This is a genomic window from Streptomyces sp. NPDC051576 (genome assembly GCF_040681835.1).
Lineage (GTDB): Bacteria > Actinomycetota > Actinomycetes > Streptomycetales > Streptomycetaceae > Streptomyces.
In genome coordinates, this window is sequence record NZ_JBFAZO010000015.1 from 56,629 (window position 1) to 171,478 (window position 114,850).

The following is a 114,850-nucleotide window of genomic DNA, read 5'->3' on the forward strand; positions in this document are numbered from 1 at the left end:
GGGCATCCACGGCCTCGCCGCCTACCGGGCGAGCTGGCCGCCGTTCTTCGACTGGCAGGCCCAGGGCGCCTGCTTCGACATCGACACCCTCGACATCACGGCCGGGACGGATGTCGCCTACGCCCACGCCCTGCTCCGGTGCGGCACCCCCGAGGACTTCGCCGAACACCCCGCACTCCGCCTGCGGCTCACCTTCGGTCTGCGCAAGGAGCGGGGCCGATGGCTGGTCGCGCACGAGCACCACTCGTTCCCGCACGACTGACGTGCACCGCGGCCGTCAGACCGTCTTGCCGATCACTTCGTCGGCGACCCAGCGTGCGACACCGTCCGGGTAGGGCGCCGACAGCCCCAGCACGATGTGGTGGAAGCCCGCGTCGATCGCCGCGCGGATCGCGTCCCGGGTGGCTTCGGGTTTGTCGTACGACACGGGAAGGTGGATCGAGCGCGTGATGGAGGCGGGGTCCCTGCCGATGTCGGCGCAGTAGCGGTCCAGGAGTGCGCCGCGGCCGACGGCGTCCTCGATGTCGCCGCCTGGGATGTTCCACAGGTCGGCGTGCTCGGCGACCACGCGCAGGGTCGCGGCCGAGCGGCCGCCGATGAGGATCGGCGGGTGAGGACGCTGGACGGGTTTGGGGTTGCCGAAGGCTCCGGTGAGGTGATGGTGGGTGCCGTTGAAGTCGAAGGGCTTCTCCTCGGTCCACAACCGCCGGATCACCGTGCAGGCTTCGGCGAGGCTCGCCACGGCGTGCGCGGAGTCGTGGAAGGGGAGGCCGTGGGCCACGTACTCGCGCCGGGCCAGGGGATGGTCGGGGCGTGAGCCGACACCGATGCCGAAGTCGAGGCGGCCGCCGGAGACGATGTCGACGGTTGTGGCGATCTTGGCGAGGATCGCTGGCGGCCGGAAGCGGTTGCTGGTCACCATCACGCCGAGCCGCAGCCGACGGGTCTGCGCGGCGAGGGCCGCGAGCAGCGTCCAGCCCTCGTAGGCCGGTCCGTCCGGGTCGCCGCCGATCGGCATGAGGTGGTCGAACAGCCAGGCGTGCTCGATCTCCGGCACGGTGTCCGCCTCGCGCCAGACGCGCAGCAGGTCGGGGTAGTCGACCTGCATGGGGGCGGTCATGATTCCGAAGCGGGTGCGGGGTGTGTGGGGCATGGTGCCGTCCGTCCTTCGACAAGGAGTGGTGGGAGGCAGGGCTTGGTCGTCGGGCCCGCGCTCTGGCATCATGAGCAAACGGAACCTCGTTCCGGAACGATACGGAACGGTGTTCCGTTTATCAAGCCTTGAGGTGGAGGAAGTGCGCGGTGAGTGAGAACGGCGCGGACGCGGGGCGCGCGGCCCAGCCCAAGCGGGCCGATGCCCGGCGTAACAAGGAGACACTGCTCGACGCCGCCGCCAAGGTCTTCGTCGCATCGGGCGTGGACGCTCCGGTGCGCGACATCGCACGCGAGGCGGGCGTCGGACTCGGCACGATCTACCGCCACTTCCCGACCCGCGCGGACCTCGTCATCGCCGTCTACCGGCACCAGGTCGAGGCCTGCGCCGAGGCCGGTCCGGCCCTGCTGGCGAACAGTGCCAGTCCGTATGCCGCGCTACGGGAGTGGATCAGTCTGTTTGTCGACTTCCTGGTCACCAAGCACGGACTCGCGGCGGTTCTACGGTCCGACAGTGCCGGATTCGAGGCGCTGCACGGCTACTTCCTGGACCGCCTCCAGCCCGTGGTCGCCGAACTCTTCGACGCCGCGGTCGCCGCGGGCGAGGTCCGGTCCGACCTGTCGGCCTACGAGATCATGCGCGGCGTCGGCAATCTCTGCGCAGGTGCGGAGGGCGATGACCGCTACGACGCCCTCCGCCTGGTCGACGTCCTCGTCGCGGGCCTGCGGCTGCCGCGCTGACGCCGGTCCCGTTCATGTGGAGGCGGTCGGTACGTCGCTCCTTGCTCATGCGGCGCTGAGACGCTCGACTGTCAGTCGCGTTCGGCGTTCTTCTTGTTCTTGATCCGCTCGGCTTCCTTGCGGACCTCGGCCTGGGTGGCGCGCTCCTTCTCCAGCCACTCCGGGCTGTCCTTCCGCAGCGCCTCGATCTGCTCGGTGGTGAGGGGCTCGGTGACCCCGCCCCGGGCGAGACCGGCGATCGAGACGCCGAGCCGGGCCGCGACGACCGGGCGCGGGTGCGGGCCGTTGGCGCGCAGCTCGCGCAGCCACTCGGGCGGATTGGCCTGCAACTCGTTCAGCTCGGCGCGGGAGACATCGCCCTCCTGGAACTCGGCGGGGGTGGCCTCTAGGTACACACCCAGCTTCTTCGCCGCCGTGGCGGGCTTCATTGTCTGGGTGGTCTGCTGCGACTTCATACCGTCAAGAGTATCGACCGTGTACGAGACCTCCGACCACGGCGGGTAACCTTGCGGGGTGACAGGCTCGGAAGCATCCCCCGCGTTCCGGCTCGCGTACGTCCCCGGGGTGACGCCCGCCAAGTGGGTGCGGATCTGGAACGAGCGCCTGCCCGACGTCCCCCTGACCCTCGTACCGGTCCCGTCAGCCGAGGCATCCGATGTGTTGCGGCGCGGCGAGGCGGACGCCGGACTCGTCCGGCTCCCGGTCGACCGTACGGTCCTCAGCGCGATCCCCCTCTACACCGAGGCGACCGTGGTCGTGGCCCCCAAGGACCACGTCGTGACGGCGGCCGAGGAAGTGTCCCTGGACGAACTCGCCGACGAGGTGGTCCTGCACCCCCTCGACGACGTCCTCGGCTGGGAACAGCCGCCGGGGGAGCCGGCGTTCGAGCGTCCCGCGACCACCGAGGACGCCGTCGAACTCGTGGCGGCGGGCATCGGCATCCTCTACGTCCCCCAGTCCCTGGCCCGGCTGCACCACCGCAAGGACCTCACCTACCGGACCGTCCTGGACGCCCCCCAGTCGGACGTCGCCCTGTCCTGGCCCGAGGACGCGACCACCGACCTCGTCGAGGACTTCATCGGCATCGTCCGAGGCCGCACCGTCAACAGCACCCGGGGTCGCACCCCACCCCCGGCCCAGCCGAAGACGAAGGGCAAGCGCACCGAAACCCCGGCCCGCCGCAAGCCCGCCGCCGGAAAGACGACCGGCAAGACCGGCAAGAACCCGCGTGGTTCCGCCGGCGGCGCCAAGGGAACCAAGCGCGGCAAGCCCCGCGGCCGCTGACAGCGACGGCCTTCCGTTCAGGCCGACTTCGCAGCGCGAGGTCACACCTAGTCCGTCGGACTCGTCTCCCCGCCCAGCCCCGCGCGCATCGCGAGCAGCCCGGCCTGTACCCGGCTCTCGCAGTGGAGCTTCTCCATGACCCGCGAGACATGGGCCTTGACGGTCGGCAGGCGCAGACCCAGCCGCCGGCCGATCTGGGCGTTGCTCAGCCCGTCCGCTATCGCCGCCAGCACCTCCCGCTCGCGGGGTGTGAGCGGGGGCAGCCGGGGCGGCACGGCCGGGGGTGGCTCGGCGGCCGCCCGGGCCACCAGGTGGTTCAGCGCCTCGGGGGCGAGGGCATGGAGGCCGGCCGCGGTGTTCCGTACCGCGTCGAGGACCTGGCCCGGCTGGGCGTCCTTGAGCAGGAAGCCCTGGGCACCGGCTCTGAGCGCCGGCAGCAGATAGGTCTCGGCGTCGAACGTGGTCAGCATCAGGATCCGTGGCGGTACGGGCAACGCGGACAGTTCCCTGGCGGCGCCCACCCCGTCCAGGCCGGGCATCTGCACGTCCAGCAACACCACATCAGGGGTCAGCCGGGCGCAGGCCTCGACCGCGGCCCGTCCGTCGTCGGCCTCGGCGACCACCGTGATGTCGGGGGCGGTCTGCAGCAGCAGGCGCAACCCGGTGCGGACCAGGGCCTCGTCGTCGGCGAGCAGGACACGGATCACTGAGCCTCCCCGGCGGGTACGTCCCGCATCATCGCCTGCTCCGGATGTGGTGCGGGTGGCGCGATGGGCAGTCGGAGCCGGACACGGAACACGCCGTCCCGGTGCCCGGTGTCCAGGGTGCCGCCGAGGAGCGCGGCCCGTTCCCGCAGCCCGCGCAGGCCCATCCCCGCGCCCTCGCCGGCCGCCTCGCCAAGCAGGCCGGTCGCAGGGTTGGTCACCTCGCACTCCAGGTTCTCCCCGACCACCCGCAGCCCCAGCGTGGCGTGCGCGCCGCGCGCGTGTTTGCGGATGTTGGTCAGCGCCTCCTGGACGATCCGGTAGACCGTGTGCTCCACCGCCGACGGCAACGGCCGTGCTCCGGACCGGGCTTCCGTCACCGGCGTGGACCACGGCGCCAGCTCCACGGGAACGCCCGCCCTCTCCGAGTCGGCCAGCAGCTGCGGCAGATCGCGCAGCGCCGGGCCGGGCCGGAAGGAACCCTCGACGGTCTCCGGGTCGCGCAACACATCGAGGATCTGGCGCAGTTGAGCCAGCGCGCGCCTGCCGGTGACCCGCACCAGCTCGCCGGTCTCGCGGGCCCGCTCCGACTCCTGCGGGTCGAGGCTCAGCGCGCCCGCGTGCAGTGTGATCAGGCTGACCTCGTGCGCCACCACGTCGTGCATCTCCCGCGCCAGCGCGGCCCGTTCCTCCGCGCGGACCCGGCGGGCGATCAGCAGCGCCTCCCGCTCGGCCTGCTCGGCGCGCTCGGCCAACTCCTCCAGCCTGGTGTGCCGGTAGCGGATCACCGTGCCGCGCCAGGCGGGCGCGCCCACCAGCACGGCTGCCGTGACGGCACCTGTCACCGGAGAGCCCGTGGTGAACTGGCTGAGCACCGCGGTGGCGTAGACGCCGTAGCGCAGCGGGGTCGTGGGCCGTCGTCTGGCCAGCGAGTACATCGCGAACGGCAGAGCGGGCTGCACGCTCAGGAGGCTCACTCCGGCGATCACGGCCGCGACCAGGGTGGGCCGGTCGCGCCGCCAGGCCAGCAGGAGTCCGGTGGCGCAGGCCAGGACGGCGGAGAGCGCGAGCGGCAGGGGCAGCAGGGACCGCGACGCCGAGGCCGGAAGGAGTCCCCCGGAGGCGATCAGCCCCGCCAGCACCCAGGCGATCGGCTCGGCGGGCCACCGGATCCGGGCAGGGCGAGTCGCTGCCGGGACCGGCGCGGAGGATACGGACACGCGTGCCACGGTAAGGGGCCCTTCGGTCGGTCGTACCGGGAGGTGAGAGTCCGGGCGACTCAGGGCTTGGCGCTCCCACTGCTCTTGCCCTTGTCCTGGGCGGCCTCGTCCTCGGCGGACGGGAGAGCCCGGGCAACGGCGACCTTCCCGTCCCGGTAGCAGATCTGAAAGGTCTGCTTCTTCTCCAGGGCCACGTTCTTCTGCAGGTAGTAGTCGCAGGTGGTGCCGGCCGGCACCTTGGGCTTGTCCGCCGGTTGGAGACCGCCGGGCTTGCCGATACGGTCGCGCACGTCGTCCCGGGTCTGGCCGACGCGCACACCCTTGAACTGGGCCGCGGTGATCGTGTGCGAGCTGATGTCGCCCGCGACATGCCTGATGCCGGTCCACAGTCCCACTCCGGCGAGCACGACGACTCCCACGACTCCGAGCAGGATCTTTCCGACAACGCTCATGACAGAACTCCTTGGTCAGGGGGATTTCGACGTCCTTCGACGTCGCCCAAGCAGTCTGTTCCGGCGCTGCGAGCCGATCGTCGCCCTGGACGAGGACCCGACCCCCGACTTTCGTATCAGGTACTCCTCAACCTCCCGCTGGGTTTCCTCCGTAGGGTGTTCGCCTGTGACGGTGTTTGAGCAGTGGTCCCTGGTAGCCGCGTTCGGTTCGCTGGGCGTGGGTGTGGTCGGCTTCGTCGCCCTGGCATGGCAGCTCCTGCTGCTGGGGCGCAGTACGCGGCAGGATCACGAGAGGCGCCGCAAGCAGGCCACCATGGAGTTCCTCGCGGACAACATGAACCAGAGGAAGTCGCTGTTCGACGAGGGCATACCCCACGAGCGCGATCACGCGGCCATCGCCGAGCTGATCGCCCGCTCGACGTCGGGCGACGAGAGGGCGACGAAGCTGATCACGTCCTACCTCACGAGCTTCAACCTCCTCGGCGTGGGCGCGCGGTCGGACGCTTTCGACCGACAACTGATCGACGACGCGTGGGGTGGCCTCATCTCCGTCTGGACCAACTACCGTCCCTGGGCCGAGGCACAGCGGACGGAGCACAGCGAACCCCGCCTGTGGCAGAACCTGGAATGGCTGGCGGGGCACATGACACATCGCAGGCTTCCTCCTCAGCCCGCGTAGGTCAGCGGCCCTGGCGTTTGAGCAGGGTGTCGAGGCGGGGGTAGACGGTGCGGGCGTTGTGTTCCTGTACGGCGGCCAGGTCGTGTGCGGGGAGTCCTGCTGCCTCGGCGTAGCGGCGGGTGTCGTCGAAGTGGCGGCCGGTGCAGGGGTCGATGTCGCGGACCGCGCCGATCATTTCCGAGGCGAAGAGGATGTTGCGGGTGGGGATGACCTCGTAGAGGAGGTCGGAGCCGGGCTGGTGGTAGACGCAGGTGTCGAAGTAGACGTTGTCCAGGACGTGTTGCTCCAGCGGAGGCTTCCCGAGGGCCATCGCCAGGCCCCGGAAGCGGCCCCAGTGGTAGGGGACGGCTCCGCCGCCGTGCGGGATCACCAGGCGCAGGGTGGGGAAGTCGGTGAACAGGTCGCCCTGGACGAGTTGCATGAAGGCGGTGGTGTCGGCGTTGAGGTAGTGGGCGCCGGTGGTGTGGAAGGCGGGGTTGACGCTGGTGCTGACGTGGATCATGGCGGGGATGTCGTACTCGATCATTTTCTCGTAGAGGGGGTACCAGGAGCGGTCGGTGAGCGGTGGGGCGGTCCAGTGGCCGCCGGAGGGGTCGGGGTTGAGGTTGAGGGCGACGGCGCCGAAGTCCTCCACGCAGCGGGTGAGTTCGGGTATGCAGGTGGCGGGGTCGACGCCGGGTGACTGGGGGAGCATCGCGGCGGGGGCGAACCGCTTGGGGTAGAGCTGGCTGATGCGGTGGCAGAGTTCGTTGCAGATGGCCGCCCAGGTGGAGGAGGTGTGGAAGTCGCCGATGTGGTGGGCCATGAAGGAGGCGCGGGGGGAGAAGACGGTGAGGTCGATGCCGCGTTCGTCCATGAGCCGGAGTTGGTTGGGCTCGATGGTCTCTCTGAGCTCGTCGTCGCTGATGTTCAGGTCCGCGCGGGCGGGGATGGCCGACGGGTCGGTCAGGGCGGCGATCTGCCGGTCCCGCCAGGTCGCCAGTGCGGGTGGTGCGGTCGTGTAGTGACCGTGACAGTCGATGATCATCGTTGTTCCTGTTCGCGGGTGTGGGGCTGAACTATGCGGTGGCGCCTGCCTGTTGGATGCCGGAGCCCGCCGCCGCGTCGGTCCTTCCGTCACGGAAGAAGACCGCGTCCCGTGTCTCGCGCATGGTCACGAACACGACCAGCGAGATCGCCACGCACGCCGTGACGTACCAGTAGAAGCCCGACTCCATCCCGGCGTTCTTGAACCAGAGGGCCACGTATTCGGCGGTGCCGCCGAACAGGGCGTTGGCGAGCGCGTAGGGCAGCGCGACACCGAGGGCGCGGATGTGGGCGGGGAACATCTCGACCTTCACCACCGCGCTGATGGAGGTGTACCCGGTGATGATCACCAGGCCGGTCAGCATCAGCACGAACGCCCCGCCGAAGGACGACACATGCCCCAGCGCCGTCATCAGCGGCACGGTGCCGAACATCGCGCTGACGCCGAAGGCGATGAGCAGCGGGCGGCGGCCTATCCGGTCCGACAGTCCGCCGGCCAGGGGCTGGAGCAGCATGAAGACCACCAGGGCGCAGAAGCTGACGAGCGCCGCGGTGTCCTTGCTCAGACCGGCCGTGTTGGAGAGGTACTTGGTCATGTACGTCGAGTACGTGTAGTCGCACAGTGTGCCGCCCATGCTGAAGGCGATGATCAGCAGGACCTCACGCTTGTAGTCGAGCAGCCCGCGCAGGGTGCCGCGCTTCGCCGTGGTCGCGGGGTCCCCGTCCAGCTCCTCGTACGCCTCGGTCTCCAGCAGATTGCGCCGCAGCCAGTAGATGGCCGCCGCGCCCACGGCTCCGACCACGAACGGGATGCGCCAGCCCCAGGAGGACAACGTCGCGTCCGACATGGTGTGTTGGAGGCCGATCTGCATACCGAGCCCGACGAGCTGGCCGATCTTCATCGACACCATCTGGAAGCTGGAGAAGAACCCCCGCTTGCCCGGCGCCGACGCCTCGGTCAGATAGGTGGCGCTGGCCGCGTACTCGCCGCCCACCGACAGGCCCTGCAGCAGCCGGGCGATCAGCAGCACGGCGGCGCCGAAGTAGCCGACCTGGTCGTAGGTGGGGGCGACGGCGATCAGGATGGCGCTCAGCGACATCAGCGTCACGGTGGTGGTGAGGGCGGCCTTGCGTCCCTTGCGGTCGCCGAGGCGGCCGAGCAGCCAGCCGCCGACCGGCCGCATGAAGAAGCCGACGGCGAAGATCAGCGCCGTGTTGAGCAGTTGGGCCGTGGCGTTCCCCTCGGGGAAGAACGCGGAGGCGAAGTAGACGGAGAACGTGGAGTAGACGAACCAGTCGTACCACTCGATCATGTTGCCGACCGATCCGCCGACCAGCGCCTTCCAGGGGCTGCGGGCGGGGACGGGTACGTCCGTGGGGGCGTCCTTGGTGGCCACAGTGCCACTCCTTCCTGAGGGGACCCTGGGGTGGGTCAGCGGCAGAGTGGCCGATTCAGGGTGGCCGACGGATACCTGCGAACACGGAGCTAACCTCTCCTTAACAATTCTGTTGACAGAAGTGTCCACAGGCGCGGAGGGTCAGGAAGGTACAGAAAGGTGCGGGAAGGTGCAGATACTGCTGGCCGAGGACGACGACGGGGTGGCGGCCGCCCTCGTCGAGGTCCTGTACGACCACGGTCACGTCACCCGGCGGGTCCGGTACGGCCGCGATGTGCTGACCTACCACCGCAGCGCCGACCTGCTCCTGCTCGACCTGGGCCTGCCCGACACCGACGGCCTGGACGTGCTGCGCGCACTGCGGGCGGTGAGCGCGATGTCCGTGGTGGTGCTCACCGCGCGCGGCGACGAGCGCTCGGTCGTGCGCGGGCTGCGGCTGGGGGCCGACGACTACCTCGTGAAACCGGTGCGTCTGGCCGAGCTGCTCGCACGTATCGACGCCGTCACGCGACGGGCCGCCGGCCCACCAGGGGCCCGTACCGTGCGCACGGTCCGCGCCGGTGACGTGGAGGTCGACATCGAAGCGCGCCGGGTCCAGGTCGCCGGAGCGGAGGTCGAGCTGACCACCAAGGAGTTCGACGTCCTCGCCGTGCTGGCGGGCCGGGCGGGCACCGCGGTCAGCCGTGAGCAACTGCTCGACGAGGTGTGGGGCAGTGCCCACCACGCCATGTCCCGTTCCCGCTCGCTCGACGTCCACCTCACCCAACTGCGGGCCAAACTGGGCCACCCCGAACTCCTCACCACGATCCGCGGCTTCGGCTACCGGTTCGGAGACGCCACCGGCCTCGGAGACTGAGGGCCGGCACGTGCGAACCCGGGTCCAGGCAGCTCTCCTCGCCTTCGCCGTCCTCGCCGTGGCCGCGTTCGCCGTACCGCTGCTGCTGTTCACCGCCTCCGACCGCACCCAGCAGTTGGTCCTCGCCCGCAGCGCCGACCTCGACCGCTTCGCGTCCCTCACGGACCAGGCCGCGGCGACCGGCGACACCTCCTCCCTCATCGCCGAGGCGCGCCGCTACACCCAGCTCTACGGCGAACCGCTCGTCGTCGTGGACGCCGGGCGCGCCCCCGTCGTACAGACCGGCGGTATGCGGGCCACCGACCCGGCCGTCGCCCGGCTGGTCGACGCGGCCCTGCGCAACACGACCACACACCTCGGCGGCTCGCTGCACCCCTGGTCACACGGTTACGCGATGTTCGCCGAGCCGGCGGGTACGGGCACGCACGTGTCCGGGGCCGTCGTCCTGCGGGCCTCGGTGCGCACCGCGGCCCACGACATCACCTGGCGCTGGGCCGCCGTCCTCGCCGGTACGGCACTGGTCGCCCTCGCCTGCACGGCCCTCGCCAGACTCCTGACCCGTTGGGTGGTCAGTCCGCTACGACGTCTGGACCGCGCCGTCGGCCAGCTCACCGCCGGGGTACCGCCGGCGCAGACCGAGGCCGGCGGGCCGCCTGAACTGCGGCAGTTGGCCATCGGGTTCAACCGCATGGCGAGCACCGTCACGGAGGCCCTGGAACAACAGCGCAGACTCGTCACCGACACCTCGCACCAGATGCGCAACCCCATGGCGGCGCTCAGACTGCGGGTCGACGCCCTGCACACCCATCTGCCCGCTTCGGCCGACCGCACGTACACCGGGGTCACCACCGAACTCGACCGCCTGGAAACCCTGTTGGACGACATGCTGGCCCTCGCGACCGCGGAGCATCGGGCCGGCGAACTGACCGTGACCGACGGCTCGGACGCCCAGTGCGACGCGGCCGAGGTGGCACTGACCCGGCACCGGCTGTGGGAACCGGTCGCCCACCGTGCCGGAGCCCGTCTCACCACCGAGGCCGCCACCCCGGTCACGGCCGCCTGCACGGACCGTGAACTCGCCCAGATCGCGGACATCCTCGTGGACAACGCCATCAAATACGCGGGCCGGAACACCGAGATCACCGTTCGCTGCACCACGGAGGGCTCCCTCGCGGTGCTCACGGTCACGGACGACGGCCCCGGCCTGAGCACGGAGGAACTCACCCGCGCCACAAGGAGGTTCTGGCGTTCGCACCGGCAGAGCGGCACACCGGGCACGGGCCTGGGACTGGCCATCGCCGAACGGCTGCTGGCGGGCCGGGGAGGCCGACTGGAACTGGAGCAGGCGCGGCCTCGCGGACTGCGGGCCAGAGCGATCGTGCCGAGCGCGGTCCCCGACGAGAGCGCGCGATGAATCCCCGCACGGACCCGTTCGGCCGCCGTACCGCGCTGCGCGGCGCCCTCGGCTCGGCGGCCGTCGCTCTCCTCGGTGGCGCGCTCGCGGGTGACGGACCGCTGCGGGATTCCGGGCCGAGTGGTGTGCTGCGGCTGGAGACCGGTGAACCGGAGGGACTGCATGCCGCGTTCGGGCATCTCCTCGCGGCCGAACTCGAAGCGGCGTACCCGAATCTGCGCTGCCGCGTGCTGACCACCGCGGCCAGCGTCGAGAACATCGAGATGCTGCGCGACCGTCGCGCCGACCTCGCCCTCACCCTCACCGACACCGCGCGGGCCGCCGCCGAGGGCACCACCCCCTTCCCGCACCCGGTGCCGCTGCGCGCGATCGGCAGGGTCTACGAGACCTACCTCCAGTTCGCCGTCCGCTCCGACCTGCCCGTGCGGGCCGTCTCCGACCTGGCCGGACACACCGTCTGGCTCGGCGCGGTCGGATCGGGCGGAGCCGTGCTCGGTGAACGGATCCTGCGTGCCGCGGGCCTCTCGCCCGGCGGCGACGTCCATGTGCGCCATCTGCAGATGGACACGGTCGCCCACGCCATGCGGGCGGGCGCGGTCGACGCCGTACTCGTCGTCGGCGGGGTACCGATCCCGGTCCTGTCGGACCTCGACGACGACCCCGGTCTACGGTTCCTGCCGCTGGCCGGGCTCCTGCCCAGGCTCGGCGGACGGGACGGCCTGGCCGGCTCGGGCCTCGCCGAGGTGCCGCTGCCACACGGCGCGTACCGGGCGGCGGGCGGTGTCGCCACGATCGGTGTGTCCAACCTGCTGGTGTGCCGCCCCGACCTCCCCCGCCCCGTGGCCGACGCGCTCACCCGCCTGCTGGTCCTCCGTGCCGCCGCGCTCGTTCCCGATCATGCCGTCGGCATCCAGTTCCTCGACGTCCGCAGCCTGATCGGCACGGGCAGCATCCCTCTGCACCCCGGGGCGGCCACGGCCTACCGCTCACTGCACGGCTGAGCGGGGCGGCAGCCAGGTGCCGACGACGGCTGCCAGTTCGTCGCGACCGGTGAAGAGGTGTGCGTTCATACCGGCGTCCCGCGCGGCACGTACGTTCTCCTCGCGGTCGTCGACGAAGAGGAAGTCGGCCGGTGCGGCCCCCATGGCGACGACGCAGTGCTGAAAGGCCGCGGGGTCCGGCTTCGCCACCTTGATCTTCCCGGAGAAGGCGACGTGGTCGAGGTCGCGCAGCCAGGGCTGTGCGGCGAGGAAGACGTCCGCGTGGTCGGAGGGAATGTTGGACAGCAGGGCGACCTCGGCGGCGCCGCGGAGGGACTGGGCGTAGGCGACCATCCGGGAGTCGACGCGTGACCAGCTGTCGATGTCGGTGCGGCGCAGTTCCTCGACCGTGTCGGCGTCGGCGGGCCGGGACAGCCATCGCAGTACGGCGGTCCAGTACTCCGGCGCGGACTGCCGGCCGGCGTCGTACGGCGGTCGGCAGGACCAGTAGGCCGTGGTGAAGGCGTCGGTGGACGCGTGGCACCGGGCGGCCATCCTGCCCAGGGCACCGGGGCGTTGGGGGCGGGCGATGACCCCGAAGAGGTCGAACAGGACGATGCTTCGGTCGGCGGGCATGATCGTGAGTTCCTTGTCGTCAGTTGCCGCTTGTCGCCGGCTCGCGCGGGCGGTCGGACCCGGTGCGCAGGACCCGGGCGGCCACCGCGGTGACCGCACACAGCAGGATCAGCAGCACGAAGGCGTGGTTGAGGGCGACGAGGTGGGTCAGCCAGCCGATGACGGCGGGCCCGGCCAGCATGCCGACATAGCCGAGCCCGGCGACCCGGGAGACATTGGCACCCGCGGCGGAGGGGTCGGTGTGCCCGGCCGCGCTGAACAACTGCGGGACACAGCCGGACAGCCCCAGACCGAACAGCGCCCACCCGGCGAACGCGGCCCACATCCACGGGGCGAGGGCCACGAGCGTGATGCCGACGCCCGCGATCACCGCGCCGTACCGCAGGATCGCCATGGACCCGAACCGGGTGACGAGGCGGTCGGCGAGCAGCCGGCCGATGGTCATGGTCGCCGCGAAGGTGCCGTAGGCGAAGGCGGCGGTGCTCTCGGACGCGCCGAGGACGTCCTTCAGGTGCAACGCGCTCCAGTCGTTCGCGGCTCCCTCGCACAGCATGACCATCAGTGCCAGGGCGGCGAGAACCCAGATACGGCCGCCGGTGCCGCGGCGCTTGTCGTCGGCACCGGTATCGACAGTCGTGGTGGGCGCGGCCGGTAGCAGGGCCCTTGCGGCCACCAGGGCGGTCACGACACCCAGGGCTCCCACGATGGCCATGCCCGCGGCAGGGCTCAGGCCGGCACTCGCGGTGGCCGCGCCACCGAACGCGGCGAGGACACCGCCGACCGAGAACGTGGCGTGGAAGGCGGACATGACCGGACGCCCGTACTCCCTCTCCACATGCACGGCGTGGGCGTTCATGCCCACGTCCAGGCAGCCGTTGCAGAACCCGAAGACCAGCAGGGCGGCTCCCAGCGTCCACGGTTCTTGGGCGAGGCCCGGCAGCACCAGGGTCGCGCTGCACAGCGCCCCGGCGGCGGGGACGACCGTGCGCGCCCCGAGCCGGTCGCTCAGACGCCCGGCCGCCTGCATGCCGACGAAGGCACCGAGGCCCAGCAGCACGAGCAGCCCCCCGAGCGTGGCGTGGCTGATGCCCACACGCTCCTCGATGGCGGGGATGTGCACCACCCAGGTGCCCATCGTGGTGCCACAGAGGACGAAGTAGACAAAGGTCGCCACTCGGGCGACTGGTACGGAACGGCTCATGCGAACCACCGTAACGAACACGTATGATGATTGAATACTGTCTCTTCGCACACATTGAATGTTCGTTTCAAGTGGTGTTCAATCGCGGAATGAGCAACGCGGACCGCCACGGGCTGATCGCACAGACCGTCAGGGAATCGGGCAGGGTCACCGTCCAGGTACTGGCCGAACTGACCGGCGCCTCCGAGATGACCATCCGGCGTGACCTCGACACGCTGGCGGCGCAAGGGGTACTGGAGCGCGTCCGGGGCGGAGCCCGCACTCTGCTGCTGCGCGGCGAGGAGCCGCCCTTCGCCCTGCGCGCCCACGAGGCGGTCGACGCCAAGCGCCGTATCGCGGCCGAGGTGTCCTCGCTCATCGCCGACGGCGAGACCGTCCTTCTCGACAGTGGCACCACCTGTTTGGAGATCGCCCACGTGCTGAGCCGGCGGCCGGTCACCGTGATGGCGCTGTCCTTGCAGGCCATCCACGTACTCGGAGAGGGCCCGGGCCAGGCCAGGTTGATGGTGCCCGGCGGCCGGCCCCGGGCCGCCGAGGGCGCCCTCACCGGCCCCCTCACCCTCGCGTCCCTGGCGGCCCTGCGCTTCGACACGGCCGTCATGGGCTGCTGCGGTCTGAGCGCGGCACAGGGCCTGACCGCCTACGACCTGGACGACGCGGCCGTGAAGAAGGCCGGCGTCGACTCCTCGCGACGTGTCATCGTCGCCGCCGACGGCAGCAAACTCGGCCACACCGCCTACGCCTACGTCGGCCCCGCCACGCTCCTGCACACCCTCGTCACCGACACCGCCGCGCCTTCCGCCGAGATCACGGCACTCGAAGAGACCGGGACCGTCGTCAGGGCGGTCTGAGTCACGGTCCAGGGCTACGGGTAGCACCCCGGGCCGGTCGCACTCAGCCTCTATACACGGCATGTATACGTAGTGTGTATAGTGAGGTGTCGTGACAGAGACCTACCTCCTGCCGATCCGTACGGCCGCGCTGATCTTCCCCGCCTTGGCCTTCGTGATGTTCGTGCCGACGGCGATCGTCCTGTACCGGCGGCACGGCGTGATGACGCGTTGGCGGGTGCTGTCCCTCTACGGCGGCGTGTACTACGCGCTCACCGCCTTCTGCATGACGATCGTGCCCCTGCCGAGGCGGTCGGTGAACGTCTGCAAGGCCTATCCGACCTTCGCCGAACCCCAGTTCACGCCTGGCGTCGCCTTCTCCGACCTGTGGAAGGAGGCACACCACCGCGTCACCCTCGACGCGCTCGTCCTGCACAACCCGGCTTTCTGGCAGACCGTGTTCAACCTGCTCCTGCTGGTGCCGCTGGGCGTGTTCGTGCGGACCCACTTCCGGCGCGGTCCCGTCGCGGCCACGGTGGCCGGGTTCACGGGCTCCCTGTTCTTCGAACTGACCCAGTACACCGGGCTGTGGGGCCTCTACCCGTGCCCGTACCGCCTCTTCGCCGTCGACGACCTCATCGTCAACACGGCGGGTGCCGCCCTCGGCTGGGCGATCGCCGGGCCGCTGGTCCGTGCGCTGCCCGAACTGGACGCCCTGGACGGCCGCCCGCTGGCCCGACTCGCCGCCGGCCGGATCCCCTTCGGCCGCCGTCTCGTCGCGCTGCTGCTGGACGCGGTCGGCGCCGTAGCGCTGACCCTGATCGCCGTGATCGCCCTGCACATGATGACCGGCGAGGGGTGGAACCTCCTCGTGCCGGTGACCGTCCTCGGCCTGTGGTTCGTCGTCGTCCCGTGGCGGACGGGTACGACGCCGGGCAAGCGCGTCCTGCTCCTACGGCTGGCCACGCCGGACGGGGGACGACCGGGCCTCGCCGGACTGGCGCTGCGCGCCCTGGTCCTGAGCCCGGTCCTGGCACTCACGTGCCTCGTCGCGGGCGGGGTCCTCGCCGGGGGGACGGTCGCCCTCGCCATGCCCTCCGCGTCGACCGACGTCGCGGACGGCACGGTGAACTACAAGAACCTGGCGTACGGCCTCGCCGCCGGCCCGGAACTCGGCCTCGTCCTGCTGCTGGTTCCCGCCCTCTGCCTCCTCCTGATCGGCGCATACGTGCGGGCCGTCAGGCGTCACCCGCAGGGCCTGGGCCCCCACGAGATCCTCTCCGGCGTACACAACCAGGCCCTCCCGCACACGCGAACCCGGACTCGACCGGCAGACCCCACCCCGACCACGACCGCCCGCCGCCCCGACCACGAACGCGCGTCTCTCTGAGTCCCGGGGCCCCTGTTCCCTCGGGACCATGTTCGCGCGGTGGGGGACTCAGGCATGCAGGGAGGGCCGGTAGACGAGCTCTTGAATGTGGCCGTCGAGCGTCCGTTGTTCGATCAGCTCCAGGTCGAAGTCGGCCGCACCCTGGAAGATCGGGGCCAGCCCGGTCCGACCGGTGATCACGGGGAAGATCGTCACCTGGACGCGGTCGACCAGACCGGCCGCCATCAGCGCCCGGTTCATCGACAGACTGCCGTGCGAGCGCAACGGCACGTCGGACTCCTCCTTAAGTCGCGCGACGACGTCGACGGCGTCGCCGCTCACGATGTTCGCGTCCAGCCCGTCGAGAGGGCCTTCGAGTGTCGTCGAGACGACCGTTGCCGGCAGTTTCCTCATCCGGGTGACCCAGGGGTCACGCACGTCGGAGTCCTCGGTGCTCGCGGCCAGCATCTGTGCGAACGCCCGATACGTATGGGCTCCGAAGACCATCCTCTGCTCCTCGCTGTACAGGTCGAGGCGGTGGTCGAGCAGCTCGGGACCCTGCTTGCCCCAGTACCCGGTCCAGTCACCGCCGGCCGCGCCGAAGCCGTCGAGGCTGGAGAAGACGTCGAAGGTGTAGGTGGCGGTCATGATGCTCTCCCCGGAGTGCGAGTGATCCGATCACGTGTCGGAGATACAGACCGACAGCCACGGCGAGACTCATCGCTCTCACCGCACCTTCCCGACGCTCAGCCGTGGGGAAGGGAGCGTCACCGCGAATTCCGTACGCCCCGGCTCGCTCTCGACGTGGATACGGCCGCCGTGCGCCTGGACGACAGCCGCCGCGATGGCCAGACCCAGCCCCGAACCGCCCTCCGTGCCGGGCGCGCGGGAGTGGGAGGTGTCGGCCCGGGTGAAGCGATCGAAGACCGAGGGGAGGAGGTCGGGCGGGATGCCGGGGCCGTTGTCCCGGACGCGGACGACGCATTCCCCCTCGGTCGTCTCCACGCTGACGGTGATCTTCGTGCCCGCGGGCGTGTGCAGGCGGGCGTTGGCCAGGAGGTTGGCCACCACCTGGTGGAGCCGGGACCGGTCGCCGATGACGGACGCGGCGCCGTTCGTGAGGCGCAGCGCGAGCCGCCAGTCGTGGCCGGCGCCGGCCGCCCGCGCGTCCCACACCGCCTCGGCGACCAGGGTCGCGAGGTCGACCTCGGCCGACCCCAGGGGCCGCCCCTCGTCGAGACGGGCGAGGAGGAGAAGGTCCTCGACCAGTCCTGTCATGCGCGCCGACTGGGCGGTGACCCGCTGCCAGGCGAGGTCCGGCGGGATCTGCTGGTCCCCGTGGTTCATGAGTTCGGCGTATCCGGCGATCGAGGCGAGCGGCGTGCGCAGTTCATGGCTGGCGTCGGCGAGGAAACTCCGCATGCGTTCCTCGGTGCGTTGCCGTTCCCAGAGCGAGGACTCGACGTGGTCGATGAGGCGGTTGAGCACCACGCCGATCTGGCCGGCCTCGGTACCGGGATCGGTGTCCGACGCCGGCACGCGGGTGAGTTCGACGACCTCGCCGCGATCCAGCGGTACCTGGGCCAGCTCGGCGGCGGTGGCGGCGACCCGGCCGAGGGGGCGGAGCTGGCGGCGGACGACCGCCGTGGTGGCGGTGGCCGCGGCCATCAGGCCGACGGAGGCGATGACGGACTCGATGACGACCAGCCGGTTGAGCATGCGCTCGATGCCGGCCATCGGAAGCCCGGCCAGAACCGGTACCCCGTCCCCGGCGACGGCGGTCACGCGGTACGTGCCCAGGCCGGGGACGGTACGGGTATGCGGTGATCCGTCCGGGACGATTCCGTCGAGGGCCGCACGCTGGGCCGCGGTGAGTGCCCGCCGGTGCCCGTCCGCGGTCACCGTCTCGGCGGCGACGATCCGACCGCCGGCGAACCGGGCCGCGAGCGTACCGGTGGGCTGTCCCTGTTCGTTGAGGAAACCCAGGTCCGTCGCGTCGCCCGGCCCGTGCCGCAGCCCGCCCTGGCTTCGCTCGGCGGCGTCCGCGACGCGCTGGTCCAAGTCTCCGTACAGATAGATCCGCTGGACGACCACCGAGGTGAGCGCCATGGCTTCGCAGACGACGGCCAGGGCCACGGAGACGAAGAGCACCAGCCGGAACCGTAACGAGCGGCTTCCCAGACCGGCGCGGGACCGGCCGGCCGTACGGCGCGGGTCGCCTCTCATGCGCTGTCGTCCCGGTCGTCCGGTGCTCTGTGCCGTCTCATGCGTCGGCCTTCGCGGCGCTGATCGAGTAGCCGACGCCGCGCACGGTGCTGATCATCGGCGCCCGCCCCTTGTCGATCTTCGAGCGCAGGCCGTGGATGTACACCTCGACCAGGTTTCCCTCGCCGTCGAAGGAGGCGTGCCAGACGTGTTCGAGGATCCGCGTCTTGCTGAGCACCTGGTGCGGGTGGTCCATGAGGAACCGGAGCAGGTCGAATTCCTTGGCGGTGAGCGGGATCGGTGTACCGTCCCGCCGCACCTCGCGGGTCTTCTCGCCCAGGACGAGGTCGCCGAGCACCAGGACGGACTCGTGCCCGGACATCCCGGTGTGTCCGGCACGGCGGAGCAGTCCGCGCAGGCGGAGCATGACCTCCTCCAGTGAGAACGGCTTGGTCACATAGTCGTCCGCGCCCGCGGTCAGCCCGTCGATGCGGTGTTCCAACTCGTCGCGCGCGGTGAGCATCAGCACGGGCAGGCGGTGGTGTTCGCTCCGGAGACGGCGCAGGACCTGCACGCCGTCCATGCCCGGCAGCATCCGATCGAGGACGACGATGTGCGGCGTGCGGTCGTGAGCGATACGCAGCGCGCTGCGCCCGTCCTGCGCCGGGAAGGGACGCCAGCCGGCCGCGGTCACGGCAGCGGACAGCACCTCGGTCAGTTCGGGCTCGTCGTCGACGATCAGCACGCGAACCGTGCCGTCGTGGGTCCCTGGAGTGTCAAACATGGTTCGGCATTGTGGCGGCCCGGTATGGGAGGACGGCATGCGTGGCCTGTGGGGATTTACACGGCCGTCACACCAAACGTCGAACCTGAAATATCGAGGCGGCAACCGGTACTCCGCCGACCTGGAGTTCTTCCTTCCGTAGATCCCTGACTGCCCATCAAACATCCTTGTTCACGGGCGCGTTGACAGAAAATCACGAGGAAATCAAAGTCTTCTCAGGCTCCTATCACAGTGCCCGGCGATCGAATGCAGCTTGTCCAGGAAATCCCTGGGAGCTTCCTGAAAGCCTCTTTTCGGGTGGCTGTGAAGAAGGGGTATTGAATTGCAAGATCAAAATGCTCACCGCAGGTCGTCGCGGCGAAAGAGGAAGATAATCGCGTCCTTTGCCGCAGGATCGGCGCTTCTCTTCGGGGCGCTGTACACGGCGAACGCGGCCCCAGGGGAAAGCGGCGCGTCCGCCGGCGGCACGACCACCGCGTCCGCGCCGGCGAACGGGTCGAACCCCTCGAACCAGCCGAACCAGACGGACACGTCCACGACCTCGTCCACCTCCACGACCTCCACCGCCGCCTCCAGCGCGAGCGTGTCGGACGTGGTGACCGCCGCCGACGCGTTCATCGCCACGCTGGACGACGACCAGCAGTCCGAGGTCCTCCTGGACTTCACCGAGGCCAACGCCACCGCCTGGTCGAACCTCCCGTGCGGCTCGACCTGCCGCGTCGGCATCGAGTTCAGCTCGCTCACCGACGACCAGCTGACCGCCGCCAAGGCGGTGATCGAGGCGGCGACCGGCACCGGCGCCGACACCGGCTACGACCAGATCACCCAGATCCTGGCCGCCGACGACTACCTGGGCGAGACCGCGTCCGGCTACGGCAGCGGCAACTACTACCTGGCCTTCCTCGGCACCCCGAGCACGGACGGCACCTGGCAACTGCACTTCGGCGGCCACCACCTCGCACTGAACCTCACCTACAAGGACGGCGCGGTCGAGGGATCCACACCGTTCTTCGTCGGAGTCGAACCCACCTCCTTCACCGAGGACGGCACCTCCTACGCGCCCCTGGACGGCATGCACGACGCGATGCTGTCCATGCTGGAGAGCCTGAGCGACGACGAGCTGACGGACGCGAAACTGTCCGAGTCCTTCAGCGATGTGCTGCTCGGCCCGGACGACGACGGCGACTTCCCCGAGACCAAGGAAGGCCTCCAGGTCAGCGAACTCACCGACGACCAGCAGGCGTTGGTGCTCGCCGCCATCAAGCCGTGGGTCGACGTGGCCGACGACGACACCGCCGCCTCCGTACTGAGCGGCTACGAGTCGGATCTCGACGACACCTACATCTCCTACTCCGGCACCACCGCCCTGGACACCCAGGGCGACTACGTCCGCATCGACGGACCGGGCGTCTGGATCGAGTTCGTCGTTCAGGACGGCGTCGTCTACACCAGCCAGGTGCACTACCACACCGTCTACCGCGACCACGACACCGACTACGGAGGGGAGTTCACGTTCTCATGAGCCGCCTGCCGATCTCACTGTCACGTGCACTGCGCATGGTGACCGGGATCGCGGCGGCGGTGACGGCGGCGCTGCTTCTGGCAGCGCCGCCCGCTGCCGCGCATCCCATGCCGCACTCGGTGCTCCTGCTCGACGTGCACGAGACGAGGGTGACCGCCGAACTCGAACTGCCCGTAAGCGACTTCTCCCGCGCGAGCGGTATCGACCTCGACGACCGGACCACCGCGAAGCAGTTGGCGACGCGCAAGACCGTGATCCGCCACTACCTCGCCGCCCACCTGCGCCCCACCACCCTCCACGGCAAGGCATGGACCGTCGCCTTCGGCGCCATCACGCTGAGCCGGGCGGAGCAGACCTCCACCGGCCCCTACCGCGAACTGATCGTCCAGGCCACGCTCACCGCGCCCGCCGGAGGCGACACCCGCCACTTCGACCTCGGCTACGACGCCGTCGTCCACCAAGTCGTCACGCACACCGTCCTGGTGTCGATCCGTCAGGACTGGGCCACCGGCCAGGTCGAGGGCGGGGACGGGGAGTCGGCCACCCAGGTCGGCCTCATCCGCATCGACTCCCGCACCATGAAGGTCACGCCGCTCACCATCAACCTGGAGACGGGGAGCGTCTGGAGCGGGACGTACGCCATGTTCCGGCTCGGCGCCGACCACATCCTCGAAGGCACCGATCACCTGCTCTTCCTGCTGATCCTCCTGCTGCCGGCGCCCCTCCTGGCGGTCCGGCACCGCTGGCGCGGAACGGTGGGCACCAGAACCGCCATCGGCCGGATCGGCCGTACGACTCTTGCCTTCACCGTCGGCCATTCCCTCGCCCTCGCCCTGAGCGCGTTCGGGAAACTCGACATCCCGGCCCAACCGGTGGAGGCGTTCATCGCCTTCAGCATCCTGGTCGGAGCGGTCCACGCGATCCGTCAGCTCTTCCCGGGCCGTGAGGCCGTGGTGGCCGGCTTCTTCGGCCTGGGGCACGGCCTGGCGTTCTCCTTCGTCCTGGCCGACATGCACCTCTCCACGACCCAACTGGCCCTCAGTCTGACCGGCTTCAACCTGGGTATCGAGGCGATGCAACTCCTCCTGGTCCTCCTCGCCCTGCCGACCCTGCTCCTCCTCACCCGGTTGCCCAGAAGCTCCGTCGTCCGCCTCGCCTGCGCGACCGTGACGGCCATCGCCGCCCTGGGCTGGCTCCTCGACCGCCTCGGCCTGTCCAACCCGGTGGCCCGCGCGGCGGACAGCGCCGGAACGCACACGTCCGAACTGTTCGTCGTCCTGATCGGTGCGGCGGTGCTCTCGCTGCTGTGGACGGTCGTCGCGCATCTCCGAGACCGGGAACCGGCCAAAGAACCCGACGCTCCCGAGATCCGGGAACGGGCCTCGCCCGTCAGCACGCGATGAGAAGAGAGCGAGTCATGACCACCGAACCGAGCTCGCGCAGCCTTCACACGATATTTTGTCCCTGTTGTCCCTGGTGTTCGCCTCGCGGTCCTGCAAGCTGGAGGGCGCCAGGTGCTCCACACGCCGTACGGGGGAGAGGTGGCCATGTCCGGCAGCGCGCACGCCACACCCGCCGGCAGGCGACGGCTCGGACCGCCGACCGCGTCCGGCCGTTCGCAACGCCCGCTCGCCGCGGTGGCGGGGGCCTTCACCGTGGCCCAACTGCTTCTCGTACGACCCGGGTTCGGCCTCGGCTGGGACGAGACCGTGTACGTCAGCCAGCTCAGCTCGCGGGCCCCCGCGGCCTTCTTCAGCGCACCCAGGGCCCGCGGCATCTCCCTCCTCGTCGCACCCGTCACCTCCTGGTCCTCGTCCACCACCCTGCTGCGCGTCTTCCTCGCCGTGCTCTCCGGCCTCGCCCTGTTCCTGGCGCTCCGCGCCTGGCACGGCCTGTTCCCCGTCCGCGTCCTGGCCCTGGCGGGCGCCCTGTTCGCCTCCCTCTGGGTGACGCTCTTCTACGGCCCGCAGGCCATGCCCAACTACTGGGTCGCCGTGGGCGCACTCGCCGGGGTGGGCTGCTTCCTGCGCGCCTGGACCGGCCGGACCGCCCGTTTAGGCCTCGCGGCGAGCGCGTCCCTGATGGCGTGGATGCGGCCGACCGACGCGGTGTGGGTGACCCTGCCCCTGCTCGCCCTCTGCCTCTTCGCGCGCCGTCGGCGGCTGCTCGCCACTCTCCTCGCCGGGCTCGCGTCCGGCGCCGCGGAGTGGGTGATCGAGGCGTACGTCAGCTACGGCGGCCTGGCGCGGCGGCTGCGCGACGCGTCGGCCATCGAGGGCGGACTGGGCTGGCACCTGGCGCTCGTCGACCAGTTGCGCAGCCTGGGCGGACGCGCCCTGTGCCGCCCGTGCACGGGGGCGATGCCCAACCCGGCGGTCGACGTGTGGTGGCTGGTGCTGCCCGTGCTCGCCGTCGTCGGACTGGTCGTCGCGGTCCGCGCACGGCGCACGGCCGTCACCCTCGTCCCGCTCGCCTGCGTGGCGACGGCCGCCTTCCCGTACCTGTTCATGATCGGATACGCGGCACCGCGCTTCCTGCTGCCCGCCTACGCGCTGGTGGCGATCCCGGTCGCCGACGGACTGGTCCACCTGGTCACCGCACCGGCCGGAGCATGGCGAAGGGTCGCGGTGACCCTGCTCGCGGTGGGACTCGCCGGACACCTGGCGGTACAACTCGCCGTCCTGGAACGCACGGTGAGCCGTACCGATGTCCAGCACCGCGACTGGTCCCGCACCGCCGCCGAACTCCACCGCCTCGGCGTCCGCAAACCCTGCCTGCTCACCGGGCAGGACGCCATCCCCATCGCCTTCTACACGGGCTGCGCCTCCGCCGCGACCCTGGGCCACAACGCCGACATCACCCCAACACTCATCGACCGCACCGCCCACCACATGCCCGTCGCCAACGTCACACCGACCGACAGCAGCCCACCCGCCTACGCCCGCGACTGGCCCACCCACCGCTACGGAGCACTGGACCTGCGCGTCGCGCCGAAGACGGCGATGAGCACTCGGTCTCCCGCCACTGCGACGTCCGCGCGCGGGCCGGCCGACGCGTACCCCGAGGCCGGTCCCATCACCGCGCAGGGCACCGGCGTATGACGCCACCGCCCACCCTCCCGGCGACGACCACCCGCCGACACGCGTACTGGCAGGCCGTGTTGACGCTCGGTGTGCTGGTCGCGGTGGTCTGTCTGGCGCGGCGGCACTGGACTGTGCTCGCGAGCGGGGCCGGGCGGCTTGCCGTCGCCGATCAGGGGTGGTTGCTGGTGGCGGGGACGGCCGCGCTCGGGACGTGGGTGTCCTCGGCGGTCGCTCAGCAGGGGGCGGTGCCTCAACGGCTGCCCGGTGGACGGCTGGTGGCCGTGCAGCTCGCCGCGTCGGCCGCCAACCATGTGCTGCCCGCCGGGCTCGGCGCGGGCGCGGTCAACCTGCGTTTCCTGATGCGCTGCGGGCTGCCGGTCGGCCGCTCGGCCAGTGCCCTCGCCGTGAAGGCGACCGCCGGCGTGGTCGTCCGGGCCGTGCTCATAGGGGTGCTCGCCGTGGCCTGTCCGGGAGTTCTCCGAGCCCCGCGCGTCTCCGTGGGCGTGGTGGGGGTCGTACTCGCGGCCCTCGTGCTCGTGACCGTGTTGCTCAACTGCCCGCTGTGGCCCCGGTGCCGACGGGCGCTCGCTACGGTGCTGACCGACATCCGGGCCGTGCACGCGAGGCCGCAGCGGGCGGCGGCCCTGTGGGGCGGCTCGCTGGCCTTCGCCGCGCTGCACTCCCTGGTGCTGATCTGTGTCACCGAGGCCGTCGAACTGCCGCTGTCCCCGGCCCGGGTGGCGCTGCTGTACCTCGCCGCCAGCAGCGCCGCCGCCCTGCTGCCCACCCCGGGCGGTATCGGGTCCCTCGATGCCGCTTTGGTCTTCGCCCTCACCGCCTCCGGAACCACGGCCGCGGCCGCCGCTTCCGTCGTCCTCGGCTACCGGCTGCTCACCGTGTGGCTGCCGCTGATCCCCGGCCTGCTGGTGCTGGGTGTACTGGTCCGGCGCAAGGACCTCTGACGTCAACCGGTGTTTCCCGCCGCCCCGGTTCAGGTAGGACAACCTCATCGACCAACGGACGAGGGGGAGCCGCATGGCAGGGAACGAGACCGACGGCCGGTTGGGGGAGGAGTTCTTCACTCCCGGGAACTCGTCGTTCACCGAGTTCCTGGCGGCGCACCGGCCGGCACTGCTGCCCACCCGCCGCCCCTTCCCGGACGGCGTCCGCGCCGGCGACCACCAATTCCCGCACGGCACCACGGTGTTGGCCCTCTCCTACCGCGACGGCGTACTGATCGCAGGCGACCGCAGGGCGACCATGGGCAACGTCATTGCGCAACGCGACCTGGAGAAGGTGCACCCCGCGGACGACTACACCGCGGTCGCCTTCGCCGGCACGGTCGGGCTGGCCGTCGACATGGTGAAGCTGTACCAGGTCGAGCTGACGCACTTCGAGAAGATCGAGGGCATCCCGATGACCCTCAACGCCAAGGCCACCCGGCTCGCCGCCCTGATCCGGCAGAACCTCGGCCAGGCCATGCAGGGACTCTCCGTCGTACCGCTGCTCGTCGGCTACGACCCCGCCGCCCCGGAGGGCGCCAAGGGCCGCATCTTCACCTTCGACGTCGTCGGCGGCACCTACGAGAAGTCGGACTTCCACGCCGAGGGTTCCGGATCGCCGTACGCCAAAGGCGCCCTGAAGAAGCTGTTCCACCGGGGCATGTCCCGGCGGGACGCGGCGCTGGCCGCGCTGCAGGCCTTGTACGACGCGGCCGACGACGACTCGGCCACCGGCGGACCGGACATCAACCGCCGTATCTTCCCCATCGTGTCGGTCATCACCGAGGACGGTTTCGAGCGGCTGCCCGAGCCGGAGACCGAGGCACTGACCCGCGAGATGGTCGCGCAACGCCAACGCCAGCCGGACGGGCCGACCGTGGCGCCCTGAGCGGCGGGCTGCGCCGCATGGGAAAGGGTCCGGCTCAGAGGGGAACACCGCGTTGACCAGTGTCGTAGGAGCAGTCGAGCAGTCCCGTATCTGGTCGCACCCGGGGCTCGGGCTGCACGCCGTCGTCGATGCCGCCGGAGCGGTCCGGCTGGGCGCGCCCGGCCAGGACTGGGCCTGTCTGGTGCCGCTCGTCGAGGTGACCGCCACGGGGCACGGGCGCACATGGTCGGGGGAGCGCTTCATCGCGACGGCCATCGGCGACCGACTGGCCTACCGCGACCACGAGACCGCCCCGGACGGACGCGGCGAGCGTACGACGATCCGGCTGGCGGACCCGGTGACGGGGCTGGCCGCCGAGGTCCTCCTGGAGACGGAGACCGGCGCGAGCTTCCTGCGGGCGCGGGTACGACTGGTCAACGAGGGCGCGGATCCACTGCGGTTGGAGAGCGTGACGACCCTGACCCTCGGGGGCATCGCGGACGCCGAGGGCGGCCTCGACGGACTGACCCTGCACTGGGCGGACAACGACTGGCTCGCCGAATGCCGCTGGCGGCAGGCCGAACTCCGCGACCAGCTCGTCGCGTTGAGCCGGTCCGGGCCCGGCCCCGACGGGCGCGGCTGCTTCTCGCTGCATTCACAGGGGAGTTGGTCCACCGCCCGGCACCTCCCGATGGCCGCACTCACCGACCGCGACGGCGGGGCCTGGCTCTGGCAGATCGAGTCCAGCGCAGGCTGGCGCTTCGAGACCGGCGAGCGCCAAGGCACGGTCTACGTCGCCCTGTTCGGACCCGACGACGCCCACCACCAGTGGCAGCACACCCTCGCCCCCGGCCAGGACTTCCACACCGTCCCCGCGGTGCTCGTCCGCGCGGAGACCGGCGGACTGGACGCGGCCTTCGCGACCCTCACGAACCACCGCCGCACCATCCGCCGCGAACACTCCGACCACCGCGCCCTCCCGGTGATCTACAACGACTACATGAACACCCTGATGGGCGACCCCACCACCGAACGGCTCCTGCCCCTCGTCGACGCGGCGGCGGCAGCGGGCGCGGAGGTCTTCGTCATCGACGCGGGCTGGTACGACGACGACTCCCAGGGCTGGTGGGACTCCGTCGGCGCGTGGGAGGCCGCCGCCAGCCGTTTCCCGGGCGGCCTGCAGGAAGTTCTGGACGCCATCACCAAGCACGGCATGACCCCGGGCCTCTGGCTGGAACCCGAAGTCGTGGGCGTCCGCAGCGAGCTGGCCCACACGCTGCCGCCCGAGGCGTTCTTCCGGCGCGGCGGACTGCGCGTCACGGAACACGGACGGCACCAACTGGACCTGCGCCACCCGGCCGCCCGCGCCCACCTCGACGAGGTCGTGGACCGGCTGGTCGGCGAGTGGGGCATCGGCTATCTGAAGCTCGACTACAACATCAACATCGGCCCCGGCACCGAGAACGGCGCCGAGAGCGCGGGCGCCGGACTGCTCGGGCACCACCGCGCCCACCTCGACTGGTTGCACGGTCTCCTCGACCGTCATCCCCGACTGGTCCTGGAGAACTGCGGATCGGGCGGACTGCGCATGGACTACGCCCAACTGGCCGTGGCCCAGCTCCAGTCCACCAGCGACCAGCAGGACCCGCTGCTCTACCCACCCATCGCCGCCGCGGCCGCCACCGCCGTGACGCCGGAGCAGGCCGCCGTATGGGCGTACCCGCAACCGGACCAGAGCCTCGACGAGATCGCCTTCACCCTCACCGGCGCGCTCCTCGGCCGGGTCCACCTCTCCGGCTTCCTCAACCGCATGACCGAGGAGCAGTTCGACCTCGTCCGCTCGGCGGTCTCCGTCTACAAGGACGTCCGGCCGGAGATCGCCACCGCGCACCCCTTCTGGCCACTGGGCCTTCCGGGCTGGGAGGACGGGTGGATCGCGCAGGGGCTGCGAGGTGCGCGCTCCACGTATGTGACGGTCTGGCGGCGGGAGTCGGGCGACGACGGCCCCGCCGACACCTACCGCTCACTGGCCGTGCCCCATCTGCGTGGCGCTCAGGTCCACCCCACGGTGCTGTATCCGGCGACCGGCGACGCCGGCGCGGAATGGGACGCGGCCGAGGGCCGGTTGACGATCTCGCTGCCTCGGGCCGACACCGCCGTACTCGTCCGGTTGAGCGCTACACCACAGGCCCCCGGGGCACATGCTCCTCTCGCGGAGGTGCGGCCCCGTCCGTGACCCGTCGCAGCGGCAGCCACCAGGCCGCCGCGCACAGGCACACGCCGAGCCAGCCGACCGCGAACAGCCAGCCACCGAGCACATCGGTGAACCAGTGCACGCCCAGATACACGCGGGTCAGCCCGACCAGCGCACCCCAGCAACCGACGGCCAGGCAGAGCGGCGTGCTCCCGTGCGGGGCGCGCACGCGTATCGCGACGATCACCAGTCCGGCGGTGAGCGCCGCCGTGGTGGTGTGGCCTGAGGGGAAGGCCCAGCCCGAGGCGTGGGTGGCCCAGTCGACCTGCTCCGGGCGGGGACGCGAGATCAGGGTCATCACGCCGTAGCGCAGGCCCTGGCCGGATGCCAGGCAGGCCGTGGCCAGGGTCGCGGCGAGCACCCGTCCGCGTGCGGTGCTGCCGGTGAAGACGCCGGCGAGAATGACGAGCGCGTACGGGACGATGCCGGTGCCGGTCGCGGTGAGACCCCGGGCCAGCGCCACCGCCACGTCCGGGCGGTGCGCGAGGGACCAGGACAGCGCGTCCTCGTCCGTGAACAGGGGAGCGCCCTCGTGCCCGATCACGACCATGCTCAGCACACCGAACGCGACCCAGGCGCCCAGGCCCACGCTGCCCGCGAGCTCGGTGACGTCCTTGCGGTTCATGACACCAGCAGGGGTCGCAGCCGGGTGGCCGTGAGCCGCCGTACCAGAGGCTCGGGCCACCGCTTCAGCAGCGCCATCGCACCCAGTGCGAGGAGCGCGCCGACCGCCATGCCGGCCACGACGTCGTGCGGATAGTGGACGCCGACCCAGACCCGGGACACCGCCATCGCGAGCGCGGCCAGGGCCGCCGCGGCGCCGAGGCGGCGGGAGACGAAGAACAGGGCGATCGCGGCAGCCGCGGCGATCGTCGCGTGGTTGCTGGGGAAGGACCAGTCACCCGGCGCCGGACACGCCTCCAGTGTGGTCACCCGCAGGCTCCGGCAGGGGCGGATCTCCCGCACCGCCGACTTGAGCAGGGAGTCGATGCCGTAGGCGGCCACCACGACCACCGGCACGGCCAGCGCCGTCACCGCCGCCTCGGCACCGACCCGGCGCGCCCGCCACCAGCCCACGAGCATCAGCACGGCGAACACCACGAGCCCGTACGTCGACCAGGCCGAGACCACGCCGTCCAGCCAACCGGGCGCGTGCCGGGCGGAGTCGACCACGTCCGTGTAGGCCTCGCCGTCGATCGACGAACCCTGGAAGGCGACAAGGATCATCCGCGCGCCTCCCCGGCTCGGGCGGCCCTGCGGGAGCGGTACACCTCGGCGGCGAGGGGGAGCAGCGACACGATCACGATGAGGGCGACCATCGGCAGCAGGTACTTGTCGACGTTCGGGATCGAGGAACCCAGCGCGTACCCGGCGAGCGTCAGTCCCAGGCTCCACACCAGGCCGCCGGCCACCTGCCACACGGTGAACGTGCGGAGCGGCACTCCGAGGGCGCCCGCCATCGGGTTCAGGACCGTCCGCACCACCGGCACGAAGCGGGCCAGCACGACCGCCTTCGCATAGCCGTACCGCTCCAGCGACTCCTCGGCGCGGCGGGCGCCTTCGCGCAGCCGGGCCGAGCGGCTGCGGGCGAGCAGGGCACCGCCCGCCTTCCGGCCGAGCAGATAGCCGCACTGGGCTCCGGCGAGCGCGCCCACCGCCGCCGCGATCAGCAGGGGCGGCAGCGACAGCTTCACGGCTCTGTCGGCGCCGCCGGTGCACAGCAGACCCGCCGTGAACAGCAGCGAGTCGCCGGGCAGGAAGAACCCGATCAGCAGTCCCGTCTCGGCGAACATCACCACGCCGACGCCCAGCACACCGAAGGCGGCGAGCAGCGACTTGGCGTCCAGCACATTGACGGCGAGCTGGGACGCCAGGTCCAAGGGTGTGGTCATCGTCGCGAGCCCCTTCGCCGGTATGACTACAAATCTGTAGACGGTTTACCCAACTGTAGACGATTGCGGCGTACGGCGAGTTCCGCACTTTTGCCCGGCCATTACCGATTCATGACCGGCTGACTACACGCATGTAGTCATGATGGTCCGCGAAGTAAGGCATGCCTTCACTAACCAGGAGGGGTCGCACCCGATGTGGGACGACGCGTTTCCGAGCTTTCTGATCGGGCTGAGGGAGGGGCTGGAAGCGGGACTCATCGTCTCCATCCTCGTCGCCACCCTCGTCCGCGCCGACGCCAGGTCCCGCCTGCCGCAGGTGTGGACGGGCGTGCTGGCCGCGATCGCCCTCGCCATGAGCTTCGGCGCGGTACTCACCTTCACCGCGGCGAACCTCTCCGCCACGGCACAGGAAACGTTCGGCGGCGTCCTCAGCGTGATCGCCGTCGCGTTCGTCACCGCGATGGTGTTCTGGATGCGCCGCTCGGCCCGCACCTTCTCCGGCGAGATCAGGGAGAAGGTCACCGGCGCGCTCACCATGGGCGCCGGAATGCTGATGCTCACCTCCTTCCTCGCGGTGGGCCGCGAAGGCCTGGAGACGGCCCTGTTCCTGTGGACCACCGCCCGCGCGGCCGGTGAGTCCTCCGGCCCCCTGACGGGCGCCGCGATCGGGCTGGTCCTCGCGGCGGGCCTGTGCTGGGGCCTGTACCGCCGGGTCCTCAGGATCAACCTGACGAAGTTCTTCACCGCCACCGGCGTCGTCCTCGTCGTCATCGCCGCCGGAGTCCTCGGCTACGGCCTGCGCGACCTCCAGGAAGGCGGCGTCCTGCCCGGTCCGACCACCTACGCCTTCGACCTCAGCGGCAGCGTCGACGCCGGCTCCTGGTACAGCACCCTCCTCCAGGGCGTGTTCAACCTGATGCCCACGATGACGTGGCTCCAGGTGGTGGGCTACGTCGGCTATCTCGCCGTGGTCATGCCCCTGTTCGTACGGGGAGTGCGCGGCGAGCGAGTCAAGACGCCCGCGCCCGCCGAGGTGCGCGAAGTCGCCCCGGCCCCGCGCCGCCGCCCCGTCTGGGTGCTCCCCGTCGCGGTGGTCGCCGTGCCCGCGGTCATCGCCGGTCTCGTCGTCGCCTTCGCCCGCCCCAAGCCCGCGGACTCCGAGACGGTGGCCGTCTCCGAGACGGAGTGCGGCAAGGGCTTCACCGCGCCCGACACCGGGCGGCAGACCTTCCAGATGCACAACACCGGCGACAAGACCGCCGAGGTCTACCTCATCGACCCGGCCACCAACGCGGTCTACGGCGAGGTCGAGGGCCTGGCCCCCGGCACCACCCGCGATCTGGTCGCCACCGTCGCGGGCGGCTCCTACGCCTGGCGCTGCGTGCCCACCGGCGCGAAGGCCGTCACCTCCGCCACGGTCCGCGTCAGCGGCGGGGGAGGAGCGGCGCAGGCGGTCGTCCCCGTCTCCGAGAACGACCTCGCCGCACCGCTCAAGGCCTACAAGGTCTACGTCGACCAGGGCCTGGCCACCCTGGAGACCCAGACCCGGCAGCTCGACGCCGACATCACCGGCGACCATCTCGCCAAGGCGCGCACCGACTGGCTGACCGCACACCGCACGTACTCCTCCCTCGGTGCGGCCTACGGCACCTTCGAGGACTTCGACCAGAAGATCAACGGCCGGGCCGACGGGCTGTCCGGGGGAGTCGGGAACAAGGACTTCGCGGGCTTCCACCGCATCGAGTACGGCCTGTGGCACGGACAGTCGGCGAGCGAACTCAAGGCGCCCGCCCAGCGGTTGACCGCAGCGGTCGTAGGACTGCGGAAGGCGTTCCCCACCCAGGACTTCGACCCCGGCGACCTGCCGCTGCGGGCCCACGAAATCCTGGAGAACGCCCTCCAGTTCGAGCTGACCGGCGACACCGACGAGGGCAGCGGCACCAACCTCGCCACCGTCGACAGCAACCTCGCGGGCACCCGTGAACTGCTCTCCGTACTCAAGCCGTTGCTCACCAAGGAGTCCCCGAAACTGCTCCCCGCCGTCGACGCCGACATCGCCCGGTTGCAGAAGTTGCTCGACTCGGCGCACCGGAACGGCAGTTGGACCCCCGTCGATCGGCTCGACCAGACCACCCGGGCCCGACTCGACGGCGCCACCGGGCAGTTGCTGGAGGACCTGGCACCGGTGCCGGACCTGCTGGAGATCAGGAAGTCCGCCTGATGCGTACCGAGAACAGCCGTAGTGAAAGTGAAGGGAACTGCCCGATGCCGTCTGCCGAAACCCCGGGCTGTCCGGCCGGAGCCGGCCGCCGCTCCTTCGTCCGGACGGCGCTCGGCGCCGGGGCCGCCGGGGCGGTGCTGGCCGGTGGGGCGTTCGCGCTCGCCGAGACCGGCGGCACGGCCCAGGCGCAGGCCGCGGACACCGCGAACGCCGCCCGGGTGCCCTTCCACGGCACCCACCAGGCGGGCATCCTCACCCCCGCGCCGGCCGCCGCGACCTTCGTCTCCCTCGACGTCATCGCCGACAACCGCGCCGAACTCGCCGACCTGTTGCGCACGATCACCGAACGGGCCCGCTTCCTCACCTCCGGCGGCACCCCCACCGACCTCGGCGTCGGCGCGCCGCCCGCCGACAACGGCATCCTCGGACCGGACGTCCCCGCCGACGCCCTCACGGTCACCGTCGGCGTGGGCGCGTCCCTCTTCGACGACCGCTACGGCCTCGCCAAGGCCAAGCCGCGCCGGCTGACGCCCATGAGGAGGTTCCCGAACGACAACCTGCGCGCCGCCGAGTGCCACGGAGACCTCTCGCTCCAGGTGTGCGGCGCCCGTCAGGACACGGTGCTGCACGCGCTGCGCGACATCGCCCGGCACACTCGCGGCGGCATGCAGATCAAGTGGCGTATCGACGGCTTCCAGAACACCCCGCGCCCCACCGGCGCCCAGCGCAATCTGCTCGGCTTCAAGGACGGCATAGCCAACCCGGACGTGAAGTCCACCCGGGAGACCGACCGGCTGATCTGGGTCGGCGACGGACAGGGCGAGCCGGCCTGGGCGAGCGGTGGCAGCTACCAGGTGATCCGGATCATCCGCATGCTCGTCGAGTTCTGGGACCGGGTCTCGCTGAGCGAGCAGGAGTTGATGTTCGGCCGGCGCAAGGACACCGGCGCCCCGCTGGACGGCGCCAAGGAGACGGACATCCCGCACTACGCCAAGGACCCCAAGGGCGCGGCGATCCCGCTCGACGCCCATATCCGCCTCGCCAACCCGCGCACCGCCGCCACCGACACCTCGCGCATCCTGCGCCGCGGCTTCAACTACGACCGGGGCATCGACGACGTCGGCAACCTCGACATGGGCCTGGTCTTCTGCTGCTACCAGCAGGACGTGAAGCGGCAGTTCGAGGCGACCCAGACCCGGCTGATCGACGAGCCTCTTGTCGACTACATCTCCCCGACGGGTGGCGGCTACTTCTATGCGCTGCCCGGGGCGAAGGACGCCAAGGACTGGCTCGGGCGGGGTCTCCTGGCCACCTGACCAGGTATTTTCCTCCTCCTTGAGCAAGACCTGCCGTGGTCTTTGCCGACCGTTACTGCGAATAGGTTGCAGGTACGGGAGGATGGCACGAGGTTGCACTCCGCGACCGCGTACCCGGCAGAAAGACGCTCCTCGATGACGGCCGCCCCCCAGTCCACCTCGCCCCTCCCCGCCACGGTCGCGGCTGCGCGGCCCTCGCTCTGGTACCGCGTCCGCACGTCCATGACGCGGCAGGAGTGGACCAGGGTCGGCGGGATGGCCGCGTTCGTGCTGGGGCTGCATGTGATCGGCTGGTTCACGCTGGTGTGGATCGTGGCGCCGGGGCACTACAGCGTCGGCGAGAAGTCCTTCGGTATCGGCATGGGCGTGACCGCGTACACGCTCGGCATGCGGCACGCCTTCGACGCGGACCACATCGCGGCGATCGACAACACCACACGGAAGCTGATGAGCGAGGGGCAGCGACCGCTGTCCGTCGGCTTCTGGTTCTCCCTCGGCCACTCCAGCATCGTCTTCGGCCTGACACTCCTGCTCTCCCTCGGCGTCAAGGCGCTGGCCGGCCCGGTCCGCGACGACAACTCCCAACTCCACGACGTCACAGGCCTGATCGGTACGACCGTCTCGGGTACCTTCCTCTACGTAATCGCCGGCATCAACCTCGTCATCCTGGCCGGCATCTGGAAGGTGTTCCGCCAGATGCGCTCGGGCCACTTCGACGAGGCGGCCCTGGAGGAACAGCTCAACAACCGGGGCTTCATGAACCGCATCCTCGGCCGCTTCATGAAGTCGATCACCAAGTCCTGGCAGATGTACCCGCTGGGCCTGCTCTTCGGCCTCGGCTTCGACACGGCGACCGAGATCGCGTTGCTGGTGCTGGCCGGTTCGGGCGCCGCGTCCGGGCTGCCCTGGTACGCGATCCTGTGCCTGCCGGTCCTGTTCGCCGCCGGTATGTCACTGCTCGACACGATCGACGGCACGTTCATGAACTTCGCCTACGGCTGGGCCTTCTCCAAGCCCGTCCGCAAGGTCTACTACAACCTCACCATCACCGGCCTGTCCGTCGCCGTAGCCCTCATCATCGGCACGGTCGAACTCCTGGGCCTGTTCGCCGAGAAGCTCGACCTCCACGGCTTCTTCTGGGACTGGATCGCGGGCCTCGACCTCAACGTCATCGGCTTCATCATCGTCGGCCTGTTCTTCGCGACCTGGATCGTGGCCCTGCTGGTGTGGAAGTTCGCCCGCATCGAGGCCAAGTGGACGGCAGGCCTGGCCCAGCCCGCGGAACAGCCCGCCGAATAGCCGCCAGGTCGTCGACCTCACGACCGCACCCCCACCTCCTTCCGCCACTTCACGATCTGCTTCTCCGCGTCCCCGGTGTACGACCACGGAGTCGTTGTCGCCCGGCGTCCCATCATGCCCAGTACGGCTGCCGAGACGTCCTTCGTCCCCGCGTAACAGGACGCGTGGGCAAGGTAGTTGAGGTCGCGGAGTTCGCCGGGTGGGACGGGGGTGTCCTGGCGGGGGGCGAGCCAGCGTTCCCAGGTGCGGCGGACGTCGCTGACCGCGCCGTCGTGGGTCCAGTGCTGGCCGAGACCCACCGCGGCCTGTTGGCCCTTCGCGGCGTCGAGGACGTAGCGGTACTCCTCGACTCGGGCGTACTGCACCAGCACCGGCAGGGGGCAGCCGGGCGGAGCCACGCCCGCGGCGTCGCGGGCGAAGTCGTACATGAGGCCGTGGCTGCCGTGCCAGCGGGAGGAGTAGTAGTGCAGGACCTGGAGGTGTCCCTCGACGCTGTACGGGTCGCGCCGGTGCAACTCGTCCCACCAGCGGGCGAGTTCCTGGCGCCGTACTCCCGACGGATAGAGGCGGGCGACGGAGATCAGGGAGATCCACGGCGTGGGGTCGTCGGGGTAGAACTCCGAGGCCTGGAGGCAGGCCATGACGGCGCCGTCGATACGGTTCCGGTCGATCGGCACGCCCCGGCCCGCCGCGATGGCGAGGTTGAAGGCCCGGGCCGTCTCGGTCGCCGCCCGCAGCGTGAGCGCGTCGCCGCTGTGCGGCTCGGCGGCCAGCCACGACTCCACTGTCGAACTGCTCGCGCAGGCCTGCGCGAGCGCCCGTATCCGGTGGCCCCGATTGAGCCAGTGCGCGCCGGTGATCCGCAGCAGCTCCCGCAGCCCCTGCCAGCGGCCGATGACGATGTCGTGCCGGGCGGAACTGAGGGGCGCGTCCCCGCAGTCGGGGTCGAAGTCGGGGGTGAAGCGGTCTCGCGCCATCGGGGTGCCCCTCAGAAGTCGGTCGGGAGACCCTGATGGACCCGGGACTGTTCGGGCACGAAGTCGTCGGGGACGTAGTCCGTCTCGACGGTGTGGGTGGCGTCGAGCCGCGCGGGACGGTAGTAGTCGCTGCCCTGCCGCCAGTACCAGAACATCGGGACCAGACCCACGGCCAGTCCGCCGATGCCGATACCGATCGCCGCGTTGCTCAGACTGCCGAGCGACTCGACGAAGATCCAGAACATGAACAGGGCCCCGAACAGCGGCCACAGCCCGCCGAAGAGGAAGTTCGCCGCGGACTTGAAGAGCATCTTGCGGTACGCGACGACGACCGCGAGGCCCGCCAGACCGTAGTACACGGCGATCTGCAGACCGATCGCCGAGATCGCGTCGGAGAGGATCTCGCCCACCGAACCGAGCGCGTTGGAGGCGATGAACATCACCAGTGCCACCCCGCCGACCACGGTGATCGCCACCCAGGGCGTGTTCCAGGTGCGGTGCACCTTGCCCAGCGCGGCCGGCATCGTACGGTCGCGGCCCATCGCGAACAGCGAACGCGTGACCTGGATGAGGGTGGTCTCCAGTGTGGCGATCGTGGACAGCATCACCGACACGATGAGCAGCTTGCCGCCCCAGCCGGGCCACAACTCGTCGCCGAGCACGGCCAGTACGTTCGCGTCGTTGCTCTCGATCTGCCGCGAGGACAGGATGACGTTCACCGCGATGGTGAACACCTCGAAGAGCAGGAAGACGATGCCGACGCCGATCAGGCCCGCGAGTCCGGTCGTACGACGGCTGTTGCGGGTCTCCTCGCTGAGGTTGCTGGTGACGTCCCAACCCCAGTAGTAGAACGCGGCGATGAGCGCGCCCGACGCGAAGCCGGACACCCCGTCGAAGTGGCTGAAGCCCAGCCAGGACCAGTCGAAGGCGCGGGCGTTGTCGGAGTGGACGACGGCGAACACCGCGAACAGCGCCAGGATGCCCAACTCCACGCCGGACATGACGAGTTGGGCGCGGACCGTGAGGCGGGCGCCACCGAGGACCACGAGCAGCATGATCACGAACCAGGCGGCGCCGACGACCGTCGACAACGCCGTGTTGTCCGCGAGGCTCTGATCGAACAGGGACAGTGTCATCGACCCGGCGGGCAGTGACCCGGCGACCATGAAGATGGTCGCGGAGACCACCAGGGCCCAGCCGCTGATGAAGCCCAGAAAGGGATGCAGGGTGCGCCCGACCCAGGAGTAACTGGCGCCCGCGTTCACGTCGATACGGCCGAGATAGCTGAAGGCCAGCGCGATGCCCAGCATGGGTATCGCGCAGTAGAGGAGGGCGGCCGGACTGGCCAGCCCCACCGCGCCGACCAGGACCGCGGTGGTCGCGGCCAGCGAGTACGCCGGGGCGCTGCCCGCCACGGCCATCACCACGGTGTCGAACGTGCCGAGGGCGTTGGCCTGTAGCCCTCTGCCCCTGATGTTGCTCATGGATGCGCTGCTTTCCGTCTTGCACGACGTGGGGGATTGATCGAATCGGCCCCGGACCTGAGAGGGGTGGCCTCGGGTCAGCGGCCGGTCGAGTCAACAAAAAGGGGATGGTGGATACCCGTTGAACCGCTGCGTCGGCGGACGGTCACACCGTGTGTGGGTGTGATGATAGCGGTACCTCTTGACCTTTCAAGATTGACCAGTGAGTAATCTCCTGTGAACGGTCAGTCGCCGAGTCGGTCGATCTGCCGCAGCTTGTTGGTCGCGTCCAGGGCCGCGACCTTGTAAGACTCCGCGAGCGTCGGGTAGTTGAAGACCGCGTCCACGAGATAGTCGACCGTTCCACCGCAGCCCATGACCGACTGGCCGATGTGAATGAGTTCCGTCGCGCCGGTGCCGAAGCAGTGCACTCCGAGCAGGGTGCGGTCCGTGGGGGAGACCAGCAGCTTGAGCATGCCGTGCGAGTCGCCGATGATCTGGCCGCGCGCGAGTTCGCGGTAGCGGGAGATGCCGACCTCGAACGGCACGCACTCCTCGGTGAGTTGGTCCTCGGTCTTCCCGATGAAACTGATCTCCGGGATGGTGTAGATGCCGATCGGCTGCCGGTCGTCGATCCGGTGCACCGGCTCGCCGCAGGCGTGGTACGCGGCCGTGCGGCCCTGTTCCATCGAGGTCGCCGCGAGGGCCGGGAAGCCGATCACGTCACCGACCGCGTAGATGTGCGGCACCGCGGTACGGAAGTTCTCGTCGACATCGATCCGGCCGCGCCGGTCGGCGGACAACCCGGCCTTGTCCAGGTCGAGTTCGTCGGTCAGCCCCTGCCGGCCGGCGGAGTACATCACCGCGTCGGCCGGTATCTTCTTGCCGCTCTCCAGGACGGTCAGCGTGCCGTTGGTGTGCCGCTCGACGGCGGCCACGGTCTCCCCGAAGCGGAAGGTCACGGCGAGGTCCCGCAGGTGGTACTTGAGCGACTCGATGACCTCCAGGTCGCAGAAGTCGAGCATGCCGGCCCGCTTCTCCACGACGGTGATCTTGCTGCCGAGCGCGGCGAACATGGAGGCGTACTCCATGCCTATGACACCCGCGCCGACGATGACCATGGACCGCGGGACCTTCGGCAGGTCCAGCACGTTGTCCGAGTCCATGATGGTCTGACCGTCGAACTCGACGGTGTCCGGCCGGGCCGGACGTGTACCGGTGGCGATGATGATGTTCTCCGCCGTCAACAGCCGTTCGTGGCCGGTGATTTCGGTCAGGGCCACGGTGTGCGGGTCGACGAAGCGGCCCGTGCCGGCGAACAGGGAGACCTGGTTGCGCGACAACTGGCTGCGGATGACGTCGACTTCACGGCTGACCACATGCTGGGTCCGCGCGGTGAGGTCGCCGACGGTGATGTCGTCCTTCAGGCGATAACTCTGCCCGTACAGATCCCGCTGGGTGAGGCCGGTGAGATAGAGCACCGCCTCGCGCAGCGTCTTGGAGGGGATGGTCCCGGTGTGGATGGAGACCCCGCCGACCATGTCGGGGCGGTCGACGACGGCGACCCGGCGGCCGAGCTTGGCCGCGGCGATGGCGGCCTTCTGGCCACCCGGTCCTGAACCGATCACAAGCATGTCGAAGTCGGGCACCACCGGAGTCTGTCAGCCGGAGCACCTCCTCCGAAAGGGCGAACCGGTAACCGGATGCCCACAAGACGACTGGGCTGGGGGCAAAGGGAGGAAGTCGCCTACCCGGACGAGGCTGTGCCGCACGAGCCGCGGCAGACACCATGCGCGCGACGCTTACAGGCGGGACGTACACCGAACGTGTGGTCGCTGCCGCCCAAGGGCTTCGGTGGACCCGTCGCGTCGCTACACTCCGGTCTGTTACATCGGCATCACGGAGCGCCAGCGAGGATGTGCGGCGCCTTCCTGATGTATCGGGGGTGGCCTCATGGGCTGGCAGGTTGCGTTCGCGCCCGGCTGCGGGATCAACACGGACGATGAGGACGAGATCAGGGATGCTCTCCTGGACGTCGCCGTAGGGGACGGCGAGGACGAGTCCGTCTGCATGCAGGACGGCGTGTGGCCGAAGAACGTCCGCAGCGTCACTGTGCTGCGCAGACTCGCCGGCGGACGCAGCGGCTCGGAAGTTCTTGAGATCGAAGTGATGCGGGCGGCCGCAACATCCTTACAGGTGGCGAAGTTGATGCCGCATCGGGACGCGGTCGACGAGTGGGCCGCTTACCGGGAACTGGCCGCGTCGCTCGACTCCACACTGTTCGTGCCCATCGTGGCGGTGAGCGCCTCGGTGAGGAATCCGAAGATCGCCACCACCTTCGAACGCCATGTCGTCATCTACTCCCATGTCCGCGACCGCGACCCTGACGCCCAGGGAGTCGTGCGGTCGCTGGAGGATGTGTGGACGAGCGCCCTTCAGGACTCGCATCGCTTCGAAGAGGCCATCTCCGTCGTCACGGGGCTCATGGAGACGCTCGCGCGCAAGCTCTACCGCGACAAGGTCTCAAAGGACGGCGATCTGGCGGGTGAGAACGGGCGGTTGGGATGCGACCTGTCGCTGAGTGTGGATGAGATCGGCGAGCAGATCAACGGGCTTGTGCCGTTGGTCGACGGCAACCCCGACGAGGAGGACATGCGCAGTGATGTGCTCAAATCCGGGCGTGTACTGCGTGCTTCGACCTCTCCTCCGGGCGCGGCCCGCTCTCTGGCGGTAGGCGGCCGTACCCGCTTGCGGCTGGACGAGGTCGAAGTGGAGGGCACAACCGTCTCGGGACGGTTCAAGTCCACCAGGGTGCGGGTGGCACTCACGGGTACAGCGGTCGTGGGCGGCAGACCGTCCCGCGAGATCAGATCCGGTTCGGCGCTCGACGTGTTCGGGCGGGTGACGTCGGTGCGCTCGCAGGAGTGGTCGGAACTGCTGGGAACCGCGTTCGCCGACGGCCCCGGCTTCCGCGAGGTGCATGATCGTCTCGAGTACCAGGGCGTTGCCGCGGACCACCCGATGAAATCCCTGTACGACACGCTGGAGAGCGCGTCGGCCGCCCGCACCCATTCCGCCGTCCACGGAGACCTCAATCCACGCAACATCCTGTTCTGCGGATCGAATCCGTACCTGATCGACTTCGCGTCGTTCCGGAAGGACGCCTATACCCTCTCCGACACTGCCTGGATGGAAGTCTGCGTCTTGCGTGACTGCGTGGCCGGTCGGCTGCGATGGCAGGACCTTGTGCTGCTCCAGCGGTATCTGGGCCTGCTCACCCTGGTACTTCCGCTGTGGGGCTCGGCCGCTGCCGACCGCGCCGAGCAGGACCTCGCGGGCCGGCACCGGGACTCAGCCCCTGAACTCAGCCGATGTCTGAGCCTGTTGTGGGCGGTGCGGCGTGGTATCTGGCAGTGTGTACCACCCGAGAACCAGGCGGCCTTCCCGGTGCACTACTTCCAGCACCTCATGCTGGCGGCGTGCAGGACATTCAAGTGGAAGGCCGACGCAGAGGACTTCCCCCGTGTGATCGCTGCGGCTGCCGCCGCCGGCGTCGCGTGCGAGAACCTGTCACCGCGCTGCGGCGACCTGTTCGTACGGTGGGGCGAGGAGGAGACGGCGGCAGCCTGCGAGGTGCTGCTGGCTCACGGCAGCGGCGCGGACTGGCCCAGCGGCGATCTGCTGTGCGCGGCGGTCCTGGCCGCCGAGAAGGCGGGTAATCAGGAGCAGATCACCGCGTGGCGTCAGGCGGCCGCCGGCTGCTTGGCGGCCGGACCGCTCAGCGAAGCCGTCGATGCGTTGGATCGGTGCTGCCAGGACGCGGAATGCCGGGATCCCGACTGCGAGGGCAGAGCGGGCGGCGGGTTCGTCTACATTCCCCTCGAAGGTCACGCGCTGGGCCCGGGTGAGCCGTTCGTGCAGCAAGGGCAGGGCGCTCTGTCCCTCGCGTCGCGTGACAGTCTCGAATTGCTCGCCGCACAGGAAGCCGTCGTCCTGCTGGGCGAGTCGGGTTCCGGTACGACAGTGGTGGCGCGACAGTTGCGTAAGCGCCTGCTGGCTTCGGGCGAGGCGGACTTCGACCGGCTGGTCGGCGGTGCCACGGCCTGCGCTCGGCTGCCTCTGATAGTGAGTGCTCCGCAGCTGAGCCAGAGGCTGTCCAGGCGGTCGTCGGCCGCGGCTGTCCTGCGGGAGGTCTCGGGGCTGCCGGAGCCGCTGTCCGAAGAGCGGTTGAGCCGACTGATGGCCCTCGGCCTCGTACATCTGACGGTGGACGCACTGCACAAGGTCGATCCGCGGTGGCGTGGGGAAGTGCTGGACTGGCTCAGGGACTTACGGATCGAGGCGCCGCGCGTACGTATTGTGCTGTGCCAGCGTGCCCACAACTACGATCCGGGGACGTTGGGTTGGCCTGCTGTGGCGCTGCACAAGGTGCGGGAGCGGCCCGCGCGTCGTTTTCTCGCGGAGGTGCTGCGGGTACTCGCGCCTCAGGACTGGCAGAAGAAGCTCGAACAGCTTCAGGAACGACTCTTTGTCGACCCGGACACGGCGGCTCTGCGCGACCTCGCGGGAAAACCGCAATTCCTGTGGATGTTGGTCAAACACTTCGCCGAGACGGGAGACATACCGGCGAACCCGGGTGTGCTGGCTCGCAAGTACCTGCTGCGGCAGCTTGAGTCGAGCAATCATGCCAGCGAGGTGGAACGGAAACTGCGGCTCCTTCGTGAACTCGTCGCCTGCCTCGGAGATTCGGGGGCGCTGAGTCGACAGGAAGCCCTGCGTGTGATCACGGACCACGGGACCGGCGATGCGGAGGGGACGCTGGCCTCTCTGCTGACGACCAGTGTGATCCATGAGGAGTCGTCGCGCATTACGTTCTGCAATCCGCTGGTACAGGCCTACTGCGCCGCATCCGTGTTGCAGCAGTATCCGGCGGACGAAGTGGACGAGGTCACGTCGCGGATTCTGAAGCATTCCTGGCGCGATGCCGCTCAAATGCTGGTCGCGGAACCAGGCACCGCGCACGAGGTCGTGGCCGCTGTCGTGAAGAAGGGAGTGGCCGCCAATTCCCTGTACGGGGCCATGCTGTTGCAGGCCGCGCCCGAGGACGCGGTGGCCGGAACTCGCGAGGAGTTCCTCCGGCACCAGAGTTCCGTACTTCAGTCCGCGAACAGTGGTCTGCCGGCCTGGCGGCGCTCCGCGTACGCGCTGGCGAGGTACGGCTCTCAGTCCGCGCTGGACGCTCTGGAGAGTGCGTCACTCCAGCACGACGGTGTGCCGGAGGCCGTAGAGGCGGCGCTGGACGGCCTGGTGATGATGCATCAGTGGTTCGTGCCCGGCGCCACCGCGCGCCTGCAAGCGGTGCTGACCCGGCTCCTCGACCCACCTGCCGGGGTGTGTGTCGACGAGCGGGTCGTGGCGCGCTCGTTGCGCTGCGTCCAGGTCGCGAGTCTGAACGGCCTTGCCGCACATGTTCTGTCGAAGCTGGTCCCCGGTACGGGATGGGCGGTGGTGTCACAGGCCTGGGAGACGCTCCGGCACCTGGGCGTCGAGCCGACTCGGCCACTGCGCCGTACCTACGCGGAAGCGTGTTCGGGGAGGCTGAAGCAGGTTGACGCACTGCTGCGGTCGACCGCGCGCACCGACACTGCTTCGGCGCTCAACGACGAGCGGATGGCGCTGCTCGAACTGCTGGCGGCCGAGGGGAGTATCGAGACACTCCTGGGCTATCGCTTCCGGATCGGACTCGCGGAGCACCCCCGGTGGCGCGACCTGCTGCGTACGGCGGCCGGGGCCCAGCAGTCGCAGTCCCCGACGAACGTGTTGGCCGACGCCGTGCTGGACGATCACGAGCCTGGTTCGCGGCCGGGCCCGGAGCGCTGGCGAGCCTTGCTCACCCGGGACAACGAGCAGCTGTCAGTCATCGCCGGCCATCACATCCTGGCCGAGGGGCTGCGCTTGAACATCGCCGACCTGCGGGAGATTCTCCAGCGCCCCACTCCCGCCCGCCTTTCCCTCGCTTCCGCGGCCGTCTCGTGCCTTCCACCGGGTGAACACTCAGCTCTGGACGAGTTGCTTGAGCCGTTCCTCGACTCCCTCACGTCGGACTTCGCGGACGCCGTGGCGAGTTTCGTCACCGCTGCCATCGCCCTCGACCAGGGCACGGGGCTGCGGTTGGCCCTGCGGGTGCAGGACGCGATGGCCAAACAGGGGCTCGAACAGGAGGCACTCCACTGGCCGTGGGCGATGACCTGGCGGCGGGCGCTCCCTCCACGAGCGGAGATGCGCTTCTTCATGCGGGAACAGGAGTTTGACGATCATGCGCGCATCGCGCTCCTCGGGAGCGCCGACGTTCTGCTCGACGCACCGTGGGTGCAGCCCGTCGCTCTTACGCCCCAGGAGCAGCGCGATCTAATGAAGCTGCGACCGACGAGCCCGGACGGAGTCTCCGCCCACCAGTTCGTTCTGATGGCGGCCAGCGCAGGACTGCATCAGGCCCTGCCGTTCGCTTGTCAGGTTGCGGAGAGCGAGCACAACATCAACGTGGTCATCACCCACTCGCACGGGCAGCATGGACTGGTCGAGGTCACTTTGGCCGCGCACGCGGTCACCGCCGTCGGATACCTCGGGCGGCTGGCCCTGATGGAGGACTCCCTCGCGCTGGACGCGGAGGAGGCGGAAGCGCTGCTGCGCGGTATGGCCCGGGACACGCCCTCCATGCACCCCAGCATGGAGCGGGCCAGGCTGATCGGCCTGGGGTATTGGGGGCATTGGGACGAGTTGCTCGCCTCGCTGGAGGGCGCGGATCCCATTCTTCTGTCAGCGGCACGCAACCTGATCGGCCAGTGGCTCCCCGGTCCACGCGAGAGCCGGAGCGACCAGTATTTCGCCCGGATCGCCCACTCCATTTCCCGCAAGCTGCGCAGTGGCAGCTACACCGCCGCCGCGCAGGCCGTACTGACGGACATCCGTGACGGCATCGAGGACAGGCTGGGACGTTATGTGCTCTGATCGCGAAGATTCACAGCCCCATCTCCCGCTTTGCCGCCCGCACGACCTGCCGTCGACCGTGTGCCGCCTCCGCCAGCGCCTGCTGCCGTTCGAGGCCGGGCGCGGCGTCCTGCACGGCGCGTTGACAGCGCAGCAGTTCCTCACCCGCCTGGAGGACCTGTGCCGAGGCCAGCAGGCGCAGTCGCGTGAGCTGACTGCGCATCTCTGTGTATTGCTCCCGAGTTGCCGCGGTGTGGTCCACCTGCTCTTCCGCCAACGCCTTGACCGTGTCGGAGTGGGCCCAACTGGCTTCCAGGAACGCGACGAACGCGTCAGTCAGCGCGTCACGAGTCCATTTCCTACGCTCACGCCGTCCGCCGACCACCGTGGTCACGACCAGAGTGGCCATACTGGTCACCGCCGCCGCCCAGGCTGCCCACAGGCTCATGTCCCCCACGAGTCCATTGTTACGTTTCGTGGTGAGGCAAGCTGGCGTTATCAGACGTATCCCTCTATCAGAGGGCGAAGTTCAGCGAGAAATCTGTCTGGCCTAACCCGGCGTGGAGATGGACAGTCATTTCAGGGACGCAACACGGGGGAGCGCCGTCATGGGAGTAACTAGCTCAAGCGGACCGTTGGCCGCGCTTGCCGCCAGTTCGGTGCTTCAGGGCATGGTCGACGTCCTCAGGCGTTCGCCGTACTTCGCCACCGCCTCAAGCCGCCAGGACCTGGTGCGCTACCTGGTGCGGACGCTGGAGGAGCCGTTCGCCGGCAAAGGCCTGGTTCCGGCCCGCTCGTCGGACCACTTCGCTTTCATCGTCAGTGAGTGCACCCGGCACAGTGAGGGCACTGACGCGCTGGCCGAGGCTGTGGCGTCACTCGACGGTGACCGAGGCACAGCTCTGGCCATGCGGCTGTTGGCCGACCGGTGGACCGCTCGCGACCAGCTGGCGGAGGAGGATCTCCGGCTGCTCGACGGGCTTCTCGACCAGGTCACCATCGAGCATGAGGTCCGGGCCATCGCGCAAGCGAGCCTGCAACCTGTCTCGGCGCCGCTGCCCGACCACTGCACCGACGCGCGCAGCATCCTGCTGTATCTGCTCAGGCGCAACGCGCTGCCCGACGGGCTTCCCCCGTTCCTGGCTTTTCTGGAGTTCCTCGCCGCGTCCGTCCAGGAACCGGTCGCCGCGTCCTTGCGGGAGTGGACCGAACGCCGTGCCCGTAACAATGACCTGGCGCAGGCGCTGCTGGCCTGCCGGGCGCGGGCCGACGCCACTCAGGTGATCGCTCCCAGAGAACGGCGCATGATGCTGGTTCTGCTGCCGGACGGTCTGGAGGACGACCACTTCGCCCTCCGCGTGTGGCACCAGGAGGACGTTTCGCACCGGACGCCGGCCTTGCGTGACAACGACACCCGAGTCCGGGGTACCGATCTGGAGCGTGCCATTCGCGGCCGACTGCGCGAGGTGTCGGGGAGTCACGACAAGGGTGGCGCGCTCACCATCGAGTTCTGGCTTCCGCTGGCCCTGATCAATCTGCCCGTCGAAGAGTGGTGTCTGTCCGGGACCATGCCAAGCGATGTCCGGGTCGTCGTCCGAAGCCTCGACCGTGAGCAGAGCACCGACTCCTACCGTTCCTCCTGGCGCGAGCGCTGGAAACGCATGGTGGACCTGTCGGCGGACAGCGACGACGGAGACCGCCTCGGCCGATCGGCGGATGTGCGCCAGGACCGGCCCTGTGTGCTGACCGCGCCACCCGACTGCGACGAGGGCCGCATCCAGTTGGTGGAGGCGATCAACTCAGGCGTGCCCGTGGTGCTGTGGCACCGGCACGACTGCACCTCCACCGCGTTCCGGAAAACGGTGGACGGCCTTCTGAGCCACGGTCCGGTCGCTGAACTACCGCAGCGCATCGGCAGAATGCGTCTGGCTTACGGCATCGGCGAAGCGCCGACAGATGCCGTGAGCGGTCTGACTTTGATGTGGGACGACCCCAACCGCCTGCTTCCCACGCTCAATCAGCTCGTGGCGCCGGACGAAGTAGCCTCCTCGTGACCATGCCTGATGCCAGGACGTGGTTGATCACTGCCGCGCCGGCTCCGACCATGCCGCCCACCTGGCGGCCGGGCCACCGCAGCCTCTCACTGCACGAGCCTGTCTTTGTCGAAGTACCCGAAGGCTGGCCGGCTCCCTTGCCGACGCCTGCCGCGGAAACTTCTGCCGCAGCTCTGCACACCCTCATTCGGCTCCAGCCCGAGGCCGCCGGTCTCACGGAGCAGACTGCCGATGCCTACACCGTTCCCGACAGTCCGCCGAGCCCGCAGAGTCCTGCTGCCACCATCGCCGCTCAATGGGAATTGGTACTGGTCGTCGACACCGGGGTCTCGATGGCCGCCTGGTACCCGACGGTGAACGCTTTCGCGGCGACCGTGCGCGACCTGCCGCTGTTCAGCGACACCCATGTCGTCAAGTTGCGCACCCACCGACCCACCACTCCTCAGGACCTCTTCGACCGGGATCTGCTGGACGCCATCGGTCTCGGGCGCAGCGCCCCCGGCACACGCAAGATGGTGCTCATTCTGACCGACGGTGTCGGCGCCGCCTGGAAGCGGCGACTGCTCTGGCCGGACCTGCGCACCTGGGCGAGCAGCCACACCGTGGCCATACTCAACGTTTTGCCCCACTACAACTGGCACCTGTCCGGGATCCGTACCCGCCCCCTGCAACTGCGTACCGATCACCCCGGATGCGCGAACCAGGCCTTGCTCGCGGAACCGTCCCACACGCCGTCCCTCTCCGACGAACTCAGGCCCGAGCAGAACGCCAGCCTCTACATCCCGGTGCTTGAGATACGCAAACGCTGGCTGGACCAGTGGGCGCGTCTGCTGATGTCCCAACGCCTTCCTGTCCACCAACAGGTGCTGGAGATCCCGGCGGACGATGCCGACGAGGCCTATGCCCCCGCCTCCTCCAGTGCCGGAGACCTCGACACCGATCCGGACCGGCGCATCGCCGACTTCCAGACAGCCGCCTCGGAGAACTCGTTCGCCCTGGCCGTCCTCCTGGCCGCCGCACCCCTCAATAGGCATGTCATGCAGCTGATCGCCGTCGAACTGCTGCCCGAGGCGGACTCGGGCGACCTTGCCGCCATCCTCACCAGCGGCCTGGTCACCACCATCGACGGTATCCAGGAACACGACGATCCCTTCGATGCGGTCACATTCGACTTCCTGCCGGGCGTCCGGCAGAGGCTTCTCTCGCTCGGTGAGACCCGCAAGACCCGCAAAGTCGCGGCGCTCCTCGACTCCTACCTCGGCCCGCACGTTCCGGCCGTGCGCGGTATCGCCAAGCGCATGCGGACGCCCGACCCCGCCAGTACCCCCCATCCCACTCCGGGCAACCACCGCTACTCACGGGTGGAACTGGCCTTGCTCACCGCGCTGTCCGGGGATTCGTCGGAACACCGGGACACGGCCCAGGCGCTTCAGATCCAACTCGACGCCATGCACGCCACCGAGCCAGTAGCCATGTGATCCGCCGGACACAACCTAGGGGAGCAGTTTGTCCAGCGCGGCCGGACCCTCCGCCTCGATCTTCCGCCGGGCCCACTCCAGGCTCTTCGGCGTGACGTCCCGGCCGGTCGCCAGGACCACGTCCTCCGGGGCCACCTCGGTACCGGTACGGGCGTGCAGCAGGGCGTCCGGCGTGGCGCGCTCGGTGCCGTCTGCGCCGTCGGCGGGTTGTGCTGTCGACATGGTGCCTCCTCCGGGCGGCCGGAAAGTGCCGTGGGTCCCACTCCCACGATTCCCCGCCCGACTCCAGTGTGCATCCGGAAGAGTGGCCGAACGAGAACGTGAACCTAAGCTGGAACCGGCCCGCGCGGGCCCGAACCAGGGAGGCTGCCGCGATGGTCGAGACACCGCCCCACCAGGACACCCCCACCGGCCCCGAATATCTGCCCATCGCCGAGCACGGACTGATCGGCGATCTGCGGAGCGTGGCGCTGGTGGGCACCAACGGCACGATCGACTGGTACTGCTGCCCGTCCTTCGACGCCCCGAGCGTCTTCGCCGCGATCCTGGACGCGGAGCGCGGTGGCTCCTTCGAGCTGGCCGCCGCCGTCCCGGCGCGCACCAAACAGTTCTACTTCCCCGACACCAACGTCCTGATCACCCGGTTCTTCACCGAGGACGGCGTCGGCGAGGTCCAGGACTTCATGCCGGTGACCAGCGAGTCGGACGAGTCCGCCCGGCACCGGCTGATCCGCCGTGTGCTGTGCGTGCGCGGCACGGTCCCGTTCCGGACCCGTGTCGCCCCGAGGTTCGACTACGGCGCCAGCCCGCACACCGCGCGGATGATCGGTGACGTGGCTCTCTTCGAGTCCGCCGAGAAATCCCTCGCGCTGACCGCCACCGTGCCCCTGGAGTGCGACGGCGTCGATGTGTGGGCCGACTTCAAGCTCGACGAGGGCGAGTCCGAGGTGTTCGCCCTCGACCAGGTCGACGGCGAGGTGAGCCCCCGTCCCTGCGCACGCCAGGAGGCCGAGGACGAGTTCGCCGGCACGGTCGCCTACTGGCGGCGCTGGCTGTCCCAGTCCCGCTACCGGGGCCGCTGGCGCGAGATGGTCCACCGCTCGGCCCTCACCCTGAAGCTGCTGACCTACGCGCCCACCGGCGCGATCGTCGCCGCCCCCACCACCAGCCTCCCCGAACAGCTCGGCGGCGAGCGCAACTGGGACTACCGCTACGTCTGGATCCGCGACGCCGCCTTCTGCGTCTACGCGCTGCTGCGCCTCGGCTTCACCGGCGAGGCGAAGGCGTTCATGCAGTTCGTGACCCGCTACATCAGCCCCGGCGACGGCAACCCGTCGGGCCCGCTCCAGATCATGTACGGCATCGACGGCCGCACCGAACTCACCGAACGCGAACTCGACCACCTCGAAGGCCACCAGAAATCCGCCCCGGTCCGGGTCGGCAACGCGGCCGCCGACCAGCTTCAACTCGACATCTACGGCGCCCTGATCGACTCCATCTACCTCTACGACAAGTGGGCCGAGCCCATCTCCAGCGACCAGTGGGACGACGTGTGCGCGCTGGTCGACTGGGTCTGCGAGCACTGGGACCAGCCCGACGAGGGGGTCTGGGAGACGCGTGGCGGCCGGAAGAACTTCCTCTACTCGCGGCTGATGTGCTGGGTGGCGATCGAACGCGCGATCCGCCTCGCCGGCCGACGCGGGCTGCCCGCCAACCTGCCGCGCTGGGGCCGCTCCCGCGACACCATCTACCGCCGCATCATGGACCGCGGCTGGTCCGAGACCCGCCAGGCCTTCGTCCAGCACGAGGGCAGTGAAGTCCTCGACGCCGCCGTGCTGATGATGCCGCTGGCGAAGTTCATCGCACCCACCGACCCCAAGTGGCTGTCCACACTGGACGCGTTGACCGAGGAACTGGTCTCCGACTCGCTCGTCTACCGCTACAACCCGCAGGCCAGCCCCGACGGACTGCGCGGCGACGAGGGCACGTTCTCGATCTGCTCCTTCTGGTACGTCGAGGCCATGGTCCGCGCGGGCCGCGTCGACGAGGCCCGCCTCGCCTTCGAGAAGATGCTCACCTACGCCAACCATCTCGGCCTGTACGCCGAGGAGATCGGCCGCACCGGCGAGCAACAGGGCAACTTCCCGCAGGCGTTCACCCATCTCTCCCTGATCAGCGCCGCGTTCAACCTGGACCGGGCGCTGGGCTGACCGCGTCCGGGTCGCGCAACAAACGTCACTGTGGCGTCACAGCACTCCGCGACGCCACAACTCCCGCCGCACGTCTCGTGTCGAACCCCCTGACCGCAACAAATTTGACTCACGGGGGAACACACCATGACGAACGTGTCACGCAAGAAGGTCTCCGCCGCCGTCGCGTCCGCGACCTTCCTGCTCCTGGCCGGTGCCGGCATCGTCGCCGCACCGGCCAGCTACGCGGGCGTCCCCGGCGGCACCAGCGCCGTCGACCGCAACAGCGACTTCAACGGGGACGGCTACGACGACGTCCTGATCGGCGCCCCCTCGGGCACCGTCGACGGCAAGGAGGGCGCCGGATACGTCACCGTGCAGTACGGTGCCCCGAACGGCATCGCCACCAACAACACCGTCCCCAAGGGCCGTACGGCCGTCATCAGCCAGTCCACGCCCGGCGTCCCCGGCACCTCGGAGACCTACGACTCCTTCGGCCAGGCCATCGCCACCGGCGACGTGGACGGCGACGGCTACGACGACGCGATCATCGGCGCGCCCGGCGAGGACGAGGGCAGCGTCGAGGACGCGGGCCGCGTCACCGTGCTGTACGGCTCCAAGGCGGGCCTCGGAGCCGAGACGAACGACTCCTTCACCTCCGCCACCCCCACGGCGGGCGCCCGCTTCGGGCAGTCCGTGGCAGCGGCCCGCTTCACCGGCGCGACCGACACCGACGAGATGGCCGTACTCGACAACGACGGCGCGCAGGTCTTCACCTACCACACCGGCATCCTGCACTCGATGGGCGCCCTGAACACCACCACCCACCCCGGCGGCCACCGCCTCCAGCCCGCCTACCTCACCACCGGCGACTACGACCGCAACGGCTACGCCGACCTGGTCATCTCCGGCTACAGCCCCGACGACGACTACCAGCAGGGCTGGTCGGCCCTCTACGCGGGCGGCGAGACCTCTCTGACGTACCGTCAGGACCTGAACGGCGGCCTCGGCATCGCCTCCGGCGACATCAACGGCGACGGCTACGACGACCTGGTCCTCGGCCAGCTCAGCAGCGTCGACGACAAGGCGGAGGGCGACGACGGCGGCAAGATCGGTGTCTACTACGGCAGTTCGGAAGGCACCGCCGGACCCGCGGACTGGTGGTCGCAGAACTCCCCGGGCGTGCCCGGCACTTCGGAGCACGGCGACGCCTGGGGCAACGACCTCTCCGTCGGTGACGTCGACGGCGACGGCTACGCGGACGTGGCCGTCGGCGCGCCCGGCGAGGACATCGGCACCGTCCAGGACGCGGGCGCCGTCTGGCTGTTGCGCGGCTCGCGCGACGGTGTGACCGCGACCGGCGCCCAGTCCTTCGACCAGAACACCGCGGGCGTCCCCGGCACCGCCGAACAGGACGACGCCTGGGGCACCCAGGTCCGCCTGGCGGACACCGACGCCGACGGCCGTAGCGAACTGGTCGCCTCCGCGCCCGGCGAGAACTCCGGTGACGGATATGTGTGGTTGCTCCCGGCCGGCCCGGGCGGCCTGCTCGCCGAGGGCTCTTCGCTGTACGGCGCGGCGGACCTTGGCGGCGCGGCGAAGGGAGCGGCGTTCGGGGCGGCGATCGACGAGTAAGGAAGAGCGGGGAGGTGACGGTCCGGGCCCGTTCCCGCCGTCACAGCCCCTGCTCGGCCCAGATCACCTTGCCCGCCGGTGTGTACCTGGTGCCCCAGCGTTCGGAGAGTTGGGCCACCAGGAACAGGCCCCGGCCGCCCTCGTCCGTCATCGCCGCGTAGCGCAGATGGGGTGAGGTGGTGCTGCCGTCGTAGACCTCGCAGATCAGGGTGCGGTCGTGCAACAGGCGTACGCGGACGGGGTCGTTGCCGTAGCGGATGGCGTTGGTGACCAGTTCGCTGAGGATGAGTTCGGTGGTGAACGTCAGCTCGTCCAGGCCCCAGTGGGTCAGTTGGCGGGTGACCGAGGCGCGCATCTCGGCAACGGCGGCGGGGTCGGACGGTACCCGCCACTCGGCGATCCGGTCGGCGCCGAGTGCGCGGGTGCGGGCGACGATCAGGGCGATGTCGTCGCTCGGCCGCACCGACAACTCCGAGTCGAGGACGGCCCGGCAGGTGTCCTCGGGAGAGTCGCCGGCCCGGGTGAGGGCCGTGCGCAGAATCTCCAGGCCCACGTCGATGTCCCGTTCCCGGTCCTCGACCAGCCCATCCGTGTACAGGACCAGCCGGCTGCCCTCCGTCAGCTCCAACTCGGCCGTCTCGAAAGGGAGTCCGCCGAGGCCGAGCGGGGGTCCGGCGGGGACGTCGGGGAACTCGACGGTGCCGTCCGGGCGGATCAGCGCCGGGGGCGGATGGCCGGCGCGGGCGACGGTGCAGCGCAGGGTCACCGGGTCGTAGATGGCGTACAGGCAGGTCGCGCCGGTGACCGGTGCGCCGCTGTCCTCGGTCGTCTCGTCCTGGTCGATCCGGCCGACCAACTCGTCGAGCAGACCGAGGAGTTCGTCCGGCGGCAGGTCCAGCGCGGAGAAGTTGTGGACCGCGGTGCGCAGCCGTCCCATGGTGGCCGCCGCGTGCAGACCGTGTCCCACCACGTCCCCCACGACCAGCGCGACCCGGGCGCCGGACAACGGCAGGACGTCGAACCAGTCGCCGCCGACCCCGGCCTTCGCCGGCAGATAGCGGTAGGCGACGTCGAGCGCGGTCTGCTCGGGCAGCCGGCGGGGCAGCAGACTGCGCTGGAGGGTCACCGCCATGCCGTGCTCACGGGTGTAGCGGCGGGCGTTGTCGATGGACACCGCGGCGCGGGCGACGAGTTCCTCGGCGAGCGCCAGCTCGTCCGAGTCGAAGGGCTCGGGCTTGTCGGAGCGCCAGAAGTTGACCACGCCGAGGATCAGCGCGCCGGCCCGCAGCGGCACGGTGATCAGCGAGTGGATGCCGTACTCGACGACCTGCGCGGTCCGCTCCGGGTCCTGCGTGAGCCAGCCCGGGGCCTCCTCCAGCCGGGGTTCGACGACCGCCTCACCGGTGTCGAGACTGCGGGCCTGCGGGGCGGACGCCACGAACTGGATCTGCTTGCCCACCGGGTAGAGCGGGGCGTCGTCCCGGACCCCGCTGTACGCGGTGCGGCGCAGCTCGGTCCCGGGCTGCGGCTCCTCGCCGCTGAGCACGGCGTCGTAGAGGTCGACGGTGACGAAGTCCGCGAAGCGGGGGACGGCCAGCTCGGCGAGTTCCTCGGCGGTGCGGGTGACGTCCAGGCTGGTGCCGATGCCCACTCCGGCGTCGTAGAGCATGTTGAGGCGCTCGCGGGCGACCTCGGCGCGGCCGGAGAGGGCGCGCAGTTCCGTGGAGTCGCGCAGCGTGGTGACGCTGCCGGGCGGGCCGCCCTCCAGGTCGGTGGGGCGCTGGTTGACGGCGAGGAGCCGGCCGCCGACCCGGTGCACCTCGTCCGTCGCGACCCGCGCGGAGGCCAGCAGGGCGGTCATCTCGCTGTCGAGCCCGAGGTCGAGGATCAGCCGTCCCTCGGCGTTCTCGGGCAGGTCGAGCAGTTGCCGCGCCTCGTCGTTGGCGAGCAGCAGCCGGCCCTCGCCGCTGACGATGATCACGCCCTCCCGGACGGCGTGCAGCACCGCGTCATGGTGCTCGTACATCCGGGTCATCTCGTGCGGGCCCAGGCCATGGGTCTGGTGCTGGAGGCGTCTGCTGACCAGCGCGGTGCCGCCGGTGGCCAGGGCGAGGGCCACGCCGGCCGCGATCAGCAGGATCGGGAGCTGCTGGTCGGCGGTGCCGCCGACGTTCGCCTTCGTCACCCCGGCCGAGACCAGGCCCACGACCTTGCCGCCCGCACCGCGGACCGGCACCACGGCCTGCACCAGCGGCCCGATGGTGCCGGTGATCTCCTCGGTGACGACGTGCCCGGCCAGCGCGGGGGCGATGTCCCCGACGAACTTCTTGCCGATGCGGTCCGGCTTGGGGTGGGTGTAGCGGATCCCGTCGGTGTTCATCACGACGATGAAGTCGACCTTGGACGTCTTGCGCGCGGCCTCGGCGCTCGGCTGGAGGATCGCCGTGGGGTCGGGGCTGCGCAGCGCGGCGACCGTGCCCGGCGCGTTGGCGAAGGTCTCGGCGACGGCCACCGACCGGTTGCGGGCCTCCTGCGTGCTGTCGTGCCGCACCTGAAGGACCTGTGCCACCACGGCCGATACGACCAGCAGCAGCACGATCACCACCTGCAGCACGAACACCTGCCCGGCGACGCTACGGCCGCCGAGACCGGCCCGCCGGTGCCGGTGCTCGCGCGCCCGGCGGGCACGGTCGTACGGGCGCTGTGCACGCAGAGTGTCGGGGCGGTGGGTCGACCGGGCCCGGGGCCGACCCGTCAGGCGGACCATGTGCCATGTCTACACTGCCTGACCTCAGGAGGCGAGGGGCGTCACACCGGGTGACGGGCCGGGGCCGACCCGTGGATCAGGGGTGCCGGCCGGGCTTGGCCCGCCGGGCCGCGAGCAGCAGCGCGATGTCGTCGGGGCGGTCGGCCGCGTGCCGGGCCGCCGTGGTGAGGCGGTCGGCGACCCCGGCGAGGGAACGACCGCCCGGCCGTGCGGCGGGCCCGGCCGCCTTCGCGAGGGCCACCCGCAGGGCGGCGATGCCGTCGTCTATGTCGACGCCGGGCCGCTCCACGAGGCCGTCCGTGTAGAGCGCCAGGATGGAGTCGGGCTCCAGGTGGAGTTCCGCCACCGGGTACTGGGCGTGCGGATCCACCCCGAGTACGACGCCTCCGGGGATGTCCCAGACCCGGGTACGGCCGTCCGGGGTACGGATCAGCGGTGGTGGATGGCCCGCCCGGGCGACCCGGACCAGCCCGCTCGCCGGGTCCAGCCGCAGGTAGCAGCAGCTCGCGAACTGCCCGGGGTCGAGGTCGATGAGGAGGTGGTTGGTGCCGCTCATCACCTCGTCGGGCGGCCGGTCGCCGAGCGCGAACGCCCTTACCGCACTGCGGAGTTGACCCATGGTGGCGGCCGCCTGGACGCCGTGTCCCTGGACGTCGCCGATGACCAGGGCCAGACCGTCGCCTGCCTCGACGACGTCGTACCAGTCGCCGCCCACCTCCATGCCCTGGGTGCCGGGCAGATAGCGGCCTGCGGTCTCCACCTGCGGGTGGGCCGACAGCCGGCGGGGGAGGAGGGCCTGCTGGAGGCCGCGGGCGAGGGCCGCCTCCGAGTCGTAGCGCTGGGCCTTCTCCATCGCGTGGGCGATCAGCCCGGCGAGGGCGGTGAGCACCGTGCGCTCCTCGGTGCTGAAGCTGCGGGACCGGTCGAAGCCCAGGATGGCGGAGCCGACCGGACGGCCCGACGCGATCAGCGGCAGGAACGCGCGGGCCCCCACCTCCGCGTCCAGCGGTATCCCCGGATAGGCCTCCGCGAGCTGCTGCATGGAGTCGAAGAACAGCGGACGTCCCGTGGTGAGGGTCTCGACCCCCGGCAGCCGGGCATCGAGGCCGACCCCGTCGAACGGGGCGAGGAACCCCTGCGGGAACCCGGTCTCCCAGGCCAGGGACAGATGGCGCTCCTGCAACAGGTAGATCGCGAGCCTTCGGCCGCCGAACGCGGGCAGCAGCTCCTTCATGACCACCGCGGACACCTGGCGGGCCGTGACCGCCTCCGTCAGCGCGATGGCGAGCACGATCGGCCGGTACACCGGGGCCAGCGAGGTGACGCCGTTCGCCGGCGTGTCGGGCTCGTCGGCGTCCACGGGCACCAGCGGGAGCGGCGGTCCCGCCACCCGGGCCGACGGCACGATGGTGCACGTCAGACCGTCCTGGCCCGGATGGACGGCCATCGCGAGCCATTCGCTCTCGTACGACCCCTGCGGCTGCTCCCGTGCGTCCGGGCGCCGGACGTGGAAGTGCGCGGATTCGAGGGACAGCAGGGCGCCGCGGAGCTGGTCCTCGCAGCCGATCTGGTTCAGCCAGGGCACGCCCTCCCACAGCGGGCGGCCCAGCAGCTCCTCGCGCGGCCGGCCCAGCAACTGGGCGGCGCGTGGATTGGCGTAGGTGACCAGCCCCAGCCGGTCCAGGCAGAACACACCGTCCGGGAGGAGATCGGCCGCGCTGTCCGGCATCCGGGCGGCGCCCGGGTCGAGGACGACACCGCTGACCGGATGTCCGCCCCGGCGCGGGACGGGGCCGGGGGCGGACGTCCACAGGTCCAGCAGCCTGGTCGAGCCGTCCGCCGCCCGCACCCGCAGGGGGAGCGGCGGCGGCTTCCCGGCGGCCGTCGCCCGCAGTGCTGCCATGACCTGGTAGGTGTCGCCCGGGGCCAGGGCATCCGCCATCGACTGCGCGGTGCCGGCGAACGCCGCGGGGTCCACTCCCAGCAGGGCGGGCAGGGTGCCGTCCCCGCTCACCACCGCCGTCACCGGATCCCACACGAACCGCGCCATACGGCCTTCGGGGCGGTGCGTGGCCGCCGACCGGACGCACACCGGCTCGCCGTCCCAGGCGACCCACGGGCCGTCCTCGTCCTTGTGCTCGTCCTCCAGGTCGCGCAGCGCAGTACCCAGCTCCTCGGCCAGTCGGGTCATACGGTCCACCCCGGACAGCACCTCGGTGGCGTCGGCGGCGGAGGGACGCAGCACGGTCAGCACGCCGTAAGCCGTCGACCCGCTGATGACGGGCACGTACAGGGACCCGAACTGGAAGGGGAGGCTGGCCGCGAACTGGGGATAGCGGCGCATGGTCTCGGTGGCGTTCGGCAGGACCACCTGGACGCCGAGCCGGTGGGCGTCCGCGACGGGGAACTTGCTGTCGACGTGCAGTCGGCCCCAGGGGCGGAACAGCGGCCCGGGCAGCCCCGCCAGCACGGCCAGGCGCAGCAGTCCGGGCGTGCTCGACCGCAGGTAGACGCCCCCCGAGTGGCCGCCTGCCGCGTCGATCGCCTCCGTCGAGGCGTCGATGAGCAGCTCGGCGAGCCGTCCGGGCGTCCCCTTCTCGCGCTCGGCACTCCCAGTCATTGGGGCTCTACCTCGTCCCTGTGGCGCCGGGTGGGTGACACAGCAAGAATGCGCCAGGACGCGGCCGGGGTCACCTGGGCGGACGGGATGGGCTGGAGAGGCAGGCGTATCGCCGGTCCGCCGGTGTGTGATGAAGTGATCAAGAGTGACTCAAGTGTCGATGTCGGATGCTGGACACGATGCCATGCCGAAGGCTCCCCGGCGCGACTGCCAGGGGCTTCCGGTGATTCAGGCGACGACAGCGAACAGGGGTGTGGCCATGGGGCTGGGCCCTTTCGGATCAACGAGCTAAGTGGCTAATCGGGACACGGGAGTTGGTGCCGCCGCGCTTCGGCGGTCGGTCCTCGTCCCGTGGCGTTCAGGATGGCGCAAACTACGTCTCTCGCGGGGCGAATTCGATCTGTTGCCCTCATCGGTGGTGACCGGCCGGTGTGGGTCCTCGGTCGGAGGCGGGACGGACCTTCAGGGGTATCGACCCGGAGCGCCTGGCCCGAGGCGCGATTGTTAGCCTCGGTCATGACCAGTTTCTCCCTGCCCCGTCATGGATCGCGATGAGCACGGTCGCCGCGTCCTTCCCGCTCGGCGCCGGGACCACGCTCGCCGAGCTCGCCCAGGACCCGCATCCACGGCTGGCGCGCCTCCGCGAGCGTGAACCCGTGTCCTGGCTGCCCGAGTTGGACGGCTGGCTGGTGACCCGGCGCGACCTCGCGCTGAGCGTGATGCGGGACGCGGCCACCTTCACCGTGGACGACCCGCGCTTCTCCACCGCCCAGGTCGTCGGCCCGAGCATGCTCTCCCTCGACGGAAACCGGCACGCCCGCCACCGCGACCCCTTCACCGCGCCCTTCCGCCCGCGCGAAGTACGGGACGGCTTCGCCTCGTTCATCGAGCGGGAGACCGACCGGCTGGTCACCGCGCTGCGCCCGGCGGGCGCCGGCGAACTGCGCCGCGCCTTCGCGGGCCCGCTCGCGGTCGCCGTCGTGACCGAGGCGCTCGGCCTGACCGGCGCCACCCCGGACACGGTCCTCACCTGGTACGACGCGATCGTGCGGTCGGTGTCCGACATCACCGCCGGGCACGAGGCGGGAGCCGCCGGCACCAAGGCGTACGCGGAACTGCGGGCGGCTGTCGAAGCCACCGTCGCCGACCGGGGCGGAACCTCACTCCTCGTCTCCGCCGCCGGACACCTGACGGTGCCCGAAGTCGCGTCCAACGCAGCGGTGTTGATGTTCGGCGGCATAGAAACCACCGAAGCGATGATCACCAACGCGCTGCTGCACCTGCTCCGGCATCCCGACCAACTCGCCCTGGTCCGGGCCGACATGGGCCTCCTGGACGGCGCCATCGAGGAATCGCTGCGCCTGGAACCCGGCGCCGCCGTCGTGGACCGCTACGCCACCCGGGACACGGTCCTCGGCCCGGCCACCATCCGCGAGGGCGACCTGGTCACCGTCTCCCTCACCGGCGCCAACCGCGACCCGGCCGTCTTCCCCGACCCCGACCGATTCGACGTCCGCCGCGAGAACGCCCGCCTCCAACTGGCCTTCGCCCACGGCCCGCACTACTGCCTCGCCGCCCACCTCGCCCGCCTGGAGACCCGTATCGCCCTCCAGCACCTCCTCGAACGGCTTCCCGCCCTGCGCCTGGACCCGGACCACCCGACCGCCCCGCACGGACTGGTGTTCCGCAAGCCGCCCACGCTCCATGTGCTCTGGGACGCCGGCACGGCCTGACATGACGAACTGGCGGTGACGACCCAGTCGTACGATGACGCCCCGTCAGGAGCCCTTCATTCGCGGCCCACTTGGCGCTCCATGACCTCAACCAGCCGTCCCAGCGCGCTCAGCACCTGGGCCCGGTCCTCGCCCAGGCCCGCCAACAGTGCCACCTCGGTGGCGAGTTGGCGGGGGAAGAGGTCGTCCACGGCCTTGGATCCGGCCGGTGTGATGGTCACCAGCGCGGCGCGCCGGTCGGCCGGGTTCGGGGTGCGGGCGATGAAGCCGCGCTTCTCCAGCTTGGCCAGGGCCTTGCTGACGCCCGCGCGGGAGAGGCCGAGCCATTCGGCGAGGCGGCGGGCGATCACCGGGTCGGTGGCGTGGCGCAGCGGGATCAGCATGTCGACCTCGGGGGCGGTGAGCGCTGCGCCCGCGTAGAGAGGCTCCACCGCGCGGTTCAGGAGACCGGTGGCGTGCTTGAGCAGGCCGATCAGCTCCATGGGGGAGGTGTCGAGACCGGGGTTGTGCTCGGCCCACTGGGCGTGGACCTCGGCGGCGGTGGGTGACATGGGGCTAGTGCTCTCGCTTCCTGGACCGGCTCGTTCCGGATGTTGCGGACGTTACGGGCCTTCACCGATCCGTCATTGTTAACCAGTGAACCATCGGTTACCGTTGCGGTCATGGTATCCCCGTCCCCCTCCCGTTCCACCGCCGCGCGCGCCTCCGCCCCGGCCGACACCACCGACCCGTCGCGAGGCTCCGCCGTCGCGTTGGTCGCCGTCCTCGCCGCGCTCACGGCGGTCGCCCCGCTCGCGACCGACATGTACGTCCCCGGCTTCCCCGCCCTGGGGCACACGCTCGGGGCCGGCAGCTCGGCCGTACAACTGACGATGACCGCGTTCCTCGCCGGGCTCGTCGTCGGGCAACTGCTGATCGGCCCGCTCAGCGACGGCCTCGGACGCCGTCGGCTGCTGCTCCTCGGCACGGCCGGGTTCGTGTTCTTCTCCCTCGCCTGCGCCCTCGCCCCCGGCATCGGGGTGCTCACCGGCGCCCGGTTCCTCCAGGGCGTGACCGGCGCGGCCGGCATGGTGCTGGCCCGCGCCGTGCTGACCGACCGCTTCCACGGGCCGGAACTGCCGCGCTACTTCGCGGTGCTCTCGCAGATCATGGGCGTCGCACCGGTCGCGGCGCCGGTGCTCGGCGGGGCGATCCTGGCCGTGTCGACCTGGCGCGCGGTCTTCGTCGTACTGGCAGTGATCGGCGGTCTGTTGCTGCTGGCCGTGCTCTGCAAGGTGCCGGAGTCCCTGCCGCCCGAGCGGCGGCACGCCGGCGGGATCGCGAGCACCTTCCGCGCCATGGGGGCGCTGCTGGGCCGTCGTAGCTTCATGGGGTACGTCCTTGTCCTCGCCTTCATCTCGGCGGCGCTGTTCACCTACATCAGCGGCTCCAGCTTCGTGTTCGAGAACCTGCACGGTGTGTCGGCGACGACGTACTCCCTCATCTTCGCGACCAACGCCTTCGCCATGCTGCTAGCCGGCGCGACCTTCTCCCGACTGGCCGGACGCACACGGCTGAACAACCTCCTCATGGCCGGAGTCGGCGTGGCGGCGATCGGCGCGCTGGCCCAGGTACTGCTGGTGCTGACCGTGGGGGAGACCCTCGCGGGCACCTGGATCACGCTGTTCATCACAGCCGGCGGCATCGGCATGGTCTTCCCGTCGACCCTGAGCATCGGCCAGGCCCTCGGCCGCAGGGCCCCCGGCGCGGCCTCCGCCCTCCTCGGCGGCCTGCAGTTCCTGTTCGGCGCGCTCGCGGCACCGCTGGTGGGGTTGTTCGGGGAGGACAGCTCCCTGCCGATGGCGGTGATCATGCTGGTCGCGGTGGGGGCCGCGGGGGTTGTGCTGGTGGGGCTGGCACGGCCTTGGGAAGGGGGAGGGGAGCCGGGTTCGGGGGTGTCGTAGGTGGCTGGAGGTTTTCCGGTCTTGTTGAGCACGGGGATGAACTGCGGGCTGTCGGCGGCCTGCCCCGCAGTTGGAACGATCACCAAGGGGCGGTACTGCGGTCGGTGGCGAGGTGGACATCCCTGCGGCGTCTTGGTGGGCGCGCGCGGTGGGCGAACTGGTTCAGCCGAGACCACGATGCGCGGCCCACAACTCCCCGGCGCGGCTGGCGGCTTCGTCGACCAGGGCCGCCAGTTCGGGCTTGTCCGGGACGGGGAACGAGACGTACGCGCCCCGACCGCCACCGACTGGGCGGCCATAGGCCTTCACGGCGAGGTGACCGTCCGGGAGAAGCCGGATGTTGAGAGTGGTGAGCGTGAACGCTTCACCGCGTCGAGTGTCGGTCCAGCGGAGTGCTTGAGGGATCGTGACATTGATCGCCAGTGCGCTCACTTCCAGGTCGCCGCTCATGAACGGATGATCTCACGCGAGTCGCCGCTGGCGGCCGCCACCGACTTGTTCGGCTGCGCCAGCGGGCGAGACCCCTGGTGAACCGTGCCCGCCGTCGGCGAACGATCTGGACGGCTGCGGTCAACTCTCCACGAAAGCAGCACAGTTGATCCCGTATATCGACTTGCACAGATGGCCACCTGACGTAGTTAATGATCACCTGTCAGTGATCTCAGGGGGACTCGTGGAGAGAACCGAAGTGTCCGGTTTCCCGGACATCCCGCCGCCGCCCGCCACCCCGCCGCAGGCGTTACACGCGATCGACCTGCGGGTCGGCAAGCGGCTGTTGTGGGTCGGCGGGGCCTCGTACCCGCTGGCGAACATCGCCCGGGTGCACACGTACATGCTCATGCCGAAGCGCTGGGAGGCCACGAGGCTCTTCCTGAAGCGTCTCGGGATCATCCTGTCGGTGGCGTTCGCACTGACCATCCTCGGCGGCATCACCGGGATCGCCAGCCAGGACACGGCGGGCACGCTCATCGTGTGGGTGTGGCTGGGCTCGACGGCCGCGCTGATCTTCTGCGGGGTGGAGTGGCTGCAGGTGCTGACGGCGGCGCCGCTGTACGTCCTGGCCGTGGAGACGTCCGGCCCGCCCATGGCCGTGGTGACGAGCGCGGACCCGCGACAGCTCGATCAACTGGTGGGCTCCATCGTGCACGCGATCGAGCACCCGGAGACGGAGTTCCACGTCAGGGTGGACCGTCTCATGGTCAACCCGGCGAACTACTACTTCGGTGACAACGTCAACATGTACGGCGGTACGGGCAACGTGGGAGTGGGACACGCATGAGTGGCATGGGCGGCAACAACTTCTACTTCGGTGACAACGTCAACATGCACGGCGGTACGGGGAACACCGGCATCGCCAAGCACCAGACACCGGCCGGGCCGCTCCCCGTCGACCCCGCCCTCCAAGCCGCAGTCGAGGAACTTCGCCGACTGGTCGGGACCCTGCGTGAGCAGGTCCCGGCCGCGAGCGCGCAGGCCATCGACGACTCCTTGCCGGCCCTCACCACGGACCAGGCCACCGCCCCGCAGGAGCAGCACCGCGCGCTGATGGCCGTCGCGGGGATCGCGGCGACGGTCGGCGCGGTGGGCCAGCCGGTGCTGGAGGCGGTGAACCGGATCCTGGGGCTGCTCGGCGGCCAGTAGGTGGCCGAACAGCCCTCGCCCGCACAGTCTGCGGCGCCCTGGACGCACTGGCTGTCCAGGGATTTCACGGGGAGTTGGATTGCCCGAAGAGCAAGGTCGCCGCCGCCCACCCCAAGTACTGTGACTACGCATGATCGAATCCGAGATTGAGATCAGCGAGGATCTGGTCCGCGACCTGCTTCGGGAACAGCATCCGGACCTGGCGAAGCTGTCCATCCGCGAGGTCGAGGGCGGCTGGGGCAATCAAATGTGGCGCCTCGGGGACGACTTGGCCGTCCGGATGCAGCGGATGGACACGAGCCCCGATCCGCAGCTCAAGGAGCGCCGGTGGCTGCCGACACTGGCCTCGCGGCTGCCGCTGCCGATTCCTGTTCCCGTGCGGGACGGTGCGCCGTCCGATCGCTTTCCCAAGATCTGGACGGTCATGACATGGGTCGAGGGCACTCCGCTCGACCACGGCTCGATCACCCGCGGCGACCACGCGGCCCAGACACTGGCGGGCTTCCTCAGGGCGCTGCACGTGGAGGCGCCCTCCGACGCACCGCCCACTTCGGACTTCGGCGCTCACCCCAAGGACTGCGCGGACGGCTTCGAGCACCTCTTCCAGGTCGCCCCCACCGACCTCGCCGACGAGATCCGTGAAGTCTGGGCCGAGGCGGTGGCGGCCCCGGGGTGGGACGGTCCACCGGTGTGGGTGCACGGCGACCTGCATCCCGCCAACGTCGTCGTCGCGGACGGGACATTGGCGGGTGTCGTCGACTTCGGCGCGGTCTTCGCCGGCGACCCGGCGTGGGACCTTGCGGCCGCCTGGGTGCTGCTCCCCGCGGGCGGCGCCTCACGGTTTTTCGACAGCTACGCACAGGGGGACGAGGCGGCGGTACGGCGGGCACGCGGGCTGGCCGCGATGAAGAGCCTGTTCCTGATGTCGATGGGACTGAACGGTGACCGTGGGTTGCCCGGCGGCAAGCCGCACTGGGGGCCCGCAGGCCGCTCCGCACTCGACCGTGTTCTGAAGGGGCTTTGACGCCGGCATAGATCGACCGGGCCTCCCTGGCGGCAGCGCACTCGCCGACTGGGATCGGTGCAGTCCCGGCCACTGGAGCCGTGCAGACCGAGCACCGCTCGGCCTATGCCCACCTCGGCCCGCGGCGGACCCGTTCCTCGACCAGCCGCCCGGCCGCGATGGCGGGTGTGAGCCGGTGGGTCCTGGCCAGGCGGAAGACCTCGCGGAGCGTGGCCGCGATGCCGTCGATACGGGCGGTCAGCCGGTCCTCGGACTCCTGGCGCAGTTCGACCCCGGTGGCGTGGATGACGCCTCCGGCGCTGACGACCAGGTCCGGCGCCCACAAGATGCCACGTTCCGCGAGGAGTTGGGCGGTGGCCGGTTCGTCCAGTTGGTTGTTCGCCGGGCCGGCGACGGCGGCACACCGCAGACGCGGCACCGTGCGGGCGGTCAGCAGGCCGCCGAGCGCGGCCGGAACGAGGACGTCGACCTGCATGGTGAGGGCGTCGTCCGGGTCCACCCAGGTCGCGCCCAGTTCCTCGGCCAGGGTGCGCGCGGTCGGGTCGACATCGGTCACGACGAGCTGGGCACCGGCCCGGTTCAGCAGGCGTGCCACCTGGCCGCCGACCGCACCGAGACCGATCACTCCGAAGGTCCGGCCCGTGAACCGCGGTGACCCGAAGGCCTCCTCGACCACCGCGGCCAGCGCCGCGAGGGTGCCGCGCGCAGTGTGCAGAGAGGAGTCGCCGCTGCCGCCGTCTTCGACGGGCCGACAGCAGACATGGGGGGTGCGTTCGCCGATCACGGACATGTCGGCCGGGCCGCTGCCCACGTCCGGACCGGCGATGTAACGGCCGCCCAGAGATTCGATCGTGTCGCCGAGGTCGTGGAGCAGCGCAGTGCGCTCCGCGCCGGCCGGTCGGGCCGCGGTCGGCAGGGCGACAACTGCCTTTGCACCGCCGTGTTCCAGACCTGCCAGCGCGTTCTTCCCGGTCATCGCCTCCGAAAGCCGCAGCGCGTCCGCGATCGCCGCGCCCAGGTCGGCGTAGTGAGCGATACGGCAGCCACCGGCGGCCGGGCCCAGGGCGGTCGAGTGGATGGCGACACAGATCGCGAGGCCGCTGCGGCGACCGCGCACCACTTGCACCAACTCATGTGAAAGATTCGGTGGGTTGAGGGACGGAGCTTGCTCAAGTACGGCTGTCATCGTGTGAAGCTAACCGCTCCGGCACAGCTCGCGGCCCGTAGCCGAACGAAAGTCGGCACGAGGGCGATACTCGCCGCATGGACGAACTTGATTCGGCGATACTCCGGCTTCTGCAGCACGATGCGCGCCAGACCAACCGTGCCATCGCCCGCACCCTCGGCATCGCGCCCTCGACCTGTCTCGAACGCATCCGGGCGCTGCGCGCACGCGGAGTGATCACCGGCTACCACGCGGCGGTCGACCCGGCCGCCCTGAACCGCCGTGTCCAGGCGCTCATCCACTTCCAGATCCGCCCCCTGAGCCGGTCGGTCATCGAGACGTTCAAGACGTACGCCGCCGGCCTGCCAGAGGTCAGCACGGTGTACGTCGTCACGGGCGGCGACGACATGATCGTGCACGTCTCCGCGCCCAGCGTGGACCACCTCCACGGCTTCCTGATGGACAAGTTCACCGCGCGCCGCGAAGTCGTCGGCTTCCGCACCTCGGTGATCTACCAGCACACCCACAACCAGGTGCTCGCACCCCTCAGGCCATGACGCCGCCCGGGGATGCCGTGGTGCCCGGGAGTGGAGTAGGAGCCGGATGCCCTCGCAGGACTGCCTCGATGTTGTCGGCGGCCAGTCTCACCATCGCCGCTCGGGTTGCCGTCGTCGCCGAGCCCACGTGCGGCAGTACGACCAGGTGTGGTTCGGTGAGCAGGGGGTCGGACGGGTCGGTGCGCGGCTCGCCGGTCATCACGTCCAGGCCCGCCGAGTGCAGATCTCCGCGGCGCAGTGCGGCGAGCAGTGCCTCCTCGTCGACGACTCCGCCTCGGCCGGTGTTGACGAGGGTCGCGGTCGGTTTCATCAGGGCGAGTTGCTCCGCACCGATCATGCCCCTGGTCTCCTCCGTCAGCGGCGTGTGTACGGACACCACGTCGCTGGTGCGCAGCAGTTCGCCGAACGGCACCCACCGGGACAGCTCGTCGTCCTCATGGCGCCGCGGGTGGTGATGCTGTACGCGCATGCCGAACCCGGCTGCCCTGCGGGCGACGGCGCGGGCGATCTGGCCGTAGCCGACCAGTCCGAGGGTGGCGCCGTGGACGTCGAGGCCGAGGAAGGCGTCCATGCGGAAGGCGCCCCATTCGCCGCGGCGCAGCGCGTCCATGCCGGCGGGCAGCCGGCGCCGGGCCATCAGGATCAGTGCCATCGCCACGTCGGCGGTGGTGTCCGCCAACACGTCGGGAGTGTGGGTGACGACGACACCGCGCTCGGCGGCGGCCGCCACGTCGACGCCGTCGTAACCCATCGACGCCAGAGCCACGACACGCAGCGTCGGCCCCGCCGCGTCGAGCAGATCCGTGTCGACCCGGTCGCTGCCGAGGACGAGCAGGCCCTCGCATCCGCCGACGAGCGCGGCCAGTTCGGCGGGGGACGGCGGTTGCGGGTGCGGCCAGGCGGTGACGTCGAAGTGGGCGGCGAGGCGTCCGACGCCGTCTCCGGGGAGGCCCGTGCGGCTGACCGCTACGCGGGGGCGGGGGGTTGGTGCGCCGGACATACGGGCTCCGTTCGGTGGGGGAGGCTGGTCCGAGGGGACGAGCCGGGAAAGTGGCCATGGACGCCGGGGAGTTGACGGGTGTGGAGGGGCCGGTGGTCCCGCCGCAGACTCAGACCGTCCCCTGATCGCCGAAGTCGAGCAGTACCTTGCACGAGCGGGACGGGTCGGCCGCGAGCTCGAATGCCTGTTGAGTTTGGGGTACTGGCAGTACGGACGTGACCACCGGCCCGACCGGGAGGCGGCCGTCGGCCAGCGCCCGCAGGACCTCGGCGAGTTCGTCGTCGAAACGGAAGGAGCCGACGAGTCGCAGTTCCCGGGTGATCAGGGCGTTGGCGGCCACCGGGGTGTCCCCGGGCGGCAGCAGGCCGAGGCCCACCACGAGGCCGCCCCGGTCGACGCCGTGGACGCAGGTGCGCAGTCCCGCCGGGTTGCCGGAGGACTCGATGGCGATGTCCGCGGCGAGTTCGTCCAGGCCGTCGGTGCCGGAGCCGACCCGTACGGTCGACGTGGCGCCCACCTGCTTGGCGACGGTCAGCGGTGCCTCGTGCACGTCGGTCACGGTGATCTCGGCGGCGCCGGCGGCGCGCAGTGCCGCGACGACCAGGCAGCCGATGGGGCCCGCGCCGGTGACCAGCACCCGCTTGCCGCGGACATCGCCGGCCTGCCGTACGGCGTGCCAGGCGACCGCGGCGGGTTCGGCCACCGCGGCCAGCCGTAGATCGAGGCCTTCGGGGAGCGCCAGTACGCGTTCGGCCGGTACGACGAGGACGTCCGCGAAGCCGCCCTGTACGTGGGGGTTCCGGGCCGCGCTGCCGAGGTAACCGGTGTCGAGGCACGTGTTGCGCCGGCCGGCCAGGCACTGTCGGCACTTGCCGCAGGACGCCAGCGGGTGCACGGCCACCGGCGTGCCCGGCGGTGGCGCCTGCGTGCCGGGGCCCGCCTCGCGCACCGTGCCCACGATCTCGTGCCCGAGCACCAGTGGTTCGCGCAGCCGGAACTCCCCGACCGCTCCATGGCGCCAGTAGTGCAGGTCGGAGCCGCAGATGCCGCCGTATCTGATGTCGACCGCGATCTCACCGGGGCCCGGCACGGGAACCGGCCGTTCCTCCAGGCGCAGGTCGCCCGCGCCGTGCGCGACCACGGCCCGCATCGTCCCTGAGTTCATGTCCTCGTCCCGCTCTCTGCCGAACAGCTGCTTCGGCTGCTTCTGTTGGTGACGTGGGGTCAGACGACCGCGGTGAGTCCGCCGTCCACGGCGATCACCTGGCCGTTGACGAAGTCCGACGCCGGTGCCGCGAGCCACACCAGCGTGCCGACGAGGTCCTCGACCGAGGCCCAGCGGCCGGCCGGGGTGCGGCCCCGGATCCATGAGTCGAAGGCCGGGTCCTCCACCAGCGGGCGGGTCAGCTCGGTGACCACGTAGCCGGGGGCGAGGGCGTTGACGGTCAGCCCCGATCCGGCCCACTCCGCGCACATGCTGCGGGTCAGCATGGCGAGCCCGCCCTTGGACGCCGCGTAGGCGGCGATGCCGGGCCGGGCCAGCCAGGTCTGGACCGAGCAGATGTTGACGATCTTCCCGTGGCCGCGAGCGACCATCCCGGCGGCGACCGTGCGGCCGACCAGGAAGGCGCTGGTGAGGTTGGTGTGCAGGACCTGTTCGAAGGTCTGCGCGGAGACCTCCAGCATCGGTTCGCGGTGCTGCACACCGGTGTTGTTGACGAGGATGTCCAACGGCCCGATGCCGTCCTCGATCTCCTGGACCGCTCGTCGTACGGCCGTCTCGTCGGTGACGTCGAAGGCGGCCGTGTGCACCTTCGCGCCGGTGCGGTCGGCCAGTTCGTCCCGGGCCCGCTCCAGCGCTTCGGTGTCGCGGCCGTTGAGGACGAGTTCGGCGCCGGCCTCGGCCAGGCCGGCGGCGAGGGCCGCGCCGATTCCTTTGCTGGAGCCGGTGACCAGGGCCCGGCGGCCGCTGAGGTCGAACAGGGCGGAAGCCTTCACGGCCGTACCTCCAGAGGGGCGTAGTAGTGCATCAGTGCCGCGTTGTCGGCGTCCGCGTGTCCGGCCGCGACGAGCCAGCGGTGGAGTTCCGCGACGGCGGTGGTGACCGGCAGCGGCACATCGGCCGAGCGCGCGTAGTCGCGGGCGGCCTCCAGGTCCTTGACCATGTTGCTGACCCGTCCGGTGGGGGAGAGGTCCGCCTCGGCGAACTTGACGAAGAACTCCTGGAGCAGCGCCGAATCGGCTCTGCCTCCGCCGAGCGCGGTGAGCACCTTCCGGGGCGGCAGGCCCGCCGCCCGCACCAGTGCGGCCGCCTCGGCGAGGGCGGCGAAACCGCAGCCGACCAGCACCTGGTTGACGGACTTCACCAACTGCCCGGCGCCCGGCGGGCCGAGGTGCGTCAGCCGGGAGGCCAGGGCGCCGAGTACGGGAAGAGCGCGTTCGACGTTCTCCTCCTCGCCGCCGAGCATCAGGGTCAGCTCACCGCGCTCGGCACCCGGAACACCGCCCGACAGCGGGGCATCGACCCAGCCCGCGCCCAGCTTCGCGGCGCGCTCGGCGAACTCTCGGGTGCGTCCCGGGTCGATGCTCGACATGTCGATCACCAGGACGCCTTCGGGTGTGGAAGCCAGCAACCCGCCCGCTCCGAAGGCGACTTGCTCCACGATGTCGGCGGTGTTGAGGGAGAGGACCACCACTCCCGAGGCGGCGAGCAGGGCCGGTGACCGTGCCGATTCGGCCCCGTCCCGGGCGAGTTCGGCGACGGCCTCGGGTCGGATGTCGTAGACGCGCACCGCCCGTCCGCGTGCGAGCAGCCGGCGGGCGATGGCGGAGCCCATGACTCCGAGCCCGGCGACCCCCACCTCCATGTGTCCTGACACCTGACCTCCTGAACCAAATGCTGTTCACTGAACAATATACTGGACATTAAGATGAGGGAAGGGGTGGAAAATCCTTCAGATTCTGCAATGCTGCATGTTCTTCGTCCATCATGTTGGTTTCCATCCGGCATGTTGTTCCGAGTCGAAATGGGGAACCTGATGACCGACGTCGGCGAGGTGGTGCTCGGCATCGACCTGGGCACCACGGCGACCAAAGTGGTCGCGGTGGACGGCGCCCACCGGTTGGTGTCGACCGTCGAGCGCCCGGCTCCGATGCGCACCGCGCGCGACGGTGAAGCCGTGCACGATCCCGAGGCGGTACTGGCCGGGGTGATCGAGGCGGTGCGCGAGAGTGCCGGCGCCTGCGCGCAGCGGGGGCTCGCCGTCGCCGGCCTGTCCTTCAGCGCGGCTCTGCACACCCTGCTCGCCCTCGACGCCTCCGGAACTCCACTGACTCCCGCGCTGAGTTGGGCCGACACCCGCGCGGCCGACGTCGCCCGGCGGCTGCGCGCGGACGACCGGGGCGCCGAGCTGCACCGGGCCACCGGTACCCCTGTCCACCCCATGGCTCCGCTGGCCAAACTCGCCTGGTACACCACGCACGAACCCGCGCTGATGAGGCGGGCGGCCCTCTGGTGCGGGCTGAAGGACTTCGTCCTGTCCCGGCTGACCGGCCGCCTGGTGACCGACCTCTCCTGCGCGTCGGCCACCGGGCTGATGGACATGCGCACCACCCGATGGCACCCGCCGGCCCTGGAGGCCGCCGGAATCGGCGCCGAGCGGCTGCCCGAACTCGTCCCGCCCACCGAGGTGTTCGCGCTGCTCCCCGCACCGGCCGCCGCCCTCGGCCTGCCCGCCGGTCTGCCCGTGGTCGCGGGCGCGGGCGACGGGCCGCTCGCCAACCTGGCCGTCGGTGCCACCGCGCCCGCGACCGCCGCCCTGTCCCTCGGCACCAGCGGAGCCCTCCGTGTCGTACGCGACCGGCCGGGTGTGGACGAACGGTGCCGGGTGTTCTGCTACTACCTCGCCGACGGGCTGTGGGTGCTCGGCGGCGCCATCAGCAACGCGGGGGTGGTCGCCCAGTGGGCCGCGGAGTCCTTCGGTGGCATCGACGTCGCCGATCTGCTCAAGGAGGCGGCCGAGGTCGAGCCCGGGGCGGAGGGGCTGCTCGCGCTGCCCCATCTGCTCGGCGAACGTGCCCCGTGGTGGGACCCGGACGCCCGCGGCGCCCTGATCGGGCTGCGGCGCGGACACGGCAGGGCACATATGACACGGGCCATGATCGAGGGCGTCGGCCAGCAACTCGCCCTGGTGCGCGACTCGTTGAGCGAGGCCGGCGCACCGGTCACCACCGTGCGGGCGACCGGCGGAGCCCTGCGCTCCCCGCTGTGGGCCGAGATCGTGGCCGCCGCACTCGACATGCCGTTGGAGATCACCGACGACGCGGCGGGCTCCGGCTTCGGCGCCGCCCTGCTCGGCCGGCGCGCGCTCGGTGGCCTGCCGTCCCTGGCCGCCACCCCGCTCGCACCGGTGCCGGCCCGCCCGCACCGCACGGTGGACCCCGATCCCCTGGCTGCACGGCGGATGGCGGACGCCCGGCCTCTCGCCGAGCGGCTGTACCGGCTGCTGCGCGAGGCGTACTGACATCCCCCGACGGCGGTTCACCGGACGGGCCTCTCGACCGGCGGGGCGCGGTGCGCCCCGGTCCCGGTGACGACCGCTCCCGCGTCGGGCCGCAGGCGCTCGGCCTCCGCCACGGCCGCGAGCGGGAGCAGCGCCAGAAGCGCGAAAGCCAGCCGGTACGACTCGGTCGGCCCGTCCAGGCCCAGGTGCGCGGTGAGCATGTCCGCCGTGCGCAGGGCCAGGGTGCCGAAGGCGACCCCCAGGCCTGCGGCCAACTGCTGCACGGTACTTGAGAGCGTGTTGGCGGCGCCGGTCCGGTCCGGTGCGATGTCGGCGAAGCCGAGCGAGGCATAGGCGCTGAGGGAGACGGACCGGCACACGCCGCTCGCGAACAGCACGGACAGCACCACCGACAGAGGCGTGCGGGGGCCGAGCGACCCGCAGAGCAGGAACGTCCCCGCGGTGACGGCCCCGTTCACCAGGAGCACCGTGCGGAAACCGAAGCGGCGCAGGAGCGGGGTGGTGAGGGGCTTCACGGCTACATTGCCGGCGAAGACCGCGACCAGGACGAGCCCGGCCCGGGCCGGGCTCCAGCCGAAGGCGTCCTGGAACATCAGCGGCAGCAGGAACGGGACGGCGCTGATCGCGGCGCGGAACAGCGCCCCGCCTACGTTGGACACCCGGAACGTGCGCACCCGCAGCAGCGTCGGATCGAGCAACGGGTGCTGTGCGCGCAGGAAGTGAAGGACCGTCAGAGAGCAGACGACCATGCCCGCGCCTGCCCATGCCGTGGCCGTGCCCTCTGCTCCTGGCGGCCCGCCGAACAACTCCAGCCCGTACACCGTCGCCGCCAGCCCCACCCCGCCGAGCACGAAGCCCGCCCGGTCGAGGCGGGGGCGTTCGGCCGCCCTGAAGTCGGGCACCAGCCGCAAAGCCGGCCGGAGTGCCGCCACTCCGAGCGGGACATTGACCAGGAAGATCCAGCGCCATGAGGCGTATTGGGTGAACAGACCCCCGAGCGCGGGTGCGGCGACGGGGGCGAGCAGTCCGGGCCAGGTCAGGTAGGCGACAGCCCGCAGCAGGTCGGCCTTGCGGGTGCCGCGCAGCACCACCAGTCTGCCGACGGGCACCATCATCGCCCCGCCGATGCCCTGCACCACCCGCATCGCCACCAGCTCCGGAAGACCTGGGGCGGCGGCGCACAGCGCCGAGGCCGCGGTGAACACCGTGACGGCCGCGGCGAAGACGCGCCGGGCGCCGTAGCGGTCGGCGGCCCAGCCGCTCGCCGGGATGAACACCGCGAGAGCGACCAGGTACGCCGTGATGGCGAGCCCGATGTCCACCGGCCGCGCTCCGAGGGATGCGGCCATGTCGGGGGCGGCCGGCGAGATGATCGTGCCGTCCAGGTTCTCCATGAAGAAGGCCCCGGCCACCAGCAGCGCCAAACCCCTGCCGTCGTCTCTCCGGCCGCCCCGCGTGTTCATCCCTGCGTCTCCGCGTCGTGCTCCGAGTCCGACGTGCCCGAGCCCGTATCCATGCCCATGCTCGTGTCGCCGATGTTCTGAATCTGCGCGGGCTGGACCACGAACCGGCGCATCATGCCCATGTCCTCGTGTTCGAGCATGTGGCAGTGGTAGACGAACTGTCCCGAGGAGTCGCCGAAGTAGCCGTCCACCGTGACCAGTTCACCGGCCCCGACCCGGACGGTGTCCTTCCAGCCCTGCTCCCCGGGCGGCACCGCACCGGCTCCGGTCCACTTCAGCGGGGTGGCGCTGCCGCAGCCGATGCCGCCACCGGGCATCGGGAACGACGTGAACCCGCCGACGTCGTACGTCTCCCGGCTCACCACCCGGAAGCTGGTCGCGTGGATGTGCATGGGATGCGGCCAGCCGCTGGGTGCGGCATGCAGGAAGCGCCACCTCTCCCAGCTCCGCGTACGCACGAAGAAGCGCACCGGATCGTGGAAGTCGGCCGCCCTGCGCCGATACGTGGTGACGCTCCCGTCCGCCTCCTTGATCTGCACGATGCCGTCGACGGGAAGCTCACCGGAGGGGGCGTCGGTCTTCTCCATCTCCCAGCACAGGGCCTGCCCGGGACCCATGGGCGTCAGCACGACCAGCCTCTCCGTGTCGGGCCGGGCAGGCCTCGTGTCCCCGCCGGAGCCGCCGCGCAGCCGCTGGGGCAGGACGAACGGGTCACGGACCGGCCCTCGCGCCACCCGGAACTCCATCACCTGCGGCCAGGGCCCCGGATCCGGGTTGGCGTTGGTGTTCACCAGCCGCAGGCGGCGGCCCCGGGACACCGAGAAGTCGACCAGCAGGTCCGCGCGCTCGGCGGACGCCAGCGTCAGACCGTCGTGCACCGGCACGGGCTCGTCCAGCAGCCCGTGGTCGGTGCCGATCTGGTAGACGGTGCCGGCCGGCACGGCGCGGCCGTCCTCGTCGGTCAGCCGGAGTTCGTACTGACGGGTGTTGGCACCGTTGAGCACACGGAAGCGGTACCACCGGGGCTGCACCTCAAGATGGGGCCATATGACTCCGTTGACCAGGGTGAACGGTCCGGTGAACGCCCGCATCTGCAGCAGCGGTTCACGGTGGATGACGACCGTCTTGTGCAGGAGGCGTCCGGTCAGCAGGCCGGCGTCGTCGGTCTCCAGATTGCGGTCGGAGATGAGCAGGGGCACCTCATGGGCACCGCTCGGGAGGCCGAGGCCGTTCTCCTCCTCGTCGCGTATCAGATACATCCCCGACAGTCCGGCCATCACGTTCCACCGGGTGATGTTCATGGCGTGGTCGTGGTAGAACAGCGCCGCCGCGGGCTGGTCGTTGGGGTACTCCGACAGCTGCGACGCGCCCGGCTGCAGCCCGTTCTCCGGCCAGCCGTCGTTGCCGCTTCCCGTGAGGGCGCCGTGCAGGTGCACGACGGTCCACGGCCGCAGTTCCGCGACGTCCTCGCGCGCCGGGTACCCGCTCCGGCCCGGCTGGTCCCAGATCGCCGGTGTCTGCGTGACGTTGGGGACCTCGACCGCGGTGAGCGGGAAGGCGCCGGAGAGGCTGTTGGTCCAGGTGACGCGGAGCCGCTCGCCGCGGCGGACCTCGATCGTGGGACCCGGTACGTGCCCGTCGTAGGTCCAGACGGGAGTGGGCGGAAGCTGTGAGTGCAGGCGCACCGTCGTGGCCCGCATCCGGACGGTGGCGTACGAAACCCCGTCGGCGCGGGTCTTCTTGAGGGTCGGGGGAATGCGCAGGGGGTCGAGGTAGGGGGTGAGGGCCTTGTACCCGGGCGCGTCAGCGGCCGTCTCGACCACGCCCGGTCCGTCGTGGGCGTGGGCGTCGGCCGGACGCTCCGCTGCCACCGGGGACATCTGAGCGCCGGCTGCCGCGGGGTCCACCTGAGCGCCGGCTTCAGCGGTTCCTTCCGCTGGGGCGTGCTCGCCGGCCGCGATCAGCATGCCTGCGGCGGCGGTCGAGGCAAGGAGTACTCGGCGGGTGAGGGGTTTTACGGGTCGTTCCGGTCTGCTGTGTCCGTCTTCCATGTGTGCCGTCCTTCGCTCGTCACGGCGGCGGACCGTTCGAGTCGGGCCGCCGCCACAGCTCGGTCGCGTGGGCCGGGGTCTCTTCCGCGGCTCACGCCGCGGTCCGCCGCGGCACGTCCTGGCCGCGGCGGATGTCGGAGGGACGGCCGGGTTCCGTGTCCCCGGCCTGGCAGCACGTGTCAGCCGTTGTCGGCCGAGGGCCCCCGTGCCGCGTGCACCGCGTGCCCGCCGAACTGCTGCCGCATCGCGGCGAGTGCCTTCAGCTGGGCGGCGTCCGGCTTGCGGGAGGCGAAGCGGGCGAACAGCGCGGCGGTCATGGCGGGGGCGGACACCGCGAGGCGTACCGCTTCCTCCACCGTCCAGCGGCCTTCGCCGGAGTCGTCGACCCGGCCGGAGAGACCCTCCAGTCCGGAGTCCTGCTCCAGCGCGCGGACCAGGAGGTCCAGCAGCCAGGACTGCACGACCGTGCCGTGCCGCCAGGAGGCGAGCACCTTGGGCACGTCGGGCACGAACTCGCTTGCCTCCAGCAGCTCGTAGCCCTCGGCGAGGGCCTGCATCATCCCGTACTCGATGCCGTTGTGGACCATCTTCGCGTAGTGGCCGGCACCCACCGGTCCCGCGTGGCAGAGGCCGTCCTGTTCGGGGGCGAGCGACTTCAGCAGCGGCCACACCCGGCTGACATGCTCGTCCGTGCCGCCGCACATCACGGCATAGCCGTTCTCCCGGCCCCAGACGCCGCCGCTGACACCGCAGTCGACGTAGCCGATGCCGTGCTCGGCGAGCAGCCGGGCGTGCTCGGTGTCGTCGCTGAAGCGGGAGTTGCCGCCCTCGACGACCACGTCGCCCGGGGACAGCAGCCCCGTCAACTGCCGCAGCGCCTGGCGGGTGGGGTCTCCGGCGGGCAGCATCAGCCACACCACGCGGGGCGCGGCGAGCTTGCCGGCCAGTTCCTCCAGCGAGCTGACGTCACGGTCGGGAGAGGTGCGGCTGTAGCCGACCACCTCGTGGCCGTGCTCCCGCCAGCGGGCCGCCATGTTGCCGCCCATGCGGCCGAGTCCGACGATTCCTACCTGCATCTGGTTCAGTCCTTCGTGGTGGTGTGGTGCGGGGCGCGGGAGGGGGCGCCCTCGCGCAGGAGCCGGAGCACGACGCTGTTGTCGAGATCGCCGAGCCCGTGGGTGTCGACCGCCGCGTACAGCCCGGCGACGGTGGCGGACAGCGGCAGGGTGATGTCCGTGTCCGCGGCGCTTTCCAGGACGAAGCCGAGGTCCTTGAGGAGGTAGCGCGCGGGTCCGGAGGGCGTGAAGTCGCTGTCGGCGAGGTGATGGTGTTTCTGCGTCAGCACCTCGGAGGCGGCCAGGCCACCGGCCAGCACCTCCAGCAGCTCGGCCGGTACGAGACCGCCGCGCTCGCCGAGCAGGACGGCTTCCGCGAGGGCCACCAGGGTTCCGGCGACGACGAGTTGGTTGCACGCCTTGGCGAGCGATCCGGCTCCGGTGTCGCCCATGCGCCGTACCGTCGAGCCCATCACGGTCAGGCAGGGGCGGACGCGTGCGACGGCGTCCTCGGTCCCGCCCGCCATGATCGACAGAGCGGCGTTCCGGGCGCCGGTCACCCCGCCGCTGACGGGGGCGTCCACGACGGTGATGCCGCGGGGGCGCAGTTCCTCGGCGAGGGCGCGCACGGCGACGGGGGAGACGGTGCCCATCACGACCAGCGTGTCCAGGACGCCGGCCGTATCCGCCAGCAGGCCGTCCGGGCCCTCCAGCACCTCTCGGACCTGGGGCAGGTCGGGAAGCATCGTGAGGACGGTCCGGGCGTGCGCGGCCACTTCGGCGGGACGGCCGGCCGCGCGGCAGCCGGCGGCGACGGCGGCGTCGAGTGCGGGCCGGCCACGGTTCCAGGCCAGTACGTCGAAGCCGGCCTTGGCGAGGTTGGCCGCCATCGGCAGGCCCATCGCACCGAGGCCGAGGAAACCGACCGTCGTGGGCGCGGGCGCGGTCGGGTTCACGGGTGGACCCCGGCCGGCGTCTGCTGCCCGTCCGCCGACGCGGAGACGGCGGCCCGTGCGCCGAGTCGTTCCGAGAGGTACGCGTGGCCGAGCACATCGCGGTTGACGACGAAGCGCGGCAGCCGGCCCGACGCCACGTCCAGGACGGCCCGTACCGCGCTGCCTCCGTTGCCGGCGGACATCTCGTCGGTCCAGGCCAGGCTGTGCGGGCTGAGGACGACGTTGTCCATGGTCAGGAGGGGGTTGTCGGCGGCGGGTGGCTCGGTCTCGAACACGTCGAGTCCTGCGCCGCGGAGGCGCCCGTCGCGCAGCGCCCCGATCAGGGCCTGCTCGTCGACGATCGGGCCGCGGGCGACGTTGAGGAGCACGGCCGAGGGCTTCATGAGGGACAGCCGCCGCGCGTCGACGAGATGGAAGGTCTCCTCCGTCAGCACGCACATCACGATCACGGCGTCCGCCTCGGCCATCACGGTGTCGGCGTCGGCGAGGCGCACCCCGAGTTCCCGGGCGGTCTCCGGCGGGCAGTAGGGGTCGTAGGCGATGATCTCGGTGTCGAACGGCCGCAGCAGGCCGACGAGATCGCGTGCGGTGTTGCCGAGTCCGAGCAGGCCGATGCGGCGGCCGGTGAGGCCGAGGCCCATCCACGCCTCCCGCTCGGCCCAGCGTCCCTGTCGTACGAGGCGGTCCTTGGCGGCGACGTTGTGGAGGACGGCCAGCAGCATGGTGAGGGCGGCGGTGGCGACGGGACGCCGGGCGCCGTCCGGGGTGATGGTCACCAGGGCGCCGTGGCGTGTGCAGGCGTCGAGGTCGACGGCGTCGTAGCCGACTCCGAAGCGGGCGAGGAGAATCGGGGGACGGGTGACGCCCTCGAACGTGCGGGCCGTGACGGCGGGGGCCGCGAACAGGACGGCGTCCAGGCCGTCGATGTCCGGGGCGAGGAGTTCGTCGGTGTCACGCGCCAGGTAGTGCCAGTCGACTCCGGCGGCGTCCAGTTCGCCGAGCCGGATGTCGCCCCAGACGTTGCGCCCGTCCGGGTCGAGGAAGTCGCGGCTGACCCCGACGGTGAACCGGTCGGTGCCCGCCATCACAGCACCGCCACCGGGTTGACCGGGGAGCCCGTGCCGCCGGGGACGTTCAGCGGCGCCACTACGAGCAGGAACTCGTAGCGACCCGCCGCCGCGCAGGCCGTGGACAGCGCCTCCAGGTCGAGGTTGTCCAGCAGCGGTACGCCCATCGCGGTGATCGTGAGGGCGTGCACGGGGGAGTGCAGGCCCTCGACCGGGGAGGGCCGTACGTCGCTGTCGCCGTCGCCGCCGAGCAGGGCGATCCCGCGCTCGGCCAGCAGGGGCATGGCGTCCACGTGGAAGCCCGCGCTGGCGTTGTCGGGGTTCCAGGGGCCGAGTTCGGCGCGGCGCCGGAAGTGGCCGGAGCGCAGCAGCACCGCGTCGCCCTCGCCGATGCTCACGCCGAGCGCCTTCTCGGCGGAGAGCACGTCCTCGGCGTGCACGGCGGTACCGGGTTCGAGCCAGTCGGTGCCGAGGACGGCGGGCAGGTCGAGCAGGACGCCCCTGGTGACGAGCGGGCCGAGGGCGGAGACGGCGCCGAAGTGGGCGCCGGCCGCGTCGACGACCTCACGCGCGCCGCGGCCGTCGTAGAGCTGCCCGCGGTAGGCGATGTGGGAGAGCGCGTCCAGGTGGCTGACGCCCTTGCCGTGGTAGTCGACGGCGATGAAGTCCTTGTGACAGGACGGCTCGGGGGCCTCCACGTCACCGAGGTCCGACATGTAGTGAAGGGCGGGCTTGCCGTTGTCGGGCCCGGCTACGGTGTTCCAGGGCAGCGCCATGGGGACGGTGGTGCCGCTGTGGACCAAAGCGGTGGCCCGCTGGACGTGTGCGGGGGTGACCCGGTTCCACGCGCCGCGGTCGGCGGGGGCCCAGCGGCCCCAGGTCCGGAGGGAGTCGAAGAGGGAGTCGAACTCCTCGCGCGACAGACGGGGGCCGTTGTCGGCGACGGGAGGCGGGGATTCGGGCGGGTTGCTGGTCATGTGCTGCTCAGCGCTCCAAGGCTGGAAGGGTGTCGTCGGTCGGCCCGGAAGGCGCGCTACGGTCGGAAGCCTTGGTGAGTCCCGATGGCAAAACGCGCGGCGACGGCATTGTCGTTCGGTGACAGACGAGAGACAATAACAACATGCTGAACGACGAACAGAATGATGGGTGGAAAAGACGGTGAGCGCAAGCGACCCGGGAAGCCTTGTCCCGGCGGTGACGCGAGCAGTGGCGATCCTGGACGTGCTCGGCGAGGCGGAGGGGCGCCCGCTGTCGGTCAGTGAGATCGCGCGTGCCCTGGAGTTGCCGAAGTCCTCGACGGGGAACCTGTGTGCCTCGCTGGAGGCGGCGGGCATGATCACGCGCAACGGCGCGGGTTTCGGCCTGGGGCGCAAGCTGGTCGAGCTCGGCGGCCGTTACCTGTCCACGGTGGACCAACTCCGCGACTTCTACGAACTGTGCCGGCGCAGCTCGCACATCTCGCGCGAGACCGCCAGGGTGGCCGTCCTGGACGGCTTGGAGGTGCTCTATCTGGCCCGGTACGACGGCACCCAGCCACTGCGGCTCACCGCCAACATCGGTGACCGCTTCCCCGCCAACTGCACCGCCACGGGGAAGGCCATCCTGTCGACGCTGGATCCGGCCGTCGCCGAGGACCGGCTGCGCGGCCGTACGCTCCCCGGCCTCAGCGAGCGGTCCCTGACCTCGGTGCCGGCCCTGCTGGAGGACCTGGCGGCCACACGGGAGCGGGGGTACGCGATCGACGACGAGGAGGCCACCGCGGGAGTGCTCTGCCTCTCCGTGCCGGTCACGGGCTTCCGTACCGACTCGGCGCCCTTCGCGATCAGTGTCACCGTGCTCAAGGCGCGGCTCGACGACGAGTTCCGCGAGGCGCTGCTGAAGGACCTGCGGGCCATCGCGGCCGGGCTGGAGAACCCGATGCTCCCGCGGGGGGTGTCCGTCAGCGCCGGATGACACAGGTGGGGTGCCCGGCCTGGTGAGGCCCTGTCGGGTCCGGATCGACGGCGGCGGCCGTACGGAGTCTTCCGTACGGCCGCCGTAACTTTGGGGCAATAAAAGTCCGCCGAAGTATTGACCAGCATGTTGGGATGAGTTCAGGATTCTGTCCGAGCCGATGGATTGGTCCTCGGCCTGCAGATCCCCCGGAGAAGTCCGTGAAAGACGCTCCCGACGACACAGCTCCCAGCTCCCCGGTGCCCGGCGGTCATCCGGCCTCCGACGCGCTGGTGACGATCCGCGGACTGCGCAAGCGGTTCGGCGGCACCCTCGCCCTCGCCGACGTCGACCTCGACATCCACAGCGGCAGCGTCCTCGCCCTATTGGGGCACAACGGTGCCGGAAAATCCACACTTATCAAGATTCTCGCGGGTGTCTACCGCGCCGACGAAGGCCAGGTCACCGTCGCCGGTCACCCCCTGGGCACCGACTCCGCCTCCGCCGAGATGTCCTTCATCCACCAGGACCTCGGACTGGTGGAGTGGATGTCGGTGGCCGAGAACGTCGCCCTGGGCACCGGCTACCCCCGCCGCGGCGGGCTCGTCTCCTGGCGCCAGGTGCGCCGGCGCTGCACCGAGGCGCTGGACATCGTCGCCGGACACCTCGACCCCGACGCGGCCGTCGCCGACCTCACGCGCGCCGAGCGCTCCCTCGTCGCCATCGCCCGCGCACTGTCCACCCGCGCCCGCCTCGTCGTCCTCGACGAACCGACCGCCAGCCTGCCCGCCGCCGACTGCGAGCGGCTCTTCGACGTGCTGCACACCCTGCGCGACCGAGGCCACGCCATCGTCTACGTCAGCCACCGCCTCGACGAGGTCTACCGGGTGGCCGACCGCTTCGCCGTCCTGCGCGACGGACACCTCGTCAGCGAGGGCCTGCTCGCAGAACACGGCCCCGAGCGGATCGTGCGCGACATCGTCGGACACGAACCGGAGAGCCACCGGCCGCCCGCCCCCCGGGCCACGGGCACCGCCGCCGCGACCGTGCTGAGCCTGAGCGGCGTCACCACCGCAGGCGCCGGCCCCGTCGACCTGGAACTGCGCGCCGGCGAGGTCCTCGGCATGGTCGGCCTCACCGGAGCCGGCCACATGGACCTCGGCCGCGCCCTCGCCGGGTCCCGGCCCCTGACCTCCGGCGAGGTGCTGCTCGACGGCCGCCCCTACCGTCCCGGCTCGGTCACCGCCGCCGTCGACGCGGGAATCGGCTTCGTCACCAGCAACCGCCAGGAGGAGGGCTGCGCCCTCGAACTCACCGTGCGGGAGAACTTCCTGGCCAACCCCCGCGCCGACAGCCGCTCCCCGTGGCGCTGGATCAGCCCCGCGCGCGAACGCGCCGAGGCCGACGCACTCGTCGAGCGGTTCGGCGTCCGCCCCACCGACCCCGAAGCGCCGATCGCCACCTTGTCCGGCGGCAACCAGCAGAAGATCATGATCGGCCGCTGGCTGCGGCTCAGCCGCCGTGTGGTGATCCTCGAAGAGCCCACCGCCGGAGTCGACGTCGGCGCGAAGGCCGAGATCTACCGCCTTCTCGACGACGCCCTCGCCGCAGGACTCGCCGTCCTCCTCATCTCCACCGACTTCGAAGAGGTCGCCGACGTGTGCCACCGCGCCCTGGTCTTCGTCCGGGGCGGCGTGACGGCCGAACTGTCCGGCGAAGCCCTCAACGTCACCGAACTCACCCATGCCGCGTCGGCCATGCCGGCGCTGACCGGAACGGGCAACCACTGATGGCCACCGAGACGAAATCCTCCAACGGAGCCCAGCGGCCCACGACCGGCGGAGCCGACGGGGCACCCACCAGCCGCCGTACGACCGCCCCCGCCCGACCGGGGGGCGAGAAGAACACGTCCCGCGGCGGCCGGCTCCGCGGCCACCTGATCGGCACGTACGGCCTGCTCACCCTCACCGTCCTGCTGTTCCTCATCTTCTCCTTCGCGCTGCCGGACACCTTCCCGACGCTGGACAACATCTCGTCGATCCTGTCCAACCAGTCGATCCCGGCGATGCTCGCGCTCGGCGCGATGATCCCCATCGTCACCGGCAGGTTCGACCTGTCCGTGGGCTACGGCCTCGGTCTCGCGCACGTGCTGACGATGCAGCTCATCGTGAACAACGGCTGGCCCTGGCCGATGGCCTGTCTCGTCGTCATCGTCGGCGGCGGCATCGTCGGCGTCTTCAACGGCCTGCTCGTCGAGTTCGCCCAGATCGACTCCTTCATCGCCACCCTCGGCACCGGCAGCGTCCTCTACGCCGTCACCGGCTGGATCACCGACGGCGCCCGCATCGTCCCCGGCCCGCAGGGTCTGCCCCCGGCCTTCACGGACCTGTACGACTCCAAGTTCCTCGGCCTGCCCGTGCCCGCCTTCTACGTCCTCGGCCTCGCCGTCCTGCTGTGGCTGCTCCTGGAACGGCTTCCGCTGGGCCGCTACCTGTACGTCATCGGCTCCAACGCCCGCGCCGCCGACCTGGTCGGTATCCCCACCCGCCGCTACGGCATCTACGCCTTCGCCGGTTCCGGACTCGTGGTGGGTGTCGCCGGCGTCCTGCTCGCCGCCCAGCAGCAGATCGGCAACCCCAGCGTCGGCATGGACTACCTGCTGCCCGCCTTCGTCGGCGCGCTGCTCGGCTCCACCGCCATCAAGCCCGGCCGCGCCAACGCCGCCGGCACGGTCGTCGCCGTCGCCATCCTCGCCATCGGCCTCGCCGGCATCCAGCAGCTCGGCGCCGAGTTCTGGGCCACCTCCCTGTTCAACGGCGGCACCCTCCTCCTCGCGGTCGGCCTGGCCGGCTACTCCGCCCGCCGCAGGCTGCGCGCCGGGGCCACCGCCACCCGCAAGTCACTGTCCGAACCTTCGGCCGCATCCGTCCAGACCTCCGTCACCGCATCCCAGGACGTGCCCCCGCCGCCCTCCACGACGGACTAGATCCGGGCCTCCCCGCCCTCCACCTCCCCCCGCGCATCCTCCTTCCCGCCGTACCTCAGCAAGGAGCTCCTCCGTGTCGTACCACCTCACCCGCAAGACGTCCGTGAGAGCTGTGGCAGCGCTCGCCGTGGTCACCGCCTTCGCCACCGGCTGCAGCCGGGGTTCGCAGGCCGGCGCCGCCGGCACCGTCTCCGGCACGAAGGCGGGCTGCCCCGCCGTCCTCGCCAAGGCCAAGGCCGCGGTGAAGGCGGCCGAGGACGTCAACGCCGCCTGGAACGGCCCCACCACCGGCCCGAAGGCGGTCGCCGGCAAGACCATCGTCTACGTCGCCCAGAGCATGACCAACCCGGGAGTCGCCGGCGCCGCCGAGGGCGTCAAGGAAGCGGCCAAGGCCATCGGCTGGAAGGTGCGCGTCATCGACGGCCAGGGCACGCCGGCCGGCATCCAGGCCGCGCTGAGCCAGGCGGTCGCGGTCAAGCCCGACGGGATCGTGCTGTCCGGCTTCGACCCCAAGTCGACCGCACAGCAGGTCGCCCAGGCCAACGCCGCCGGCATTCCGCTCATCGGCTGGCACGCCGTGGACGCTCCCGGCCCCAGCACGGACCCGAAGCTGTTCAGCAACATCACCACCAAGGTCCAGGACGTCGCCAAGATCAGCGCCGACTGGGTCATCAGCCAGTCCAACGGCCGCGCGGGCGTGGTGGTCTTCACCGACGCCTCCATCCCCTTCGCCAAGGGCAAGTCGGACCTGATCGTGAAGGAACTCGCCACCTGCTCCGACGTCAAGGTCCTGAAGACGTCCAACATCCCCATCGCCGACGCGAGCACCCGCACCCCGCAGGAGGTGTCCGCCCTGCTCTCCCGCTACGGCACCAAGTGGACGAACTCCGTCGCCATCAACGACCTCTACTTCGCGGACGCCGCCCCCTCGCTCCGGGCCGCGGGCAAGCAGGGCAACGCCGCGCCCTTCAACATCGGCGCGGGCGACGGCGACCCCTCCGCCTTCCAGCGCATCAACAGCAAGCAGTTCCAGTCGGCGACGGTTCCCGAGCCGCTGTCCGAGCAGGGCTGGCAGATCGTCGACGAGTTCAACCGCTCCTTCTCCGGCAAGCCCGCCAGCGGCTATGTCGCTCCGGCCCACATCACCACGAGCGACAACAGCGAGAGCAAGTCGTCCTGGGACCCCGCGGGATACCGCGAGGCGTACAAGAAGCTCTGGGGGAAGTAACTCCCGTTCTGCGCAGGTGCCTTATAGGTTCCGTACCGGCGGTGTCCCTCCCGTTCGACGCCCGGGAGGGACACCGCCGTGCGTCCCCGCCCGGGCATTCGTGCGTGCCGAGTCCGCGTCCCGGTCCTCACCACCCCGTCAGCAGCAGGTGGTTGAGGAGCAGGGCCAGCGCCGCCTGGGCGGCCAGCCACGCGCGCGGCCGTGGGAGGAACGCGCAGGCGGGGAGCAGCCACATCGCGAACGGCAGCCAGATGCGCTCCGTCTCCGCCTTGCTCATGCCGGAGAGGTCGGCGACGAGGAGCGCGAGCAGTGCCGCCAACACGAGGACGGCAAGGCGGGGTTCGGGTGCTGCGGTCCGGAAACCGCCCCGGAGGTCCGGGAGTTGGGGACGACCGGGGACCGAGACGGCCCGCCGCAGGCCCGCCGCCGTCGCCGGGCCGACGATCACCGCCGTGCAGGCCAGGTTCGCCCACACCCAGTAGCTGTACGGCCGGGTCCCGCCGACCCCTTCGTAGTAGCGGGTGATCAGGAGTCGGTACGCCTCCCACCAGTCGAAGCCGAGCAGCGTGAACACGAGGGGGACGACGGCGAGTCCGGCGACGGCGTAGGGGAGGGGAGTGAGTCGGCGCCGCCCGAGCAGCAGCGCGGCGCCCGCGATCAGGGCGAACAGCGTCAGGCCGTACGAGAGATACAGGGTGAGGCCGAAGAGGAGGCCGGCGGCGAGGCCGGAGGTCCGCGGCCGGTGTCCGGTGACCGCGAGGGCGAGGAAGGCGACGGCCCAGGCGGCGACCGCCGAGAAGTATCCGTCCGCCGAGGCGCCCACCCAGATGGCGGCCGGGGCGAGGACGAGGAAGGGGGCGGCGCGGCGGGCGAGTGCCTCGCCGGACAGCGCTCGTACGGTGACGAGGACCGCGGCCGACGCCGCCGCGCCGGTGACGATGCACCAGACGCCCGCCCAGGCGCCGCCGCCGAGCCCGATCCGGTCCAGGAGGACGAAGGTGACGGTCGCCGCCGCGGGATGCCCCGCGATGTGCGCGGGCCAGGGCGCGGGCGAGTGGCTCAGGATGTGGTGGGTGAAGTCGCGAAGGGTGGCGGGGATGTCGTGGAAGCGGCCGATGACCGTGAGGTATTCGTTGTGGGCCGTCAGCCGTCCCGCGACGCCGCGTTGCCAGCCGTCGACCAGCGCGAGCGAGAACGTCCAGGCCATGGCGGTGCCCCAGACGGTGAACAGCAGCGCGTGCCAGCGCAGCCGGGCCGCGAGGACGGGCCCGTAGGCGACGACGGCGACCGCGACCGCGAGCGCTGCCGGGGTGCCGGGGCCGACATGTGGTTCCCAGGTGGCGAACAGGGGCGGCCAGTTGACGAAGAGTGACCGGTCGCGGTGCTGGATGGCGGTCCCGACCAGGGCTGCCAGCACGACGAGTGCGGTGGCGGCGAGGGCGGCGGACAGGTCGCGGACGTGGTCGCGCGGGCGGTCGCCGAGAACGTCACGGGGACGCTTGTCGGGACGGGTGCGGGGCCGGTCGCGGAGAAGATCGCGGTTCACATGGCCACGCTAGGCCGCTGTCCGCCCGGCGGAACCGCCGCCGGGGTGGACGTCAGGGTTTCGTCATGGTTCGCGGAGCCGTTCGGGGGCCGTACCGGCCTACGGTCGGAACATGCCACGCTCCCCGTCATCACCCGCTTTCTGGCGCAGTCCGCTGCGCGGCCCCTGGTTCACCTCCGTGCTGGGCGTCGTGCTGCTCGGCGGGATCACCGTGCTGTTCGTGACGGGCCTGGTGTCGTACGCCGCCTACAACCCGGACCTGTCGCCGGTGAACGACCAGACACCGGACAAGGGCCTGCTCGGTTTCTATCTCTTCTCCTGGCCGACCGACCCGGCCTGGCTGTACCGCTTCACGCAGGGCGTGCACGTCACGCTCGGCATCGCGCTGATCCCCGTACTGCTGGCGAAGTTGTGGTCGGTCGTGCCGAAGCTGTTCGCGCTGCCGCCGGCCCGCTCCCTCGCGCACGCGCTGGAGCGGCTCTCGCTCCTGCTGCTCGTGGGCGGCGGGCTGTTCGAGTTCACCACCGGCGTGCTCAACGTCCAGCTCGACTACATCTTTCCGGGCTCCTTTTATCCGCTGCACTTCTACGGCGCCTGGGTCTTCTTCGCCGCGTTCCTCGCGCACGCCGTCCTGAAGACACCCGCCGCCCTGCGCAACCTGCGCCACCTCCGGGACGAACCCCCTTCCGAGGAAAGGGAGTTGGTGTCACCGAACCCCACCGAGCCCACCGTCTCGCGCCGGGGCGCGCTCGGTGTGGTGGGCGGCGGATCGCTGCTCCTGTTCGCCACGACGGCGGGCCACAGCTTCGACGGACCCCTGCGGGAGACGGCCGTACTCGCACCGCACGGCGGCCCCGAACCGGGCTCGGGACCCGGCGCGTTCCAGATCAACAAGACCGCTGCGGCGGTTGGGATCGACATGCGCGAGACATCCGGCGAGGCGTGGCGGCTGGTGGTCGAGGGAGGCGGGCGGACGGTCCGGCTGACCCGGGCCGAGCTGCTTCAACTGCCCCTGTACAGCGCCGCGTTGCCCATCGCCTGCGTGGAGGGCTGGTCGACCTCCGACCAGTGGTGGCGAGGCGTACGGCTGCGCGACCTGGCGGCGCTCGTCGGCTACGAGACCGCCGAGGCGCCCGACGTACTCGTGGAATCGCTGCAACGGCACGGGGCGTTCCGCCGCTCGGCCCTGCGGGACAACCAGGTCCGCGACCCGCGATCCCTGCTCGCCCTGTTCGTCAACGGCGAGGACCTCACCCCCGACCACGGCTACCCGGCGCGCGTCATCGTCCCCGCGGCGCCCGGCGTGCTCAACACCAAATGGGTGGCCCGGATGACGTTCGGAGACCTGTGATGCGACGGCCGCGATGGACACCGCTGAAGCTACGACCGTTCGGCAGGCCCGTGCTGGGCAGCCCCCTGCAGATCCTGCTGCTCGCCTGCTCGTTCGCGCTCGCCGGATATGCGGGGGTGCGGCTGCTCGCGGACGACTGGTTCGGGGTGGCGCTGTGGTTCGTGGGCGCGGCGCTGGTGCACGACCTGGTGCTGGTGCCGTTGTACGCGGGGGCGGACCGGGCTCTCGCACGGACCCTGGGAGCGGTCGGCCACCGGGAGTGGACGATCTACGTCCGGGTCCCGACGGCGTTCTCCGGTCTGCTGCTCCTGGTGTGGTTCCCGCTGATCAGCGGGCAGGTCGCGGACCACTACAGGTCCGCCACCGCCCTGTCCGGGGAGGGGTTCCTGTCCCGCTGGCTGTTGGTCACGGCCGTGCTGTTCGGGGGCTCGGCCGCGCTGCTCGTACTGCGATTGCGCAGGGCGAGGAAGGAGCGGCCGCCGGCCGCCCACTGACCGTCGGGACGCCATCCGGCCGCGCGGGCGTACCGCAGCAGGGCCGGGGTGCCCAGGCGTGCCCAGGGGAAGGGCGTACCGGTGGCGCCGCGCCCGTCGGCGACGCGTACCTGCACCTGTTCGTCGACGTCGACCACGGCAGTCTCGGCGATCAACATGCCGCCGGGGGCGAGGAGTTGGGACATCCGGTGGAGCAGGGCGCGGGGGTCGCCGCCGATGCCGATGTTGCCGTCGAGGAGGAGGGCGGTGTCCCAGCGGCCCTCACCGGGGACGGGATCGAAGACGGACCTGCGCAGCGCCTGCCCGCCCAGCCGCACGGTGTGCGCGACGGCGGCCTCGCTGACGTCGATGCCGAGCACCCGCCGCCCCTGCGCGGCGAGCGCCGCCACGAGCCGCCCGGGCCCGCATCCCACGTCGAGCACGGCCCCCTGGGACCGCCGCAGCACCTCATGGTCCGCGGCATCGGCCGCGGCGCACCACCGCTCTACCTCCAGAGGCAGCAACCAGCCGTCCGTACGGCGGAGATAGAGGGGACCGCGGCCGGTGCGCAGCGCGTCGGTGTAGGGGTCGGCGGACCAGGGGCGTGGGGGCGCCACCTCGTGCTCCGTACTCACCCGGCGACTCCCGTTCTCAGCCGCGCCAGCTTTCTGGCGAACCGCCCGTCGGGTGCCGAGGCGGCGACCAGTTCGGCGTCGTACGCCGTGTCGACGTCGCGCAGCGCGGGCAGATCGCGCACCCGCAGCCCCCCGGCGCTCAGCCGCATCCGCTGTACGGCGCCGGTGGTGGGCGTCGACATCGGTACGCCGCGCAGGAGTCCGGGGTCGGGGTCGGCGAGGCCCAGTGCCCAGAAGCCGCCGTCCTCCGCCGGGCCGAAGTACGCGTCGCAGTCGGCGAAGTCGACGGTGAGGAGTTCGGGCGTCACCTGGGGTGTGTCCATGCCGATGAGCAGCGCGGGCCCGTCGCAGCCCGCGAAGGCGGCGGCCAGCCGTTCGTCCAGCCCGCCGCCGCACTGGGGTACGACGTCGAAGCCCGGTGGCAGCCAGGGGCCCGGCGTTCCGTCGAGCACCAGGACCCGCCGCCGCGCGGGCGTCGCCAGCATCACGTGCAGGGTGTCGACGAGCGACGCCTCGGCGAGCGCGGCGGCCTCCACGGGGGTGAACGGCGGAGTGAGCCGGGTCTTCACCCGTCCCGGTCGCGGCTCCTTGGCGATGAGAAGAAGTGTGGTCACCGGGAGTTCGCTCCCAGGGACGCGGAGGAGGAGCCGACGGCCGGAAGGTTCCGGGGTGCCGGCGGTTCGGCCAGGACGCGGCGCATGTCCCGTACCGCCTGCCAGGTGCCGCGCCAGGTCCCGGTGACCTTGGAGGCGCCGGTCCGCGGCAGATACGGCACGTCGTGCTCGGCGACGCGCAGACCGGCGTCGGCGGCGCGGACGACCATCTGGAGCGGGTAGCCGCTGCGCCGGTCCGTGAGGCCGAGGGCGAGCAACTCCTCGCGGCGGGCGGCACGGAGCGGGCCGAGGTCGTGCAGGCGCAGTCCGGTGCGGCGGCGCAGCATCCGGGCGAGCGCGAGATTGCCGGCCCGGGCGTGTGCGGGCCAGGCGCCTCGCCCCTGCGGGCGGCGCCGCCCGAGCACGAGGTCGGCCTCGCCGTCGCGCACCTCGCGGACGAAGGGCACCAGAAGGGACGGGTCGAGCGAGGCGTCGCAGTCGCAGAAGCAGACGATGTCCGCGGTGGCGGCCAGCAGTCCGGCGTGGCAGGCGGCGCCGAATCCGCGGCGTGTCTCGCGTACGACGGTGGCGCCGAGAGCGGCGGCCAACTCCGCCGAACCGTCCGTGGATCCGTTGTCGACGACCAGCGCGCGCCAGCCGGCCGGGATACGGGCGAGGACCCAGGGCAGGGCCCCGGCCTCGTTCAGACAGGGGAGGACCACGTCGACAGACGCCGTGTCAGGTTCCGTTGCGGGAGAGGTCGTCACGGCTTTCACCCTACGGTTGCGAATGGGACGTATCGGACTTCCGCTCCTTACGAAACGCGGACGTCGGGGGCCGGCGCCCGGCGGGACGCCGGGGCCGCCCGCGGCGGCTACTGCTCCCCCCGCAGCTTCGCCGTCGCGAACTCCCGCATCCCCTCCGGGAATCCGACCTCGGCCTTCCAGCCCAGTTCGGCCCGCAGCCGCGACGAGTCCGCCGTGATGTGCCGTACGTCCCCCAGCCGGTACTCCCCGGTCACCACGGGTTCGGGCCCGCCGTACGCGGCGGCCAGCGCGCGCGCCATCTCGCCGACCGTGTGCGGGTCACCGCTGCCGGTGTTGTACGCGACCAGCGCCCCCTCCTGGGACTCGGCCTCCAGTGCCGCCACGTTGGCGCTCGCCACATCCCGTACATGCACGAAGTCCCGCCGCTGGCCGCCGTCCTCGAAGACGCGGGGCGCCTCACCGCGGGCGAGCGCGGACCGGAAGAAGGAGGCGACTCCCGCGTACGGGGTGTCGCGCGGCATCCTCGGGCCGTACACGTTGTGGTAGCGCAGCGACACGGCCGAACCGCCCGCGGAGCGCGCCCAGGCGGCCGCCAGATGTTCCTGGGTGAGCTTGGTCGTCGCGTACACGTTCCGGGGGTCGACCGGAGCGTCCTCACCCACCAGCCCCGGCGCCAACTCCTCGTCGCAGCGCGGGCACCGGGGTTCGAAACGCCCGGCCTCCAGATCGGCCACGGCCCGGGGTCCCGGGCGCACCGGTCCATGCCACTCGCACGCGTACGAACCCTCGCCGTACACGACCATCGACCCGGCGAGCACGAGTCGGCGTACCCCCGCGTCGGCCATCGCGGAGAGCAGCACCGCCGTACCCAGGTCGTTGTGCGAGACGTAGTCGGCGGCGTCACCGAATCCCGTCCCCAGCCCCACCATCGCCGCCTGGTGGCACACGGCGTCCACTCCCGGCAGCGCCGACGCGACCGCCTCGGTGTCGCGTACGTCCGGGCCGTCGCTCAGGTCGAACACGACCGCTTCATGTCCCCGTGCGGTCAGAGCTTCGACGACATGGGACCCGATGAACCCGGCACCGCCGGTGACCAGTACTCGCATGGACCAGACGCTAGAACCGCGAACCCGCCGAGCGGCAGCACCACGCCCGCCATGTCACCGGTCCGTAAGACCTGCTCAGGACGTCGGCAGCGCTGTCGGGAATCCTGGTGGAAGTGCGCGCCGCCGTGATGGTGTGTCAGACCACGGCGAGCCGGTCCACCAGCAACTCCACCCTCGACTCGGCGTCCTCCGGCGGCAGCCGTCCCGCCCGGGTCAGGGTGGCCAGCCCGTGCAGGGCCGCCCAGAACACCTCGGTGAACAGTCCGGGGTGGACGCCGTCGCCGGCGACCTCGCCGAGGCTTTCCAGCAGGGCGGCGAAGGCGTCCTTCAGGGGCTCGGGGGTGTCCTCGTGCGCGAAGGCCAGGCCGCCGTCGAGCTGGAACATGGCGTCGTAGACCGCCGGGTTGCGCGCGGCGAAGTCGAGATAGGCGCGGGCGAGGGCGGTGACCCGGGGGCGAGGTCCGTCCGCGGCGGCGGTCGCGGTCCGCAGTGCTACGGCCATCTCGGCCGCGCCGTCGAGGGCGACGGCGCCGATGATCTCGCGCTTGCCGCGGAAGTGGCTGTAGAGGACGGGCTGGCTGTATTCGATGCGCTCGGCGAGCCGGCGGGTGGTGACCGCGTCCCAGCCCTGCTGCTCGGCGAGTTCGCGGGCTGTCGCCACGATGAGGCGCTCGCGCTCCGCCCGCTCGCGCTGCTTGCGTTCCTGTACCGACATGGTCGTGATCCTAGCACTGCTAGACAATCGAGCGGCAGTAGGTCTAGCGTTGCCTCGTCATCTAGCAGTGCTAGAACTCGGAAGGAGTCATCATGCTCGACGCACTCAAGGTCGTCACCGCCGTGGTCGTCGGAGTGATGGTGGGGGTGGAGTTCTCCGTCGCCTTCGTCATCAACCGGATCCTCGACGCGCTCCCCGGTGACAGTGGCCAACTCGGTCGCGCCCACGGGGGCCGGATGCTCGGCGCGGTGATGCCGGTCTGGTACATCACCTCGCTCGTCCTCGTCGCGGTCTGGGCCGTCGCCGGACGCCACGACCAAGGCACCGGCTCCGTCGTCACCGCCGGCGCGCTGCTGGCCCTCAGCGTGATCATGTCGATCCTGCTGCTCGTCCCGATCAACAACCGGGGCAAGACCTGGACCCCTGACAACCGGCCCGCCGACTGGAAGCAGCAGATGAACCGCTGGGACCGCTTCCACTACGTTCGCGTCGCCGTCATCATCGCCGCCTTCGCCCTGCTGGCCGCCGCCCTCGTCTGATCCCGCGAGCCAGGCAACCCGGAGAAGGCCGCCAGGACGGCGATCCACAGCATCAGGACGAGCCGCCTGCGCCGGAACGAGAACCGGCCCCGGGAAGTGAAAACGGGCGGTGCGAGTAGCACCGGGGTATTACGCCCTCTCCACCCACCAGTCGAGTCGGGCGCCGTGATCCGCCCCACACGGTCCGCGACGGGTGGCGGTTATGGTGATCAGGCGAATCGAACGTGGACAGAACCGGCGGAGGACACCGTGTCGGACGAAGGGCGTCGCATCGCCGGGCGCTACCTGCTGACCGAGCAGATCGGCCGGGGCGGCATGGGCACCGTCTGGCGGGCCGACGACGAGGTGCTCGGCCGCCAGGTCGCGGTCAAACGACTGCACGCACGGCCGGAGTTGTCCGCCGACGAACTCGCCACCCTGTACGAGCGCACCCGCCGCGAGGCCCGCAGCGCCGCCCGGATCGCGCACCCGAACGTGATCGTCGTCCATGACGTCGTGGACGACGGCGGCCGGCCCTGCATCGTCATGGAGTACGTGCCCGGCCCCACCCTCGCCGACCTCCTCAAGGACGGCCGGACCCTCCCGCACCCGGACGCGGCCCGGATCGGCCTGGACATGGTCGCCGCCCTGCGCGCGGCCCACGCCGCCGGTGTGCTGCACCGCGACGTCAAGCCCGGCAACGTCCTGCTCGGCGTCGGCGACCGGACCGTCCTCACCGACTTCGGCATCGCCATGACGGACGGGGCGTCCACGCTCACCAAGACCGGCGAGATGGTCGGCTCCATCCACTACATGGCCCCGGAGCGGATCCGCGGGCTCACCCCCGGCACGGCCTCCGACCTGTGGGCCCTGGGCGCGACCCTCTACCAGGCCGTCGAGGGGCGCCCGCCGTTCCGCCGGGCCACCGCGATGGAGACCGCGTACGCCATCGCCGTCGACCCCCTCGAATCCATGAAGCAGGCCGGAACGCTGGAGCCGCTCATCGAGGCGCTCCTGATCAAGGAGCCCGACGAGCGGCCGACGGCGGAACAGACGGAGCGTGCCCTGCAGACCGCGTGGTGGGGGGATGCGACCACCCAACTGCCCCCGGCCACCCATGACTTGACCACCGTGGCCCCGGAATCGGGACCGGGATCGGGACCGGTAGAGGACACCGGAGGCACCGGCGGCCGTGGGCGTCGCCAGGGCCGTGGCCGGAAGAAGCTCGTCCTCGTCGGGGTGGCCATCGCCGTGGCCGCTGCCGTGACGGCCACGGCGCTCGTGCTCGAATCGACGTCGAAGTCCGCCTCCGGTCAGGCGTCGGACGAGCCCGCCACCGCCTCCGCGTCACCCGTGCCGGAGGGCTATCACCTCGTCCGCGACCGCCAACTCGGCGTCTCCTTCCCGGTGCCGGACGACTGGAAGGCCGGCAAGCGGACGGCGGAGGGTGTCACGTACTCCGACGGGACGGGCCTGGCCGGACTGACCATCGGAGTCGTGGACCCGGCGGGCCCCAACCCGAGCACGCACTTCGCGGACGTCGAGACCAACACCAAGGTCAACTACCCGAGTTACCGCAGGCTCCGCATGCAGCAGACCACCTTCCGCGAACAACCCGCCGCGATCTGGGAGTTCACTTTCCAGGGCAGGGTGCGGATGTTCCGCGCCATCGACCTCGGCTTCGGCAGGGAGGGCGAGCGCGAGTACGACATCTACCTGTCGGCCCCGGACGCGAAGTGGGACACCTACCGTCCCGTCTTCGACAAGGTCAGGGACGGTTTCGTGACGACCTCGTCCTGAGCCGGCGGCTCACCGGAACTCGTGCACGACCTGGATCTCGCCGGCGATGTGGGCGTTGAACTCGTCGAGCTCCTCGGCCGGTACCCACAGCTCCAGGATCGTCCGGCCACCCGCCTGCTGGACGGGATACCGGGCCACGAACTCCGAATCCACCTCGAACCGCGTCACGAAACCGGCGCCGTCGTGCTGGACGTTCCAGTCCCTCGCGATTCTGATCGCGTAGTCCTCGTTGAGGACCGGGTAGAAGATCGGCTGCTCGGGCAGCCGGGGCGGCCAGGCCCGCCAGTCGAGCGCCCGGACGAGGTCCAGCTCCTCGGGCCCGGTGGGGCGCCAGAGGGTGGTCGTCGGTCGCGGGTTCGTCATCGGAGTCGCTCTCTGCGTCGGTGGTCAAGGGATCACAGCGGACGATATGCGCGGCAGAGACGGGACGGCCACGGAGTTTTCGCCCCTCGGCGCCGGTCCGGCACCTCTTGCTGGATGTCAGCCCACCACGGGTCGCTACCGCCCGATCGGCCGCGCGGGTGTTGGGATGGAGGCGGCAGAAAGGGGCCGTGGTGGACGGCGACGGGGTTACCGGGTCGGAGAAGGGCTCGACGGACAGGTTCGCGCTCGCGCAGCGGGCCGTCTCCGCCATCGGGTCGACGCTCGACGAGCGCAGGACGGCGGCGGAGTGCGCGAGGTTCCTCGTGGCGGAGCTGTGCGAGGCCGCGGCCGTGGACCTGTTCGCGCAGGACGAGGCGCGCCCGGCGCCGCACGGCACGCTGCACCCGATGGCGGCCGAGGGCCGCAAGGAACTGCTGGACAGCCTGCGGACCGCGCCACGGGAGGACGTCATGGTCCGGGCCCTGGACACGGGCCACCCCATCACCACATCCTTCACCACCAACGACCACGGCGTACTGGCCGCCCTGTCCGTGCCGTTGACGGCCTGGGGGAAGGCCTACGGCGCGCTCCTCGCCATCCGGGCCGGGCGGACCTTCGGCGACGACGAGGCCGCCGCCGTGCACTACGCGGCCCGGCTCACCGCCGCCCATCTGCACCACGCCGTCGAGCACCACCGGCTGCGCACCACCGCCCTCAACCTGCAACAGGTCCTGCTCACCGAGCCCAGCCGCCCCCACCCCAACGTCGAGATGGCCACCCGTTACCTGCCCGCGGGCAGCGGCACCCTCGTCGGCGGCGACTGGTTCGAGGCCGTACGACTGCACTACGGCCGCACCCTCCTCGTCATCGGCGACGTCATGGGGCACGGCCTGGACGCGGCGGTCGACATGAACGCGTACCGCTCGATGCTGCGCTACGTCGCCTCCACCGACCTCCCGCCCCACCGCATCCTGCGCCAGATGGACACCGCCATGTCCGAGGAGCACAACCGCCGCCCGGCGACCTGTCTGCTCGCCCTGCTCGACCCGGACCGGGGCACGGCCGCGTTCGCCGGCGCGGGCCATCTCCCGCCCGCCGTCTTCCACCGCGACGGCGCCGGGGAACTGATTCCCGTCCCCGTCGGCCCACCCCTCGGCACGGGCTTCGCCGACTACGAGATGACCACGCTCACCCTCACCCCCGAGGACACCCTGGTCATGTACACCGACGGACTGGTCGAGCGGCGCGACGAGGACATCGATGTCTCCCTCGCCCGGCTGGCCCGGCTCCGGCTGCACCCCGGCCAGGGCGTCTCCCGCCTCCTCGACGACATCGTGCTGCGCCTCCATGTGCAGGACGCGGAGGACGACGTGGCGGCGATCGCCGCCCGGCTGCGCCCCAGGAACCCGGTCCAGACGAACGCCTAGGCGCCGACGCAGCCGGCCTCACCGACGGGAAACAATCTCAAGGTTCGGCAACACCTCGGCAACGCAAGGATGTTGCCGGTCACGGCTTGGCCAACCCCTTTCCGCGCGTTGGCCGCAAATTCATCGCACGCCCCTGACACCCCTTGCCGCCACGGGCGGACAGTGATCCGAGGTCTGGTCCACGAGATCCCTCGAAGCACCGTCAAGAAGGGGCAATCATGGCCGAGTTGACACGTCGTAGACTCCTGGGTTCCGCCGCGGGCGCACTGGGCGGCGCCGCGGCGCTCTCGCTCCTCCCGCCGAGCGTCCAGAAAGCCGTCGCCGCCGAGCCGCCGAAGAACGGCTCGCTGCGGGACATCGAACACGTCGTCATGCTGATGCAGGAGAACCGGTCGTTCGACCACTACTTCGGCACCCTGTCCGGCGTTCGCGGCTTCGCCGACCCGCACGCCCGCACACTCGACACCGGGCGCAGCGTCTTCTACCAGCCGGACGCGGTGAACCCGAAGGGCTACCTCCTCCCGTTCCACCTCGACACCCACACCTCCAGCGCCCAGGCGATCCCGTCCACGAGCCACGCCTGGTCGGTGCAGCACCAGGCCTGGAACAACGGCAGGATGGACCAGTGGCTGCCGGCCCACCGTGCGGCCGACGGCGTCAACGGCCCCTACGTGATGGGCTATTACACACGCGAGGACATCCCGTTCCAGTTCGCGCTCGCCGAGACGTTCACCATCTGCGACAACTACTTCTGCTCGGTGTTCGGGCCGACCTGGCCCAACCGGCTGATGTGGATGACCGGTTCGATCGACCCCGGCGGCACCCAGGGCGGCCCGATCATCAGCAACGTCGCGCCGACGCCGTACCGCTGGACGACGTACGCGGAACGCCTCCAGAACGCCGGCGTGAGCTGGAAGGTGTACCAGGAGGAGGACGACTACGGCACCAACATGCTGGAGCAGTTCGCCTCGTTCAAGAACGCCCAGCCCGGCTCCGACCTCTATGAGCGGGGTGTACGTCCGCAGCCGCACGGCACGTTCGAGGACGACGCCCGCAACGACCGGCTGCCGACGGTGTCGTGGATCTGCCCCACGAGCTACCAGTCGGAGCACCCGGACTACCTCCCGGCCGCCGGTGCCGACTACGTGGCCTCGAAGATCGAGGCGATAGCCTCGAACCCGAAGGTGTGGGCCAAGACCGCCTTCATCCTCAACTACGACGAGAACGACGGCCTGTTCGACCACGTCGTACCGCCGACCCCGCCCGCGGGCACCAAGGACGAGTTCATCCAGGGGCTGCCGATCGGTGGCGGCTTCCGGGTGCCCGCCATCATCATCTCGCCCTGGACCGTGGGTGGTTGGGTCGCCTCGGAGGCCTTCGACCACACCTCGGCGCTGCAGTTCCTGGAGCGGTTCACCGGGGTCGAGGAGCCGAACGTCACCGACTGGCGGCGGGAGACCTTCGGCGACTTCACCACCGCGTTCCGCTTCCGTGACGCCCGCCCGCGCCCGCCCCGGCTGCCGCACGACACGGCGGAGCAGTTGGAGAAGGCGCAGGAGGAAGTTGCGACGCTGCCCAAGCCCACCCTGCCGGGCGCGGACCAGACGTTCCCCCACCAGGAGCGGGGCCGACGCCCGCAGGTCTGACCGGACCACGGCGACGGGCGGCCCTGACCGAGGTCATCCGGCCGGGGCTCGTCAGGCAGTCCGAAGGGCCGCCCGCGTCACCGACAGCGCCCGCTCGGCATAGCCGCGCCCGAACAGCACCACATGCACCAGCAGCGGAAACAGCTGGTGCAGCCCGACGCGGTCGGCCCAGCCGGGGGCGAGCGGCGCTACCCGCTGATAGCCCTCCAGCACCTCGGACAGGTGCGGGCAGCCGAAGAGGTGGAGCATGGCCAGATCGGTCTCCCGGTGTCCGCCGTGCGCGGCCGGGTCGATCAGCCACACGTTCCCGTCGGCGCCCCACAGCACATTGCCGTTCCACAGATCACCGTGCAGCCGCGCGGGCGGCTCGGCGGGACCGGCCAGCTCGGGCAGTCGCTCGCAGACCCGCTCCACCGCCGTAGCCTCGTCCGCGCGCAGGGTGTGCGCGTCGACCGCGCGGCGCAGATAGGGCAACACCCGTTGTTCCGCATACCAGTTGGGCCAGTCGGTGCCCGGCACATCGCGCATCGGAGCGAGCCCGATGTACGCGTCCGTGGGGCCGCCGGGCGGCGGCGCGCCGAACGCGGACGCACCGGAGGCGTGCAGCGCGGCCAGGTCACGGCCGAACCGGAGCGCCGCTCGCGCGCTCGGCGGCCCGGTGCGCACACAGTCGGTGACCAGCCAGCGTTCGTCCAGCCCGCGCACGGCGGGCACCCGGACGGTACCTGCGTCGGCCAGCCAGCGCAGCCCCGCCGCCTCGGCCCGCACCGCGCCCGGTGCCTCGTCGCCCTTGACCACCACCAACTGCCCGCCGTCCAGCGTGACTTCGGTGACCGCCCCGGACACGGCACGCTCACCGGACACCGCGCACCCGGTGAGCCGGGCCGCCGCCGCACCCGGAGTCTCGCTCTCGATCACGACGACAGCCTACGACCGGTCAACCGGCCTCCGCCCGAGCGCCCTCGCACAGGCCGGACTCGCGCAGCACCCGCCCGACCGTCCCCTCCAGCGGGCTCGTCGCCGGGACCACCGTCTCGACGCCACCGGGCAGCACGTCCAACGGCCGGTACCACTCCCGGAGTTGGTGCTCGGAGACCTCGTCGGCGATGGGCTTCGTGGCGTGCCGGGCCAGGGTCTCCTCGAAGGACACGTCGAGGTAGTAGCAGTGGGTGCGGCCCGGGTGGTCGGCGAGCAGCCCGGCCAGCATCTCGCCGTAGTGGGCGGTGTACAGGATGCCTTCGAGCACGGTGTGGAACCCGTGCGCCAGGGCGTGCCGCACGGTCAGGTCGATCAGACCGATGTTCGCGCCGCCGGGGAGGTCACGCTCGCGCAGCACCTCGCGACGCAGGGTGTCCTGACGCACCAGGGCGATACCGCGGCCGTACCGCTCACGCAGACCGGTGGCCACCGAACTCTTGCCGGAGGCGCTGTTTCCGCGCAGCAGGATCAGCCGGGTGGGGGAGGAGGAGGGCGTTGTCACCGAGGCACCCTATCCACCGTGTGTCACCGAGTGACTGGGTGAACACAAAGTGCCCCTGGGGGCTGCCCGGTCTGCCTATATGGTGGGAAAATGGTGTGATAGCGGCGATTGGTGGCAGGGCCATGACCGACGCGACGATCGACTACGGCGCGGTGTTCCAGGGGCTGCCCGGCATGGTGGCGCTGCTGACTCCCGACCTGGTGTACGCCGACGCCAACGAGGAGTTCCTGCGCATGTCCGGCCGTACCCGCGAGCAGGTGGTCGGCCGCTTCCTCTTCGACGTCTTCCCCGACAACCCGAACGACCCCGCCGCCACCGGCATGCGCAACCTGGAGATCTCGCTGCGGCGCGTAGTAGCCACGGGCGAACGCGACGCCATGGCCCTCCAGCGCTACGACGTCGAGTCGACCCAGCGCCCCGGGCAGTGGGAGGAGCGCTACTGGAGCCCGGTCAACGCGCCCGTGCTCGACGAGGGCGGCAAGGTGGTGCTCCTCGTCCACCGCGTCGAGGAGGTCACCGAACTGATCCGCGCCCGCGGCAGCTCCGGCGGCAGCCGCACCCGCGTCCTGGAGGCCGAGCTGTACACCCGCGCCCGCGAACTGCAGGAAGTCAACGAACGCCTGCGCAGCGCCCACGCCCGCGAACGCGAGGTCGCCCTGGCCCTCCAGGAGGCGATGCTGCCCACCCGCCGCCAGAGCGTGAGCCACCAGATCGCCGTGCGCTACCGGCCCGCGGTCGGCTCCCTGAACGTCTGCGGGGACTGGTACGACGTGGTCGGCCTGGTCGGCGGCGACCGTATCGGCGTCTCCGTCGGGGACGTCGTCGGCCACGGCCTCGCCGCCGCCGGCGTCATGGGCCAACTGCGCAGCGCGCTGAGCGCCACCTCCCGGGTCGCGGACGGCCCCGCCCAGGCCCTGGACGTCCTGGGCCGCTACGCCCATGTCGTGGACGGCGCCGAATCCGCCACCGTGGTCACCACCTTCGTCGACTTCGACCAGCACACCATCACCTACAGCAGCGCCGGCCACCCGCCACCCGTCCTGGTCCATCCCGACGGCCGCGTCGAGTTCCTGGACCGCGCCACCGACCCGCCGCTCGACGCCCGCCCCGCCCCGATGCCCAGACCGCAGGCCGGCACCACGTTCTCCCGCGGCTCCACCCTGGTCCTCTACACCGACGGCCTGATCGAACGCCGCCGCGAGGACATCGACAGGGGCCTGGCCCGCCTCGCCGACTCCCTGGTCCGCCACCAGAACGCCGACCCCGAAGCCCTCGCCGACGCCGTACTCCTCGAACTGCTGCCGCGCGGCGGCGCCACCGACGACACCGCCCTGATCATCGTGCGGCTCTGACAGGTCAGACCACGATGCAGGTCATCGCCGCCCACAGCAGCGGCGAGTGTTCGATACGGCCGCCCGCGCGCCACCGGTCGAGCTGCTCACGCTGCCAGCCGCCAAGACTCCGCACGGGATCGGGGTCCTCGTGCGCCGTGTCGACGGCGACGACAGCCTCCGTCAACGGGCGTACGGAGTCCGGCAGTCGGGCCAGTCGGTGGAAGGCGAAACCGGTCGGCAGCACCCAGCGGGTCGCGGTGACCAGCTCGGCACCGTTGTGGAGCATCGCCGTCGCCAGACCGAACGACTCGGCGAACCGCAGATCGCCGCCGCTCTCACAGCCGATCAGGGCGACCCGGGCCGGCGCGGGCCAGATCCGAGCGCCGGGTTCGCCGTCCGCGCGCAGCGGGAGCGAACCCAGCAGGAGATCCTTGGCCGACAGCGGCCGATGGCTGCGCAACGGTTCCGCCAGCCCTACGGTTTCCGCCGCGCAGCTCAGGTGCAGGGTGCCGTCCTCGCTCTGGCCGCCCTCGACCGGCGCACCGCTCACATGGCCGACGTACATCAGTCTGCGGGCGCCCTTGCGGAGCACCCCGCTCAGCCAGTCCCGGTCCAGGTCCGTACGGCGGAAGGCCTCCGCGGGGGTGGCGACGGACGGTACGACGGCGCCCGCGTCGAGGCGACGCCGGACCAAGGACAGCAGTTCCGGGTCGGAGCCGGGCGGTCCCAGGACCGAGCCGAGCGGGGAGTCGGATCGGAATCCGGGGATGCGGGGGTCGAGGACGAGAACGACGGGGTCGGTATCCGTCGACCGGTTCTTCGGGGCCGCCGGATCGCGTGGGCGCAATGACGCCGGTGCGGTGGTCACGACGTCCGCCAGTTCGATGAGCCGCACATCGTCGTCGTCGACCGCGAGGAGTTCCCAGGGCACCTGGGCGACCCGGGGCGACGGCTGGATCCGGATCAGCGGCCGGCCCGCCCGCTCCGACACCTGCCGTATCTGCGCCGTCAGCCCCTCCGGCCACAACGCCTCGGCCAGCAGCCGCGCAAGCCGACGCTCGCTCTCCGGCTGGGCCAGCGCGCCGGCCCCGAACGCCCGCCGCATCCCTTCCCCGCCGTCGCCCGCCCCCGGCAACGCGTCGGCCAACGCCCGTACGGCCTGGTCGACTTCGGCCCCGGGTCCCTGACCGGTGCCGAAGCCCCGAGCCCCGCCCGCCCACGTCCAGGTCATGAACAGATCGCCGGCATCGGCCAACCGGATCTGCACGACCGGGCGGCTCGTCAGGTCGTCGGTGATCCAGAAGGGCACCTCCTCCTCGGCCACGATCGGCCGGCGATAGCGGAACTCGGCCGCCGCGATGTACTCCTGGAGCGCGACGCGGCCCGGACCCGACTGAGCCGACATCCGCACCTTCGGCGGCGGCGCGACCCGCAGCCCGACCGAGGCGGCGGCCTCCGCCGCCACACCCCCGAGCGTCATCGCGCCCTCGCCGTCCTCGTAGGGCCCGTACGACTTCATGCCCGCGTCCGGGAAGACCGACGTGGACGTGGAGCGTGGCGTACGGTCCAAGGCGAGCGAGGCGCCCGCGCAGCGGTGTTCCGCCAGTTCGAAGAGCAGACCCTGGTCCTGCCGCCGGACAGCGAGCCGGTAAACCAACTGCATGGCCGCATCGGCGAGTTGGAGCCACTGACTGCGCGCGTGGGCGGTGGCGAAGTCGTAGCGGGCCGCCTCCAGGGCCAGTGCGGAGGGCAGGGCGAGCGAGAGCGCGTTGTCGATGGACTCCCGCTCGCGGTCGCCGTGGTCGGTCCGGTTCAGGTTGTCCTCAAGGGTGCGCGCGAGCATGAGGTCGACCTGCGCGCACCGCTCGTACACCTCCCGCTCCTGGTACACGTCACGCGCCTGCTGGGCCAGCCGCTTCATCTCGTCGATCTCGCCCTGCTCATAGGCGTGTTGGGCGCTGAGCAGCATCGTGTCGGCGGCGGCGACCGAGGCGCCGAGCCGCTCGAACCGGGCCAGGCTCGCCGCCAGCAGATCCTCCGCGCCGGCGGCGTCACCGCGCCGCCCGGCGAGAAAGGCCCGGGCCTGCTCACAGACCGCGAGGTCGCCGAACCACCGCTGCCGCTCGAAGAACGCGGACGCCTCCGCGAACAACCGCTCCGCGAGGGCGAGTTCGCCCCGGTGCAGCGCGGCGTGCGCCCGGTGCGCCAGCAGCATCCGCTGCTCACCGGTGTCGCCCGAGGCCCGGAGGCGGTCCTCCGCGCGAGCGAAGTAGTCCTCGGCGGCGTCGAACCGCCCGGTCGAGGAGCAGACAAGACCGAGGGCGACCAGCAGCCGCGGGATGGTCTCCGCCGCCGTCTCCGGTGTGGTGGCCAGCAGCGCCGACGCCTGCTCCTCGGCGGCTCCCCACTCGCCCCGGTCCATCAGCAAGTGCACACGGTTCAGGCCGAGTTCGGAGGTACGCAGACCATCGGGGTCGTTGAACTCGGGCAGCCTGCCCGCCGCCTCGTCCAGACAGGCCAGCGCCTCGTCCGGATGCCCGGTCCGGCGCAGCAGGTCGGCCCTGGCGAGCAGCGCTCGCAGCAGCATCTCCAGCCACAGTTGGCGCCCACGCGGCCCCATCGGCTCCGCCGCGATGCCGTCGAGCAGGGCACGGGACCGCCTGTTGGCGTCCTTGGCCGCGACCAGGTCCGTGGCGACGAGCTGGACACTCGCGATGTTGGCCAGCAGATGCGCGCGCAGGAACCGCACGTCGGGAGAGTCCTCAAGGGACTCGGCGAGGCTGAGCAACTCCTCGTAGACGGCGACCGCGGCCGCGAGATCGGCACCGAGCTGATACTCCTCGGCCCGGGCCAGCCCACTGTCGAAGGGCTCGCCGTAGAGGGGTGTCACCACACCGGTCTCGTTCGGCATCCGTCAGTAGTCCTCATCGGTGGTGGCGGCAGTGATCTCGGTGAGGAGGGGCGTCGAAGTTCCGTCGTGCGGTGCCGAGTTGTGCGGGTACGGCTGTGCCGCTGTCGTGAGCCGTTGTCGGACCAGCGCGCGGACCGCGTCCCGGTCGGCGGAACCTCCGGGACCCGGCCCCGGATCGAAGCCGGGCAGCAGCACGCCGATCTCTGTCCCGGGCTGCGTGTCCCCGGCCGGCAGATTCAGGTCGGCCCGGCCGCTCCACACGTCGTCCCGCCTGGCGAGGGGCACGCGATGGGGGCGGCCGGCCTCGACCCCGACCTCCGCGACGAGAAGCGCGCCGGCGACGGGCGCGGTGAGATGCGCGACGACCTCAACCTCGATCTGGCGTCGCGCGCCCAGTGCGCGGGCGGTCCAGGACACCGCGGTCTCGGAGGCGTCGACGAAGCCGGGTGGGTAGCGGCGCCAGTCGTTGGTCCCCGAGCCCCGCGCGATCACTCGGCCGCCTGCGACGAGCGGGTCGCCTGCGGCGAGGGCGTAGTCGCGGAGTCGTACGAACGGCGACACGGGATCGACCGCGGCGCCGCCGCCCGGACGGGACCGGTCCAGCGCCGACCGGAGACGGCGCAGGGCCTGCCCGTCGAGCCCAGCGCTGTCGGCCGCGCTGTCGACCGATCGCAGGACGCTCTCCAACCGACGTGCCGTGTCCGCCGACGGCGCTGTGGCGTGCCACCACTGGATCAGCGGATCGAGGGCGGCTTCGTGATCCGCGATCAACTCGGCTGCGCAGTCGTCGAGTTGATCGCCCTCGTCGTCGAACAACTGCTGGCACTCATGGGTCAGCGCGGCCAACTCCAGCCCGAGTACGTCCGGTTCGAGCGCGGCGATCCCGTCCAGGTGCGACGCCGGCCACCAGCGCGCCGCCCAGTGCCCGAGGCCGAGCCGGGCGGCACTGCCCGCGAGCGAGGTCCTGTCCGCCGTCACCCGGGCACCGGTTGACTCGCCCACCGCGCAGGCGTACACGGCGGCGGCGACGCGCTCGCCGTAGACCGCCCACAGCCACTGCTGAGCCCGCCCCACATCATGGATCTCCGCCATCGGCGGCTCCGGGTCCCCGAGGACGGGCCAGGTCAGCACTGCTCCTGCGACGTCGACCACCGCCTGGGTGAAGTCCGGGCGGGGGAAAGGGACCGCAGAATCGGCGGCAGCGATCTGGACCGTACCGTCGCCGCCGAGCGCGACGCGGACTTCGGCCGGTCCCGAGGCCATCATGCGCTCCTCTGCTCGGCCGCTTCCGGTACAGCGGTTGGGGCCGCCGCTGACGGTGTGCGCACTGCTGATCGCACTCTGGCTCGGTGGCCCGTCATCACGGAGCGGGTGACCTCGTTGATGACCGCCTGGTCGAAGTGGGGGCGGGGTACGGAGCCCGGGGGATCGGTGGCGGTGGTCCGGATCGTGCCGTCGCCGCCGAGCGCGACGCGGACTTCGGCGGATCCCGAGGCCATCATGCGCTCCTCTGCTCGGCCGCTTCCGGTACAGCGGTTGGGGCGGCTGCTGACGGTGTGCGCACTGCTGATCGCACTCTGGCTTGGTGGCCCGTCATCACGGAGCGGGTGACCTCGTTGATGACCGCCTGGTCGAAGTGGGGGCGGGGTACGGAGCCCGGGGGTTCGGTGGCGGTGGTCCGGATCGTGCCGTCGTTGCCGAGCATGACGTGGCCTTCGGCGGGGCTCACCGCCATCACACGCTCCTCGACTCGGCCGCTTCCGGCATGCCGGACGGGGCTGGTGCCGACAGCGTGCGCAACGTCCGCCGCACCTTGGCTCGGCGGTCCGTCATCACGGAGCGGACGACCCCATTGGAGGACCGTCTGGGCGGATTCGGGGTGGGGGAGAGGGCCCGCAGGGGCGGAGGCGGCGACGCGGATCGTGCCATGGAGGACTTCGGCGGGGCCCTGCGCCATCACGCGCTTCTCCGCTCAGCCGCATCCGGCACGGCGGACGGGCCCGACGCCGACAGCGTCCGCAATGCCGACCGCACCCTGGCCCGGTGGTCCATCATCACCGAGCGGGCGACCCCGTCGAGAACCGCCCAGGCCGACGCGGCGTCCGGGAGCGCGGCCTCGCGTACGTCCCGTCCGTGCAACCGCACCCACAGCCGGCGCATGTAGGCGGCCCAGGGCGTTCGCAGGTCCTCGGCGAGGGCGTCCAGGACACCGCCGTCCGGATCGGGGCTGGGCGAGACGGTCATCCGGCGGGCGCGGAGGACCGAAGCCTCCCTTCGCCAACGGCTGTTGACGGCCCGGTGCGCCGACGTCCGCCCCGGCGCGGACTCTCCGGTGCCGAGCGGATCGAGTCCTACCGCGAGCCGGCCGCCCAGCACGGCAGCGACGCGCAGGGTCTCGTCGTACAGACCGAGCGGAGCGCAACTGCGGCCGACCTCCCGCCCGACCAGCTCCGGCACGGTGGGCAGTTGCTCGCGTCGGGCCGACGACTGGAGTACGACGAAGAGTCGTTCGAAGAGTGTGCGGTCCAGCGGCGCGGGCAGCGTGGCCGTCGAAGCACCCCGGCCGACCTGCGGACGCGGCGGCAACTGCCGCTCCGTCAGCCCGAGATGGGCCGGAAGATCGTCACGGCCCCAGACCCCGCCCGCCTGCGTCCACAGCGTCCGGCCGAGCAGTTCACCGTGCCCCGCCTCCACCATGGCCGCGTACTCCGGTGACTTCCCCGGCCCCGCCACTTTGCCGCAGGCTTCCAGAGCCTGGGCCGCCAGCGTGAGCGCAGTGGCCGTAGCCGAGGCCGGAGCCAACCGGCGACTCGCCCACTCGGCGACCAACTCCTTTTCGAGTCCGGCCTGTTGGGAGGGGTCCGCGAGATGACGCTTCAGCGCGTCCACCGTACGGCCGCCGTCGGCGTCCGCAGCGTCCTGGACGACGGCCCTGGCCAACTCGCCCGTGCCCGCGTCGGCGCCGGGCGGACCATGCTCGGAGGCCAACTCGAAGCACCGTTGGAAGTAGAGATCCTGGGGATTGCCCGTCACGACGCCCAGCGCCCGGCGGGTCCTCTTGAGGAGCGTGAACCACTGTGCCGTCGCGACGAGCCGCGCGCCGGACTCCCGTATCAGCGCGTCGAGACGCTCGGCCGGTTCCGGTGCCAGGAAGTCCGCGGAGAGTTCGGGGTGCAGCGCCGGCCTGACGATCAGCGGCAGCACGATCAGCTTGACCGTCCGGGTCAACGGGGCGCCACCCGGGCCACTGAGCGCCTCCAGCCCCGCCCCGAGACCACGCCAGGCACCGTCGATGACCATGGCGCGCGGTCGGCGCTCACCAGTCGACTGGCTCGGAAACGGCATGTCAGGAGGGTACGTCGTCCGAGATCGCGCGGGCGAACCTGGGATCGGTAGGGGATGCGCGGTAGGTAGCGTCCACCGGGACAGCGGGAACCACGGGAATCCACCCCGACCAGAAGGAGACACCGCCATGGGAATCTTCGGGCGCCGCAAGACCCGCGAGGAGCGGGCCGCCGAGATCGCGGGCCAAGTGGCGGGCGGCAAGGGCTTCTACGGCCGTGCCACTCGCGCGTTCCTCGGCAACGAGGACTTCGCCCGGGTCCAGCAGTCGATCGGCGCCTACAACTCGGGCCTCGGAGTACAGCAGTTGCTCGCCGCCGGAGCGCCGACCACCGCCGCCGTCGTCGTATCGATCAGCGACACCGGTCAGTTGGTCAACCACGACCCGGTCGTGGACCTGGTGGTGCAGCCGACCGGCGGCACCGACCGGATCACCCTCCACACCATCGTCTCCAAGCTGCGGATCCCCCGTGCCGGGGACCAGGTGCTGTTGGTGGCCGACCCGGCGCAGCCCGGGAGCTACCTCTACGCCGGGGACGGGGTGGCCCTGTGACCCAGTCCCCGTACTTCGACGCGCCGCTGAACGACTCCACGATGCTCTCCTTCGACGGCAGGGTGCTGGAGGTGTTCGGTTTCAACGACGCCGCCCGCTACCACGTCTGGGAGGAACCCCGGATCGAGTTCCGCACCGGCCGGAGCCACAAACTGACGATCACCACCAAGGCAGGCAGAAGCCACACCATGTACTACGACGCCCACCGCCTCCCCGACCTGCAAGCCCTGGCGGAGCGACTGGAGCGGAGCCGGCCAGGGGGCGCGCAGCACTGACATGGCCGACGACGGGGAACGGGACGAAAGCGTCCCCACGTCACCGGAGATGTCACTGGTGGGGCAGGTCGGCGGAGTGGATGCCGCGAGCCTGTATCTCAGTGCCGCGGTGATGTTTCTGTGCGGCCCGGTCATGCTGGCCTTCGCCTTCTTCACCGGCGCCGAACTCATGGTCATGGGCGTCGTGTTCACGGTGGTCTTCGTTCCCGTGGGCCTGGGGCTCTGGTTCCACACGGGCGCCGAGAGAGAGCTCAACCGGCGGCTCGACGCCGTCGGGGTTCCGGCGACCGCGGAGGTCACCGACCTTACCGACTTCGACCGGAACGGCGAGGAGTCCGGCGTCCTGGTCGATCTGCGGATCGGCGGGCCGGGGCTGCGGACGTTCGAGACGACCTGGAAACGCACGCACCACCCCGCCCTGCGCGTCGGCCTCCGGCTGAAGGCCGTGGTCGATCCGAACGGCGGCCGGTTTCGCGTGGAGTTGTAGGTGCGAGCACCTGCGTACACGAAGAAGGAGGACAATGCGCAGCCGTGCCGGTGTGTTCGTGGGCAACCTGGTGTTCACCGCGGTCTGCCTTTCGGTGGCACCGTTCTTTCTCCTGGTGGGTTGGTCCGCCTGGGCCGACGATCCCGGCTGGGGCTGGCCGGCGTTGGCGATCTGCTGCGGGCTCGGCGGCACGATCATGATTCCTGTCCTCGCGTCGACCAGCACGCGACAGGAATATCCCCGCATCACACGCAGGGACCGCGTCAAGGGCGAGCGGACCTCGTACGGGAACGACTCGTTCGTCATGTGGGCGCCCCGGTCCCCCAAGGGCTCGGAGCAGGCCGAGTTGGTACGGGCGGATGTCCTGGAGGCGTCGCTGGTCCGCTACAGACCCGAGGGCGAGGCGACCTTCACGACCCACTCCGGCAACTACACCCCCGACGAGTTCACGCCATTGATCAAGCTGAGGCTGCGGGTGTACGGCGCCGAGGTGTCCGATGCGGCCGCCCGGTTCGAGGTCACGGGCGAGTGTCGGGTGCCGTCCCTGTGCCTGTCGGCGATCACGGCGGGCCGCCTGGCCGTCCTTGTCCACCCCGCCCCGCCGGGCACCCAGCGGACGGCCGTTCCCCTGTGGCCGAGCAGCGCCCTGCTCGCAGGCGCCAGAACCGCCCGGGTGATCGACCTGGAAGGCCGAACGTCCGTGGTGACAAGACGTGTTGAACGCCAGTTGCGGCAGATGCGGATCTCACGCGAGGCCGGAGGCATCGCCATGACCGGCGACACGCTCGACCTCCGCCGCCTGGACCCGCACACGGCGGCTCGTCTCAATGCCCTGGCCGACCAGGACCGGGCCTACCCCGAGGAACCGGCACCGGTGAGCGAACCGGGCGAGGAAGCCCGCCGGCTCGCGGACCAACTCCCGGGCGAGGCAGGCGCGTTCGGCTCGGTCGGCCGACGCTGGTCGCGCCGCGGCGGCGTCCTGGTCCGCGCCCGCTTCCTGGAGATGCGCGCCAGGACCACCTTCCAGGACCACGGCCCGGTCCTCGACACCGTGCTCCGCGTCCAACCGGCGGACGGCACACCCCCGTTCGACGCGGCCCGCCGCCTGACGGTGCCGATGGACTACCTGACGGTCCTCCACCGCACCAAGGAGGTCGTCCTCGTCGTCAGCCCGAACAGCGTCTCGTACGTGGTCGACTGGGCCCGCACCAACCTCCTCGCGGGCGTCACCGAGGCCGCCGTGATCACCCCGGACGCCCAGGAACTCCCTCTCACCGGACGCCCCGATCTCATCTGGGCCTTGATGAACCTCCTTGCTTCCCACGGCATTTCGGTCACAACACCCGTCCTGGACCTCCGCAAGCGCCGCATGAGCACGGTGGCGGGCATGGCGCTGCACATGGTGCGGAGCCACTCCGAACCCCACACCTGTGCATGATGTCCGCTGTGGACGGTGAGCAGGGTGAGCACGAACAGCGGCAGACCAGGACGGGCCGGCCGCCCGCGACCTCGCGGGCCGCACTGGAGCGGGTGGGCTTCGAGCTGTTCGCACGGCAGGGCTTCGACCGGACGACCGTCGACGACATCGCCGCCGCGGCGGGCATCGGCCGCCGCACCTTCTTCCGCTACTTCGCCTCCAAGAACGACCTGGTGTGGGGCGACTTCGAAGCCGAACTGGTCAAGCTCGACGGCCTGTTGACGGCCGCCGATCCGGCCGCCCCGATGATGGACGCACTGCGCGGCGCGGTCGTCGAGTTCAACCGCTTCGACCCGGCGGCCGTGCCCTGGCACCGCCAGCGCATGGCACTCATCCTGAAGGTCCCGACCCTCCAGGCCGACTCGACCGTCCGCTACGCCTCGTGGCGCTCCCTCGTCACGAAGTTCGCCGCGAGCCGCACCGGCCGGCCAACCTCGGACCTGCTGCCCGCCCTGATCGGCCACACGGTCCTGGCCGCGTGCATCGCCGCGTACGACCACTGGCTGACGGACGAACAGGCCAGCCTTGGGGGGCTGTTGGACCTGGGTCTACGGCAACTGGCGGCCGGCTTCGAGGGCCCGGCTGGGCTCTGACTCCGGGACTCTTTCTGGGCAGGGGGTGTCGTTTGGGTGTTTGGTGGCGAGTTCGCTGTTGTGGTGCTGGTCTTGGGGGTCGCGTCGCTGTGGGCTGATGCGGCCGTGTGCTGTGCCTCGTGGGGGTGCCTGGTCGCGGAGTGCGGCGGGCCGGGTGGCGTGTTGGTCCTGGGTCTACGTCAACTTGGGGTCGGCTTCGGGGGCCTGGCCGGGCTCCGACCTCGTGCCCCCTTCCGGGCAGGGGGTGTCGCATGGGTGTCGGCGGCGAGTTCGCCGATATGCCGCTGATCCTGAGGGGCGCGACGCTGCGGGCCGACTCGCCCGTGCGCTACGCCTCGTAGCGGTGCCTCGGCACACAGTTCCCCGGCCGGGCGGCGCGTCGGCCCTGGCCCTACGGCAGCTCGCGGTCGGCTTCGAGGAACCGGCCGGACTGTGACCCCGCGCCCGCAACCTCTACGGCACGTCGCGCCGCATCGCATCGGCGACGAGCTCCCCGACGAGCACAGCAGTGGCCGCCGGCCCCCGCAGCGGCGGACTCGGCAGGATCGATGTGTCCGCGACCCGTAGCCCGACGACACCGTGTACCCGCCCGTAGTGGTCCACGGCTGACCCGGCAGCGTCGGCGGGACCCATCGGAACCGTGCCGCAGGTGTGGTGCGAGGTACCGAGGTGCGTCTCGATCCAGCGGTCGAGCAGTCGGTCGTCCGCCAGGACCTTCGGCCCCGGCTCCACCAGCCCGCGGGACACCTCCGCGAACGCGTCCGTCGCCACCAACTCGGCCGTGGTGCGGGCGACTTCACGCAGGCGTCGCCGGTCCTCGACGGTCTCCAGATAGCCGTAGTCGAGACGCGGGGGAGTGGCCGCGTCGGCGGAACGTGTGCGCAGGCGCCCGCTGAGCCGGGGTGACTGCACGGACGCCAGGAACGCCAGGGGCGCGCCGGGCACGGTCACCGTTGCGCCGACCAGGCCTGCCATGGGGACCAGCGACTGCAGGATCTCCAGATCGCCGCCCGGGTACTCGCCGTCCGACGAGGACAGGTGGAGGCATCCGCCGAGCCAGGAGCCGGCGGGTTCGGGCAGCGGTCGTCGCGGCCGCCATTCCAGAACCAGCTGCGGATGGTCGCCGAACCTGGCTCCTACGGCAGCGGAGTCCACGGTGACCGGAATGCCGAGGCGCTCCAGCTCGTCGGGCGGTCCGATGCCCGACAGGTGCAACAGGTGGGCGGACCCGAACGCCCCGGCGCACAGCACGACTTCGCCGCACTCCATGGTCGTACGACGACCGTCGCGCTCGACGACGACGCCGGTCGCGCGCCCGTGTTCGACGACGACCCTTTGGACCGAACTCCCGCCCACTACCCGGAGGTTGGGGCGGTCGAGTGCCTTCAGGAGATAGCCGATACCGGTGTTGACCCGTGTCCCGTCCAGCGCGTTGGACGGTACGGGCCCGAACCCGGGCGTACCCTGGGCGTTCTTGTCGGCCTCCTCGGGGAACCCCAACTCCCGTGCCGCCGACCGGAATGCCGCGGCGGCGGGGTGCCGCAGGCCGGTGCTCCGGACCGGCACGGGACCCCCGGAGCCGTGCGTCTCGTCGGCGCCGTGGTCGAGATCGGACTCCATCGACCGCAGCAGCGGAAGCACCCGCTCGTACGACCAGGCGGCACCTCCCACCGCCGACCAGCGCTCGAAGTCCTCCCGCCGGGCGCGCACGAAGTACCCGCCGTTGACGGTCGTCGACCCGCCGAGCAGGCGCCCCCGTACGACCGTATAGGGCCGCCGTGGCGTGAGGTGGACGGCGTACGGCTGGACGGCGGGATGCCCGGGCTGCGCACCCGGAACGAGTCGCGCGTCCAGCAACCCTCGTCCGAAGAGGGCGAGTTGGCGCGGTACAGGCCCCGCCTCCAGCAGCAGCACACTCCGCCCGGAGTCCTCGCTCAGCCGCGCGGCCAGCGGTGCGCCGCTGCCGCCCGCGCCCACGACGATGACGTCCGGGCGGCTCAACCGGGCCCCGACGCAGCTATAGACCGACCGGTCGAAAGAATCATGGTGTCTCCCTCTTCACTTTCGGCACCGGGTGCCATTACTGTCGACCGCGCAGCCGCCCAGATGCCCAGGGAGAGTCGCATGAACGAACTCCGGTCCGCACCGACCGTCCCGGCCAACGAGAACCAGGCCGAAGAACCCGTCACGGAAGGGCAGTTGATCGAGGCCGACGACCTCATCGAGGAGATCTCCATCGACGGCATGTGCGGTGTCTACTAAGCCGCGCGCATGACCGCGCCGACCCTTGACCGCGCCCTCGGTCTGCACCCCCAGGTCTCGGTGCGACCGGAACCGTTCGGCGCGCTTCTCTACCACTTCGGCACCCGCAGGCTGACGTTCCTCAAGGACCGCAGACTCCTGGCCGTCGTCGAGTCCCTCACGGACGCCCCCACGGCCCGCGCCGCCTGTCTGGCGGCCGGTGTCGAGGAGGCCGAACTACCGCGCTACGGAAGGGCCTTGGCAGCCCTCACCGAGTCGTCGATGCTCGTCGGAAGGACCCCATGACCGCCACCGCCGACCCGACCCGGCTGGTCGATCTCTTCGAGTCCGGGCTCGACGCGCCGATCTGCCTCACCTGGGAACTGACCTACGCCTGCAACCTGGCCTGCACCCACTGCCTCTCCAGCTCCGGCCGACGCGACCCGCGCGAGCTGAGCACCGCCGAAGCCAAGGCGGTCATCGACGAGTTGGAGGCCATGCAGGTCTTCTACGTCAACATCGGCGGCGGAGAGCCCACCGTCCGCGCCGACTTCTGGGAACTCCTCGACTACGCCACCGCCCACCACGTCGGCGTGAAGTTCTCCACCAACGGCGTCCGCATCACCCCCGAAGCCGCCCGCCGCCTCGCCGCCAACGACTACGTGGACGTCCAGATCTCCCTCGACGGCGCGACCGCGGACGTCAACGACGCGGTACGCGGCGCCGGTTCGTACGCGACCGCACTGCGCGCGATGGAGAACCTCGCCGCCGCCGACATGCGCAACTTCAAGCTGTCCGTGGTCTGCACCCGCCACAACATCCCCCAACTCGACGAGTTCAAGGCCCTAGCCGACCACTACGGTGCCCAACTCCGTCTGACCCGCCTGCGCCCCTCCGGCCGCGGCGCCGACGTCTGGGACGACCTCCACCCGACCGCCGCCCAGCAACGCGAGCTGTACGACTGGCTGTTGGCCCACGGCGACAACGTGCTCACCGGCGACTCCTTCTTCCATCTCTCCGCCTACGGCGAGGCGCTCCCCGGCCTCAACCTGTGCGGCGCCGGACGCGTCGTCTGCCTGATCGACCCGGTCGGCGACGTCTACGCCTGCCCGTTCGCCATCCACGACGAGTTCCTCGCCGGGAACGTCCGCACGCCCGGCGGCTTCACACAGGTGTGGCGCGGCTCGGAACTGTTCGGGCGCCTGCGCACCCCGCAGCACGGCGGAGCCTGCGCGTCCTGCGCGTTCTACGACACCTGCAAGGGCGGCTGCATGGCCGCCAAGTTCTTCACCGGACTACCGTTGGACGGCCCCGACCCCGAGTGCGTGCAGGGCTACGGCGAACAGCAACTCGCCCAGCGCGCAAGGGACGGAGCCGATCTCCCCAAGCCGTCCGCCGACCACTCCCGGCGACGCCCTGTCGACCTTGTCCTGACCCGGCGCCGGGACCTGGAGCGGCCCCCGGTCGGCGACTGCGCCGAGGACCCCCTGGCCGGCCTGCGCCTCAGCCGGCCGTAGCACAGCAGCTCAACAGCTCAACCGAAGGGACGCGGCACATGGGCAGGAACCCCTGGTTCGAGACGGTCGCCGAAGCACAGCGCCGGGCGAAGAAACGGCTGCCGAGCACGGTCTACGGCGCGCTCGTCGCGGGCTCGGAGCGCGGCCGTACGATCGACGACAACACGGCGGCGTTCGCCCAACTGGGCTTTGCGCCAAGGGTCGTGGGCCACCACGCTGAGCGTGATCTGTCCACGACCGTGCTCGGGGTGCCCACCTCCCTGCCGGTGCTGATCTCACCGACCGGAGTGCAGGCCGTGGACCCCGAGGGCGAGGTCGCCGTGGCCCGGGCCGCGGCGAGCCGGGGCGTCCTCATGGGCCTGAGTTCCTTTGCCAGCAAGCCCGTTGAAGAAGTCGCCGCCGCTCAGCCGGACCTCTTCTACCAGCTCTACTGGAGCGGCACACGGGCGACGATGGTGCAGCGCATGGACCGGGCCAGGGAGGCCGGTGCCAAGGCGCTCATCGTCACCCTCGACTGGTCCTTCTCCCACGGCAGGGACTGGGGGAGCCCGTCCATCCCGGACAAGCTCGACCTGAAGACCATGCTGAAGTTCGCGCCCGACGTGCTGCCCCACCCCGGCTGGCTGCTCCGCTTCGCCAAGTCCCGTCGCCTGCCCGACCTTTCGGTGCCCAACCTGCGGCCCCCGGGCGGGGAGGCCCCCACCTTCTTCGGCGCCTACGGCGAGTGGATGCAGACCACGCCTCCGACTTGGGAGGACGTGGCCTGGCTGCGCAAGGAGTGGGGCGGGCCCTTCCTGCTCAAGGGAGTCACCCGCGTCGACGACGCCAAGCGGGCCGTCGACGCCGGTGTCTCCGCCCTGTCCGTCTCCAACCACGGAGGCAACAACCTCGACACCACCCCCGCCACCATCCGGGTACTCCCCGCGATAGCGGACGCGGTCGGCGACCAGATCGAAGTCCTCCTGGACGGCGGAGTCCGCCGGGGCGGCGACGTGGCCAAGGCCCTCGCCCTCGGCGCCCGCGCCGTCCTGATAGGCCGCGCCTATCTCTGGGGCCTGGCGGCGAACGGACAGGCCGGCGTCGAGAACGTCCTGGACATCCTCCGTGGCGGCCTCGACTCGGCGGTGCTGGGCCTCGGGCACTCCTCCGTCCACGAGTTGTCGCCGGACGACCTGGTGATCCCCCCGGGCTTCCCCCTCGTCCTGGGCCGCGAAGCCCCGGCCGCCTGACCATGCTCCGGGACCCGGCGCCCCAACTCGCCCACACCGCCTGGCCGTCCGTGCCGTCCGACGCCCTCGTTCTCCTGCCGATCGGGTCCACCGAACAGCACGGCCCGCATCTGCCGCTCGACACGGACAGCTTCATCGCCGACGCCATCGCGCGACGAGCCGCAACTTCCGTCCCCACGGCGCTCGTTGCGCCGACCCTTCCCTACGGCGCGAGCGGCGAGCACGCGGACTTCCCCGGAACGGTCTCCATCGGCCAGGAAGCGCTGCGCACCGTACTGGTGGAGGCCGTACGCTCGCTGTCCCTGTGGGCCCGGCGGATCGTCCTCGTCAACGGCCACGGCGGCAACACCGCGCCCCTCGACACCGCCCTCCGCCTGCTCCGCTCCGAAGGCCACGACGTGGCCTGGACCGCCTGCGCCGTCCCCGGCGGCGACGCGCACGCCGGCCGCACCGAGACCTCGGTGATGCTCCATCTCGCCCCGGACCGGGTGAAGTTGGAGGCCGCTGTCGCCGGTGACACCCGACCGCTGGCCGCGCTCCTCCCGGAACTGATGGCCCACGGCGTCCGCGCGGTCTCACCCTCAGGCGTCCTCGGCGACCCGACCGGCGCCACGGCGGCCGAGGGCCGCCGGGCGACGGACGCGATGGTGGCCGCCGCCGTCCGCCGGATCACCGCCTGGACCGTGGACGACCGGGGCCGCCTCGCCGAGCCGGTCCCCGGGCGGTTGGCCCGGCAGGTCGTACGGCCATGACGCTGCCTGTCGGCTTCCTGGTCGAACTCGACCGCCACACCCGGGTCGTGGACGGCGGCCGGGCCCTCGTCGGCGGCTTCCCGACCCGGCTCATCCGGCTGACCGCGAGGGCCCAACGGCTGCTCACCGGGCGGACGTTGCGTGTCCGGGACGCGGCGAGCGCACTGCTCGCGGACCGGCTGCTCGACCTAGGCATGGCCAATCCGGTCGTAGGCTCGCTGCCCCTGCCCGCCGATCCCCGGTACACGGTCGTCGTGCCGGTCCGCGACCGGCCACGCCAACTCGCCCGTCTGCTCGGCAGTGTTGGCGCCGACCACCCCGTGATCGTGGTCGACGACGCGTCACGGCACCCGAAGGCCGTCGCCGCCGTCGCCGCCGAACACGGGGCCACGCTGGTCACCTTGACGACGAACGTCGGCCCGGCGGGCGCCCGCAACGCCGGACTCCGGCTCGTGGCAACGCCCTTCGTCGTGTTCGCCGACTCCGACATCGTGCCGGACCCGGACACCGTGCCCACTCTCCTGAGACACTTCGCCGACCCCGCCGTCGCCATGGCCGTACCGCGCATCACCGGCCTGCCCTCCGCCGCCCCGACCTGGATCGAACGCTACGAGAACGCCCGCTCCTCCCTCGACCTGGGCGCCCACCCCGCTGGAGTACGACCCGGCAGCCCCGTCTCCTGGGCCTCGACAGCCTGCGTCGTGGCCAGGGTGGACGCGCTGAAGGAGGGCTTCGACGAGCGAATGCGGGTCGGCGAGGACGTCGACCTGTGCTGGCGCCTGATCGAACAGGGCCGACGGGTGCGCTACGAGCCGGTGGCCGAGGCGGCACACGAACAC

101 protein-coding genes (2 of these 101 running past the window's edge) are annotated in these 114,850 nt (G+C 71.0%); 51 read left to right on the forward strand and 50 right to left on the reverse strand.

The features are described 5' to 3' along the window. Positions 1-262 carry the 3' portion of an SgcJ/EcaC family oxidoreductase gene (locus AB0M63_RS39035; protein WP_355922910.1) on the forward strand. 134 nt of this gene lie to the left of the window's left edge, so only the last 262 of its 396 coding nucleotides appear in the window; the start codon falls outside the window, past its left edge; the stop codon is at positions 260-262. A gap of 15 nt (positions 263-277) precedes the next feature. Here AB0M63_RS39035 and AB0M63_RS39040 read toward each other — a convergent pair whose 3' ends face one another. Beyond that, entirely contained in the window at positions 278-1,153 is an 876-nt protein-coding gene (locus AB0M63_RS39040) for an LLM class flavin-dependent oxidoreductase (protein ID WP_366022700.1), read from the reverse strand. Positions 1,154-1,302: 149 nt separating this feature from the next. On the opposite strand from AB0M63_RS39040, the gene AB0M63_RS39045 reads away from it, so the two are divergent. After that, the gene (locus tag AB0M63_RS39045; protein WP_355922914.1) at positions 1,303-1,893 is read left to right on the forward strand and encodes a helix-turn-helix domain-containing protein; all 591 of its coding nucleotides are present in this window, start codon (positions 1,303-1,305) and stop codon (positions 1,891-1,893) included. Positions 1,894-1,964: 71 nt separating this feature from the next. Here the strand turns inward: AB0M63_RS39045 and AB0M63_RS39050 are convergent, their stop codons facing one another. Continuing rightward, a complete protein-coding gene (locus AB0M63_RS39050; protein WP_355922916.1) occupies positions 1,965-2,348 on the reverse strand; it encodes a DUF5997 family protein in 384 nt (127 codons plus the stop codon). 58 nt (positions 2,349-2,406) lie between these two features. Between AB0M63_RS39050 and AB0M63_RS39055 the strand changes: the two genes are divergently transcribed. Then, a complete protein-coding gene (locus AB0M63_RS39055; protein ID WP_355922918.1) occupies positions 2,407-3,177 on the forward strand; it encodes a LysR family substrate-binding domain-containing protein in 771 nt (256 codons plus the stop codon). Between the two features lie 47 nt (positions 3,178-3,224). Here the strand turns inward: AB0M63_RS39055 and AB0M63_RS39060 are convergent, their stop codons facing one another. From AB0M63_RS39060 to AB0M63_RS39070, 3 genes are read right to left on the reverse strand one after another with little or no spacing between them, the layout of a single operon-like run. Next, entirely contained in the window at positions 3,225-3,884 is a 660-nt protein-coding gene (locus AB0M63_RS39060) for a response regulator transcription factor (protein WP_366022701.1), read from the reverse strand. After that, positions 3,881-5,101 carry a histidine kinase gene (locus AB0M63_RS39065; RefSeq protein WP_366022702.1) on the reverse strand — a complete coding sequence of 407 codons (1,221 nt, stop codon included), beginning with the start codon at positions 5,099-5,101 and terminating at the stop codon, positions 3,881-3,883. The genes AB0M63_RS39060 and AB0M63_RS39065 overlap by 4 nt, the downstream gene beginning before the upstream one ends. A gap of 59 nt (positions 5,102-5,160) precedes the next feature. Then, on the reverse strand, positions 5,161-5,553 hold the full coding sequence (locus AB0M63_RS39070; RefSeq protein ID WP_366022703.1) for a hypothetical protein: 393 nt from the start codon (positions 5,551-5,553) through the stop codon (positions 5,161-5,163). Between the two features lie 166 nt (positions 5,554-5,719). On the opposite strand from AB0M63_RS39070, the gene AB0M63_RS39075 reads away from it, so the two are divergent. Beyond that, positions 5,720-6,232 carry a DUF4760 domain-containing protein gene (locus AB0M63_RS39075; RefSeq protein WP_366022704.1) on the forward strand — a complete coding sequence of 171 codons (513 nt, stop codon included), beginning with the start codon at positions 5,720-5,722 and terminating at the stop codon, positions 6,230-6,232. A gap of 1 nt (position 6,233) precedes the next feature. Here AB0M63_RS39075 and AB0M63_RS39080 read toward each other — a convergent pair whose 3' ends face one another. Both AB0M63_RS39080 and AB0M63_RS39085 read right to left on the reverse strand, forming a co-directional pair. Then, the gene (locus AB0M63_RS39080; protein WP_366022705.1) at positions 6,234-7,259 is read right to left on the reverse strand and encodes an amidohydrolase family protein; all 1,026 of its coding nucleotides are present in this window, start codon (positions 7,257-7,259) and stop codon (positions 6,234-6,236) included. Positions 7,260-7,290: 31 nt separating this feature from the next. Continuing rightward, entirely contained in the window at positions 7,291-8,571 is a 1,281-nt protein-coding gene (locus AB0M63_RS39085) for an MFS transporter (protein ID WP_355913996.1), read from the reverse strand. A 253-nt stretch (positions 8,572-8,824) separates the two neighbouring features. Between AB0M63_RS39085 and AB0M63_RS39090 the strand changes: the two genes are divergently transcribed. The 3 genes from AB0M63_RS39090 to AB0M63_RS39100 are packed head-to-tail and all read left to right on the forward strand — an operon-like array spanning position 8,825 to position 11,926. After that, entirely contained in the window at positions 8,825-9,511 is a 687-nt protein-coding gene (locus AB0M63_RS39090; protein WP_366022706.1) for a response regulator transcription factor, read from the forward strand. A 10-nt stretch (positions 9,512-9,521) separates the two neighbouring features. Beyond that, positions 9,522-10,925, forward strand: coding sequence for a HAMP domain-containing sensor histidine kinase (locus tag AB0M63_RS39095; RefSeq protein WP_355913978.1), 1,404 nt, complete (start codon positions 9,522-9,524; stop codon positions 10,923-10,925). After that, on the forward strand, positions 10,922-11,926 hold the full coding sequence (locus AB0M63_RS39100; protein WP_366022707.1) for a TAXI family TRAP transporter solute-binding subunit: 1,005 nt from the start codon (positions 10,922-10,924) through the stop codon (positions 11,924-11,926). Before AB0M63_RS39095 ends, AB0M63_RS39100 begins: the two co-directional genes overlap by 4 nt. On the opposite strand, the gene AB0M63_RS39105 is transcribed toward AB0M63_RS39100, so the two are convergent. Both AB0M63_RS39105 and AB0M63_RS39110 read right to left on the reverse strand, forming a co-directional pair. Continuing rightward, the gene (locus AB0M63_RS39105) at positions 11,912-12,541 is read right to left on the reverse strand and encodes an HAD family phosphatase (protein ID WP_355913972.1); all 630 of its coding nucleotides are present in this window, start codon (positions 12,539-12,541) and stop codon (positions 11,912-11,914) included. The genes AB0M63_RS39100 and AB0M63_RS39105 overlap by 15 nt on opposite strands. A 19-nt stretch (positions 12,542-12,560) precedes the next feature. Further along, positions 12,561-13,742: an MFS transporter gene (locus AB0M63_RS39110; RefSeq protein WP_366022708.1), complete on the reverse strand. Its 1,182-nt coding sequence runs from the start codon at positions 13,740-13,742 to the stop codon at positions 12,561-12,563. 89 nt (positions 13,743-13,831) lie between these two features. Here AB0M63_RS39110 and AB0M63_RS39115 point away from each other — a divergent pair, with 89 nt between their 5' ends. Next, positions 13,832-14,593: a DeoR/GlpR family DNA-binding transcription regulator gene (locus tag AB0M63_RS39115; RefSeq protein WP_355913966.1), complete on the forward strand. Its 762-nt coding sequence runs from the start codon at positions 13,832-13,834 to the stop codon at positions 14,591-14,593. Positions 14,594-14,684: 91 nt separating this feature from the next. Beyond that, positions 14,685-15,962 carry a VanZ family protein gene (locus AB0M63_RS39120; RefSeq protein WP_366022709.1) on the forward strand — a complete coding sequence of 426 codons (1,278 nt, stop codon included), beginning with the start codon at positions 14,685-14,687 and terminating at the stop codon, positions 15,960-15,962. A 48-nt stretch (positions 15,963-16,010) separates the two neighbouring features. On the opposite strand, the gene AB0M63_RS39125 is transcribed toward AB0M63_RS39120, so the two are convergent. From AB0M63_RS39125 to AB0M63_RS39140, 4 genes are all read right to left on the reverse strand, one after another. Further along, complete coding sequence (locus AB0M63_RS39125; protein ID WP_366022710.1) at positions 16,011-16,589, reverse strand: dihydrofolate reductase family protein; 579 nt, start codon at positions 16,587-16,589, stop codon at positions 16,011-16,013. Positions 16,590-16,667: 78 nt separating this feature from the next. Further along, complete coding sequence (locus AB0M63_RS39130; RefSeq protein ID WP_366022711.1) at positions 16,668-18,167, reverse strand: ATP-binding protein; 1,500 nt, start codon at positions 18,165-18,167, stop codon at positions 16,668-16,670. 37 nt (positions 18,168-18,204) lie between these two features. Further along, positions 18,205-18,930: a response regulator transcription factor gene (locus tag AB0M63_RS39135; protein WP_366022712.1), complete on the reverse strand. Its 726-nt coding sequence runs from the start codon at positions 18,928-18,930 to the stop codon at positions 18,205-18,207. A 339-nt stretch (positions 18,931-19,269) separates the two neighbouring features. Then, on the reverse strand, positions 19,270-19,554 hold the full coding sequence (locus tag AB0M63_RS39140; RefSeq protein WP_366022713.1) for a hypothetical protein: 285 nt from the start codon (positions 19,552-19,554) through the stop codon (positions 19,270-19,272). Here AB0M63_RS39140 and AB0M63_RS39145 point away from each other — a divergent pair. From AB0M63_RS39145 to AB0M63_RS39170, 6 genes are all read left to right on the forward strand, one after another. Next, positions 19,523-20,452 carry a DUF3500 domain-containing protein gene (locus AB0M63_RS39145; protein ID WP_366022714.1) on the forward strand — a complete coding sequence of 310 codons (930 nt, stop codon included), beginning with the start codon at positions 19,523-19,525 and terminating at the stop codon, positions 20,450-20,452. The genes AB0M63_RS39140 and AB0M63_RS39145 overlap by 32 nt on opposite strands. Beyond that, positions 20,449-21,855: a HupE/UreJ family protein gene (locus AB0M63_RS39150; protein WP_366022715.1), complete on the forward strand. Its 1,407-nt coding sequence runs from the start codon at positions 20,449-20,451 to the stop codon at positions 21,853-21,855. The genes AB0M63_RS39145 and AB0M63_RS39150 overlap by 4 nt, the downstream gene beginning before the upstream one ends. A gap of 144 nt (positions 21,856-21,999) precedes the next feature. Continuing rightward, positions 22,000-23,553 (forward strand): hypothetical protein, encoded by a 1,554-nt coding sequence (locus tag AB0M63_RS39155; RefSeq protein ID WP_366022716.1) that lies wholly within the window; start codon positions 22,000-22,002, stop codon positions 23,551-23,553. After that, positions 23,550-24,497, forward strand: a complete 948-nt coding sequence (locus AB0M63_RS39160; protein ID WP_366022717.1) for a lysylphosphatidylglycerol synthase domain-containing protein — start codon at positions 23,550-23,552, stop codon at positions 24,495-24,497. Before AB0M63_RS39155 ends, AB0M63_RS39160 begins: the two co-directional genes overlap by 4 nt. A gap of 73 nt (positions 24,498-24,570) precedes the next feature. After that, complete coding sequence (gene prcB, locus AB0M63_RS39165) at positions 24,571-25,425, forward strand: proteasome subunit beta (protein ID WP_355913935.1); 855 nt, start codon at positions 24,571-24,573, stop codon at positions 25,423-25,425. Positions 25,426-25,477: 52 nt separating this feature from the next. Then, positions 25,478-27,640: an alpha-galactosidase gene (locus AB0M63_RS39170; RefSeq protein WP_366022718.1), complete on the forward strand. Its 2,163-nt coding sequence runs from the start codon at positions 25,478-25,480 to the stop codon at positions 27,638-27,640. On the opposite strand, the gene AB0M63_RS39175 is transcribed toward AB0M63_RS39170, so the two are convergent. Genes AB0M63_RS39175 through AB0M63_RS39185 form a run of 3 tightly spaced genes read right to left on the reverse strand, consistent with a single transcriptional unit; the run spans position 27,582 to position 29,550 of the window. Beyond that, complete coding sequence (locus AB0M63_RS39175) at positions 27,582-28,283, reverse strand: phosphatase PAP2 family protein (RefSeq protein WP_366022719.1); 702 nt, start codon at positions 28,281-28,283, stop codon at positions 27,582-27,584. The two genes, AB0M63_RS39170 and AB0M63_RS39175, sit on opposite strands and share 59 nt — an antisense overlap. Beyond that, positions 28,280-28,882, reverse strand: a complete 603-nt coding sequence (locus AB0M63_RS39180; RefSeq protein ID WP_366022867.1) for a phosphatase PAP2 family protein — start codon at positions 28,880-28,882, stop codon at positions 28,280-28,282. The genes AB0M63_RS39175 and AB0M63_RS39180 overlap by 4 nt, the downstream gene beginning before the upstream one ends. Continuing rightward, complete coding sequence (locus AB0M63_RS39185) at positions 28,882-29,550, reverse strand: DedA family protein (protein ID WP_366022720.1); 669 nt, start codon at positions 29,548-29,550, stop codon at positions 28,882-28,884. Before AB0M63_RS39185 ends, AB0M63_RS39180 begins: the two co-directional genes overlap by 1 nt. Positions 29,551-29,743: 193 nt before the next feature. Between AB0M63_RS39185 and efeU the strand changes: the two genes are divergently transcribed. From efeU to AB0M63_RS39200, 3 genes are all read left to right on the forward strand, one after another. Then, entirely contained in the window at positions 29,744-31,771 is a 2,028-nt protein-coding gene (efeU, locus tag AB0M63_RS39190) for an iron uptake transporter permease EfeU (RefSeq protein ID WP_366022721.1), read from the forward strand. A 44-nt stretch (positions 31,772-31,815) separates the two neighbouring features. Next, complete coding sequence (efeB, locus tag AB0M63_RS39195) at positions 31,816-33,087, forward strand: iron uptake transporter deferrochelatase/peroxidase subunit (protein WP_366022722.1); 1,272 nt, start codon at positions 31,816-31,818, stop codon at positions 33,085-33,087. 135 nt (positions 33,088-33,222) lie between these two features. Then, on the forward strand, positions 33,223-34,386 hold the full coding sequence (locus tag AB0M63_RS39200) for a HoxN/HupN/NixA family nickel/cobalt transporter (protein WP_366022723.1): 1,164 nt from the start codon (positions 33,223-33,225) through the stop codon (positions 34,384-34,386). Positions 34,387-34,403: 17 nt separating this feature from the next. Here AB0M63_RS39200 and AB0M63_RS39205 read toward each other — a convergent pair whose 3' ends face one another. From AB0M63_RS39205 to sthA, 3 genes are all read right to left on the reverse strand, one after another. Next, positions 34,404-35,363 (reverse strand): hypothetical protein, encoded by a 960-nt coding sequence (locus tag AB0M63_RS39205; RefSeq protein WP_355913914.1) that lies wholly within the window; start codon positions 35,361-35,363, stop codon positions 34,404-34,406. A gap of 11 nt (positions 35,364-35,374) precedes the next feature. Next, positions 35,375-36,847 (reverse strand): APC family permease, encoded by a 1,473-nt coding sequence (locus AB0M63_RS39210; protein WP_366022724.1) that lies wholly within the window; start codon positions 36,845-36,847, stop codon positions 35,375-35,377. A 224-nt stretch (positions 36,848-37,071) separates the two neighbouring features. Beyond that, on the reverse strand, positions 37,072-38,475 hold the full coding sequence (gene sthA, locus AB0M63_RS39215) for a Si-specific NAD(P)(+) transhydrogenase (RefSeq protein WP_355913908.1): 1,404 nt from the start codon (positions 38,473-38,475) through the stop codon (positions 37,072-37,074). Positions 38,476-38,779: 304 nt separating this feature from the next. Between sthA and AB0M63_RS39220 the strand changes: the two genes are divergently transcribed. Next, entirely contained in the window at positions 38,780-43,834 is a 5,055-nt protein-coding gene (locus AB0M63_RS39220) for a hypothetical protein (protein ID WP_366022725.1), read from the forward strand. Between the two features lie 10 nt (positions 43,835-43,844). Here the strand turns inward: AB0M63_RS39220 and AB0M63_RS39225 are convergent, their stop codons facing one another. Next, positions 43,845-44,270, reverse strand: coding sequence for a hypothetical protein (locus AB0M63_RS39225; protein ID WP_366022726.1), 426 nt, complete (start codon positions 44,268-44,270; stop codon positions 43,845-43,847). Positions 44,271-44,484: 214 nt separating this feature from the next. On the opposite strand from AB0M63_RS39225, the gene AB0M63_RS39230 reads away from it, so the two are divergent. Both AB0M63_RS39230 and AB0M63_RS39235 read left to right on the forward strand, forming a co-directional pair. Then, the gene (locus AB0M63_RS39230) at positions 44,485-45,867 is read left to right on the forward strand and encodes a hypothetical protein (protein WP_366022727.1); all 1,383 of its coding nucleotides are present in this window, start codon (positions 44,485-44,487) and stop codon (positions 45,865-45,867) included. Positions 45,868-45,869: 2 nt separating this feature from the next. After that, complete coding sequence (locus AB0M63_RS39235) at positions 45,870-47,345, forward strand: SAV_2336 N-terminal domain-related protein (RefSeq protein ID WP_366022868.1); 1,476 nt, start codon at positions 45,870-45,872, stop codon at positions 47,343-47,345. 15 nt (positions 47,346-47,360) lie between these two features. On the opposite strand, the gene AB0M63_RS39240 is transcribed toward AB0M63_RS39235, so the two are convergent. Next, positions 47,361-47,567 (reverse strand): hypothetical protein, encoded by a 207-nt coding sequence (locus AB0M63_RS39240; protein WP_366022728.1) that lies wholly within the window; start codon positions 47,565-47,567, stop codon positions 47,361-47,363. Positions 47,568-47,719: 152 nt separating this feature from the next. On the opposite strand from AB0M63_RS39240, the gene AB0M63_RS39245 reads away from it, so the two are divergent. Beyond that, positions 47,720-49,555 carry a glycoside hydrolase family 15 protein gene (locus AB0M63_RS39245; protein WP_355913902.1) on the forward strand — a complete coding sequence of 612 codons (1,836 nt, stop codon included), beginning with the start codon at positions 47,720-47,722 and terminating at the stop codon, positions 49,553-49,555. A gap of 126 nt (positions 49,556-49,681) precedes the next feature. Next, positions 49,682-51,169, forward strand: coding sequence for an esterase (locus AB0M63_RS39250; RefSeq protein ID WP_366022729.1), 1,488 nt, complete (start codon positions 49,682-49,684; stop codon positions 51,167-51,169). A gap of 40 nt (positions 51,170-51,209) precedes the next feature. Here the strand turns inward: AB0M63_RS39250 and AB0M63_RS39255 are convergent, their stop codons facing one another. Both AB0M63_RS39255 and AB0M63_RS39260 read right to left on the reverse strand, forming a co-directional pair. Then, positions 51,210-53,936 carry a SpoIIE family protein phosphatase gene (locus AB0M63_RS39255; protein ID WP_355913897.1) on the reverse strand — a complete coding sequence of 909 codons (2,727 nt, stop codon included), beginning with the start codon at positions 53,934-53,936 and terminating at the stop codon, positions 51,210-51,212. A 76-nt stretch (positions 53,937-54,012) separates the two neighbouring features. Continuing rightward, complete coding sequence (locus AB0M63_RS39260; protein ID WP_366022730.1) at positions 54,013-56,556, reverse strand: SpoIIE family protein phosphatase; 2,544 nt, start codon at positions 56,554-56,556, stop codon at positions 54,013-54,015. Positions 56,557-57,107: 551 nt separating this feature from the next. On the opposite strand from AB0M63_RS39260, the gene AB0M63_RS39265 reads away from it, so the two are divergent. Then, positions 57,108-58,289 (forward strand): cytochrome P450, encoded by a 1,182-nt coding sequence (locus tag AB0M63_RS39265; RefSeq protein WP_366022731.1) that lies wholly within the window; start codon positions 57,108-57,110, stop codon positions 58,287-58,289. A 56-nt stretch (positions 58,290-58,345) separates the two neighbouring features. Here AB0M63_RS39265 and AB0M63_RS39270 read toward each other — a convergent pair whose 3' ends face one another. Beyond that, positions 58,346-58,840: a MarR family transcriptional regulator gene (locus tag AB0M63_RS39270; protein WP_366022732.1), complete on the reverse strand. Its 495-nt coding sequence runs from the start codon at positions 58,838-58,840 to the stop codon at positions 58,346-58,348. A 111-nt stretch (positions 58,841-58,951) separates the two neighbouring features. On the opposite strand from AB0M63_RS39270, the gene AB0M63_RS39275 reads away from it, so the two are divergent. Continuing rightward, on the forward strand, positions 58,952-60,232 hold the full coding sequence (locus AB0M63_RS39275) for a multidrug effflux MFS transporter (RefSeq protein WP_366022733.1): 1,281 nt from the start codon (positions 58,952-58,954) through the stop codon (positions 60,230-60,232). Between the two features lie 162 nt (positions 60,233-60,394). Here the strand turns inward: AB0M63_RS39275 and AB0M63_RS39280 are convergent, their stop codons facing one another. Then, on the reverse strand, positions 60,395-60,682 hold the full coding sequence (locus tag AB0M63_RS39280; protein WP_366022734.1) for a hypothetical protein: 288 nt from the start codon (positions 60,680-60,682) through the stop codon (positions 60,395-60,397). A 223-nt stretch (positions 60,683-60,905) separates the two neighbouring features. On the opposite strand from AB0M63_RS39280, the gene AB0M63_RS39285 reads away from it, so the two are divergent. From AB0M63_RS39285 to AB0M63_RS39295, 3 genes are all read left to right on the forward strand, one after another. After that, positions 60,906-61,511 (forward strand): DUF6232 family protein, encoded by a 606-nt coding sequence (locus AB0M63_RS39285; RefSeq protein ID WP_366022735.1) that lies wholly within the window; start codon positions 60,906-60,908, stop codon positions 61,509-61,511. Then, complete coding sequence (locus AB0M63_RS39290; protein WP_366022736.1) at positions 61,508-61,873, forward strand: hypothetical protein; 366 nt, start codon at positions 61,508-61,510, stop codon at positions 61,871-61,873. The genes AB0M63_RS39285 and AB0M63_RS39290 overlap by 4 nt, the downstream gene beginning before the upstream one ends. Before the next feature lie 130 nt (positions 61,874-62,003). Next, the gene (locus AB0M63_RS39295; protein WP_366022737.1) at positions 62,004-62,897 is read left to right on the forward strand and encodes an aminoglycoside phosphotransferase family protein; all 894 of its coding nucleotides are present in this window, start codon (positions 62,004-62,006) and stop codon (positions 62,895-62,897) included. 103 nt (positions 62,898-63,000) lie between these two features. Here AB0M63_RS39295 and AB0M63_RS39300 read toward each other — a convergent pair whose 3' ends face one another. Continuing rightward, positions 63,001-64,017, reverse strand: coding sequence for a Glu/Leu/Phe/Val dehydrogenase dimerization domain-containing protein (locus AB0M63_RS39300; protein ID WP_366022738.1), 1,017 nt, complete (start codon positions 64,015-64,017; stop codon positions 63,001-63,003). Positions 64,018-64,160: 143 nt separating this feature from the next. Here AB0M63_RS39300 and AB0M63_RS39305 point away from each other — a divergent pair, with 143 nt between their 5' ends. After that, on the forward strand, positions 64,161-64,619 hold the full coding sequence (locus AB0M63_RS39305) for an Lrp/AsnC family transcriptional regulator (protein ID WP_355913870.1): 459 nt from the start codon (positions 64,161-64,163) through the stop codon (positions 64,617-64,619). Here the strand turns inward: AB0M63_RS39305 and AB0M63_RS39310 are convergent. From AB0M63_RS39310 to AB0M63_RS39325, 4 genes are all read right to left on the reverse strand, one after another. Beyond that, positions 64,609-65,619: a D-glycerate dehydrogenase gene (locus AB0M63_RS39310; RefSeq protein ID WP_366022739.1), complete on the reverse strand. Its 1,011-nt coding sequence runs from the start codon at positions 65,617-65,619 to the stop codon at positions 64,609-64,611. The genes AB0M63_RS39305 and AB0M63_RS39310 overlap by 11 nt on opposite strands. Positions 65,620-65,728: 109 nt before the next feature. Continuing rightward, a complete protein-coding gene (locus AB0M63_RS39315) occupies positions 65,729-66,784 on the reverse strand; it encodes an L-idonate 5-dehydrogenase (protein ID WP_366022740.1) in 1,056 nt (351 codons plus the stop codon). Positions 66,785-66,843: 59 nt separating this feature from the next. Then, positions 66,844-67,617 carry an SDR family oxidoreductase gene (locus tag AB0M63_RS39320; RefSeq protein WP_366022741.1) on the reverse strand — a complete coding sequence of 258 codons (774 nt, stop codon included), beginning with the start codon at positions 67,615-67,617 and terminating at the stop codon, positions 66,844-66,846. Next, positions 67,614-68,498 carry an NAD(P)-dependent oxidoreductase gene (locus AB0M63_RS39325; RefSeq protein WP_366022742.1) on the reverse strand — a complete coding sequence of 295 codons (885 nt, stop codon included), beginning with the start codon at positions 68,496-68,498 and terminating at the stop codon, positions 67,614-67,616. The genes AB0M63_RS39320 and AB0M63_RS39325 overlap by 4 nt, the downstream gene beginning before the upstream one ends. Before the next feature lie 159 nt (positions 68,499-68,657). Here AB0M63_RS39325 and AB0M63_RS39330 point away from each other — a divergent pair, with 159 nt between their 5' ends. Next, complete coding sequence (locus tag AB0M63_RS39330) at positions 68,658-70,142, forward strand: gluconokinase (protein ID WP_366022743.1); 1,485 nt, start codon at positions 68,658-68,660, stop codon at positions 70,140-70,142. A gap of 17 nt (positions 70,143-70,159) precedes the next feature. On the opposite strand, the gene AB0M63_RS39335 is transcribed toward AB0M63_RS39330, so the two are convergent. From AB0M63_RS39335 to AB0M63_RS39360, 6 genes are all read right to left on the reverse strand, one after another. Then, positions 70,160-71,605, reverse strand: coding sequence for an MFS transporter (locus tag AB0M63_RS39335; protein WP_366022744.1), 1,446 nt, complete (start codon positions 71,603-71,605; stop codon positions 70,160-70,162). Beyond that, positions 71,602-73,485: a multicopper oxidase domain-containing protein gene (locus AB0M63_RS39340; protein WP_366022745.1), complete on the reverse strand. Its 1,884-nt coding sequence runs from the start codon at positions 73,483-73,485 to the stop codon at positions 71,602-71,604. Before AB0M63_RS39340 ends, AB0M63_RS39335 begins: the two co-directional genes overlap by 4 nt. Positions 73,486-73,835: 350 nt before the next feature. Then, entirely contained in the window at positions 73,836-74,732 is an 897-nt protein-coding gene (gene gnd / locus AB0M63_RS39345) for a phosphogluconate dehydrogenase (NAD(+)-dependent, decarboxylating) (RefSeq protein ID WP_366022746.1), read from the reverse strand. A 5-nt stretch (positions 74,733-74,737) separates the two neighbouring features. Continuing rightward, entirely contained in the window at positions 74,738-75,667 is a 930-nt protein-coding gene (locus AB0M63_RS39350; RefSeq protein ID WP_366022747.1) for an NAD(P)-dependent oxidoreductase, read from the reverse strand. After that, positions 75,664-76,752, reverse strand: coding sequence for an NAD(P)-dependent oxidoreductase (locus AB0M63_RS39355; RefSeq protein WP_366022748.1), 1,089 nt, complete (start codon positions 76,750-76,752; stop codon positions 75,664-75,666). Before AB0M63_RS39355 ends, AB0M63_RS39350 begins: the two co-directional genes overlap by 4 nt. Next, a complete protein-coding gene (locus AB0M63_RS39360; RefSeq protein WP_366022749.1) occupies positions 76,752-77,711 on the reverse strand; it encodes a cyclase family protein in 960 nt (319 codons plus the stop codon). The genes AB0M63_RS39355 and AB0M63_RS39360 overlap by 1 nt, the downstream gene beginning before the upstream one ends. 217 nt (positions 77,712-77,928) lie before the next feature. On the opposite strand from AB0M63_RS39360, the gene AB0M63_RS39365 reads away from it, so the two are divergent. The 4 genes from AB0M63_RS39365 to AB0M63_RS39380 all read left to right on the forward strand — a co-directional run bounded on the left by AB0M63_RS39365 (position 77,929) and on the right by AB0M63_RS39380 (position 82,880). Then, on the forward strand, positions 77,929-78,687 hold the full coding sequence (locus AB0M63_RS39365; RefSeq protein WP_355913835.1) for an IclR family transcriptional regulator: 759 nt from the start codon (positions 77,929-77,931) through the stop codon (positions 78,685-78,687). A 200-nt stretch (positions 78,688-78,887) separates the two neighbouring features. Next, complete coding sequence (locus AB0M63_RS39370; protein ID WP_355913832.1) at positions 78,888-80,456, forward strand: sugar ABC transporter ATP-binding protein; 1,569 nt, start codon at positions 78,888-78,890, stop codon at positions 80,454-80,456. Beyond that, on the forward strand, positions 80,456-81,652 hold the full coding sequence (locus AB0M63_RS39375) for an ABC transporter permease (RefSeq protein WP_366022750.1): 1,197 nt from the start codon (positions 80,456-80,458) through the stop codon (positions 81,650-81,652). Before AB0M63_RS39370 ends, AB0M63_RS39375 begins: the two co-directional genes overlap by 1 nt. Before the next feature lie 112 nt (positions 81,653-81,764). Beyond that, entirely contained in the window at positions 81,765-82,880 is a 1,116-nt protein-coding gene (locus AB0M63_RS39380; RefSeq protein WP_355913990.1) for a substrate-binding domain-containing protein, read from the forward strand. Between the two features lie 127 nt (positions 82,881-83,007). On the opposite strand, the gene AB0M63_RS39385 is transcribed toward AB0M63_RS39380, so the two are convergent. Beyond that, positions 83,008-84,330: a hypothetical protein gene (locus AB0M63_RS39385; protein WP_366022869.1), complete on the reverse strand. Its 1,323-nt coding sequence runs from the start codon at positions 84,328-84,330 to the stop codon at positions 83,008-83,010. Positions 84,331-84,538: 208 nt separating this feature from the next. Between AB0M63_RS39385 and AB0M63_RS39390 the strand changes: the two genes are divergently transcribed. Then, a complete protein-coding gene (locus AB0M63_RS39390; protein ID WP_366022751.1) occupies positions 84,539-85,777 on the forward strand; it encodes a molybdopterin-dependent oxidoreductase in 1,239 nt (412 codons plus the stop codon). A 349-nt stretch (positions 85,778-86,126) separates the two neighbouring features. Here the strand turns inward: AB0M63_RS39390 and AB0M63_RS39395 are convergent, their stop codons facing one another. The 5 genes from AB0M63_RS39395 to AB0M63_RS39415 form a co-directional block, all read right to left on the reverse strand. Next, positions 86,127-86,885: a class I SAM-dependent methyltransferase gene (locus AB0M63_RS39395; protein ID WP_366022752.1), complete on the reverse strand. Its 759-nt coding sequence runs from the start codon at positions 86,883-86,885 to the stop codon at positions 86,127-86,129. After that, positions 86,882-87,499 (reverse strand): DUF2064 domain-containing protein, encoded by a 618-nt coding sequence (locus AB0M63_RS39400; RefSeq protein WP_366022753.1) that lies wholly within the window; start codon positions 87,497-87,499, stop codon positions 86,882-86,884. Before AB0M63_RS39400 ends, AB0M63_RS39395 begins: the two co-directional genes overlap by 4 nt. Continuing rightward, entirely contained in the window at positions 87,496-88,254 is a 759-nt protein-coding gene (locus tag AB0M63_RS39405; RefSeq protein ID WP_366022754.1) for a glycosyltransferase family 2 protein, read from the reverse strand. Before AB0M63_RS39405 ends, AB0M63_RS39400 begins: the two co-directional genes overlap by 4 nt. A gap of 98 nt (positions 88,255-88,352) precedes the next feature. After that, a complete protein-coding gene (locus AB0M63_RS39410; protein ID WP_366022755.1) occupies positions 88,353-89,351 on the reverse strand; it encodes an NAD-dependent epimerase/dehydratase family protein in 999 nt (332 codons plus the stop codon). Positions 89,352-89,487: 136 nt separating this feature from the next. Further along, the gene (locus tag AB0M63_RS39415; protein ID WP_366022756.1) at positions 89,488-90,066 is read right to left on the reverse strand and encodes a TetR/AcrR family transcriptional regulator; all 579 of its coding nucleotides are present in this window, start codon (positions 90,064-90,066) and stop codon (positions 89,488-89,490) included. A 92-nt stretch (positions 90,067-90,158) separates the two neighbouring features. Here AB0M63_RS39415 and AB0M63_RS39420 point away from each other — a divergent pair, with 92 nt between their 5' ends. Both AB0M63_RS39420 and AB0M63_RS39425 read left to right on the forward strand, forming a co-directional pair. Next, a complete protein-coding gene (locus tag AB0M63_RS39420) occupies positions 90,159-90,605 on the forward strand; it encodes a DUF1772 domain-containing protein (protein ID WP_366022757.1) in 447 nt (148 codons plus the stop codon). A 249-nt stretch (positions 90,606-90,854) separates the two neighbouring features. After that, complete coding sequence (locus tag AB0M63_RS39425) at positions 90,855-92,384, forward strand: serine/threonine-protein kinase (protein ID WP_366022758.1); 1,530 nt, start codon at positions 90,855-90,857, stop codon at positions 92,382-92,384. A 9-nt stretch (positions 92,385-92,393) separates the two neighbouring features. On the opposite strand, the gene AB0M63_RS39430 is transcribed toward AB0M63_RS39425, so the two are convergent. Beyond that, complete coding sequence (locus AB0M63_RS39430; protein ID WP_366022759.1) at positions 92,394-92,747, reverse strand: hypothetical protein; 354 nt, start codon at positions 92,745-92,747, stop codon at positions 92,394-92,396. A 188-nt stretch (positions 92,748-92,935) separates the two neighbouring features. On the opposite strand from AB0M63_RS39430, the gene AB0M63_RS39435 reads away from it, so the two are divergent. Continuing rightward, the gene (locus AB0M63_RS39435) at positions 92,936-94,174 is read left to right on the forward strand and encodes a GAF domain-containing SpoIIE family protein phosphatase (protein WP_366022760.1); all 1,239 of its coding nucleotides are present in this window, start codon (positions 92,936-92,938) and stop codon (positions 94,172-94,174) included. A 218-nt stretch (positions 94,175-94,392) separates the two neighbouring features. Continuing rightward, positions 94,393-95,820, forward strand: coding sequence for an alkaline phosphatase family protein (locus tag AB0M63_RS39440; RefSeq protein ID WP_366022761.1), 1,428 nt, complete (start codon positions 94,393-94,395; stop codon positions 95,818-95,820). Positions 95,821-95,871: 51 nt separating this feature from the next. Here the strand turns inward: AB0M63_RS39440 and AB0M63_RS39445 are convergent, their stop codons facing one another. Both AB0M63_RS39445 and AB0M63_RS39450 read right to left on the reverse strand, forming a co-directional pair. Continuing rightward, on the reverse strand, positions 95,872-96,738 hold the full coding sequence (locus tag AB0M63_RS39445) for a fructosamine kinase family protein (RefSeq protein WP_355913800.1): 867 nt from the start codon (positions 96,736-96,738) through the stop codon (positions 95,872-95,874). Positions 96,739-96,757: 19 nt separating this feature from the next. Continuing rightward, on the reverse strand, positions 96,758-97,300 hold the full coding sequence (locus AB0M63_RS39450) for an AAA family ATPase (RefSeq protein ID WP_355913797.1): 543 nt from the start codon (positions 97,298-97,300) through the stop codon (positions 96,758-96,760). Between the two features lie 122 nt (positions 97,301-97,422). Here AB0M63_RS39450 and AB0M63_RS39455 point away from each other — a divergent pair, with 122 nt between their 5' ends. Beyond that, positions 97,423-98,652: a SpoIIE family protein phosphatase gene (locus tag AB0M63_RS39455; RefSeq protein WP_366022762.1), complete on the forward strand. Its 1,230-nt coding sequence runs from the start codon at positions 97,423-97,425 to the stop codon at positions 98,650-98,652. Positions 98,653-98,656: 4 nt separating this feature from the next. Here AB0M63_RS39455 and AB0M63_RS39460 read toward each other — a convergent pair whose 3' ends face one another. The 4 genes from AB0M63_RS39460 to AB0M63_RS39475 all read right to left on the reverse strand — a co-directional run bounded on the left by AB0M63_RS39460 (position 98,657) and on the right by AB0M63_RS39475 (position 104,890). Next, a complete protein-coding gene (locus AB0M63_RS39460) occupies positions 98,657-101,545 on the reverse strand; it encodes a hypothetical protein (RefSeq protein ID WP_366022763.1) in 2,889 nt (962 codons plus the stop codon). A 3-nt stretch (positions 101,546-101,548) separates the two neighbouring features. After that, complete coding sequence (locus AB0M63_RS39465; protein ID WP_366022764.1) at positions 101,549-102,808, reverse strand: hypothetical protein; 1,260 nt, start codon at positions 102,806-102,808, stop codon at positions 101,549-101,551. A gap of 235 nt (positions 102,809-103,043) precedes the next feature. Further along, on the reverse strand, positions 103,044-103,280 hold the full coding sequence (locus tag AB0M63_RS39470; protein ID WP_366022765.1) for a hypothetical protein: 237 nt from the start codon (positions 103,278-103,280) through the stop codon (positions 103,044-103,046). 221 nt (positions 103,281-103,501) lie between these two features. Then, on the reverse strand, positions 103,502-104,890 hold the full coding sequence (locus tag AB0M63_RS39475) for a hypothetical protein (protein ID WP_366022766.1): 1,389 nt from the start codon (positions 104,888-104,890) through the stop codon (positions 103,502-103,504). 127 nt (positions 104,891-105,017) lie between these two features. Between AB0M63_RS39475 and AB0M63_RS39480 the strand changes: the two genes are divergently transcribed. From AB0M63_RS39480 to mftR, 5 genes are read left to right on the forward strand one after another with little or no spacing between them, the layout of a single operon-like run. Beyond that, positions 105,018-105,440, forward strand: coding sequence for a hypothetical protein (locus AB0M63_RS39480; protein WP_366022767.1), 423 nt, complete (start codon positions 105,018-105,020; stop codon positions 105,438-105,440). Beyond that, positions 105,437-105,715 carry a hypothetical protein gene (locus AB0M63_RS39485; RefSeq protein ID WP_366022768.1) on the forward strand — a complete coding sequence of 93 codons (279 nt, stop codon included), beginning with the start codon at positions 105,437-105,439 and terminating at the stop codon, positions 105,713-105,715. Before AB0M63_RS39480 ends, AB0M63_RS39485 begins: the two co-directional genes overlap by 4 nt. A gap of 1 nt (position 105,716) precedes the next feature. Beyond that, positions 105,717-106,202, forward strand: coding sequence for a hypothetical protein (locus AB0M63_RS39490; protein ID WP_366022769.1), 486 nt, complete (start codon positions 105,717-105,719; stop codon positions 106,200-106,202). Between the two features lie 34 nt (positions 106,203-106,236). Continuing rightward, positions 106,237-107,640 carry a hypothetical protein gene (locus tag AB0M63_RS39495; RefSeq protein WP_366022770.1) on the forward strand — a complete coding sequence of 468 codons (1,404 nt, stop codon included), beginning with the start codon at positions 106,237-106,239 and terminating at the stop codon, positions 107,638-107,640. Positions 107,641-107,648: 8 nt separating this feature from the next. Further along, positions 107,649-108,272 carry a mycofactocin system transcriptional regulator gene (mftR, locus tag AB0M63_RS39500; protein WP_366022771.1) on the forward strand — a complete coding sequence of 208 codons (624 nt, stop codon included), beginning with the start codon at positions 107,649-107,651 and terminating at the stop codon, positions 108,270-108,272. Positions 108,273-108,725: 453 nt separating this feature from the next. Here the strand turns inward: mftR and mftG are convergent, their stop codons facing one another. Further along, complete coding sequence (gene mftG / locus AB0M63_RS39505; protein ID WP_366022772.1) at positions 108,726-110,273, reverse strand: mycofactocin system GMC family oxidoreductase MftG; 1,548 nt, start codon at positions 110,271-110,273, stop codon at positions 108,726-108,728. 123 nt (positions 110,274-110,396) lie between these two features. Between mftG and mftA the strand changes: the two genes are divergently transcribed. The 6 genes in view from mftA to mftF are tightly spaced (at most 38 nt apart) and all read left to right on the forward strand, a layout consistent with a single transcriptional unit that may run on beyond the window. After that, entirely contained in the window at positions 110,397-110,534 is a 138-nt protein-coding gene (mftA, locus tag AB0M63_RS39510; RefSeq protein ID WP_355913762.1) for a mycofactocin precursor MftA, read from the forward strand. A 9-nt stretch (positions 110,535-110,543) separates the two neighbouring features. Beyond that, a complete protein-coding gene (mftB, locus tag AB0M63_RS39515) occupies positions 110,544-110,819 on the forward strand; it encodes a mycofactocin biosynthesis chaperone MftB (RefSeq protein WP_355913759.1) in 276 nt (91 codons plus the stop codon). After that, positions 110,816-112,030 carry a mycofactocin radical SAM maturase gene (mftC, locus tag AB0M63_RS39520; protein ID WP_355913755.1) on the forward strand — a complete coding sequence of 405 codons (1,215 nt, stop codon included), beginning with the start codon at positions 110,816-110,818 and terminating at the stop codon, positions 112,028-112,030. The genes mftB and mftC overlap by 4 nt, the downstream gene beginning before the upstream one ends. A 38-nt stretch (positions 112,031-112,068) precedes the next feature. Continuing rightward, positions 112,069-113,259 (forward strand): pre-mycofactocin synthase MftD, encoded by a 1,191-nt coding sequence (gene mftD / locus AB0M63_RS39525; protein ID WP_366022773.1) that lies wholly within the window; start codon positions 112,069-112,071, stop codon positions 113,257-113,259. 2 nt (positions 113,260-113,261) lie between these two features. After that, entirely contained in the window at positions 113,262-114,011 is a 750-nt protein-coding gene (mftE, locus tag AB0M63_RS39530) for a mycofactocin biosynthesis peptidyl-dipeptidase MftE (protein ID WP_366022774.1), read from the forward strand. Continuing rightward, a protein-coding gene (gene mftF / locus AB0M63_RS39535) for a mycofactocin biosynthesis glycosyltransferase MftF (RefSeq protein WP_366022775.1) crosses the window boundary here: on the forward strand, positions 114,008-114,850 show its 5' portion. 543 nt of this gene lie beyond the right edge of the window; only the first 843 of its 1,386 coding nucleotides appear in the window; its start codon is at positions 114,008-114,010; its stop codon lies off the right edge, out of view. The genes mftE and mftF overlap by 4 nt, the downstream gene beginning before the upstream one ends.

Bases quoted from the DNA above. Each gene is read 5' to 3' on its own strand.
- AB0M63_RS39040 (WP_366022700.1), bottom strand. From the start codon at position 1,153: ATGCCCCACACACCCCGCACCCGCTTCGGAATCATGACCGCCCCCATG.
- AB0M63_RS39050 (WP_355922916.1), bottom strand. From the start codon at position 2,348: ATGAAGTCGCAGCAGACCACCCAGACAATGAAGCCCGCCACGGCGGCG.
- AB0M63_RS39070 (WP_366022703.1), bottom strand. From the start codon at position 5,553: ATGAGCGTTGTCGGAAAGATCCTGCTCGGAGTCGTGGGAGTCGTCGTG.
- AB0M63_RS39080 (WP_366022705.1), bottom strand. From the start codon at position 7,259: ATGATCATCGACTGTCACGGTCACTACACGACCGCACCACCCGCACTG.
- AB0M63_RS39085 (WP_355913996.1), bottom strand. From the start codon at position 8,571: ATGATCGAGTGGTACGACTGGTTCGTCTACTCCACGTTCTCCGTCTAC.
- AB0M63_RS39100 (WP_366022707.1), top strand. From the start codon at position 10,922: ATGAATCCCCGCACGGACCCGTTCGGCCGCCGTACCGCGCTGCGCGGC.
- AB0M63_RS39105 (WP_355913972.1), bottom strand. From the start codon at position 12,541: ATGCCCGCCGACCGAAGCATCGTCCTGTTCGACCTCTTCGGGGTCATC.
- AB0M63_RS39110 (WP_366022708.1), bottom strand. From the start codon at position 13,742: ATGAGCCGTTCCGTACCAGTCGCCCGAGTGGCGACCTTTGTCTACTTC.
- AB0M63_RS39115 (WP_355913966.1), top strand. From the start codon at position 13,832: ATGAGCAACGCGGACCGCCACGGGCTGATCGCACAGACCGTCAGGGAA.
- AB0M63_RS39125 (WP_366022710.1), bottom strand. From the start codon at position 16,589: ATGACCGCCACCTACACCTTCGACGTCTTCTCCAGCCTCGACGGCTTC.
- AB0M63_RS39130 (WP_366022711.1), bottom strand. From the start codon at position 18,167: ATGAGAGGCGACCCGCGCCGTACGGCCGGCCGGTCCCGCGCCGGTCTG.
- AB0M63_RS39135 (WP_366022712.1), bottom strand. From the start codon at position 18,930: ATGTTTGACACTCCAGGGACCCACGACGGCACGGTTCGCGTGCTGATC.
- AB0M63_RS39150 (WP_366022715.1), top strand. From the start codon at position 20,449: ATGAGCCGCCTGCCGATCTCACTGTCACGTGCACTGCGCATGGTGACC.
- AB0M63_RS39155 (WP_366022716.1), top strand. From the start codon at position 22,000: ATGTCCGGCAGCGCGCACGCCACACCCGCCGGCAGGCGACGGCTCGGA.
- AB0M63_RS39160 (WP_366022717.1), top strand. From the start codon at position 23,550: ATGACGCCACCGCCCACCCTCCCGGCGACGACCACCCGCCGACACGCG.
- prcB (WP_355913935.1), top strand. From the start codon at position 24,571: ATGGCAGGGAACGAGACCGACGGCCGGTTGGGGGAGGAGTTCTTCACT.
- AB0M63_RS39175 (WP_366022719.1), bottom strand. From the start codon at position 28,283: ATGAACCGCAAGGACGTCACCGAGCTCGCGGGCAGCGTGGGCCTGGGC.
- AB0M63_RS39185 (WP_366022720.1), bottom strand. From the start codon at position 29,550: ATGACCACACCCTTGGACCTGGCGTCCCAGCTCGCCGTCAATGTGCTG.
- efeU (WP_366022721.1), top strand. From the start codon at position 29,744: ATGTGGGACGACGCGTTTCCGAGCTTTCTGATCGGGCTGAGGGAGGGG.
- efeB (WP_366022722.1), top strand. From the start codon at position 31,816: ATGCCGTCTGCCGAAACCCCGGGCTGTCCGGCCGGAGCCGGCCGCCGC.
- AB0M63_RS39200 (WP_366022723.1), top strand. From the start codon at position 33,223: ATGACGGCCGCCCCCCAGTCCACCTCGCCCCTCCCCGCCACGGTCGCG.
- AB0M63_RS39205 (WP_355913914.1), bottom strand. From the start codon at position 35,363: ATGGCGCGAGACCGCTTCACCCCCGACTTCGACCCCGACTGCGGGGAC.
- AB0M63_RS39210 (WP_366022724.1), bottom strand. From the start codon at position 36,847: ATGAGCAACATCAGGGGCAGAGGGCTACAGGCCAACGCCCTCGGCACG.
- AB0M63_RS39220 (WP_366022725.1), top strand. From the start codon at position 38,780: ATGGGCTGGCAGGTTGCGTTCGCGCCCGGCTGCGGGATCAACACGGAC.
- AB0M63_RS39230 (WP_366022727.1), top strand. From the start codon at position 44,485: ATGGTCGACGTCCTCAGGCGTTCGCCGTACTTCGCCACCGCCTCAAGC.
- AB0M63_RS39235 (WP_366022868.1), top strand. From the start codon at position 45,870: ATGCCTGATGCCAGGACGTGGTTGATCACTGCCGCGCCGGCTCCGACC.
- AB0M63_RS39240 (WP_366022728.1), bottom strand. From the start codon at position 47,567: ATGTCGACAGCACAACCCGCCGACGGCGCAGACGGCACCGAGCGCGCC.
- AB0M63_RS39245 (WP_355913902.1), top strand. From the start codon at position 47,720: ATGGTCGAGACACCGCCCCACCAGGACACCCCCACCGGCCCCGAATAT.
- AB0M63_RS39250 (WP_366022729.1), top strand. From the start codon at position 49,682: ATGACGAACGTGTCACGCAAGAAGGTCTCCGCCGCCGTCGCGTCCGCG.
- AB0M63_RS39255 (WP_355913897.1), bottom strand. From the start codon at position 53,936: ATGGTCCGCCTGACGGGTCGGCCCCGGGCCCGGTCGACCCACCGCCCC.
- AB0M63_RS39260 (WP_366022730.1), bottom strand. From the start codon at position 56,556: ATGACTGGGAGTGCCGAGCGCGAGAAGGGGACGCCCGGACGGCTCGCC.
- AB0M63_RS39265 (WP_366022731.1), top strand. From the start codon at position 57,108: ATGAGCACGGTCGCCGCGTCCTTCCCGCTCGGCGCCGGGACCACGCTC.
- AB0M63_RS39270 (WP_366022732.1), bottom strand. From the start codon at position 58,840: ATGTCACCCACCGCCGCCGAGGTCCACGCCCAGTGGGCCGAGCACAAC.
- AB0M63_RS39275 (WP_366022733.1), top strand. From the start codon at position 58,952: ATGGTATCCCCGTCCCCCTCCCGTTCCACCGCCGCGCGCGCCTCCGCC.
- AB0M63_RS39280 (WP_366022734.1), bottom strand. From the start codon at position 60,682: ATGAGCGGCGACCTGGAAGTGAGCGCACTGGCGATCAATGTCACGATC.
- AB0M63_RS39290 (WP_366022736.1), top strand. From the start codon at position 61,508: ATGAGTGGCATGGGCGGCAACAACTTCTACTTCGGTGACAACGTCAAC.
- AB0M63_RS39295 (WP_366022737.1), top strand. From the start codon at position 62,004: ATGATCGAATCCGAGATTGAGATCAGCGAGGATCTGGTCCGCGACCTG.
- AB0M63_RS39305 (WP_355913870.1), top strand. From the start codon at position 64,161: ATGGACGAACTTGATTCGGCGATACTCCGGCTTCTGCAGCACGATGCG.
- AB0M63_RS39310 (WP_366022739.1), bottom strand. From the start codon at position 65,619: ATGTCCGGCGCACCAACCCCCCGCCCCCGCGTAGCGGTCAGCCGCACG.
- AB0M63_RS39315 (WP_366022740.1), bottom strand. From the start codon at position 66,784: ATGAACTCAGGGACGATGCGGGCCGTGGTCGCGCACGGCGCGGGCGAC.
- AB0M63_RS39330 (WP_366022743.1), top strand. From the start codon at position 68,658: ATGACCGACGTCGGCGAGGTGGTGCTCGGCATCGACCTGGGCACCACG.
- AB0M63_RS39335 (WP_366022744.1), bottom strand. From the start codon at position 71,605: ATGAACACGCGGGGCGGCCGGAGAGACGACGGCAGGGGTTTGGCGCTG.
- AB0M63_RS39340 (WP_366022745.1), bottom strand. From the start codon at position 73,485: ATGTCCCCGGTGGCAGCGGAGCGTCCGGCCGACGCCCACGCCCACGAC.
- gnd (WP_366022746.1), bottom strand. From the start codon at position 74,732: ATGCAGGTAGGAATCGTCGGACTCGGCCGCATGGGCGGCAACATGGCG.
- AB0M63_RS39355 (WP_366022748.1), bottom strand. From the start codon at position 76,752: ATGGCGGGCACCGACCGGTTCACCGTCGGGGTCAGCCGCGACTTCCTC.
- AB0M63_RS39360 (WP_366022749.1), bottom strand. From the start codon at position 77,711: ATGACCAGCAACCCGCCCGAATCCCCGCCTCCCGTCGCCGACAACGGC.
- AB0M63_RS39375 (WP_366022750.1), top strand. From the start codon at position 80,456: ATGGCCACCGAGACGAAATCCTCCAACGGAGCCCAGCGGCCCACGACC.
- AB0M63_RS39390 (WP_366022751.1), top strand. From the start codon at position 84,539: ATGCCACGCTCCCCGTCATCACCCGCTTTCTGGCGCAGTCCGCTGCGC.
- AB0M63_RS39410 (WP_366022755.1), bottom strand. From the start codon at position 89,351: ATGCGAGTACTGGTCACCGGCGGTGCCGGGTTCATCGGGTCCCATGTC.
- AB0M63_RS39415 (WP_366022756.1), bottom strand. From the start codon at position 90,066: ATGTCGGTACAGGAACGCAAGCAGCGCGAGCGGGCGGAGCGCGAGCGC.
- AB0M63_RS39420 (WP_366022757.1), top strand. From the start codon at position 90,159: ATGCTCGACGCACTCAAGGTCGTCACCGCCGTGGTCGTCGGAGTGATG.
- AB0M63_RS39430 (WP_366022759.1), bottom strand. From the start codon at position 92,747: ATGACGAACCCGCGACCGACGACCACCCTCTGGCGCCCCACCGGGCCC.
- AB0M63_RS39440 (WP_366022761.1), top strand. From the start codon at position 94,393: ATGGCCGAGTTGACACGTCGTAGACTCCTGGGTTCCGCCGCGGGCGCA.
- AB0M63_RS39455 (WP_366022762.1), top strand. From the start codon at position 97,423: ATGACCGACGCGACGATCGACTACGGCGCGGTGTTCCAGGGGCTGCCC.
- AB0M63_RS39460 (WP_366022763.1), bottom strand. From the start codon at position 101,545: ATGCCGAACGAGACCGGTGTGGTGACACCCCTCTACGGCGAGCCCTTC.
- AB0M63_RS39465 (WP_366022764.1), bottom strand. From the start codon at position 102,808: ATGGCCTCGGGACCGGCCGAAGTCCGCGTCGCGCTCGGCGGCGACGGT.
- AB0M63_RS39470 (WP_366022765.1), bottom strand. From the start codon at position 103,280: ATGGCGGTGAGCCCCGCCGAAGGCCACGTCATGCTCGGCAACGACGGC.
- AB0M63_RS39475 (WP_366022766.1), bottom strand. From the start codon at position 104,890: ATGCCGTTTCCGAGCCAGTCGACTGGTGAGCGCCGACCGCGCGCCATG.
- AB0M63_RS39480 (WP_366022767.1), top strand. From the start codon at position 105,018: ATGGGAATCTTCGGGCGCCGCAAGACCCGCGAGGAGCGGGCCGCCGAG.
- AB0M63_RS39490 (WP_366022769.1), top strand. From the start codon at position 105,717: ATGGCCGACGACGGGGAACGGGACGAAAGCGTCCCCACGTCACCGGAG.
- AB0M63_RS39495 (WP_366022770.1), top strand. From the start codon at position 106,237: ATGCGCAGCCGTGCCGGTGTGTTCGTGGGCAACCTGGTGTTCACCGCG.
- mftA (WP_355913762.1), top strand. From the start codon at position 110,397: ATGAACGAACTCCGGTCCGCACCGACCGTCCCGGCCAACGAGAACCAG.
- mftB (WP_355913759.1), top strand. From the start codon at position 110,544: ATGACCGCGCCGACCCTTGACCGCGCCCTCGGTCTGCACCCCCAGGTC.
- mftC (WP_355913755.1), top strand. From the start codon at position 110,816: ATGACCGCCACCGCCGACCCGACCCGGCTGGTCGATCTCTTCGAGTCC.
- mftD (WP_366022773.1), top strand. From the start codon at position 112,069: ATGGGCAGGAACCCCTGGTTCGAGACGGTCGCCGAAGCACAGCGCCGG.
- mftE (WP_366022774.1), top strand. From the start codon at position 113,262: ATGCTCCGGGACCCGGCGCCCCAACTCGCCCACACCGCCTGGCCGTCC.